The 115,343-nt window shown below is 57.4% G+C and carries 97 protein-coding genes and 23 pseudogenes; 45 read left to right on the top strand and 75 right to left on the bottom strand.

The window, feature by feature from the left end:
- Positions 1-43 precede the first annotated feature (43 nt).
- The 14 genes and pseudogenes from V8P77_RS12525 to V8P77_RS12460 form a co-directional block, all read right to left on the bottom strand.
- Positions 44-1,684, bottom strand: coding sequence for an MFS transporter (locus tag V8P77_RS12525; protein ID WP_264396667.1), 1,641 nt, complete (start codon positions 1,682-1,684; stop codon positions 44-46).
- Positions 1,685-1,769: 85 nt separating this feature from the next.
- A complete protein-coding gene (locus V8P77_RS12520; RefSeq protein WP_264396668.1) occupies positions 1,770-2,303 on the bottom strand; it encodes a UPF0262 family protein in 534 nt (177 codons plus the stop codon).
- A 313-nt stretch (positions 2,304-2,616) separates the two neighbouring features.
- On the bottom strand, positions 2,617-3,558 hold the full coding sequence (panC, locus tag V8P77_RS12515) for a pantoate--beta-alanine ligase (protein WP_264396670.1): 942 nt from the start codon (positions 3,556-3,558) through the stop codon (positions 2,617-2,619).
- Positions 3,555-4,400, bottom strand: a complete 846-nt coding sequence (panB, locus tag V8P77_RS12510; protein WP_264396671.1) for a 3-methyl-2-oxobutanoate hydroxymethyltransferase — start codon at positions 4,398-4,400, stop codon at positions 3,555-3,557. Before panB ends, panC begins: the two co-directional genes overlap by 4 nt.
- Positions 4,401-4,589: 189 nt before the next feature.
- Positions 4,590-4,780, bottom strand: a pseudogene (locus V8P77_RS12505) (glutamate dehydrogenase); the annotation flags it as partial.
- A gap of 101 nt (positions 4,781-4,881) precedes the next feature.
- Complete coding sequence (locus V8P77_RS12500) at positions 4,882-6,123, bottom strand: NAD(P)/FAD-dependent oxidoreductase (RefSeq protein WP_264396762.1); 1,242 nt, start codon at positions 6,121-6,123, stop codon at positions 4,882-4,884.
- A 53-nt stretch (positions 6,124-6,176) separates the two neighbouring features.
- Positions 6,177-6,428, bottom strand: a complete 252-nt coding sequence (locus V8P77_RS12495) for a 2Fe-2S iron-sulfur cluster-binding protein (RefSeq protein WP_264396763.1) — start codon at positions 6,426-6,428, stop codon at positions 6,177-6,179.
- A gap of 81 nt (positions 6,429-6,509) precedes the next feature.
- Positions 6,510-7,925: a cytochrome P450 gene (locus V8P77_RS12490; protein ID WP_264396672.1), complete on the bottom strand. Its 1,416-nt coding sequence runs from the start codon at positions 7,923-7,925 to the stop codon at positions 6,510-6,512.
- Between the two features lie 259 nt (positions 7,926-8,184).
- Positions 8,185-8,672: pseudogene (locus V8P77_RS12485) on the bottom strand (tyrosine-type recombinase/integrase); the annotation flags it as partial.
- Positions 8,666-9,019, bottom strand: a complete 354-nt coding sequence (locus V8P77_RS12480; RefSeq protein WP_335912955.1) for an aminotransferase class III-fold pyridoxal phosphate-dependent enzyme — start codon at positions 9,017-9,019, stop codon at positions 8,666-8,668. The gene V8P77_RS12480 and the pseudogene V8P77_RS12485, both read right to left, overlap by 7 nt.
- A 28-nt stretch (positions 9,020-9,047) precedes the next feature.
- Positions 9,048-9,248, bottom strand: a complete 201-nt coding sequence (locus tag V8P77_RS12475) for a hypothetical protein (protein ID WP_335912941.1) — start codon at positions 9,246-9,248, stop codon at positions 9,048-9,050.
- Positions 9,209-10,051, bottom strand: coding sequence for an aminotransferase family protein (locus V8P77_RS12470; RefSeq protein ID WP_335912940.1), 843 nt, complete (start codon positions 10,049-10,051; stop codon positions 9,209-9,211). Before V8P77_RS12470 ends, V8P77_RS12475 begins: the two co-directional genes overlap by 40 nt.
- 204 nt (positions 10,052-10,255) lie before the next feature.
- Positions 10,256-11,665 (bottom strand): aldehyde dehydrogenase family protein, encoded by a 1,410-nt coding sequence (locus V8P77_RS12465; RefSeq protein WP_264396673.1) that lies wholly within the window; start codon positions 11,663-11,665, stop codon positions 10,256-10,258.
- Positions 11,666-11,819: 154 nt separating this feature from the next.
- The gene (locus tag V8P77_RS12460) at positions 11,820-13,223 is read right to left on the bottom strand and encodes an aspartate aminotransferase family protein (protein WP_264396674.1); all 1,404 of its coding nucleotides are present in this window, start codon (positions 13,221-13,223) and stop codon (positions 11,820-11,822) included.
- Between the two features lie 189 nt (positions 13,224-13,412).
- On the opposite strand from V8P77_RS12460, the gene V8P77_RS12455 reads away from it, so the two are divergent.
- Together V8P77_RS12455 and V8P77_RS12450 are read left to right on the top strand one after the other, a co-directional pair.
- Complete coding sequence (locus tag V8P77_RS12455; RefSeq protein ID WP_264396675.1) at positions 13,413-13,892, top strand: Lrp/AsnC family transcriptional regulator; 480 nt, start codon at positions 13,413-13,415, stop codon at positions 13,890-13,892.
- A 96-nt stretch (positions 13,893-13,988) separates the two neighbouring features.
- Entirely contained in the window at positions 13,989-14,429 is a 441-nt protein-coding gene (locus V8P77_RS12450) for a hypothetical protein (protein ID WP_264396676.1), read from the top strand.
- A gap of 100 nt (positions 14,430-14,529) precedes the next feature.
- Here the strand turns inward: V8P77_RS12450 and V8P77_RS12445 are convergent.
- From V8P77_RS12445 to V8P77_RS12420, 7 genes and pseudogenes are all read right to left on the bottom strand, one after another.
- Positions 14,530-15,164 (bottom strand): annotated as a pseudogene (locus tag V8P77_RS12445) (IS5 family transposase).
- Complete coding sequence (locus tag V8P77_RS34795; protein ID WP_264396677.1) at positions 15,112-15,384, bottom strand: transposase; 273 nt, start codon at positions 15,382-15,384, stop codon at positions 15,112-15,114. The pseudogene V8P77_RS12445 and the gene V8P77_RS34795 overlap by 53 nt, the downstream one beginning before the upstream one ends.
- A 201-nt stretch (positions 15,385-15,585) precedes the next feature.
- The gene (locus V8P77_RS12440) at positions 15,586-17,211 is read right to left on the bottom strand and encodes a N,N-dimethylformamidase beta subunit family domain-containing protein (RefSeq protein ID WP_264396678.1); all 1,626 of its coding nucleotides are present in this window, start codon (positions 17,209-17,211) and stop codon (positions 15,586-15,588) included.
- 18 nt (positions 17,212-17,229) lie between these two features.
- On the bottom strand, positions 17,230-18,099 hold the full coding sequence (locus V8P77_RS12435) for an amino acid ABC transporter ATP-binding protein (protein ID WP_373694587.1): 870 nt from the start codon (positions 18,097-18,099) through the stop codon (positions 17,230-17,232).
- The gene (locus V8P77_RS12430) at positions 18,096-19,070 is read right to left on the bottom strand and encodes an amino acid ABC transporter permease (RefSeq protein ID WP_264396680.1); all 975 of its coding nucleotides are present in this window, start codon (positions 19,068-19,070) and stop codon (positions 18,096-18,098) included. The genes V8P77_RS12435 and V8P77_RS12430 overlap by 4 nt, the downstream gene beginning before the upstream one ends.
- A gap of 64 nt (positions 19,071-19,134) precedes the next feature.
- Positions 19,135-19,968 (bottom strand): transporter substrate-binding domain-containing protein, encoded by an 834-nt coding sequence (locus V8P77_RS12425; RefSeq protein WP_264396681.1) that lies wholly within the window; start codon positions 19,966-19,968, stop codon positions 19,135-19,137.
- An 826-nt stretch (positions 19,969-20,794) separates the two neighbouring features.
- Positions 20,795-20,992 (bottom strand): GntR family transcriptional regulator, encoded by a 198-nt coding sequence (locus tag V8P77_RS12420; protein ID WP_335912954.1) that lies wholly within the window; start codon positions 20,990-20,992, stop codon positions 20,795-20,797.
- 303 nt (positions 20,993-21,295) lie between these two features.
- Here V8P77_RS12420 and V8P77_RS12415 point away from each other — a divergent pair.
- Positions 21,296-21,884 (top strand): annotated as a pseudogene (locus tag V8P77_RS12415) (IS5 family transposase); the annotation flags it as partial.
- A 327-nt stretch (positions 21,885-22,211) separates the two neighbouring features.
- Here the strand turns inward: V8P77_RS12415 and V8P77_RS12410 are convergent.
- The 8 genes from V8P77_RS12410 to V8P77_RS12375 all read right to left on the bottom strand — a co-directional run bounded on the left by V8P77_RS12410 (position 22,212) and on the right by V8P77_RS12375 (position 34,474).
- Positions 22,212-23,381: a M24 family metallopeptidase gene (locus V8P77_RS12410; protein ID WP_264396682.1), complete on the bottom strand. Its 1,170-nt coding sequence runs from the start codon at positions 23,379-23,381 to the stop codon at positions 22,212-22,214.
- Between the two features lie 108 nt (positions 23,382-23,489).
- Complete coding sequence (locus V8P77_RS12405; RefSeq protein ID WP_264396683.1) at positions 23,490-24,197, bottom strand: aspartate/glutamate racemase family protein; 708 nt, start codon at positions 24,195-24,197, stop codon at positions 23,490-23,492.
- A gap of 198 nt (positions 24,198-24,395) precedes the next feature.
- Entirely contained in the window at positions 24,396-25,487 is a 1,092-nt protein-coding gene (locus V8P77_RS12400) for an ABC transporter ATP-binding protein (RefSeq protein ID WP_373694586.1), read from the bottom strand.
- A gap of 52 nt (positions 25,488-25,539) precedes the next feature.
- On the bottom strand, positions 25,540-27,309 hold the full coding sequence (locus V8P77_RS12395) for an ABC transporter permease subunit (RefSeq protein ID WP_264396684.1): 1,770 nt from the start codon (positions 27,307-27,309) through the stop codon (positions 25,540-25,542).
- Entirely contained in the window at positions 27,294-28,433 is a 1,140-nt protein-coding gene (locus tag V8P77_RS12390) for an ABC transporter substrate-binding protein (protein ID WP_264396685.1), read from the bottom strand. Before V8P77_RS12390 ends, V8P77_RS12395 begins: the two co-directional genes overlap by 16 nt.
- Positions 28,434-29,220: 787 nt before the next feature.
- The gene (locus tag V8P77_RS12385) at positions 29,221-30,360 is read right to left on the bottom strand and encodes an ABC transporter substrate-binding protein (protein ID WP_264396686.1); all 1,140 of its coding nucleotides are present in this window, start codon (positions 30,358-30,360) and stop codon (positions 29,221-29,223) included.
- A gap of 539 nt (positions 30,361-30,899) precedes the next feature.
- Entirely contained in the window at positions 30,900-32,315 is a 1,416-nt protein-coding gene (locus V8P77_RS12380) for a M20/M25/M40 family metallo-hydrolase (protein ID WP_373694585.1), read from the bottom strand.
- Positions 32,316-32,806: 491 nt separating this feature from the next.
- Positions 32,807-34,474 carry a N,N-dimethylformamidase beta subunit family domain-containing protein gene (locus tag V8P77_RS12375; RefSeq protein ID WP_264396688.1) on the bottom strand — a complete coding sequence of 556 codons (1,668 nt, stop codon included), beginning with the start codon at positions 34,472-34,474 and terminating at the stop codon, positions 32,807-32,809.
- A gap of 538 nt (positions 34,475-35,012) precedes the next feature.
- Here V8P77_RS12375 and V8P77_RS12370 point away from each other — a divergent pair.
- On the top strand, positions 35,013-36,266 hold the full coding sequence (locus V8P77_RS12370; protein ID WP_264396689.1) for a pyridoxal phosphate-dependent decarboxylase family protein: 1,254 nt from the start codon (positions 35,013-35,015) through the stop codon (positions 36,264-36,266).
- A 1,030-nt stretch (positions 36,267-37,296) separates the two neighbouring features.
- Here V8P77_RS12370 and V8P77_RS12365 read toward each other — a convergent pair.
- Both V8P77_RS12365 and V8P77_RS12360 read right to left on the bottom strand, forming a co-directional pair.
- Complete coding sequence (locus V8P77_RS12365) at positions 37,297-38,007, bottom strand: GntR family transcriptional regulator (protein WP_264396690.1); 711 nt, start codon at positions 38,005-38,007, stop codon at positions 37,297-37,299.
- 908 nt (positions 38,008-38,915) lie between these two features.
- On the bottom strand, positions 38,916-39,380 hold the full coding sequence (locus tag V8P77_RS12360) for an Lrp/AsnC family transcriptional regulator (RefSeq protein ID WP_264396691.1): 465 nt from the start codon (positions 39,378-39,380) through the stop codon (positions 38,916-38,918).
- A 191-nt stretch (positions 39,381-39,571) separates the two neighbouring features.
- Here V8P77_RS12360 and V8P77_RS12355 point away from each other — a divergent pair.
- The 3 genes and pseudogenes from V8P77_RS12355 to V8P77_RS12345 all read left to right on the top strand — a co-directional run.
- Positions 39,572-39,733 (top strand): annotated as a pseudogene (locus tag V8P77_RS12355) (D-amino acid dehydrogenase); the annotation flags it as partial.
- 36 nt (positions 39,734-39,769) lie between these two features.
- A complete protein-coding gene (locus V8P77_RS12350; RefSeq protein WP_264396692.1) occupies positions 39,770-40,150 on the top strand; it encodes a RidA family protein in 381 nt (126 codons plus the stop codon).
- 127 nt (positions 40,151-40,277) lie between these two features.
- Positions 40,278-41,753 carry an NAD-dependent succinate-semialdehyde dehydrogenase gene (locus tag V8P77_RS12345; RefSeq protein WP_373694584.1) on the top strand — a complete coding sequence of 492 codons (1,476 nt, stop codon included), beginning with the start codon at positions 40,278-40,280 and terminating at the stop codon, positions 41,751-41,753.
- A gap of 195 nt (positions 41,754-41,948) precedes the next feature.
- Here the strand turns inward: V8P77_RS12345 and V8P77_RS12340 are convergent, their stop codons facing one another.
- Positions 41,949-42,413 (bottom strand): DUF4334 domain-containing protein, encoded by a 465-nt coding sequence (locus V8P77_RS12340; protein ID WP_264396767.1) that lies wholly within the window; start codon positions 42,411-42,413, stop codon positions 41,949-41,951.
- A gap of 362 nt (positions 42,414-42,775) precedes the next feature.
- Between V8P77_RS12340 and V8P77_RS12335 the strand changes: the two genes are divergently transcribed.
- Positions 42,776-43,237: a transposase gene (locus V8P77_RS12335; protein WP_264396693.1), complete on the top strand. Its 462-nt coding sequence runs from the start codon at positions 42,776-42,778 to the stop codon at positions 43,235-43,237.
- 130 nt (positions 43,238-43,367) lie between these two features.
- A complete protein-coding gene (locus V8P77_RS12330) occupies positions 43,368-43,940 on the top strand; it encodes a hypothetical protein (protein ID WP_335912932.1) in 573 nt (190 codons plus the stop codon).
- 270 nt (positions 43,941-44,210) lie between these two features.
- Here V8P77_RS12330 and V8P77_RS12325 read toward each other — a convergent pair whose 3' ends face one another.
- The 6 genes and pseudogenes from V8P77_RS12325 to V8P77_RS12300 form a co-directional block, all read right to left on the bottom strand.
- Entirely contained in the window at positions 44,211-45,230 is a 1,020-nt protein-coding gene (locus tag V8P77_RS12325) for a tetratricopeptide repeat protein (protein ID WP_335912931.1), read from the bottom strand.
- 320 nt (positions 45,231-45,550) lie between these two features.
- Positions 45,551-45,745 (bottom strand): hypothetical protein, encoded by a 195-nt coding sequence (locus tag V8P77_RS12320; protein ID WP_264396696.1) that lies wholly within the window; start codon positions 45,743-45,745, stop codon positions 45,551-45,553.
- A 350-nt stretch (positions 45,746-46,095) separates the two neighbouring features.
- Entirely contained in the window at positions 46,096-47,016 is a 921-nt protein-coding gene (locus V8P77_RS12315; protein WP_264396697.1) for a hypothetical protein, read from the bottom strand.
- A 37-nt stretch (positions 47,017-47,053) separates the two neighbouring features.
- Entirely contained in the window at positions 47,054-48,094 is a 1,041-nt protein-coding gene (locus V8P77_RS12310) for a toll/interleukin-1 receptor domain-containing protein (RefSeq protein ID WP_264396698.1), read from the bottom strand.
- 374 nt (positions 48,095-48,468) lie between these two features.
- A pseudogene (locus V8P77_RS12305) lies at positions 48,469-48,642 on the bottom strand (ATP-binding protein); the annotation flags it as partial.
- 45 nt (positions 48,643-48,687) lie between these two features.
- Positions 48,688-50,319 (bottom strand): annotated as a pseudogene (locus V8P77_RS12300) (helix-hairpin-helix domain-containing protein); the annotation flags it as partial.
- 9 nt (positions 50,320-50,328) lie between these two features.
- Between V8P77_RS12300 and V8P77_RS12295 the strand changes: the two are divergent.
- Positions 50,329-51,171, top strand: a pseudogene (locus V8P77_RS12295) (IS110 family RNA-guided transposase); the annotation flags it as partial.
- Positions 51,172-51,187: 16 nt separating this feature from the next.
- On the opposite strand, the gene V8P77_RS12290 reads toward V8P77_RS12295, so the two are convergent.
- Entirely contained in the window at positions 51,188-51,970 is a 783-nt protein-coding gene (locus V8P77_RS12290) for a class I SAM-dependent methyltransferase (RefSeq protein ID WP_264396699.1), read from the bottom strand.
- 426 nt (positions 51,971-52,396) lie between these two features.
- Between V8P77_RS12290 and V8P77_RS12285 the strand changes: the two are divergent.
- A pseudogene (locus V8P77_RS12285) lies at positions 52,397-52,684 on the top strand (IS21 family transposase); the annotation flags it as partial.
- A gap of 12 nt (positions 52,685-52,696) precedes the next feature.
- Positions 52,697-52,936 (top strand): annotated as a pseudogene (locus tag V8P77_RS12280) (ATP-binding protein); the annotation flags it as partial.
- Positions 52,937-53,121: 185 nt separating this feature from the next.
- Here the strand turns inward: V8P77_RS12280 and V8P77_RS12275 are convergent.
- Entirely contained in the window at positions 53,122-54,366 is a 1,245-nt protein-coding gene (locus tag V8P77_RS12275) for an ATP-grasp domain-containing protein (RefSeq protein ID WP_264396701.1), read from the bottom strand.
- A gap of 411 nt (positions 54,367-54,777) precedes the next feature.
- Between V8P77_RS12275 and V8P77_RS12270 the strand changes: the two are divergent.
- Positions 54,778-55,038, top strand: a pseudogene (locus tag V8P77_RS12270) (IS701 family transposase); the annotation flags it as partial.
- A gap of 47 nt (positions 55,039-55,085) precedes the next feature.
- On the opposite strand, the pseudogene V8P77_RS12265 reads toward V8P77_RS12270, so the two are convergent.
- The 7 genes and pseudogenes from V8P77_RS12265 to ectB form a co-directional block, all read right to left on the bottom strand.
- Positions 55,086-55,300: pseudogene (locus tag V8P77_RS12265) on the bottom strand (IS3 family transposase); the annotation flags it as partial.
- A pseudogene (locus V8P77_RS12260) lies at positions 55,297-55,412 on the bottom strand (DUF6429 family protein); the annotation flags it as partial. The pseudogenes V8P77_RS12265 and V8P77_RS12260, both read right to left, overlap by 4 nt.
- 32 nt (positions 55,413-55,444) lie before the next feature.
- On the bottom strand, positions 55,445-55,573 hold the full coding sequence (locus tag V8P77_RS12255) for a hypothetical protein (protein ID WP_264396702.1): 129 nt from the start codon (positions 55,571-55,573) through the stop codon (positions 55,445-55,447).
- A gap of 301 nt (positions 55,574-55,874) precedes the next feature.
- Positions 55,875-56,315: a GNAT family N-acetyltransferase gene (locus tag V8P77_RS34790; protein WP_373694582.1), complete on the bottom strand. Its 441-nt coding sequence runs from the start codon at positions 56,313-56,315 to the stop codon at positions 55,875-55,877.
- 447 nt (positions 56,316-56,762) lie between these two features.
- On the bottom strand, positions 56,763-57,827 hold the full coding sequence (locus V8P77_RS12250; RefSeq protein WP_335912927.1) for a winged helix-turn-helix domain-containing protein: 1,065 nt from the start codon (positions 57,825-57,827) through the stop codon (positions 56,763-56,765).
- Between the two features lie 44 nt (positions 57,828-57,871).
- The gene (locus tag V8P77_RS12245) at positions 57,872-59,077 is read right to left on the bottom strand and encodes an aminotransferase class I/II-fold pyridoxal phosphate-dependent enzyme (RefSeq protein ID WP_264396705.1); all 1,206 of its coding nucleotides are present in this window, start codon (positions 59,075-59,077) and stop codon (positions 57,872-57,874) included.
- 180 nt (positions 59,078-59,257) lie between these two features.
- Positions 59,258-60,532: a diaminobutyrate--2-oxoglutarate transaminase gene (ectB, locus tag V8P77_RS12240; protein ID WP_264396706.1), complete on the bottom strand. Its 1,275-nt coding sequence runs from the start codon at positions 60,530-60,532 to the stop codon at positions 59,258-59,260.
- Positions 60,533-61,000: 468 nt separating this feature from the next.
- Between ectB and V8P77_RS12235 the strand changes: the two are divergent.
- Both V8P77_RS12235 and V8P77_RS12230 read left to right on the top strand, forming a co-directional pair.
- Positions 61,001-61,369: pseudogene (locus tag V8P77_RS12235) on the top strand (transposase); the annotation flags it as partial.
- Between the two features lie 411 nt (positions 61,370-61,780).
- Positions 61,781-62,823: pseudogene (locus V8P77_RS12230) on the top strand (IS110 family RNA-guided transposase).
- Between the two features lie 516 nt (positions 62,824-63,339).
- Here the strand turns inward: V8P77_RS12230 and V8P77_RS12225 are convergent.
- On the bottom strand, positions 63,340-64,050 hold the full coding sequence (locus V8P77_RS12225; protein WP_264396707.1) for a GntR family transcriptional regulator: 711 nt from the start codon (positions 64,048-64,050) through the stop codon (positions 63,340-63,342).
- Positions 64,051-64,254: 204 nt separating this feature from the next.
- Between V8P77_RS12225 and V8P77_RS12220 the strand changes: the two are divergent.
- Positions 64,255-64,466, top strand: a pseudogene (locus V8P77_RS12220) (aminotransferase class III-fold pyridoxal phosphate-dependent enzyme); the annotation flags it as partial.
- Positions 64,467-64,519: 53 nt separating this feature from the next.
- Here the strand turns inward: V8P77_RS12220 and V8P77_RS12215 are convergent.
- The 10 genes from V8P77_RS12215 to nifH form a co-directional block, all read right to left on the bottom strand.
- On the bottom strand, positions 64,520-64,720 hold the full coding sequence (locus V8P77_RS12215) for an exopolysaccharide production repressor protein (RefSeq protein WP_264396768.1): 201 nt from the start codon (positions 64,718-64,720) through the stop codon (positions 64,520-64,522).
- Between the two features lie 86 nt (positions 64,721-64,806).
- Positions 64,807-65,124: a ferredoxin III, nif-specific gene (fdxB, locus tag V8P77_RS12210; RefSeq protein WP_264396708.1), complete on the bottom strand. Its 318-nt coding sequence runs from the start codon at positions 65,122-65,124 to the stop codon at positions 64,807-64,809.
- A complete protein-coding gene (locus V8P77_RS12205; RefSeq protein WP_264396709.1) occupies positions 65,121-65,324 on the bottom strand; it encodes a CCE_0567 family metalloprotein in 204 nt (67 codons plus the stop codon). Before V8P77_RS12205 ends, fdxB begins: the two co-directional genes overlap by 4 nt.
- A 23-nt stretch (positions 65,325-65,347) precedes the next feature.
- Positions 65,348-65,836 (bottom strand): NifX-associated nitrogen fixation protein, encoded by a 489-nt coding sequence (locus V8P77_RS12200; RefSeq protein WP_264396710.1) that lies wholly within the window; start codon positions 65,834-65,836, stop codon positions 65,348-65,350.
- A complete protein-coding gene (nifX, locus tag V8P77_RS12195) occupies positions 65,833-66,333 on the bottom strand; it encodes a nitrogen fixation protein NifX (RefSeq protein ID WP_264396711.1) in 501 nt (166 codons plus the stop codon). Before nifX ends, V8P77_RS12200 begins: the two co-directional genes overlap by 4 nt.
- Complete coding sequence (gene nifN, locus V8P77_RS12190; protein WP_264396712.1) at positions 66,302-67,684, bottom strand: nitrogenase iron-molybdenum cofactor biosynthesis protein NifN; 1,383 nt, start codon at positions 67,682-67,684, stop codon at positions 66,302-66,304. Before nifN ends, nifX begins: the two co-directional genes overlap by 32 nt.
- Positions 67,681-69,186 (bottom strand): nitrogenase iron-molybdenum cofactor biosynthesis protein NifE, encoded by a 1,506-nt coding sequence (nifE, locus tag V8P77_RS12185; protein ID WP_264396713.1) that lies wholly within the window; start codon positions 69,184-69,186, stop codon positions 67,681-67,683. Before nifE ends, nifN begins: the two co-directional genes overlap by 4 nt.
- 59 nt (positions 69,187-69,245) lie before the next feature.
- Positions 69,246-70,787 (bottom strand): nitrogenase molybdenum-iron protein subunit beta, encoded by a 1,542-nt coding sequence (gene nifK / locus V8P77_RS12180; RefSeq protein ID WP_264396714.1) that lies wholly within the window; start codon positions 70,785-70,787, stop codon positions 69,246-69,248.
- A 125-nt stretch (positions 70,788-70,912) separates the two neighbouring features.
- Positions 70,913-72,415 (bottom strand): nitrogenase molybdenum-iron protein alpha chain, encoded by a 1,503-nt coding sequence (gene nifD / locus V8P77_RS12175; RefSeq protein ID WP_264396715.1) that lies wholly within the window; start codon positions 72,413-72,415, stop codon positions 70,913-70,915.
- Between the two features lie 108 nt (positions 72,416-72,523).
- Positions 72,524-73,417 (bottom strand): nitrogenase iron protein, encoded by an 894-nt coding sequence (gene nifH, locus V8P77_RS12170; protein ID WP_264396769.1) that lies wholly within the window; start codon positions 73,415-73,417, stop codon positions 72,524-72,526.
- 861 nt (positions 73,418-74,278) lie between these two features.
- Here nifH and V8P77_RS12165 point away from each other — a divergent pair.
- Positions 74,279-74,707 (top strand): hypothetical protein, encoded by a 429-nt coding sequence (locus tag V8P77_RS12165; protein WP_264396716.1) that lies wholly within the window; start codon positions 74,279-74,281, stop codon positions 74,705-74,707.
- A gap of 15 nt (positions 74,708-74,722) precedes the next feature.
- The gene (locus V8P77_RS12160) at positions 74,723-74,965 is read left to right on the top strand and encodes a helix-turn-helix domain-containing protein (RefSeq protein WP_264396717.1); all 243 of its coding nucleotides are present in this window, start codon (positions 74,723-74,725) and stop codon (positions 74,963-74,965) included.
- A 92-nt stretch (positions 74,966-75,057) separates the two neighbouring features.
- On the opposite strand, the pseudogene groEL reads toward V8P77_RS12160, so the two are convergent.
- The 7 genes and pseudogenes from groEL to V8P77_RS12125 form a co-directional block, all read right to left on the bottom strand.
- Positions 75,058-75,344: pseudogene (gene groEL, locus V8P77_RS12155) on the bottom strand (chaperonin GroEL); the annotation flags it as partial.
- A gap of 196 nt (positions 75,345-75,540) precedes the next feature.
- Positions 75,541-76,605, bottom strand: coding sequence for an LLM class flavin-dependent oxidoreductase (locus V8P77_RS12150; RefSeq protein WP_264396718.1), 1,065 nt, complete (start codon positions 76,603-76,605; stop codon positions 75,541-75,543).
- Positions 76,606-76,841: 236 nt separating this feature from the next.
- A pseudogene (locus tag V8P77_RS12145) lies at positions 76,842-77,232 on the bottom strand (nuclear transport factor 2 family protein); the annotation flags it as partial.
- 213 nt (positions 77,233-77,445) lie between these two features.
- Positions 77,446-77,694, bottom strand: a complete 249-nt coding sequence (locus tag V8P77_RS12140) for a ferredoxin (protein WP_264396719.1) — start codon at positions 77,692-77,694, stop codon at positions 77,446-77,448.
- A 36-nt stretch (positions 77,695-77,730) separates the two neighbouring features.
- Entirely contained in the window at positions 77,731-78,909 is a 1,179-nt protein-coding gene (locus V8P77_RS12135) for a cytochrome P450 (protein WP_373694592.1), read from the bottom strand.
- 1,132 nt (positions 78,910-80,041) lie between these two features.
- The gene (locus V8P77_RS12130) at positions 80,042-80,794 is read right to left on the bottom strand and encodes a DUF1045 domain-containing protein (RefSeq protein ID WP_264396722.1); all 753 of its coding nucleotides are present in this window, start codon (positions 80,792-80,794) and stop codon (positions 80,042-80,044) included.
- 94 nt (positions 80,795-80,888) lie between these two features.
- Positions 80,889-81,770, bottom strand: a complete 882-nt coding sequence (locus V8P77_RS12125; RefSeq protein WP_264396723.1) for an isocitrate lyase/phosphoenolpyruvate mutase family protein — start codon at positions 81,768-81,770, stop codon at positions 80,889-80,891.
- 449 nt (positions 81,771-82,219) lie between these two features.
- Between V8P77_RS12125 and V8P77_RS12120 the strand changes: the two genes are divergently transcribed.
- Positions 82,220-82,759 carry a peroxiredoxin gene (locus V8P77_RS12120; RefSeq protein ID WP_264396724.1) on the top strand — a complete coding sequence of 180 codons (540 nt, stop codon included), beginning with the start codon at positions 82,220-82,222 and terminating at the stop codon, positions 82,757-82,759.
- A 71-nt stretch (positions 82,760-82,830) separates the two neighbouring features.
- A complete protein-coding gene (gene rpoN, locus V8P77_RS12115; protein WP_264396725.1) occupies positions 82,831-84,273 on the top strand; it encodes an RNA polymerase factor sigma-54 in 1,443 nt (480 codons plus the stop codon).
- Positions 84,274-84,701: 428 nt separating this feature from the next.
- Here rpoN and V8P77_RS12110 read toward each other — a convergent pair whose 3' ends face one another.
- Complete coding sequence (locus V8P77_RS12110; RefSeq protein ID WP_264396726.1) at positions 84,702-86,096, bottom strand: dicarboxylate/amino acid:cation symporter; 1,395 nt, start codon at positions 86,094-86,096, stop codon at positions 84,702-84,704.
- Positions 86,097-86,456: 360 nt separating this feature from the next.
- Positions 86,457-87,776 (bottom strand): oxygen-independent coproporphyrinogen III oxidase, encoded by a 1,320-nt coding sequence (hemN, locus tag V8P77_RS12105; protein WP_264396770.1) that lies wholly within the window; start codon positions 87,774-87,776, stop codon positions 86,457-86,459.
- Positions 87,777-88,080: 304 nt separating this feature from the next.
- On the opposite strand from hemN, the gene V8P77_RS12100 reads away from it, so the two are divergent.
- From V8P77_RS12100 to V8P77_RS12090, 3 genes are all read left to right on the top strand, one after another.
- A complete protein-coding gene (locus V8P77_RS12100; RefSeq protein WP_264396727.1) occupies positions 88,081-89,160 on the top strand; it encodes an IS630 family transposase in 1,080 nt (359 codons plus the stop codon).
- Between the two features lie 789 nt (positions 89,161-89,949).
- Complete coding sequence (locus V8P77_RS12095; protein ID WP_264396728.1) at positions 89,950-90,159, top strand: hypothetical protein; 210 nt, start codon at positions 89,950-89,952, stop codon at positions 90,157-90,159.
- A gap of 177 nt (positions 90,160-90,336) precedes the next feature.
- The gene (locus V8P77_RS12090) at positions 90,337-90,921 is read left to right on the top strand and encodes a hypothetical protein (RefSeq protein WP_264396729.1); all 585 of its coding nucleotides are present in this window, start codon (positions 90,337-90,339) and stop codon (positions 90,919-90,921) included.
- Positions 90,922-91,077: 156 nt separating this feature from the next.
- On the opposite strand, the gene V8P77_RS12085 is transcribed toward V8P77_RS12090, so the two are convergent.
- Positions 91,078-91,731: a nitrogen fixation protein NifQ gene (locus V8P77_RS12085; RefSeq protein ID WP_373694581.1), complete on the bottom strand. Its 654-nt coding sequence runs from the start codon at positions 91,729-91,731 to the stop codon at positions 91,078-91,080.
- 556 nt (positions 91,732-92,287) lie between these two features.
- Between V8P77_RS12085 and V8P77_RS12080 the strand changes: the two genes are divergently transcribed.
- The 3 genes from V8P77_RS12080 to V8P77_RS12070 all read left to right on the top strand — a co-directional run bounded on the left by V8P77_RS12080 (position 92,288) and on the right by V8P77_RS12070 (position 95,491).
- Positions 92,288-92,818, top strand: a complete 531-nt coding sequence (locus V8P77_RS12080; RefSeq protein ID WP_264396731.1) for a hypothetical protein — start codon at positions 92,288-92,290, stop codon at positions 92,816-92,818.
- Between the two features lie 140 nt (positions 92,819-92,958).
- Positions 92,959-93,858, top strand: a complete 900-nt coding sequence (locus tag V8P77_RS12075; RefSeq protein WP_319641408.1) for a LysR family transcriptional regulator — start codon at positions 92,959-92,961, stop codon at positions 93,856-93,858.
- A gap of 448 nt (positions 93,859-94,306) precedes the next feature.
- On the top strand, positions 94,307-95,491 hold the full coding sequence (locus V8P77_RS12070; RefSeq protein ID WP_335912918.1) for a leucine-rich repeat domain-containing protein: 1,185 nt from the start codon (positions 94,307-94,309) through the stop codon (positions 95,489-95,491).
- Positions 95,492-95,580: 89 nt separating this feature from the next.
- Here V8P77_RS12070 and V8P77_RS12065 read toward each other — a convergent pair.
- Positions 95,581-95,793, bottom strand: a pseudogene (locus V8P77_RS12065) (IS66 family transposase); the annotation flags it as partial.
- Between the two features lie 300 nt (positions 95,794-96,093).
- Between V8P77_RS12065 and V8P77_RS12060 the strand changes: the two are divergent.
- The 15 genes from V8P77_RS12060 to V8P77_RS11990 all read left to right on the top strand — a co-directional run bounded on the left by V8P77_RS12060 (position 96,094) and on the right by V8P77_RS11990 (position 109,074).
- On the top strand, positions 96,094-96,639 hold the full coding sequence (locus tag V8P77_RS12060; protein WP_264396734.1) for a hypothetical protein: 546 nt from the start codon (positions 96,094-96,096) through the stop codon (positions 96,637-96,639).
- Between the two features lie 390 nt (positions 96,640-97,029).
- Positions 97,030-97,350, top strand: coding sequence for an iron-sulfur cluster assembly accessory protein (locus tag V8P77_RS12055; RefSeq protein WP_264396735.1), 321 nt, complete (start codon positions 97,030-97,032; stop codon positions 97,348-97,350).
- A gap of 24 nt (positions 97,351-97,374) precedes the next feature.
- The gene (locus tag V8P77_RS12050) at positions 97,375-98,079 is read left to right on the top strand and encodes an iron-sulfur cluster assembly scaffold protein (RefSeq protein ID WP_264396736.1); all 705 of its coding nucleotides are present in this window, start codon (positions 97,375-97,377) and stop codon (positions 98,077-98,079) included.
- A complete protein-coding gene (nifS, locus tag V8P77_RS12045; RefSeq protein WP_264396737.1) occupies positions 98,076-99,266 on the top strand; it encodes a cysteine desulfurase NifS in 1,191 nt (396 codons plus the stop codon). Before V8P77_RS12050 ends, nifS begins: the two co-directional genes overlap by 4 nt.
- A 346-nt stretch (positions 99,267-99,612) precedes the next feature.
- Positions 99,613-99,996 (top strand): nitrogenase stabilizing/protective protein NifW, encoded by a 384-nt coding sequence (gene nifW / locus V8P77_RS12040; RefSeq protein WP_264396738.1) that lies wholly within the window; start codon positions 99,613-99,615, stop codon positions 99,994-99,996.
- 183 nt (positions 99,997-100,179) lie between these two features.
- The gene (locus tag V8P77_RS12035) at positions 100,180-101,031 is read left to right on the top strand and encodes an electron transfer flavoprotein subunit beta/FixA family protein (protein WP_264396739.1); all 852 of its coding nucleotides are present in this window, start codon (positions 100,180-100,182) and stop codon (positions 101,029-101,031) included.
- A gap of 15 nt (positions 101,032-101,046) precedes the next feature.
- On the top strand, positions 101,047-102,156 hold the full coding sequence (locus V8P77_RS12030) for an electron transfer flavoprotein subunit alpha/FixB family protein (RefSeq protein WP_373694591.1): 1,110 nt from the start codon (positions 101,047-101,049) through the stop codon (positions 102,154-102,156).
- Positions 102,157-102,166: 10 nt separating this feature from the next.
- Entirely contained in the window at positions 102,167-103,474 is a 1,308-nt protein-coding gene (locus V8P77_RS12025) for an FAD-dependent oxidoreductase (RefSeq protein WP_264396741.1), read from the top strand.
- A gap of 12 nt (positions 103,475-103,486) precedes the next feature.
- Entirely contained in the window at positions 103,487-103,786 is a 300-nt protein-coding gene (locus V8P77_RS12020) for a ferredoxin family protein (RefSeq protein ID WP_264396742.1), read from the top strand.
- A gap of 133 nt (positions 103,787-103,919) precedes the next feature.
- On the top strand, positions 103,920-105,653 hold the full coding sequence (gene nifA / locus V8P77_RS12015) for a nif-specific transcriptional activator NifA (RefSeq protein ID WP_264396743.1): 1,734 nt from the start codon (positions 103,920-103,922) through the stop codon (positions 105,651-105,653).
- A 177-nt stretch (positions 105,654-105,830) separates the two neighbouring features.
- Positions 105,831-107,345, top strand: coding sequence for a nitrogenase cofactor biosynthesis protein NifB (nifB, locus tag V8P77_RS12010; RefSeq protein ID WP_264396744.1), 1,515 nt, complete (start codon positions 105,831-105,833; stop codon positions 107,343-107,345).
- A gap of 3 nt (positions 107,346-107,348) precedes the next feature.
- Positions 107,349-107,549 carry a 4Fe-4S dicluster domain-containing protein gene (locus V8P77_RS12005; protein ID WP_264396745.1) on the top strand — a complete coding sequence of 67 codons (201 nt, stop codon included), beginning with the start codon at positions 107,349-107,351 and terminating at the stop codon, positions 107,547-107,549.
- Between the two features lie 73 nt (positions 107,550-107,622).
- Positions 107,623-107,946 carry a nitrogen fixation protein NifZ gene (locus V8P77_RS12000; protein WP_264396746.1) on the top strand — a complete coding sequence of 108 codons (324 nt, stop codon included), beginning with the start codon at positions 107,623-107,625 and terminating at the stop codon, positions 107,944-107,946.
- Positions 107,943-108,155 (top strand): putative nitrogen fixation protein NifT, encoded by a 213-nt coding sequence (gene nifT, locus V8P77_RS11995; protein ID WP_264396747.1) that lies wholly within the window; start codon positions 107,943-107,945, stop codon positions 108,153-108,155. Before V8P77_RS12000 ends, nifT begins: the two co-directional genes overlap by 4 nt.
- A gap of 43 nt (positions 108,156-108,198) precedes the next feature.
- A complete protein-coding gene (locus V8P77_RS11990) occupies positions 108,199-109,074 on the top strand; it encodes an SIR2 family NAD-dependent protein deacylase (RefSeq protein ID WP_264396771.1) in 876 nt (291 codons plus the stop codon).
- Between the two features lie 50 nt (positions 109,075-109,124).
- Here the strand turns inward: V8P77_RS11990 and V8P77_RS11985 are convergent.
- Positions 109,125-109,310, bottom strand: a pseudogene (locus tag V8P77_RS11985) (ISNCY family transposase); the annotation flags it as partial.
- Here V8P77_RS11985 and V8P77_RS34780 point away from each other — a divergent pair.
- Positions 109,277-109,435, top strand: a pseudogene (locus tag V8P77_RS34780) (IS30 family transposase); the annotation flags it as partial. The pseudogenes V8P77_RS11985 and V8P77_RS34780 overlap by 34 nt on opposite strands.
- Positions 109,436-109,444: 9 nt before the next feature.
- On the opposite strand, the gene V8P77_RS11980 reads toward V8P77_RS34780, so the two are convergent.
- The 3 genes and pseudogenes from V8P77_RS11980 to V8P77_RS34775 form a co-directional block, all read right to left on the bottom strand.
- The gene (locus tag V8P77_RS11980; protein WP_264396748.1) at positions 109,445-109,966 is read right to left on the bottom strand and encodes a MaoC family dehydratase; all 522 of its coding nucleotides are present in this window, start codon (positions 109,964-109,966) and stop codon (positions 109,445-109,447) included.
- 406 nt (positions 109,967-110,372) lie between these two features.
- Positions 110,373-111,335 carry a LysR family transcriptional regulator gene (locus tag V8P77_RS11975; protein ID WP_264396749.1) on the bottom strand — a complete coding sequence of 321 codons (963 nt, stop codon included), beginning with the start codon at positions 111,333-111,335 and terminating at the stop codon, positions 110,373-110,375.
- 898 nt (positions 111,336-112,233) lie between these two features.
- Positions 112,234-112,368, bottom strand: a pseudogene (locus tag V8P77_RS34775) (IS5/IS1182 family transposase); the annotation flags it as partial.
- A gap of 406 nt (positions 112,369-112,774) precedes the next feature.
- Here V8P77_RS34775 and V8P77_RS11965 point away from each other — a divergent pair.
- Positions 112,775-113,791, top strand: coding sequence for a helix-turn-helix transcriptional regulator (locus V8P77_RS11965; RefSeq protein WP_264396752.1), 1,017 nt, complete (start codon positions 112,775-112,777; stop codon positions 113,789-113,791).
- A gap of 14 nt (positions 113,792-113,805) precedes the next feature.
- Here the strand turns inward: V8P77_RS11965 and V8P77_RS11960 are convergent.
- Both V8P77_RS11960 and V8P77_RS11955 read right to left on the bottom strand, forming a co-directional pair.
- Positions 113,806-114,024, bottom strand: a pseudogene (locus tag V8P77_RS11960) (recombinase family protein); the annotation flags it as partial.
- Positions 114,011-114,190, bottom strand: a complete 180-nt coding sequence (locus V8P77_RS11955; protein WP_264396753.1) for a hypothetical protein — start codon at positions 114,188-114,190, stop codon at positions 114,011-114,013. The gene V8P77_RS11955 and the pseudogene V8P77_RS11960, both read right to left, overlap by 14 nt.
- Positions 114,191-114,292: 102 nt before the next feature.
- On the opposite strand from V8P77_RS11955, the gene V8P77_RS11950 reads away from it, so the two are divergent.
- Both V8P77_RS11950 and V8P77_RS11945 read left to right on the top strand, forming a co-directional pair.
- Entirely contained in the window at positions 114,293-114,682 is a 390-nt protein-coding gene (locus tag V8P77_RS11950; RefSeq protein WP_264396754.1) for an IS1096 element passenger TnpR family protein, read from the top strand.
- 331 nt (positions 114,683-115,013) lie between these two features.
- On the top strand, positions 115,014-115,343 hold a 330-nt coding region (locus V8P77_RS11945; protein WP_264396755.1), incomplete at its 3' end, for a LysR family transcriptional regulator.

Genomic DNA, 115,343 nt, shown 5'->3' with positions numbered 1-115,343 from the left:
ATTTCGACAGGGTGCTCGTTCGAGGAGGCTCAACTGGCTTGGCTCACTTCTGCGAAACGTATGGCACGGGAGACGGCTTGCGGGCCGCGCCTGTGGGGCGCTCGACCAGAATGGTCGTTTTCGGAGGGTGGGCCTCCGGGGTGAGCTCGAGGAGCTCCTGATCCAACTGCTTGTCGGCCGCCGTTAGCCGGTGATGAAGCCGGTGATAATCCATCCAGGTCGGAGTCCGGTAGGTCTCTAGCCAGCGCGAGGGCTCGCGCACGTCGCGCGTCAGCGTCCATTGCCGCGCACCGACCCGGCTTTGCACATGCCGGCGTCGGCGCATGACATCGAGAAACAGATCGGCGTTGTCGTCCGATATGGAATATTCGGTGGTGATCAGGATCGGGCCGCTTCGCGGCTTCAAATCAAGGGCAATTGACGGAGCATCGAACGAACCGGACGGCTCGAGTTCCGAATCGAAACGATTGCTGATCGGCAGTTTGAACCCCAGGGCGGCCACGAACAATGAAGCGCCGGCAGAAGCACCCAACGCCAAGGAAAGCGAGTGGTTTTCGGCGATCGTTCCCCAAAGCCAGCTGCCGCCGGCAATACCGCCATAGGTGAATGCGCTGTAGATCGAGATCGTGCGACCCACGACCCAGCGCGGGCTTGCCAGTTGCACATTCACACCCAATCCCGACCATGCGGTCACCCAGCCGGCGCCGCCAAACGCCAGGGAGGCGGTCGCGATTGCCAAGGACGAGGTAAGCGCCAGCGACAGCGCACAGGCCGCGCAGGCGATGCAGGCAACGACGAACATGCGCTCCTGCACGAACGCCCGCCGGAGACGTGGATTTGCGAGCCCGGCAAGAAGCGCGCCGGCGCCGAAGCCGGCCATCAAGACGCCGTAGGAAACAGGCCCAGCCTTCAACTGGTCCCGGGCGACCAGCGGCAGCAACGCCAGGATCGACGTGCCAGCAAGCCCAAACAGGGTGCCGCGAACGATCGTCGTCTTGATTTCTGAGGAAATGGCGGTGAAGCGCAAGCCATCGTAGATCGCGGTCAACAGTGCTTCGCGGGGAAGGGATGAGGATGGCACCTTCCACTTGTTACGCCACAGGGCAGTCAACGGGGCGACAAATCCGAGAGTCGTCAGCGCAAACGTGACGAGCGGTCCGAAGGCGGCGACGATAAAACCGCCAAGGGCCGGACCGACACTGCGCACGGTGTTGAAGCCGACGTTCAGCAGCGTGACGGCGGACGGGATGTGGCGGCGCTCCAGCATGTCGCCAAGCGAGGCGCGCCAGGCGGGATCTGCCAGCGCGATACCGCAGCCATCGAGAAAGCTGAAGGCGAGAATGATCCACGGATTGGTGACGCCAAGCGCCATGAGGATCACCAGCATGGCAGACGCCGCCATCATCAGGCTTCGTCCGACGATCATGACGATGCGGCGGTTGTAGTTGTCGGCGATCGCGCCGACGAATATCGCCAGGAAGAAGGTCGGCAGGGTCGACGCGGCCTGAACGAGCGCCACCATTACGTCCGACGTGGCGATCGTCACCATCAACCAGCTGAGCGCCACCGTCTGCATCAGCCAGCCGAGGCTCGAGAGCTGCGAGGCGAGGAAGACCGACCGGAATGTCGGGTTCTTCAGGGGTGCCAGTAGTCCTGACTTGTCTTCTTCAGTCGCCGCGGTCATTGCCTTAGTCGCTCTATCTAGTACGCTTCAGATCATGAGACCGCCGCCAGAGGGCAGGGCCGCGGGCGGAGGGTTTTGCCAATCGTCATGCTAACCTCCGGATTAGTCCGCCGTGCTCCCGGCTGCGCATGAGCAGCACATGGATCAAGGTGAACAGCCGGCGCGCGGTGTCGATGTCGATGGTGACCTTCGAGGAGAGACGGGCCTGCAACAGTTCGGCTGCTTCGTTGTGAATGCCACGGCGCCCCATATCGATGGCCTCGATCTTCTCGGGAGCTGCGCCGCCGACGGCGTCGTGGAAGCTCTCGCATACGATTGTGTAGTCCTTGAGCAACCGGCGAAACGGTGTCAGCGACAGATGATGGCTGACGACATGTTCGCCTCTGTCCAGCGAAATGGTCATCACCAGGCGGCCGTCGACCAATGCAAGCTCAAGGCGATAGGGGCCACCGTCATGGCCGACGGGTGCGAAGGTGTTCTCGTTCAAAAGATCGAAGATCGCGATCGCCTGCTCTCGCTTGAGGTGGGCATCGTTCTGAACACGCAACGAACCATCGAGCGAGACGGCGCAGAGCCGTGCCCTGGCCGGTGAGGCTATAGAGACCGTTGCCACCTTCACGTCACGCCTCCGTCGTTCGAAGTAGCGCATGTCAAACCCGGCTGGGAAAGAGATGGCTGCCGCCGGGACATGCCCGACGACAGCCCGACCGCCTTGGGAGGGTGGGCGGAGGAAACGCTGTTGTGAAACGCTGCAAAGGAGAAACGGGAAAAAGCGGCTATCCTTGAGTGCGCCTCAACGGTAGCCGAGTGACCCTGAAACGTCGGGGAAACGGACGCCCTTGGGGTTGAAGCGTGCCGGGGATCGAGCGGCCGTCTGCACATCTTGACAAAGGCGCTCTCGATCTCACGTGTCGGTTTTGCCAGTATTGCCATCATGGGGTCCGGGCCCTTGTTCCCTGAAACGACTGATGGCGACGATGATCCGATTCATCCGACGATTTCGGTGCGGCATTCATTTCCGCCGATGAGGCTGGGACCGCCACATTGTCGATCAGGCGCGTCTTCCCGAGCCAGGCTGCGGCAAGCAGGCGGGCCGCCCGGTCAGGCCGGTCGAGCGGAGCCAGATCCTCTTCCGAGCGCAGTTCGAGATACTCGACCCTCGAAAAGCCTGCGGCGAGAAGGTCGTGCTTTGCGGCCTCGATCAAGTCCTGTGATGAACTGCATCGCTGGAGCCGCATGGCAGTCTCGGATAGAACGTCGGCAAGGTAGGGAGCTATCCTGCGCTCGTTTGGAGACAGAAGCGCATTGCGCGATGACATCGCCAGACCATCGGCTTCGCGAATGATTGGGCAGGCGAAGATCTCGATCGGGATGTCGAGATCACGGACAAGCTGGCGTACGACATGCATCTGCTGGAAGTCTTTTTCGCCGAAAACGGCAATATTGGCGCCGGTCTGCAGGAAGAGTTTGGTGGCGACCGTCGCCACTCCGTCGAAATGCCCCGGCCGGTGGGTGCCGCAAAGCCCCTCCGATACCCCGCCGACGGACACCGCCGTGGCAAAACCGTCGGGATACATTTCCTCGAAGCCAGGGACATAAAGCATATCGACACCGAGCGGCGCCAGTTTGGCGGCGTCCGCTTCCTCAGTGCGCGGATAGGCGGCAAGATCCTCGACGCTGTTGAATTGCTTTGGATTGACGAAAACTGTGACCATGACCCACCAGGCCTGGCCAAGGGCTGCGCGAACCAGGCTCAGATGTCCCTTATGCAGAGCGCCCATCGTCGGGATGATCGCCACGTTACCGCCAATGGTGCGCCAGCGCGCCACCGTGTTGCGCATTTCCTCTACTGTGCGAATGATCGGCATGGTCATGACTGGGTTCCCTGATCGGCGCCGTTCGAAACGTCTCCAAAGACGTGCTCAGGTGCCGGAAACCGGCGCTCCGTCACGTCTTGTGAATAGGCGCCGATCGCAGCCTCTGCCGACGTCGCCAACTCGGCGTAGCGTTTTACGAATTTCGGGCGGAAGCCGGAGAACAGTCCCAGCATGTCGTCGACCACAAGGATCTGGCCGTCACAGGCGGGCGATGCGCCGATCCCGATCGTCGGTATGGAAAACTCGGACGTGATCTGGCGCGCGAGCGGTTCCGGGATCTTTTCCAGAACGACGGAAAATGCCCCCGCGTCCGCAACAGCGCGGGCTTCGTCCATTACCCGGTCGCCCGCCTCGCCGCGACCCTGAACTGAATAGCCGCCAAATGTGTTGACTGCCTGCGGCGTCAGGCCGACATGCCCCATCACCGGAATACCGCGCGCTGTCAGAAAGCCGATCGTCTCGGCCATATGGACGCCGCCCTCGAGTTTGACTGCAGCGCAGCCCGTTTCCGTCATCAGGCGCGCAGCGTTCTGAAACGCCTGGTCCGGCGATGCCTCGTATGAACCGAATGGCATGTCGACCACCATCAGCGCACGTTCCACACCGCGCCGCACGGCCTGTCCGTGCAGGATCATCATGTCCAGCGTGACGCCGACCGTCGACGGCAATCCGTGCAGGACCATGCCGACGCTGTCGCCGACCAGCACGACGTCGCAGTATTTATCGACCAGCCGCGCCATCGGCGTCGTATAGGCCGTCAGGCAGACAAGCGGCGTCTGGCCTTTTCTTGCGGCAATGTCTGGGCCGCTCAGAGCCTTTGTTTTTGTCGTTGCACTCATCATGGTGTCGTCGAGCTCGCAGGGCGCTCAATTCCTCTGTTTGTCGGGTCAGGCACTACTTAGCATAGTTATGTTATAACATATCGCATAAGATAGCTTATGGAACACGGCGGTCATTCAGGAGGCTGGAAAACGGAAACTGCGGGCCGATAATTTCGTGCTCACCTCCGTCCTCCAGCCTCATTGGTGTCAGATTCCGATCGCCTCATAGGCATCGGCAATCTGTCGAATGGAGGCGACATAGGCCGCGGTCCGATAGTCACTGAGTTCCGGGTGCGCTTCGAGAAGATCGCCGATGCGGGCCTAGGTGCTGCGCATGACTTCTTGAGGCCGGAGCGAACAAGATCGATCTCGGCGCCGCCTTCGAGGAACTCGTCGCGTTCACAGTCGCCGTTGTAGTTTGGCAAACGACAGTCTCGAAGCGGCGCGTCTCGCGCCGTGAGAGGTGCGTTATGCAGGTCGGTCCGCAGGCTTCCTGTACTTAATACTCCACATAAGCAGGAATTGCTCCCTGTTTCGTGAGTGCCGACACATCGAAATCGACGTCCTGTAGAAGCCGCTTTGTTATATTCTTGAGGGCCAGGAGACGCCGTGCCGACACGTGCTCGCGCGGCCGATTAATGCTCTCGATGCAAATGCAAGTGTCGTTTCGGAAGTGAAACACGGAAGTGCCGGATGTCCCACTCGATCGCACAACACGCTCTGTGCCACCATATGGCAGTCCAACGATCTGAAGTTTAACGTCATATTGGTCCGACCAAAACCAAGGGACAGAGTCATACGAACTGTCCACGCCAGCAATGACTGCTCCCGCCACTCGCGACTGGTCAGTCGCGTTCTGCACCGATTCTAGTCGTATTCCAGTTGAATTGAACGGCCCCCAAAATTGTGCACAGTCACCGGCCGCAAACACATTTGTTCGAGAAGTACGCGATTTTGAATCGACGAGTATACCTTGTGCGGTACGAAGCTCTAGCAATTGAGCCAACGCTAAATTCGGAACCGAACCGATACCCGCGATAATGATGTCTGCGTCGATCAAGGTCCCGTCATCGAGCATGGCCTTACGAACAACGCCGCCTTCGCCGACCAACGATTGCACTGCGCAAGAGGTCAATAACTTGGCGCCGTGACCAACGTGCAGTGAAGCCAATAGCCTAGAGATTTCCGGTGAAACGGCACGGGCTAGTACGCGGTTCTCCGTTTCAACTATCGTGACTTTCTTTTGTTGCTGTACGAGCACCGAGGCGACTTCAAGTCCTATAAACCCTGCGCCTATTATGACTATGTGTTCTGCATCCGCGGTCGCAGCACTAAGCAAACGGGCATCCGCCAGGGAGCGCAGGTAGTATATGTTTCCAAGATCGGAACCAAGGCACGACAGTCGCCGCGGGCTCGCCCCTACAGTGAGAGCGAGAGAGTCGAACGGGATGCGCGTGTTATTCGACAGTAGGGCCACGTTACGTTCGGATTCAAAACCTATGACCTTAACACCCAATTCCACCTGGATTTTATGAGTGGCATAGAAGTTTGGCGCCCTCAAACGCATCGGTTCTTCCGAGGGGTCTTTGAGGTAGGCCTTCGAGAGCGGTGGCCGATGATAGGGGAGAGCCGTCTCTTCGCTCACAATAACTATGTCTTCGCCATATCCTTTTTCCCGGGCATAAGAGGCGAGCTCACATGCGGCATAGGACCCACCGACAACCAGTAACTTTCGACGCACAGCTATCAAGCTTCTAAAACTCCCTTGAGTCGGCACTTTATCTTGCGAGGCACCTATACAAAAGCGGAGCCGGGGGCTAGCGTTACAGTCAAGCCGTCTAACTCCTCCGACAACTCAATCTGGCAGGAAAGCCGAGAGTTGGCGCGCCGCTCTTCAACCACGTCCAACATAGCATCCTCGGTGTCATCGGCAGGCTTGAGCTTCGTCTGCCAAGCATCGTGCACATACACATGGCAAGTACCGCAGGATGCACATCCTCCGCATTGCGCGGTTAGATCCAAGCCCGCGTCCCGGATTGCACGCATGAGGGTTGGGGCAAACGCATTGTTAAGTTCGACCAACTGAGCGTTATGGTCGTAAACTACCAGTTTCATGGATCAGGGCCTTTAGAAAATCACATGCAATGGGGCGAAGGAACGATGGGAGAAAGCACGGAACCGTGGCGCCTCCTTCGATGGATCCAGGCGCAGGTTCGGATGACGAGCAATAAGCGCTTTCAGGCACTCTCGTATCATCAATCTGGCAAGATGCATGCCAAGGCAAATTCGGGGACCGACGTTGAATGCCTCGTGATCTGTGGGCGGCTTTCTATTCAAGTCAATCATATGTGGGCAGGCGTAGTGCTCTGGATCGCGATTTGCGGCCGCGTGCAAAAGACAAAGCGCGTCATCCTTTTTGATCGCGGCACCTGCGAGCGTGACGTCTTGGTTGGCCTTCCTGAAACGCCACTGCACCGAGCCCAGCAGTCGCAACGACTCCTCGACGAATGCATTAAGAGCACCCTGCTGATCATTCATGACCGCCTCGCGTATCGACGGTTCAGTCAAGAACATATAGACCGCATTAGCGATGGCATTGGTGGTCGTCTCTCCCGCACCGAGCTCCAGATCCCTGACAATCGCAATAACGTCATCTACCTCAACCTCACCCCAGTCTTCATGAGCTCGAGACCAGATCTGGCTAATAAAATCGCTTCCGCGCTTCTCCTTCCGCTCAAGAACAAGCGGCATGAAAAGCTTATTAAGCCCGTCGCCAGCAATTCGCGCCTTGCGATTCAGTTCCTCACCCTGGTACTTCATGCCGAACCAAGCGGCCAAATCTTTATGCCACTGAGAAACATTCTCCATCAGGGTATCGTCTTTCCAGGGAAGACCAAAAAGTGACAACATAACTCGATTTGGCACTTCATCGGCCAGTTCAGCGACCAGCTCGGCAGATCCCCTTTTGGCAAACCGATCAACGGCATGATTGATGACCGGTAGAACGTGCTCAACGCGATACTGCGGCATGAGCGCAGGGCTGAGAAGCTTTAGATAAAGCCGCCGCATCCGAGCGTGCTCCTCGCCGAACAATGCCGAAGCGGCAGGCCGACCCGGCTTGACCTCAAACACAACCGGTGGCGCGTCGGCACCGAAGAGTCGATAGGACGACTCATCCGATTCAATCAACTTGCAAACGTCGTAGCTCAAGACGAGCCAGCAATTCATGCCGGGATCCCAAACTACCTGCCCCCTGCTCTTCCTCAACTCATCATAAGTCGGAAACGGATATTCGTCCGCGAGTGTGAGCATCGTCCAATTCGGGGAAGATGATGAGGTCGTTTCTTTGCTCATCTTTAGCTCCTGCTCAAGAAGTTTTTGCATTTCCGTCATCATATCTGACAGGTGACGTTCGATCACTGCGAAGGATCGCGATATTCGCGGGAATCCTGCAAAAAAGCTCGGCTCTAGGCGTTGACACGCAGCAACATTGGTGGCCGGACACTGCGTGCCCTCGCCCGTGTTGCGGTTGAAGACGGACATGTTCTTTCTGCCCGGGTCTGACCACCGCTATGGTCGGGCGCTATATCGCCTGTCTGGATCGACAGATCGCGGGACAGACAAACAAGCCCTGATCAACGGGGTCGCGAGCGAATGTGCTGATGCAGCTTCGTCAGATGATCGACTGGACGAAGCGCCGGCATCGGTCGCGGCTGCCGTCCCGTATCGACTTCGCCTGGCGGGTATGGCCGAACCAACTGCCGACACTCGACCGCGTCTGGGTGGGGAGCATCTCAAGGCGATGCCGCATCGTATGCACGGTGACGCGCTTTGAAAGACCTGTCGCGGCAACCGCCGACCGACAGGCGGCATTCAACACTGTCGGTTCGATTGGCTTGTCAGGATCACGCCCTGGAAGGAGGAAGTCCTTGGCCGCGCCAGACGCCAACAGCTGCGCAGGATCCCGAGCAGTTCCGCGGATAGCATGACGTACTTGGCTTTGCCGCCTTTGCCATGGCGGACATGGATCAGCATCCGGGAAGTGTCGGTATCCTCGACCCTCAGCCCGCAGAATTCTCCGACCCTGAGGCCCGCAGTATAGGCGGATGTCAGCGCCACGCGGGCCTTCAGGCTGGAGACTGGCTCGAGGAATTGCACCACCTCATGAGCCGACAGTACGACGGGCAGCTTCCTGGGGGCGCGTGCGTAGGGAATCCGCTCCGGGATCTGTTCTGACCCAAGCGTCACGCCGTAAAAGAACCGAAGAGCGCATACGATCTGATTCAACGCCGCCTACGCGTCTGTACGACCGCGACGTCGAGTGCGACGACCGGCTCCATCGGGTTCGGTTTCTCGGCGCTTGGCGCACCGACGTAATTGCCGATCGCATCGGTGATCCGGTCGATGTCCTCAGGCGTGGCGATGAGAGCCGGCGGCAGGCACAGCGTATTGTTCAGCCCGTCATGCAGCGAGCGATTGGTCGCGCCGATAATCACGCCCTGGCCGAGGCATTCGGCGACCACCGCCTGGACATGCTTTTCGTCGAGCGGCTCCTTGGTCTTGCGGTCGGCCACGAGTTCGGCGCCGCAAAACAGACCCTTGCCGCGCACATCGCCGATGACCGCATGTTTCTCCATCAGCGCATTCAAGTTCGCGAGCATCCGTTCACCCATCCGTCTCCAGCAGCCCTTCGTCCTCGATGATGCGCATGTTCTCCAGTGCCCCCACGGGCCCGGCCGTGCAGCCACCGAATGTCGAGATGTCGCGGAAGTAGCTCATGCCGTCTTCAGGCGCGTCCTTGAACATCGCAAACACACGCTCGGTCGTCACGGTGCAGGAAATCGCCGCATAACCACCCTTCGCCATGGTGACGATATCGGGCTGAATGCCGTATTCTGGTAGCCGAACCAGGTGCCGGTCCGACCCAAGCCGCACACCACTTCATCGATGTGAAGCAGAATGTCGTATTTGCGGCAGATCTCCTGCACGCGCTGCCAATAGCCTTCCGGCGGCGTGATGACCCCGCCACCGGCGGTGACCGGCTCCAGCACAATTGCGCCGACGCTATCTGGTCCCTCGCGCAGGATCACCTCCTCGATCGCGTCGGCGGCGCGCACGCCATAGTTTTCGACATCCCACTGCTTGCGATACTCCAGGCAGTGCGGGACGATGACGAAGCCGTCGGGATAGGGGCCGTATTGAGCGGCGGGCTGCGGCTGGCCGGAGGTGGCGAGCGTGCCGATCGTCGTGCCGTGATAATCACGCTCGCGATAGAGGATCTTCCACTTCCTCCCGCCATGGTGGCGCGCGGCAATCTGGCGGACCATCTTGTAGGCCTCCGAGCCGGAATTCGAATAATAGACCCGGCTCAGGCCGGGCATCTTCTCGATCAGCTTTTGCGCGAAGAGGGCCGCCGGCACATTGCCCGCCGCACCGGCATAATAGTTCAACTTGACGAGTTGGTCCCGCACGGCATTGGCGATGCTCTCACGCCCATAACCGACATTGACCGTCCAAACGCCTCCGGAAACGGCGTCGAGATATTCCCGGCCGTTGGTATCCCAGAGCTTGAGCCCCCTGCCCTCGACGAAGACCCGCGGATCGACGGTCTCGTACCGCTTGTGCTGGCTCAGATGGTGCCAGACATGCGCACGGTCGGCGGCGACCACATGGCTCAGATCATTCGGTTTTCTGGTTCAGGGACATGGAGGCCTCCGTATTCCTTTGTGTTACAAATTTCCGCAAAGCTCGGCGCCATTCCTCGCGCTCGACGGGTAGTTCAGGGATTCGACGAACCGCTCGGTGAAGTAGAACTGCTTGCCATTACTCGGAGATCGTCCCAAAGCGTTAGAAACCCGGCAATTGGGCAGGGATCACCCTCGGTTGATGCAAACGACCTTCGGCTGGGTCATGTCCTCGTAGGCGAAGCGCACCCCCTCGCGGCCCATGCTGCCGTATTTGAAGCCGCCGAAGGGCATGGCGTCGAAGCGATAGTCGGAGGAGTCGTTGATCATCACTCCGCCGGCTTCGATCCGATTGGCTGCGTCCAGCGCAACGTTGATGTCGCTGGTGAAGATGCCGGCATGCAGGCTGTAATCCGGATCGTTGGCCATCGTGATCGCGTCATCGAGCGTGTCGAACGGGGCCACCATGACAACCGGTGCAAACACTTCCTCGTGCCACAGGCGGCAAGTCAGCGGGGTACCTTCGAGGACGGTCGGATGATAAAGGGAACCATCACGATAGTTGCCTAAGAGCAGCGTCGCGCCTGCATGGATAGCCTCGTTAACGGCCGCTTCCGTGCGTTCCGACACCTGGGCAGAGATCATCGGACCGACGTCCGTGTCTTCCTGCATTGGATCGCCAGACTTGAGGTTCTTCGTCGCCGCGACGAAGGCTTCGCGGAAGCGCTCGTAGAGTTCGGCCTGGATCAGGATGCGCTGCGCGCCGATGCAGTTCTGGCCAGCCGCCCAGAAGGCGCCGGAGACGCAGGCCTCGACAGCCTTGTCGAAGTCGCAGTCGTTCATGACGATAACAGGCGCATTGCCGCCGAGCTCCATGGCGAGCTTCTTCAGCCCCGCCGCCCGGCTGATCGCCTCGCCGGTCGCAAAGCCGCCAGTAAACGACACCATGCGCACCTCGCGGGCGGTAATCATCGCGGTGACGAGCTCCCTGCCTCCATGGGAGACGGTGATCACCTCGTCGGGCAATCCTGCCTCACGCAATGCCTCGACGAGCTTGATTGCAGAGAACGGCGTCAGGTTTGATGGCTTCAGCAGCACGGAATTGCCGCCTGCGATGGCGGGCCCAAGTTTGTGGGCGACGAGATTAAGGGGATCGTTGTAAGGCGTGATGGCGGTGATGATGCCGAGCGGCTCCCGGGTAAACCAGCCCTGACGCTGCTCCGATCCGGGAAAGGCATCGAAGGGCACGATCTCGCCGGCATTGCGCTTTGCCTCTTCGGCCGAGAGCTTCAGCGTGTTGACGCAGCGTTGCACTTCTTTCCGTGCCTGAACGATGGTCTTGCCCGCCTCGCGAACGATGGTCTCTGCGAAAGCTTTGCTGCGGCTTTCGATAATCTGCGCGGCCCCCTCCAGGATGCTCGCCCGTCTGTGCCGCGCCAGATTGCGGGAGATCTCGGCGCCGCGGCGAGCGGTTGCGAGCAGTCGATCGATCTCGGAAGGATCGGTCGCCTCGACCGATCCAATCAGCGCCCCATCATAGGGGCTGTGAACAGCGATGGATGCCAGGCTGGTCTTGATATGGAGTTTGGCGGCAGTCATGTGGTCAGGTTCCCTGCTCTTGATAAACCTCAAGTCTGGAGGTCGTGCTTATCCGCAAGGCAGGGGTAGTCCCCGCCCCGTACCGGCTTTCCATGCAGTTGTTGATGGCAACCTTTCACGGCCGGCATCATCAGCCGCCGAGAATTTGTTGCGATCAGACCGTCTGGCCGTCACGAGCCAGCTCGTCCATGACCGCGCGAACGGCCTTCTCGGCGATCGAGACGATCTCGTCGACTTCTTCCCTGGTAATGACTAGCGGCGGAGCGAAGCCAAGGATGTCGCCATGCGGCATGGCCCGGGCAATCAGGCCGCGATCGCGGGCTGCCTTTGAAACGCGTGCGCCGACCTTCAGCGACGGATCGAAACGCTTCTTGTTCTCGCGGTCGCCGACGAACTCGATAGCGCCCATCAGGCCAACGCCACGCACCTCGCCGACGATCGGCAGCTGCGCGAACTTCTCCTTGAGCTGCGCCTGGAAATAGGCGCCGACCTCGCGGGCATTGCCCGGCAGGTTCTCCCTCACTACGATGTCGAGCACAGCGTTGGCCGCAGCCGCACCGATCGGATGGCCGGAATAGGTATAGCCATGGGAGAAGGCGCCGACCCTGTCCGCGCCGTCTTCGAGCACGTGATAGACTTTCTCGCCGACAATCGAAGCCGAGAGCGGGAAGTAGGCCGACGTCAGGCCCTTGGCGACAGTGATGAGATCCGGTTCAATGCCATAATGCTCAGAGCCGAACATCGAGCCGGTGCGGCCAAAGCCGGTGATGACTTCGTCGGCAATCAAGAGAACGTCGTGCTTCTTCAAGACCGCCTGGATTGCTTCCCAATAGCCATCCGGCGGCGGCGTGATGCCACCCGTGCCAAGCACCGGCTCGGCGATGAAGGCGCCGACAGTGTCAGGGCCGAGTTTCTCGATCAACTGATCGAGCTCAGCGGCGCGGCGGGCGGAAAACTCCAGCTCAGTCTCGCCAGGATTTGCACCCCAATAATGGTGCGGCACGCCTGCATGAACGACCTGCGGCAGTGGCAGGTCCATTTGGTCATGGTAGAAGCTCATGCCGGTCATCGAACCGGACACAACACTGCAGCCGTGATACCCGCGTTCACGGGAGATGATCTTCTTCTTCGTCGGCTTGCCGCGCAGGTTGTTGTAGTACCAGACAAGCTTGGCTTGGGTCTCGTTGGCGTCCGAACCCGACATGCCATAAAACACCTTGCTCATCTTGCCGGGCGCCATCTTCACCAGACGGTCAGACAGAATCGCAAGCTCATCGGTCGTGTGAGCAGCGTAGGAATGATAGTATGCCAAGCGATACGCCTGACGAGAAATGGCTTCAGCGACTTCAGTCCGGCCATAGCCGACATTTACACAGTAAAGCCCGGCAAAGCCGTCGATCAGCTGGTTGCCATGCGCGTCCTGGATGCGGATGCCCTTGCCCGTCTCAACAATCGTCGGCTCGCCGAGCTTACCGGTCGCAAAGTCCTTGAGCTGCGTGAAAGGATGCAGGACCGTGTTGCGGTCCTTCTCGGCGATGTCCTTGATGTTGATGGTCATAGGGACCCCTTTCCAATGTGATGATCTCTGGCGGCGAACGAGACGGCGGCGCTACGCACTCCCGTCAGGTGGCCCACCTCAATTCGACAACCCAGTGTGCGCTCAACTCAATTGCGATTGACGGCTAATGTGATGCCGAATATGCAGAATTCCTGCTCAGATCGAAAACTATCGCAGGAATCCGTAGCCATGGAACTTGATCGCGCCGATATCGCGCTCTTGAATGCAGTCCAGAAAAACAACCGGCTAACCTCAGAGGAACTGGCCGAGCGAGCGAACCTCTCCCCGACTGCCTGCCAGCGACGCCTCAAGCGTCTGCGAGCCGAAGGCGTGATCGAAGCCGACGTCTCCATCGTCTCTCCGAAGGCCGTCGGCAGGCAGGTCACCGTCGTTGTTCTCGTATCGCTTGAGCGCGAGCGCGCCGACATCATCGATCGGTTCAAGACGGCGATCAGGAACACACGCGAGGTCATGATCGGATATTACGTGACCGGCGAGGCCGACTTCATTCTCATCATCACTGCCAAGGATATGGAAGACTACGAACAGTTCACGCGGCGCTTCTTCTACGAGAACACCGACATAAAAGGATTCAAGACAATGGTCGTCATGGATCGCGTAAAGGCAGGGTTCGCTTTTCCGATCGAAAGTTCGGAACTGCATCCTTAACCCTATCCGAGGCTGCGTAAGATCAGCCGCAGATCACTAGCCGAGATTGCCACGTAACTAAGCGTGTGAACGTGCGGAACCAATGGAAAGCGCTGCGTGACGTGGGCAGACTATCTTTATGTCTGCGAGCGAACTAATGCATATGTCCTCAAAGAAAAAGTGGAGAAGGGGTTTATCTGCACTACGGAATCGCGCATTTATGGCCAGTCGAGCAAGTGTTACTTCTGCAGCGCGACGGCTAATCACATCATCGAAACTCCAAACTTCGACTTCAACTGCACGTTCCTTCTCATTAAAACGCGCGACGACACCATCAAGCGTCTTCTCGAACTCCCCTTCGAACAACAAGCCATGCTTTCCTTTTTGGTTACGTCCAAGAGGGCAACGAGTCTGCGCAGCGAACTGAGACTATATTGCATAGACGCTCGGTTCTCTGCATTAGCTGTCCTGTCTGGATTCAATGGGCTCATGGCTTCTCACTCCCAGTGTGCTGGTGGTCAGCGCGTCGGGTTGATACCGAGAGAATTCCAAATTTGAAGCCAGTAACTCTGCGAAGGGTCTCTGGCTTTGTAAAAGTTAAGACGTCGCGCCCCGCCAACTGATGATCCTGTGGATAAAAGTCGGACTCGAAAAGGTTTCAACGATATCCGTATCTTGCAAGGCGTCTGGTAAGCATGCGGATGTGAGCGATGGTTATCCAGGCTTCTGCTGAACCTATGGATTTCTCGAAATCCTTGGCCAGCCTGCGGCATCGACCCAGCCACGCAAACGTCCGTTCGACGACCCAGCGGCGCGGCAGGATTTCAAAACCCTTCGCCTTGTCGGAACGCTTGATGATTTCGAGTGCCATTTCCCGATTTTCTGCAACCGCTTTTTCAGCTTGTCGCCCGCATAGCTGCCATCGGCGAAGACGTGAAGCAGCCATGGCCATCGGTTGCGGGTGGACTTCAGAAGATCGGGAGCCCCGTCACGGTCCTGGATATCGGCGCTGTGCACCATGAGGCCGACCATCAGCCCGAGCGTATCGACAATGATATGACGCTTGCGTCCTTTGATCTTCTTGCCAGCGTCAAAGCCCCGAATACCACCGCTTTCAGTTGTTTTGACGCTTTGGCTGTCGATGGCACCAGCCGTTGGAGAGGCCCCCTTCCCCTCCAGTTCCCGCGCCTCCATGACGAGGTGATGGTTGATCCGTGACCAAAGGCCCATGGCCCGCCATTCATAGAAATACCGCTGCACTGTCGAACAGGGTGGAAAATCCTTCGGCAGCATCCGCCACATCATCCTGAGCTTGTCGAAGGGGGCAGCCTGTCGAGGCGATATAGAGAAGGGCGTTCACAACCTCGCGCAAATCAGTCTGGCGCGGCCGGCCCAAACGCCGTGGCGCAGGCATGAAAGCCGCAACAAAATCCCATTCGCGATCCGTAACGTCGCTTGCATATCGCAGCGTCCCGCAGACATAATTCCGCCGAGTGGTTTCAGTCCAGGCCATGGTGCTCTCCATCGAATCTTCGCAAATCCGAAGGAATCACAACTGACTGAAATCACTCACATCTTTTTGGGGCAGCCTCTAAGATTTGGCAGTCGACAGCCGTCAAAATTTCCGCAGTGCTCGAATTTTGCGTAAAGGAGAAGTCGCCGGGACCACCTCTTCAATGACATCGACCTTTTCCACCCATAGTCCAGTCCCCCACTACCCACGGCCTAGATAGCGGTTGAGCACGTTGCAGGTAACACATTCGACCATAGGATCCTGCCTCAGAAGGCCGGCCACCCATTCACAGGTGCCGGCGTGAAACACCTCGCCCTGGCCACGCTTGAAATTCACGATCATTCCGCTGCCGCGCTTGAACTTTTCGAGATTCTCGTCACTCGCCTCGCCATACACGGACTGAGCGAACGACCGACCGTCAGAGTCCCCAACCCAAGTATCTTCAACTCGCAAATGGCGACCTTCCTCGACGAAAGTACCCATTCCTAGCGCAAGAATCTCAAGCCCTTCCGGTGCGCCGCTCGTAGCGGTGGGATAGGGCAACCCGTTGCGGATTTCGTAGTCAAGCCCATCAAGCTCATAACCAAATATGTGGCTCTCTGAGCCAAGTAGGTCGCCGTAATACAGTCCCGTGTCGGCAAAAGCCCAATGGTTCGGTCTATAAATTGGGAATCCGCGCACGCCGCGAGGCGCCACGCCTCCCCATCCGGCATAACAGCCGTTGCTAAAATTTAAGCCGAAGGTCTCGCAACCAGGTCGTCCGATCTCCGGCGCCTCCCACGAAGTGGTGGCGCGGGTGACGTCGCCGCTCTGATACACCGGGTCGCCGACCGCCTTGTCTCTGGTGTCCCTATTGTAGCAGACTTGGCGGCGGCCCTCGTCCTCCAGTCTTATCTGGGTTCCGAAATTCCCGGCAAAACGCGCGATGTAGCCGCCTTGGTCAACGTACGCGTCGACGGCGTCGCGCATTTCCCAAGTCCAATATTCGTCATGGCCGACGAACACGACGCAGTCGTAATTGAGCAGAATATCTGGCGAGAAATGCAGGTCATGCTGACTTGCGAGGTCGATCGCATATCCTGCGCGCTCGGCAAAGCGAAAGAAGTGCCTGTCATAGCTGGCCCACCCGGCGGCGGGGTACTTCTTGGAGTGCCCGGTGGCGTACGCCCATTCCAATTGCGGATAGCGCGGTACGGACTTGGGTGGCGGCATCATTTCGAGCGGCACGCGAGGCGCTTGCGACGGGAGCACCACGAACCCGCGGCCCCATGGCCGCTGAGTTGAGACGACGGGCGAATAAAGATCGTAATGGTTGGCCCCGCCCCAGGTGTTATAGGCGAGCCAGGTACTGGTTGCTGCTACCTGCAAAATGCGGCCCGGCTTTCGGCCTGCTTTCGGGAGCACAATAATGATGTGCTGACAATGTATTGGTCGACCGTCCTTTCCTTCCGCCGTCAGCTTCAGGCGGTAGCCCCCGGACGGCCAATCCGCACCCACCTTGAACTCCAAGGTCGTTTCCCAACCGCAGCCCTCGACACCGCACTTGGCCGGCGTGTCCTGCCAGCGTGCATCGATGCCGCTTTTCTCGAAGATCCGCTTCTCGTCCGCGCCGTCACGCATGATCTCAAGTGCGACGCGGGGCGCCGTCGAAGTCACCTGAAGCAGCACAGTCTCGCCAGGCCGATAGGAAAACCGATCACTGTAGCACCAGATCTCGCCATAATCCCCGTCCATGCCTGGCATCTCATAATAGCGGCCGCGGACAGCAAATTGCCGCTGCTGCGGCGTTATACCGAAATCCGGGTATTCGTGCGGAAGCTTTGTCATTATGGAACTTTCAACTCATCAATGGGACAACAGCTGGCTGAGGAAGAGTTTTGTTCGATCGTGCTGGGGCCGAGTGAAGAAGTCGTGTGGATTGCCCTCTTCGACGATTTGGCCTCGATCCATAAAGATCACCCGGTCTGCGACGGCGCGAGCAAAGCCCATCTCATGAGTGACACAGACCATGGTCATGCCATCGCGTGCTAGGCTCGTCATGGTTTCGAGCACCTCCGACACCATTTCGGGGTCGAGCGCCGAAGTCGGTTCGTCGAATAACATGACCTCAGGCTCCATGCAGAGGGAGCGAGCAATGGCAACACGCTGTTGCTGTCCGCCTGAGAGCTGAATCGGAAATTTGTTGGCTTGTTCGGGAATGCGCACCCGCTCCAGGAATTTTAGCGCAGTCTTCCTTGCATCGGGTTCCGATACCCCTTTGGTCCACATTGGACCGGCCATGCAGTTCATTAGCACGGTCATATGTGGGAAGAGATTGAAGTGCTGGAATACCATGCCGACATTCTTTCGCACCTCGGTCACGTCGCGCATTTTATTGTGCAATCGGATCCCGTTGACGACGATCTCGCCCTGCTGATGCGCCTCCAGCCGATTGAAGCAGCGGATCAGCGTCGACTTGCCCGATCCAGAGGGCCCGCAGATGACGATTCGTTCGCCTTTCCGAACGGTGAGGTTGACATCAGCCAATGCTCTAAAGGCGCCGTACCATTTGGACACGTTCGTCGCTTCAATTACCTTATTACTGCTCATTGGCACCTGCGTTTGACTGGGAGACTCCAGGGGCGAAGACAAGCGCCCTTGCAACTCGCTCGCTGTTGCTTGCGAACGACCGCTTCCACCGAGGCGTTTCAAGTTAACGACTCTAGTAGCGGTCATCGGGCTTTACTCCTTGCGAAATAGCGCTCGAGCCTTGCTTGAGGCACTTCAAGGCATGCAGACATAATCCAATAGATCATCGCGGCTGTTATCAGCATTTCCATGTGATGGTATGTCGGCTGGCCGATCGTCCGAGAAAGGAAGGTCAACTCCCATACGCCGAGAACTGAAACGAGCGAACTGTCCTTCAACATTGCGATGAACATGTTACCCATAGGGGGAATGATCACCGGGAGCGCCTGCGGCAGGATGATTTTGCGCATGGTAAGGCCGAAGCCTAAACCAATGGATCGCGAAGCTTCCCACTGACCATAGTCGATGCTCTGGATGCCCGCGCGGAAAATTTCTGTCATATAGGCGCCGATGCAGAGGGACAGCGCCAAAATCCCGGACGGAACGGCATCTAGGAAGATGCCCAGTTGCGGCAGTCCGAGATATATCAAGTAAATCTGGATGAGAAGCGGTAAGCCGCGGAAAAACGACGTGTAGAAGGCAGCAATGGCGTAAGCGAAGCCATTGCCAGAGAGCTTGGCAATCGCTCCAACAATTGCGATGGCGGACGCAAAGAATAGCGAAACAGCTGAGACGTAGATTGTGGTCACCGCGCCCTGGGTAACAAGATAGGGCAAATTCTTCCAAATGAAAGGAAAACTCAGGTTGAATGACGTGAAGAAGGCCAAAAACAGCAGGAGCAGCTCGACCCATACTATGGCAATCTGCAGTTTCAACGGAGCAAACCCGATCACCACGATATTTGCGCAAAACATGACTGCTATCACGGAGGCGATTGCGAAACGCCCATAAAAGCCGCTTAGCGCCGGGTCGCCGATAACCGGCCGCATGAGTTCACCGAAGGTGGTGGCCGTTAAATTGAACATGAGAAAAACCGCGAGCACGACTACGAAGATCGAGCCCACAAACCAAGGCTTGTGGACAAGCACCTCGGAGTCAACTGTATCCTGATAAAGCATGGAGGAAGTCCTTTACAATATCGCGGCCCCGGCAATTCCGGGGCCGCCTCAGCTTTTGGCGGATCTATTCTTCCAAGGTACGGTCTGCACCGTACCACTTCATCGAGAGTTCTGAGAGCGTACCATTACCCCTCATAGCCTCAACCGCCGCCGCAACTTTGTCGCTGAACTCCTTGTCGCCAGGCATGATCGCAATGGCACCTGGTGTGCTGATCAGTGGCTGCTCAAGAATCCTCAACGGGTAGCCGCTCTCGATTGCAGCGCGCGCAGTTACGTCGTCGGTAAGCACCGCGTCGAGGCGAACACCATCGCCCAGACGCAGGTCATCAAGCGCAATGTTTGAGCTGGCGGTGATCTTAACTTCGCCCGGTTTGAAATAATACTCTACAGGCTTTGCGATTTCCCAGCTCGGTGTAAAAGTCTGGTTGGCATAAGCCTCATAAACGCCTCCTGAGACCATGCCAATCACCTTGCCATTAAGGTCAGCCGGTTTGGTGGCCTTACTATCCTTGTGAACGACGGCTACCATCTGTGTCCAAGTGATGATTGCCGGGAAGTCAAACACGTCTAACCTGGCCTTGGTCGGTATCATCTCGCAAGCGGCCATATCATAGCGCCCCTGCCAGTGGCCGGCCACGATCACGTCCCACCCGGGCGTTACGAACTTGACATCCACACCTAGTGACTTTGCGATGCCTCTGGCCACGTCCACATCATAGCCCACGAGTTCGTGCTTGTCGTTCAGGCGCGCCGCCGGGCCCCAGTCCGCCCCCGTCGCCACCGTCAACGTTTTCGTTGCAAGCACCCGGTCAAGCACCTCGCCGGCATGAGCTGAGTTAGATAAAACAGCAGTCGCAATCGATGCCACCGCCGCGATCGTTGTGAGAACCTTATTCATTTGCATCATTCCCCTATATTTATGTTTCTAGTTATGGTTGCGGATGTTTCCGCACAGAAGCCATAGAAGCGAATCAACCGATGGGCCGACCCGACACAGTCCCTAAAGCGCCCGCGCGGGAAATGAATGGACGCGAGAAAACATGATCGTCTCGCGCGGGATCAATCGTTCCGCCCGTTGGGCACATTGTTAACCCGCTACCACAGCTTGTCGCTTCACGGCATGTTGGCCGACCGCCCGCCAAAATGATGATTGTTTAATCGATCATGAGACCCTCCCCTAACGATCGAAACCGAGACTCGCTTAAACACATTGCGCGAGCTCCGAGCGATGTGAAATTCCGTTCGATACCGCTCACTCTGTCCGAGGCGCAGCGCAGAACAGTTCGCGCCACTCGGTACTGGAAGGTTCCGCAAGCCCTGGACTTGCGCTCTGCTCACCCCGTCCGTTACCCTGAGAGGGTTAATGCTCACCTGCAAGATGCACTATCTTTAGATTGTTGGTATCACAAAGTCAATAGAAACGTATGCCATCTTAGGAATTTTGAATTCCCAAAAGCGAGCAACGCAGCCTGTTACCGCTACTGGTTCATCGCGTCGCCGCATCAGCCTTTCTAGAATAGCGTCAGCAAGCGAATAGGCGGCCGATCTCGCTTCCACCAGTCGACGTCCGAACAGCGCTATACGGCATGTTCAGAATAAATCTGACCATACAAACTTCGAATGTCCGGACCTGATCCACCTTGTGGCTCATATGACTCTCCACATGATTCATGCAGAAAATGAGCGTCCACCGACAATCGCGCTACGTGGGATCGCCTACCCGCTTACGACTGTTCAGGGCATCGCTCAAAGAGGCACATAGGATCTCTGCCTCCGCCTATAAGACGGTACAGCGCCTCGCGAATGGGCGTGGGGCTCACCTCGAAATCCTTAGCCAGGTTCCTGATCGTGATCTCTTCGCCTGGGGCGAACTGGCCGCTCCGGATCAGTTCGCCGAGCCGCTCATAGACCTGGTCTCGCATCACATCTGAGGTTGCCGATGTCAAGAAATCCCGTCCTTTTGATTCGTCCATGCTACCCTGACCTCTACACTTTGCGTCGCAAATAGAAACGATTTGAAATCATTCTTCGCATTTTGGTACACCAACAGTGAGTGTTGACATCACACGAAGTAACCTCCTGGGTTCGGATTTCTGAAGACTCCCATTTTCTCGGTCAAAGCAAGAAAGACCACCGTGCATCGGCGTGTGCGAGACGACGCGTTTTGCCCCGGCGGCCGCCAAGCCACCGTGGTCAGAAGTCTTTCAGGAAAATGGTCGTTCAGCGCGCCGTGGCGTGATCTGCCGGATGAGTTCGGCCCATGGAACTCCGTATTCAAGCGGTTTCGCCGATGGGCGAAGAAAGGCGTGTTCGAACGGATTTTCAATGCCTTGTCAGGCGAGCCGGATTTCGAATACGCGATGATCGACGGCACTATCATCCGCGTTCATCAGCACGGCATGGGGGCAAAAGGGGGTCTTGCCATCAGGCCATCGGACGCTCGCGCGGCGGACTGACAACAAAGATCGTTGCCCTCGTCGATGCGCTCGGAAACCTTGCCCGCTTCGTTCTGCTCCCCGGACAGCGCCACGACAGCATCGCACCCGACCTGATCGAAGGCATCGACATGGAGGCGCTGCTGGCCGACAAGGGATTCGACAACAATCGTCTGCGTGAATTGCTCCAAGGAACAGAAACCCAGGCCTTCATCCCACCGAAAGCGGATCGCAAGGACCTCATCCCTTGTGATTTCGCCATGTATCGCTGGCGGCATCTCGCCGAGAATTCAGAGGCATCGCAACGCGTTATGAAAAGATAAATGGAAGCTTCGCCGCATTCATCTGCCTGCGCGCAATCCATCTCGCAATCAAATGAATGTCAACGAGCCTTAGTCAAAAGATCTGCCTGTCTCAGGTTGAGAAGTGCGGCCGCCGCGATGCCATTGCAAATGAGTTCTCCAAAAATACGGATAGCAATACAACAAACAAGCGAAGCAGGGTGGGCTCCGTGTGCCTGGCCTGACAAGGCACCGGCCAACAACCAAATTGGCCGGTGCTCAACTGTGGAGACTGCGCTTGCTTAAGATCGATGGCAAGCGCCAGCATGGCCGATGATTCAGCGAATGCAGCGACCTGAAACCAGCGATGTATCCGACTGGAAATCGCCTGAAAGATTCTGATCTGAGTGTTCTCTACGTGAAAACTAGATCTCGAAAATCTCCCGCGGAAGCTTTGAGAATGTTTCAGCTCCACTTTCGGTAACGCGAAATGTTTCGCTGATCACATAGCCGAAGTCTTCATCGATCCAGTTTCCGAGCATCAAGTGGAAGGTCATGTTCGGCTGAAGGACAGTATGGTCATCTTCTCTGAGGCTAGCGGTTGGTTCCGTCCAATCAATCCCAATCGCGTACCCGCACCGCGATTCTTTTTCCACCCCATGCTTCTTGAGCGTGGTATAGAAAGCGGTCGCGACATCACCACAAGTGGCGCCCGGTTTGACGGCAGAAAGTGCGGCTTCCAAGCCAGCGACTTCAGCATCGTGGACTCGGCGCAGGCGATCTGAGGGTTTCCCAATCGAAAACGTCCGCATCAGCGCGGATACATAGCCATGTCGCACACCTCCCATTTCAACATTGATCTGCGATCCTTGGCGGAACACGTCCTCGGTCCAAATAATATGCGCCGTGCCCGAACGCGGCGTGGCGCATAAGAAAACTCGTCTCAAATCCGTGCCCACTTTACCATTAACGCCACGGACCAGGGTCGCGATTATTTCTGCAGCCGCATCGGCCTCTCTGACGCCCGGACGGATAACTTCTTTCGCGCGCAACATTCCCGCATCCGTAATCGCGGCGGCCTCTCGCATCATAGCGATCTCAAGGTCAGATTTAATTAGCCGAATCCAGTTCACTTGATCGCTAAAGTCTGCGAACTCTGTCTCAGGTATTCTGGCTTTGAACCGCTCGATCAACTTCGTCGAAAGGTTCTTATTTTCGAGCGCGACTTTTCCACCGCCAGGGCCATTGTCGCGCAGAAAGTCTATTAGCGCATCAAAGCCGTCCTTGTCAGGGTCAGCGATGAGAGCCTCCGGATAGCCAATCACTCGGCTCCTGTCCATGAATGTCTGATGCACCGCAGCGGGAGCATCCATGCGGCGCGTCAAAAAAGTCGGCTCTTCATCTTTCAAGGAGATGATGAGGCCTTGCGGAATGTAAGCCGACTTGGCTGTGTAACCGGAGAGGTAGGTGATCTCGGCAGGTGAGGTTATCACCAACGAAGTGACCTCGCGTCGTTCCATTTCAGTCTTAACTGCGGCCAGCCTTCGCAGATATTCATCCCGCGGAAACGCTTGCGGCCCTTTTGGCATTGTCATGAATAAACTTCCTTTCGTCGTCGTAGTTGGTTTTATGCGAGCATGCACTGCGCCGTTGTGAGTTGATTTCGGAAACGCGGCCTGCTTTGTCTCTAGATTTCGAATAACTCAGCCTATGGATCCCATTGTTATCCGACAGAGATCAGTGATGTCGTAGACGGGCAACTTCACGGTCCGCTGGATCGCCGACGTGACCGTCGGAAACCCCGCGCATTCGAACAGAATAACTGCAATCTCGGGATGCTCGGCCCGGAGTCGTGCGATGCAGGCGGCGACATCCGTCTCGATCGCTTTCACGTCCGTCGGTGGCGCTGGACGCTTCAGTTCATCATGCCAGTACTTACCGCCTTCAATGCCTCCAATCACTATCCTCGCCCGGTCGACTGGATCAGCAATCCCAAGTAGGTCTTCGCTCAGATGGTTCGAGTCGTAGGTCAAAACGGCGATTTTGCCGCGTTGCGGCAGTTGCCGAAGCAACGCCGGCAACAGGATCAGACTTGACATAACGACTGGCACGTTCACAGCGGTGGCCACCGCTAGTTGATGTCGGATAGAGAAGCCACACGTTGAGCTTATCGCAACGGCACCTCGCTCGACCAAACGATTGGCAGCTGCTATGTAAGCTGGCTCAAGTGTTGGATCGCCAGGAACAACATTCTCAACCCAAGCTCCTGCGACGATCTCCTGGATTGTTGGGAAGTTAAACGTAGACGGATTGAGGATCGAGCCCGGCGCCGGCGTCGGCGGCGTGGCGCCGGGTGGAACCCCGCGTTCAAGAGTCAGGATTCCAAGAGAGGGTGATGTTGGTGATGTCATATAAGACTTTCTCCTAATATGGTCTCTTGCAGAGCAAAACTCATGCCCTGAATGGGAGATGACGCCGTTCCTCGCGTTCAAACATTGTATTTGCCGAATGCCCCCGCTGGCTTTCATTCGCAAACAGCCATCCCGAGTGATAGCGCTCTGGTAAGGTTGTGGCTCAATCACGGCGGCCATCGTAATAGGTCTCGCAAACTACTCCGTCAGAACGATCGCATCGCTTGCAGCCCAGGACGCTACACAGCTTTCGCCAATGCCGGGCAATGACCCAGCCGATAGGTTCAGCATCTTCGACTTCAGTCGCATTCCTTCGTCGCTGAGGAACTCAAGGATCGTCGCATCTCCAACGAAGGTCGCATCGACGATGCGCCCTTTGAGTCCCCCTGAACCGCCAGTGGTTGGCGTGTCGAAACACAAATGTTCAGGTCTAACGCAAAGGGTCGCCTTTGTGTCCGCTCCGGTCCAGTGCATCGACGGCAACGCTTCGTGCGCAGGACCGTGAACCGCACCGGATACGATCTGGACGGGTATAAGATTGACGTCTCCGACGAAACTCGCCACGAATAGGTCGGCAGGCCTGCGATAGATGTCCCGCGGTGCAGAGACTTGCCGTATCCGCCCCTCGTGCATCACCGCGACTCGATCAGACATGGCCAGCGCCTCGTCCTGATCGTGGGTGACATAGACCATTGTCTTACCCAGTTCTTTGTGCAGAGTCTTGATCTCGTTCCTGAGATGCTCGCGCAACTTCTTATCCAGTGCGCCCAAAGGCTCGTCAAGAAGTAGAACAGGTGGATCGAATACCAGTGCCCGAGCTATCGCCACCCTCTGCTGCTGACCACCGGACATTTGATGTGGGTACCGTGAGCCCAAAGTACTGAGGTCCACTTGATCGAGGACCCGGCGCACCCGGGTTTCGATCTCAGCCTTCGCTACCCGCCGCATGCGAAGCGGATACGCAACGTTCTCAAAAACAGTCATGTGCGGGAAGAGCGCATAGTTCTGGAAAATCACGCCGAGTTCGCGCCGATGTGGTGGCAGGCGCGTGATATCATTATCATCCACCAGTACCTGACCGCTGTCCGGCATCGTGAACCCGGCGATCATCATCAATGTTGTTGTCTTTCCCGATCCACTGGGACCGAGTAGCGAGATGAATTCTCCAGGCGATATGGAAAGGCTGACATTGTCAACGGCCATTTGCCTGCCGTAATGCTTTTGTAGTTCATGCAGTGTGATACGCCCAGTGCGCACTTCAGCGCTGCTTGGCTCCGTTCTCATCAACATTGTAGCTTCCTTGTAATTTGTGTAGTTGTTCACACTGCTGATCTCTTGATAGTCAGGTGTTCTTTCGACGTCCTAGCAAGGCACCGACAACAATAACCGTACCAGCGAACATCATCTGCAGTGTGGCTACGGCCGCGATCGTGGGATTGATGTCTTGGCGAATTCCCTCCCACATACGCATCGGCAAGGTAACGGTTTTCCCAATACCAAGGAAAAGCACGTAGATGACATCATCGAACGAGGCCAAGAAAGCGAAAAAGCTGGCGACGATGAGGGCAGGCATAACGAGCGGCGCGACAATCGTACGGAAGGTCGCCAGAGATCCAGCGCCAAGGCTACGGGCAGCCCGTTCGTATATAGGATCGAGGTCGCGCAGATTGGCTATGACAATAACCACCACGTAAGGAACAGCATGTACCGCATGCCCCAGCGCCAACCCGAACTCAGTGCCCTGCAGCCCAAAGCGGACCAGCAGGAAATAGGTTGCCACCGCCACGACAACGGTTGGCATGATGATCGGCGAGAGCACGAGAGCGACCATTGCTCCGCGACCACGGATGCTGCCGCGCGACAAGCCAAAGGCAAGCATGCCTCCAAGCACGGTCGCAACAGCCGCCGCCATCAATCCAACGCGGATACTGGTGAAAGACGCGCGTATCCACTGCGGATCGGAGAAATATCCTTCGTAGTTGTGCAGCGAATAGCTTGGCACGGGAAAGACGAAATAGGACGAAGCACTAAACGACAAGTACGCAACGATCACCACCGGCAGCAGGAGGAGTACAGCCAAGAAGCATGCCAGGATAGGGATACCCCAACCCCCCATCGAAGGGAGCCAACGGTCGACTGCAGTTGCCGCGGAACCGATGCGCATCAGCCATTTGGTACCGACCTGCCGACGAGGGCCGTTTCTAGAACCGAGTTTCTCATCGGAGAAGCCCAAAAGTTGCTCAATGGGGAAAAACCGCGAACCGAACCACAATACAGCCAAGACTGTTATCAGGAGAACCATTGCCAGGGCGGACGCATAGCTCCAATTGAGCTGGTCCACGACTTGGGAACTGATCTCCATGGTGATCATAACGTCCGACAGCCCGCCCATTAACGCAGGTGTGATGTAGAATCCAAGACAAGTGATAAATACGAGTAGAATGCCAGCAATAATGCCCGGCAAGCTGAGCGGCAGAAATATCGTCAGGAAGGCGGCGAGTGGGCTCGCTCCGTTTGCCCTTGCGGCACGCGGCAATCGCTGGTCGATGCGAGACATGACCGTGAACATCGGGAGAATCATCATAGGGATGACGATGTAGGTCATTCCTATAATCACACCGAGACGGTTATAGAGCAGTGAAACCGGCTGCGAGACCAAGCCTAGGTCGAGCAGAATCGTATTTACGACACCATTGCGTCCGAGTATTAGGATCCAAGCGAAGGTCCGCGCCAGGACGCTGGTAAAATACGGTAGCACAACTGCGAGCAGCAGAAATGTCCGTAGCATTCGCCCGCTCGTCGTGAGTGCATAGGCAATCGGATAGCCAAATATTAGTGCGAGCAACGTCACCGAAACGCTGATTTCTAGCGTATTGCGCATCAGGGCTATGTTCGTCGAACTTTCAAAAACGCGCAGGAAATTCTGTAGCGTCCAATTTGGCATGCCAAAAGAAAGCAACAGAAGCCCTGCGAGCGGCACGACGAAGAGCATCACAAGAAAAACACTGCCCGGCAGCAGTAGCCAGGCCCACGCTGTGGGTCTCCCCGGCTGCGAATTCAAAGAGGACGCCGGCTGGCTGCCGGTTGCGAAGGAGCTCACTTGGTTTTCCATTCCTTCCACCTTTCCTCAACATGATCAATATTGCTCTTTCCGTCCGGGCGTTTCGCCGCGAGCCAATTGGAGTCCTCACTGATAAGCTTTGAAGCGTTTTTGGGATTTGCGCTGCTCAGCCCGGCGACTTCGGCCGGCATGTACTTGAGCGCATTTGTGTTCGGCCCAGGATAGCCGGTGCCCTGCGTGAACCCGGCTGAAATCTGCGCGCGATTCATGAAGGCGATCAGCTTTTGCGCGTTTACCGTGTTGGGCCCACCTTTCAGGATCGACTGGTAGACGTGACTCACGTAACCGCCCTCCCAGACAATTTCGAGCGGTGCACCACTCTTGATTGCGGTGGCCAAACGGCCGTCCGCCGCGAGCGTCATCGCGTATTCCTGGTTCATCAGCAGTTGAACCGGTTCTCCACCAGCGGTCCACCACTTGTCCACGTGTGGCTTGATCTCATCGAGCTTCTTGAATGCGCGATCGAGCTTGTCATTGGTCAGCGGCCAGACATCCTTGGGTGCAACACCGTCGGCAATGAGTGCAGCCACGATGTTATGCCTGCCGACGAGACCATATAGGCCCCGCGCGCGCGGAAACTTCTCGACATCCCAGAAGTCCACCCAGTTTTGCGGGCCGCCTCCCGGAAAAGCGCGCTTATCGTAACCTAGCAGGTATGCGAATTGTATCACCCCGACAGCGTCTTCGATACGAAGGTGCGCCGGCGTGCCGTCGACGGACTCTTGGTCCCAGAGACTGTAATCGATCGGAACGAACATCCCGGCTTCATGCATTTCTGGATAAAACCGCCTCGTTATGTAGGCAATGTCCCAATCGATGCGACCCGCCTGATGCATCGCCGTGATTTGGGGCTCCGCCACGTCGGCGATGACGTCGACCACCTTGATACCGGTTGCCTCCGTGAATGGCTCATAGACATATTTGCGAAGGCCATCAGTGTAGGAACCACCCCAACTGTAGGCCACAACTTCGCCCTCGCCGTTGAGCTTTTCCTGCGCCCAGGCCGTCGTAGCTTTGGCGATGAGCGGAACGCTCACTAAGGCCGCTGCTGACTGAAGCAGCGAACGGCGGTTCATACGACCATTTGAATGGCCGCCACGGCTCTTGTTACTCATAAATGTACCTCCCTTGTTCAAACGTCTGCATCCGTCACGGCATCCGAGATTCGGTGCAACTCTGCTTCAACCCTTAAACGCGCGCTGATCTCCGAGCCCATCCGCGACGCGCCTTCAGCGAAACTCTCCCCATCCTCGTCATTTGCGACTATGTGATCTCATAATGGCTGATTTGGAATGTCATATTTGCCGAGTTAAGACATGTCAACTGCCATGAATGCTCCACGATTAGCTGGGAGATAATATTTTTCGGCGTCGAAACCCGATGCAGGCGGATGCTGCGAGTGAGTTCTGGCTCACGAGGCCGTCTTGTCCATAGCGCTCTGCCTGGCGTGCCGCGGCCGCCATCGGGACGTCGTTCCGCGTTATGCGGCCTCGGACCTTTCCACGCGGGATCTCGTTGGCGCGCAGTCGGTATGGCGCGTAGAAGGAAGCATTTGCGTCCATCGTGCAGGAAACGCTCGAGCGCGCCTGATGGCTTCTGGTATCGCCATTCGCCTCGGTGTGTTTAACTTGCCGGGAATGCAGCCGCATTTATCAGAACGACCAGCGTGCGGCGCGGCGGTCATGGCGGTTTTGGCCGCGGATGTGTTTCGACCTTCCGCAGCCCATTCATTCGCTCAATGGTTCCATTTGCCACCACAGAAACGTCGAACATGCGGGCAGTTTCACCAGCAGGACGACGAAGAGCGCGACAAGAAATACACTACCGGGCAGGACCACGCTGTGGGGCGTGCCCGGCTGCGACGTCACAGAGAACGCCAGCGACCGATGGTTGTTACGGACCTCATTGCGTCCGCCACGCCAGCCACCGCTCTGCTATGTAATCAATATTGCTCTTGCCGTCCGGGCGTTTCGCCGCGAGCCAACTGGAGTCCTCCCTGATGAGCTTGGAAGCGTTTTCGGGATTTGCGTTGCTCAGCGCGGCGACTTCGGTCGGCAGGTACTTGAGCGCATTCGCGTTCGGCCCGGGATAGCCTGTGCCCTGCGTGAACCCGGCCGAAATCTGCGCGCGATTCATGAAGGCGAGCAGCTTTTGTGCGTTCATCGGGTTGGGTCCACCATTCAGGATCGATTGGTAAACGTGGTTCACGTAGCCACCCTCCCAAGCAATTTCGATCGGCGCATTCCGCTGGATCGCGGTCGCCAATCGGCCGTCAGGCGCGAGCGTCATCGCATATTCCTGGTTGATCAGCAGTTGAGGCGCCTCTCCACCAGCGACCCACCACTTGGCCACATACGGCTTGATCTCGTCGAGCTTCTTGAATGCGCGATCGAGCTTGTCATCGGTGAGCGGCCAGACATCTTTGGGGGCAACACCGTCGGCGACGAGTGCAGCCACGATGTTATGCCTCGCATCGTTAGCCTCTAACCCGCGCGCGCCAGGAAACTTTTCGACATCCCAGAAGTCCACCCAATTCTGCGGACCACCCTGCGGAAAGGCGCGTTGATCGTAACCCAGCACGTAAGCGAACTGAATAATCCCGACAGCGTCTTCAAGACGGAAGTTTTGCGGCGTGCCGTCGATGGCCTCCTGGTCCCATAGACTGTAATCGATCGGAACGAACATCCCCGCTTCATGCATTTCCGGATAAAACCGCGTCGTTATGTGGGCGAGATCCCAATCGATGCGGCCAGCCTGCTTCATCGCCGTGATCTGGGGCTCGGCCTCATCGGCGATCACGTCGACCACCTTGATGCCGGTTGCCTCCGTGAATGGTTCATAAACATATTTGCGAAGGCCATCAGTGTAGGACCCACCCCAACTGAAGGCAATAACTTCGCCCTCGCCGGCGAGCTTTTCCTGCGCCCAGGCCGCCGTAGCTTTAGCGATGAGCGGAACGCTCATCAAGGCGGCCGCTGACTGAAGCAGCGAACGGCGGTTCATACCACTATGTGAATCGCCGTTACGGCCATTCTTCGTCATAAGTATACCTCCCTTGCTGACACGACAGCAGCCGGCCGTTCCGAAATCCGGTTCGGACACTGCCCCGACCGCAAGCCCCCTCCGACTTCCGTACACATAGCGATGCACTTCCAGCCAGCCTCTCTCTGCCCGCCGCATTGCAATTGTGTGATTGTATATTTTCTAGTTTGAAATACCATATTAGGCGATTTAAGACATGTCAACGAAATAGATGATCGACGACCCTTGGGTGGAATGGCACTGTATCGGGCCAACGCGGATGCAGACGGGATGTTGCAAACGAGCCGTTTGGTTCACGAGGCCGTCTTGTCCATAGCGTTCTGCCCGGCGTGCCACGGCCGCCATCGGGATTGTTCCGGGATAGGTGTTTGATCCCGGATTTTGATTGTCCAAATTTCTGGCAGGATTGGAGGGAAGCATTATGGGCTAGCTCAAGTCGGTTGGGCGTTCAACGAAGGCGGGGCGGGCATGGCCGACTGCCTGGAATGCCTAACACAGGACAGTGGTCTCCGCTTCCTTCCCGGATTGGCTAGCCGATGCTATTTTCTTGCCAGCGCATCGAGTATCCGGGCCCAGGACCGTTGACCCTTATGGAAGGACGCCACATTGTACTTCTCGTTGGGCGAGTGGATACGATCGTCGGAGAGTGCGAAGCCGACCAGGAGCGAGTCCATGCCCAGATGGGTCTTGAAGTCGCCAACCACGGGAATTGAGCCGCCTACTGCCCTCATGATGGGCGCCTTTGCCCATTCGTCTGCGAGTGCTGATCTGGCGGCAGCCAGGAATGGGGCATCGTAGGGAAGCTGAACCGCGGGCGAGCCGTCATACTGTTCGAATTCGACTCTGCAGTCTTCCGGCAGACGCTCCTCAACGAATTTTCGGAAAGCAGCCCTAATCTTGGCTGGATCCTGCTTGTGAACGAGACGGAACGAAACCCTGGCAAAGGCCTGCGCCGGAATGACGGTCTTGAAGCCCTTACCCGTGTAGCCGCCGGAAAACCCGTTGAACTCGGCGGTGGGACGCGCCCAAACCAGTTCGAGTATCGAGCGATTCTTCTCGCCAGAAGGCACCGACAGGCCGATCGGTCCAAGGAAACTCTCGGCCGTCTCGCCAAGGACCTCCCATGAATGCAAGATTTGGCTCGGTGTCTCCTCGACGCCATCATAGAAAGCGGGAACCGTCACGCGGCCATCCTCGTCATGCATATCAGCAAGGATCTTCGCGAGTACGCGAATCGGGTTCGCCGCCGCGCCGCCATAGATGCCCGAGTGAAGATCCCGGTTGGCAGCGTGGATCGTCACCTCTTCTTCCACTAGCCCGCGCATGGCGACGCAGATCGCCGGCGTCGTCGCGTCGCGCTGGCTGGTATCGCAAACCAGCGCGAAATCCGCCCTTAGTTCCTCAGCATTGGCCTCTAGAAAAGCCTGCATCGACGGCGAACCAGACTCCTCCTCTCCCTCGAAAAAGATCGTGACTTTACAAGGTAGCGTCCCATCGACGGCCTTGTAAGCGCGGCACGCTTCCACAAAGGTCATCAGTTGCCCCTTGTCATCGGAAGCGCCACGTCCTGTGATAATCTGGTGGCCATCCTCGCTCTCGCGCACGGCAGGATCGAACGGGTCGTGTGTCCACAATTCGAGCGGATCGACCGGCTGAACGTCATAGTGGCCATAAAAAAGCACATGTGGGGCTTCGGCCGGGCCGTCATGGTGAGCTACGACCATCGGATGTCCTTTGGTGTCGCGTATGCTGGCTTTGAAGCCGATCGAATTGAGATCATTGACCAGCCATTCCGCAGCCTCGCGGCAATCCGCTTTATAAGCCGGATCAGTGGAAATCGACTTAATCCGCAAAAGGCCGAACAGGCGCGAGATTGCGGCGTCGCATTCGGTGTCGATGTGATCGAGGACGGATGGTAGTGCAGTCACGAATGATCTCCTAGGGTCAGGTTTCATCTCGGGTACGTCGGTGAGTTCAGCTTGCTCTTGCGGGAATTCAACTAGCCGTTCTCGATTGGCCTACGCGCAGGCATCGATACCCTGCCGATCCACGAGCAGCGTGATGACCTGTCAGACAGATTACAGGTGCCCGGATCCAGCAACCTTTCCGGCAACCGGCATTCAAGGCATCGCCCGGACGCTGCACAACAGTTACCACCTGGCAGACGCGGCGAAAAATGTTGCTGGGCGGAATATGCGATCCCCTCGGCGCCATCAATCGTTCCGCCCATCAGTCACACCACCGACCGACATACGATAGCTTCCCGTTTCACGGCAATTTAGCGTTTCCAGCCCGGATCGAGCGCTCGACACGATTTCGACGGCACAAAGGGGATAGTGCCCGCAAAGTCGCGGGCACGACACTCGTACAAACGCTGTTGCAGTACCTCCCTAGAGTGGTCGCAGCGTTATTTGCGAAAAACCGGCGCCCACTTCCGCACGCTGCTCTAGAGATCGCATCCCAGAAATCTGTTGAACACATTTCGCGTAATACGGTCGGTGTAAAAATCGCGCTCGATCAGTCCGTTTACCCATTCACAGGTTCCAGCACAGAATACCTCGCCTGCACCTCTTTCGAATGAGACCATCATGCCGCTACCGCGAGAGTACCGTTCGACGGTTTCAGGACGTTCATCGCCCCCAAGCACCAAGGCGGCAAAACGAGCATCCGAGTCCTCCAAGGCCCGATAGTAAGAATGTTCGGGAAGCCCGTATTCGCCAGTGGTTGCCCAGTTCATTGCGATGATCTGGAGGCCCTCAGGGGCACCATCCGTGCCCAAAGGTATAGGCAGGCCTTCTTTAAACTCATATTCTAAGCCGTCGACTTCGAACGCAAAGATACTCGCCTCATCTCCAAACGTATCAGCATATCCAAGACCGGTTCCCTCCAAAGACCAGTGCTTGTGCCTGAAGACGTTGAACCCACGCGTCGACCGCGGAGCAGCGTGATAAACGCCAGCATACATGCCCCTGAGTGCATTCACGCCAAAAGTCTGGGCGCCGGGATATCCGATCAACGGATCTTCCCATGCACCACTCATAAGTTTGGGATTCTCGTGACGAATGGGATCGAGATCTCTGGCCGTATATTTATAGCATGTCTGGGTTGAGCCTTGCTCGCCGAGCCTTGTTTGCCATAAAAAATTACCTGCGAAACGCGCGACCTTCCCGCCGCGATCTACGAACGCATCCACGGTTCGCCGCATCGGCATTGACCAGTATTCATCATGGCCGATGAAGGCCATACATGAATATCCGTCCACGCAGTCCGGGTGCAGATCCAAGTCGTCTTGAGCAATTACATGTACATCATATCCCGCCCGCTCGGCCCAAAGCAGGAACGGGCGTTCATAGGACGCCCAGCCAGTTGAGGCATAATATCGGGCATAGCCATTTGCAAAGGCCCAATCCTTGGAGTCGTACTCAGGAGGCATTGGCTGTCGCGCCCGCGTCTTGCGCACCTGGCGCGGCGCACTCGGCGGCAGCCAGACCTGACCCCTTGCCCACGGCCGCTGGGCGGAAAGCACAGGGCAGGCACCCCCATGGGGATAATCGGTGTTGAGGCCGCGATAATGTGAAGCCCCTCCCCAGTCATTATAGGCGGACCACGTGCCAGTCGACGCCACTAGAAGAATCGTGTTGCCGCGGTTTTCCGCCCGATTTGCGCGAACGAAGAAAATGTGATGGCCGAGCGCTGGATGGTTGTCGTCCCCCTCAGGGTCGCGCATCTCAATGATATAGGCCCCCGGGGCGAGATCCTCCGGCAGATCAAGCGCTACTGTTTCTCGCCAACTACACCCTTTCATGTAAGCTTGGTCGGGAACTTCCTGAAATTCCACGCGCAGGCCCGACCAATGGTGTAAGGGTGTCGGTTTCAAGCCTTCCTGCCGGATGGCAATATCAAGTTTCGACACGGTCGCCGAAATAAATAACCTGACTGTCTCGCCGGGACGGTAACTCCGCTTGTCGCCGTAGCACCATGCGGAAGGCGCGCCATTTCGATCAGGGATTTCGACCCACGTACTTTTGGATGCCGCGCCAGTGCCGGAGATGGTTCGCGGGGGCCAAGAGCCGACATTGTGCCCGATTCCCGGTAGTTTCTCAGGGTCGCTCATCGTAAATCCTTCAGAATGAGTTATTCTTTATCCAAGATTGGCAATTTGCGATCACAAAGTCAATAAACAACTATTCCATTTCGAGTCCAGCTCCAAGTGGGAAACCCGCTCTGTCCGCAAGGCAAACCGCTATACCTTTGGAGCGGATAATTTTAGGTCCGATCCAGTTGATGGAGTCTAGCGCTTGGTGCCGGTGTTTGATGGCAGCGGTGATTTTGTTAGGAGCGGCGGTACAAAGGAAGGACTTGGGCGTAGGTTACGCTCTACAGGAGGCGGTTAATGGCGACCAGGATGTCAACGACTGAAATAGGCCGCGCTTGAATCAACACCCCATGACCACAGCCTTGGCTCAATGGGTCGCATCCGATTTTCCCGACGGTGAATGGGCAGTCCTTCAGCACGTGATGCGGCGTGACGATTGTCGCCGTGCGATGGTTTTGCGCTGCAAATCGAGCTTGATGTAATCTTATATGTTGCAAAATAGTATGCTGTACTGCTACATCTGATATCACATTATGGCGCTGACGAGGAGACGGAAATGCAATTCCCTGAAAAAGGTTTGGCCGAAGCGGATATCTGGCTCGAGATGGAGGCCGCCCGTAAAGGCGATGTGGACTGGCGCGGAGGGAGATTGCCGGGGTTCTATGTTCATTTCGCCAACGACGATGTGGACCGGATTGGCAAAATGGCGCTGGAAAAATTCCATGCCACCAACGCACTCGGTTTGGGCGCATTTCCGTCCATAAGGAAATTCGAAAGCGAAGTCGTAGACTGGGCTCTGTCATTGTTTCACGCGAACGGGGGGGCGGGCAGTATCACGTCCGGGGGTACGGAAAGCATTTTCATCGCAATGAAGACTGCTCGTGAATGGGCGAAGGCCAATCGACCCGAAGTTACCAAGCCCAAAATGGTAATTTCGAAAAGCGCGCATCCGGCGTTCGACAAGGCCGCAAAGTATCTGGGTCTGGAGGTTGTCAGAATAGAGCCGAGAACGGATTTTAAGACCGACATAGATGCCCTAGTTGCCGCAATCGATGAACAGACCATCATCATGGTGGGGTCCGCTCCACAGTTTACGGTAGGCGTTTTCGATCAGATCGATGAGCTTGCTGAGATCGCGGCGTCGAGGAATATTTGGTTTCATACAGACGCCTGTGTAGGAGGATTTTTGGCGCCTTTTGCGGAACAGAATGGTTTTCCAATTCCTCCGTGGGATTTTAGGGTCAAAGGCGTGAAGTCAATTTCGGCAGACCTGCACAAGTACGGATTTACTCCAAAAGGTGCATCCATCGTCGCGTTTTCAGATGCCGAGGATAGCAAATACCAAGTGTTCGATTTCGATAATTGGTCGCGGGGCCGATACCTTACACATACATTTGCAGGAACTCGTACGGGCGCTAACATTGCGGCGTCGTGGGCAGTGATGCGTTTTCTTGGTAACGAGGGCTACAGGAAGATCGCCGAACAGATCTGGCAGGTGCGGGACAAGTTGATAAAGCTCATTCCAGAGATCGATGGGCTTTTCATTTATGGGAAGCCCGAACTGACCGTCATGAGCTACGGTTCAAAAACACTAGACGTATCTGACATCGCGGCAGGTCTGTCTTCCAAAGGCTGGTACACCGTTGCGCCATCCCCCAATCCGCCGGCGATTAATCTCGGTATTCTCAGTCTTGCATTCGGCGAAGTGGTCGACACTTACCTCGCGGATCTCGCTGAGGTCGTTGATGAGCTAAAGTCGGGAGACCGATCCTATGACCGTTCGGCGATCGGGTCTTACGGCACCCAGTAAGATCTTTGTGCGCCATCGACGTCCCGTGTCTCTAATGCGGGACCTTGCTCATCTGGCTGAGTCTTTCAGCAAAGCAGCGGCGGAAATAACGTGAGCTATATGGCTAGCCGCTAGCGTGGTCGTAACCGTGCGTTTGACCCCGACGGAGACTTTGCCGGTTGGGCTCAGGTCTTGTGGAAGGCGGCCGCGGCGATGGAAATGACAATGCGTTCCAAGTCGTCATTGACAAGGCCGAAACCGTGTCTCCAATGACATCGACCTTTTCCGCATAGAGTTCAATCCCCGTCACCTATGGCCTGGGTACCGGTTGAGCACGTTGCGCGTAACACGTTCGACCATAGTGTCCTGCCTGAGAAGGCCAGCCACCCGTTCACACGTCCCGGCGTGAAACACCTCACCTTGGCCGCGCTTGAAATTCACGATCATTCCGCTACCACGATTGATCCAGTCGAACGCCCAAAGCCCATTGGAAGAGCATCAGCAGATTTCTGAGAATTGACTTCGCGGGCGGGTCTTATGGTGCATCCATCACGCCTCCGGAATCGGCGCCACGAGCAAATCTATCAGGGACAATAGACTGCTGTTGATGCGTTGACCGGGCGCCCACCTTCGTTTCCACCAGTCGACGTCCGGAAAGCGCTGTACTGCATGTTTTAATGGGTCTGCCCATACAAGGCATCAGGCTCATGCTTGTCGCGGAAAGATGGCGCGTTCGAAGCGCTACATTTCGGCTAGGCTTATGCTAGCCGTAATGGGCCAACCTCGCTTGAACCGGCATAGGCTAAGTTGTCCGGTCGGGCCAGCTAACCCGAAGGTTCGGGGCGCTCCCACGATTGTTAACCACATCGCTCGGAGGCGCAAATAGGATTTACATCCGCTATGGTCGCCTCAGCACCGGTAACAAGGCACCTGCATCGTTGCAGCATACGCCTCTGTTTCGGCGGTTTGGTATTGTAGCAGATGCTGCAAAACTCAGAGCCTCGAAGACTGCTCTACGTTGACAGAATATGTGAGTCTCCTGGCCGAGATATCACCCCCGCATCGGTCTCAACATGTTGGCCGCTTCAATGATGTCCGCAATGTACGACAGAGACTGATCGATATCTTGCCTGACCTCCTCCGCAACCACGGCAGCATCCCGGTTTTCAACCCCCACTGCGATCCTCTCCCTCCAGTCTCCGCGGCCAGCTGATATAGAAGAAACATAGTGGGGAAATAAGAGGTTCAGGTACGGCCCAGATTTGAGCCAAAGGGAATTGATGATTTTGAGGAGGGTAGGCATTCTGCATTCGTCATAAAGCTCGAACTGAAATTTGTATACAAGGACCAGGTCGGCGCGCCGGTCCCCATCGGCTCGCGCCTTCTTCAGTTTGGCGGATATCGCACGTAGTCTGTCAGCAAGCTCGGGTGCGCCTCTTTGCACGGCCTGTTCGGCTGCGAAGCATTCGATGTGCAACCGAATATCGCGCAGTTCGCAGATTTGTTCACGCGTCAGCAGCGGAATCAGGGCTGACCGGTTGGCTTCACCATGCAGAACGCCCTCGGATATAAGACGGTACAGCGCCTCGCGAACCGGCGTGGGGCTCACCTCGAAATCCTTAGCCAGGTTCCTGATCGTGATCTTTTCGCTTGGGGCGAACTGGCCGCTCCGGATCAGTTCGCCGAGCCGCTCATAGACCTGGTCTCGCATCACATCTGAGGTTGCCGATTTCAAGGAATCCCGTCCTTTTGATTCGTCCATGCTGCAATCACCTCTACACATTGCGTCGCAAATAGGAAAGATTTGAGATCCTCCCCTACAATTTCATGCACCAATAGCTGAATGTTGACATCACACAAAGCGATCATTCGGTTCGGACTGCAGGAGACCTGTTGTGTTCCCGGTAAATGCAGGAAGATCAGGGTTCATCGGCACGTTCGAGACAACGCGAAAACGGTCAGCAACCTGAGTGGTTATATTGCGAACATCGATGTTGAAGCTCTGTTGCGTAGCGCAAAAGAGCGTTGCAGAGTGGCTAAACCGATCTCCTTGATCGAAAAGGATAGGCATCGTGCCGGGAAGTCTCGGAAACTATAATGCCCTTGGGCAGAGCCGCGCACCCGGATCGTGGTGATTGCGGCCAGCTATCACGTTGACACGATCGGCACCATGTCGACCAGCGAGCAGGGCGTGTTCAGCCTCGCTCATGAATAGTTTCTGCTTAATGTCGACCGGGGTTCTTTTCCATGTCGCCAGGCAGGAGCAGCAGACGCTGGACACTTTCGCGTCCTTCTGCTGCCTCCGGTCGTGTGGCGGCCATCGTTCTCGGCGCCGGTGGCATGAGGACTTATGAAGCGCGGGCTCTTGCCCTACTGAGGGAAATCGCTCGCTACCACTCGGCAATGTCATCTGACTGACGCCGCCCTATTGTGCGACGTTAGCGCAAAACTGAATGATTTGCGGCTGACAGATGCCACGGCGATCATGGGTCGATTACAATCGACGCGGACTTCTGCCGCGAGGCCGGGACCAAGCCGTCGGACCATGCCGAGATGTGGAACACGAAGTCAGCCTTTAACCCCTACGCCCTTTTCATAGGCTCTTCCACGATTTCTAACGTGAATTGAAACCCTCAACTACTTCGAAAGGATTTAACAAGTGAGACTGAGTCAGTTTTTCCCTCTGACCCGTGAACCCAGGACATTCCGAATCGAAAAACTGGAGTGGATCCGCAGCACACCCGGCAGCTTCGACAGAACCTCCTTGTGAATGCGCTCGAACTCGCCGGCATTGGCGACGTCCACGCGCAGCATGTAATCGGAACCACCGGTCATCAGGTAGCACTCCCTTATCTCGGGATATTTCCGGACTGCAGCCTCGAACCGGTCAAGATAGTCCTCCGTCTGCCGCTCCAGCGTGATGTTGATGATCACCGCGATCGTCGCTTCCACGTTGACGGTGTCGACCAGCGCCGTATAGCCCCGGATCACTCCCGCCTTTTCCATGATCTTGATGCGCCTAAGGCAGGCGGACGGCGACAGTCCCACTTCGGTTGCCAGCTTCGCATTGCTCATGCGGGCATCGACGCGCAGCAGCCTCAGAATGTTTCGGTCGATGGCATCTAAGCCTGTCATGGCATAATTCTCCACAGATGTCGCATGTTGTACGACAGTTTAGTTATTATTGATTGATTCAATCACTGTTTCGCAGACGATTTCGTTGATTATTGCATATCTTTCGCCGGTCCAGCGAGGTGGAAGATGAACAGCACGATTTTGGCAACCCACGCCAACAACGGCGTTGCAGCTGCGGGGGCAACGGGACAGTGATCGGCCCAACGAAGATCGGCGGCCTCTATCTCAACACCGGCCACGGCACGCTTGGCTGGACGATGAGCACCGGCTCGGCCCGGGCGATCAGCGATCTCGTCGGCGGTCGCAAGCCGGAGATCGACGCCACTGAGCTGCCGGTCGCCCGCTACGCCTGACACCATCTCGACAGTTTCAACCAAGGAGGACCTGAATTGATCACCGCTATTTCCACTGCCGATGCACCGGCCGCTGTCGGCCCCTACTCCCAGGCCATCAAGGTCGGCAATCTCCTGTTCGTCTCCGGACAATTGCCGATCGATCCCGCAACCGGCGAATTCAACTCCGCCAATGCCGTCGAGCAGGCCGAGCAGTGCCTCAAGAATATGGCCGCCATCGCAAGAGAAGCCGGCACCGAGCTGTCAAAGACGGTGAAGACCACGGTGCTCTTGACCGACCTTGGCGATTTCGCGGAGGTCAACCGCGTCTATGCCGGCTTCTTCACGACGCCATATCCCGCCCGCGCCTGTTACGAGGTCAAGGCCCTGCCGAAGGGCGCCAAGGTCGAGATCGAAGCGGTCATCGCTGTCGGCTGATCGGCCGGGCAGTCAGCTATTCATGTTCACTGACCGGAGCGATCGGAAAGGATCGCTCCGGTGCTGCCGTTTTGAGAACGACTGGCTATAGATTGCGGCACGTTTCAAACCACGAGGAGGATCACCGTTGACGCTTTCGCAGTCGCTGACCAGGCATCTCAACAGGCCCGAACTGTTTGCCGACCTGGCATTCGTCGCTGACCTGACCCCAAAAGAAGGCGCCAGGCGCTTCCCGGTTTTCAATCCCTCGACCGGCGAGCTACTGGCAGAGTTGCCGGACATGGGGGCGGCGGATGTCGCTGTGGCCATCGATCGGGCTGACGCCGCGAGAGAGCGCTGGGCGGGCCTCACGGCTCGCGAGCGCTCCGATGCTTTGTGGCGATGGCATCAGCTGATCCTCGACCACAGCGACGATCTCGCCGCCATTCTCACGGCCGAGATGGGCAAGCCGCTTACCGAGGCGAAATCCGAAATCGCCCATGCCGCGGACTATCTGCAATGGTATGCCGAGGAAGCCAATCGCATCTATGGCGAGACGATCCCGGCGCCGTCCAACGATCGCCGCATGCTGGTGATCAAGCAGCCGATCGGCGTGGTCGGTGCGATCACGCCGTGGAATTTTCCCGCGTCGATGGTTGCCCGCAAGATCTCGCCGACGCTTGCCGCCGGCTGTACCGTTGTTCTCAAACCCGCCGAGCAAACGCCGCTCGTCGCCGGCGCCATGTTCGCCCTTGCCCGGCTGGCAGGTTTTCCCGACGGCGTGCTCAACCTGATCTATGCCTCGGAAGGTGACGCGGTCGGCCGCGAACTCTGCAGCAATCCCAAGGTCCGCAAGATCAGCTTCACCGGTTCGACGGAGGTCGGCCGGCTGCTGATGCGGCAATGTTCGGACCAGATCAAGAAGGTCAGCTTCGAACTCGGTGGCAACGCGCCCTTCATCGTCTTCGATGACGCGGATGTCGATGCGGCCGTCGACGGCGCGATCCAGGCAAAATTTCGCAATGCCGGCCAGTCCTGTGTGTCGGCCAACCGGCTTTATGTCCATTCCAGTGTGCACGACGAGTTTGCCGATAAGTTCGCCGAGAAGGTGCGGGCCTTGCGCGTCGGCGACGGCTTTGACGCCGACGTCGCGATCGGGCCGCTGATCGATGCGAGGGCTCTTGCGAAGATCGAAGCCCATGTTGGCGACGCCGTGCAGAAGGGTGGGACCATCCGTTGCGGCGGCAACCGGATCGGTCAATCCGGGACATTCTTCGAGCCGACGGTGATCACCGAGGTGACAGCGACCATGCGGATCGCCCGGGAAGAGACGTTCGGGCCGCTGGCGCCGATCATTCGCTTCGACGATCCCGACGAGGTGGTCCGCGCGGCGAACGACACGATCTACGGCCTTGCGGCCTATTTCTACGCCTCCAATCTCAAGCGTGTCTGGCGCGTCGCCGAGGCCCTCGAATATGGCATGGTCGGCATCAATACCGGACGCATGTCATCCGAGGCCGCACCCTTCGGCGGCGTGAAGCAGTCGGGCATCGGCCGCGAGGGATCTCGGCACGGCCTCGAGGACTATCTCGAGATGAAGTACCTCTGCATGGGCGGGCTTTAGTCTGCGGGCCCCGAGCCACCGCCGCTAAACGAACAGGGCGCTCGACCCTTTCGGGGAGCGCCCTGTTCAACCCGGACGACTGCGCGCGGCCGATGGTCGGCTCGCGACAAGCGGTCATCTAAGACGGGCGGTCGGCAATTGATGTGAACGCACGGCGCCCTTTACAAGGGGCGCTCGGTTTCGCCGGAGCCGCGGCTAAGTCGCCGAAAGATCTTGCGCTTCATCTACCCTCTCGAGCTCAAAGAAATAGATCCGCTCATCCTTCGTGATGGTCATCGCCCCCATCAGCCGGTCATGATCGAGCCTGCGGAAATGATCGGTGATCGGCAGCGCGTCATAGATCATCGCCGCGCTCGAAACGCCGCGAAACGGAAGGGTTCGCAAGGATGCCACCGGTCCCTTCGCGCGCAGCCCGCCCACAAGGTACGAGAACAGATTGCCCGCGGCCCGGGTTCGACCGAGCCTATGGAACCGCAGCGCCATCCCGAGCGGAATCCAGGCCGGGTCGACGGGGATCAGGCGCTGGCCGCCGGCGCGGAACAACAGCGCGTCGGCGCGCAGGTCGGCGGTGAACCGCTTTCCAAACCAGCCGAGGTTTTCGAGCACCCCGTCGAAGGGATGGCCGGAGGGAACTGACTTGCCCGTCCAAAGCCCGATCATCTCCTTCGGGTCGACGGGTTCGAGGGCGTCAAAGACTTCCGTTGCGGTTCGCGGCCGTGTCTCGCGCAATCGTCCTCTCCATCTTTGCCTTGCCCCCTCGAAGAAAGGTCATCGCCGGCGTGGCCGTGCCTGCATGTTCTCGCACGGGCCGGCACACCCCGTTCGGGCTCTACGTCATCTCCGGCCCATCGCACCATCAACACGAAACACCTTCTGCGAAACCATGCATCAGCCCCTCCGTGGGACGCCACTCGGCAAGTCTTGCAGGTGTCGGTCAGATCCTGTCGATGCGCAATCCAGCCACCACCTGTTGACTCACCGCTTCAACCGATTGAAAAGAAGTCGCCAACCGAGAGCTTATCATGGCGGACGAAGAAAACCTCGAACAGCCACAGCCTTTGACCGTGACCGACACCGATGCAACTGCACCTGCTCCCAAGAAGGGGACATCCCCGGCGAACGGGAAAAGCGGGACTCTCCGAACGAAGGCGAAGAAGGCGGAGCCCGCTTCCGGCAAAGCAAAATCACGGCGCTATTCCGATACCGAACGGGCCGAAAAGCTCGCGCAAATCGAGACACGTGCGTCTGAAGGCGAGACCCTGAAGGCGGCAATCAAGGAAGCGGGTATTTCCGAGCAGACCTTCTATCAGTGGAAACGTGCCGCCGGAGCGGCGGAGGAGCCGAGAGCCAAAGCCGAAGCCAGCGTTGACACGCTGGCGGACCTGGTCGCACTCGAGGAAGAAAACATGCGGCTGCGCGTTCAGCTCGCGGAAAAGCTTCGCGCCGAAAACGCCGAACTTCGCAAGCGGCTTGGCCTGGATTGAACAGCTGGGCCATGGCGCCCGCGTTGCATACACGCGCACTCTCGTTTATCTCTCCGACCGATCCCGCTTTGTCGGGGACCAACTTCCTTTTCTGCGGATATATGTTTGCATGAAAGCACGACGAAACTTCGTGGTCGAATTCAAATCGAACCGGCGTCAGGCAACAGGGGGAAGCACCTCCATCTGGGGTGACGCCGATCTCAAGGCCATCGCTCGCGCGGTGGAATCCGATCTGCCGAACGCCGGCGGGGAAACCGACGCGGAGCGCGCAGTGGAACGGCCACCGCTGGTCCCGATCCCGCCAGCGGCCAGGATCCTTGAGACGATCGACAAGCCGGTCGATCAACCGGCTGCGGCGCTTTCCGGCGACCCAGCGACGGTTCTAATGCCGACACCGCCGGCCGACGCGGCAGAGCCACCGGCGGATACGGATGACGCACCGGTGGTGCCGGTACCAGTGTCCGCACAAGGGGAGACAGATCACGCTGTCCCCGTCGGGCGCCGCGCGGCTTCGAAAGTCGCAAGGCCCGTGAGGAAGACGAAGGCGAAGTCCGACCCAGCCGCGCAAACAGGGAAAGCCAAGCCCGATGACCTGGAAGCGCTGGAGACAGAAAACCGCCGCCTGAAGGCCTTGTGGCGGTCTCGCCTTCAAGCGGAGAATGCTCAGCTAAGAGAGATGCTGGCGCGCCTGCCGTCGACATAGTCCAAAGGGTGCGTTTTTCCGCTGAGACGGCGGCATGCATGGCGGCAGCAACAATCCCGCGGGAGAGATCGACGGCTCCGTTTCGATCGCAGCGCACGACATCGCAAGACCGCTTCAAGCGACACGTAGACAAGCGCGTTCACCGGCTCTTTACGAGTTGCATGCGATCAAGGATATGCGCGACAAGTATTGCGTTCGCGCTGATCCGATCTTGCGCTCGCTTTGACCTCGCCGAGAGCAGCAAGAGCCGCTGCGCTTGGCCCGATCCCTTCAGAACCGCGGTCGTGTTTGCGGATAAAGCCATGGCGACACGGAGCGACCGTGACGGTCGGCACGTTCAACCACGATCTCCGCCGACAACCGATCGTCGATATCAGCGACAGCCGCGTCCTGCCGGTCAAGCAGCATCCCGCGCCGGTCGACGTCGTGCTCCCAAAGCAAGGCTTCCATGCACTCAAACACCGCCGCGCGTTCCGCCATGACCTTCGGATGCATATGGAGCCAGCGCAGGAACAGAGTGGCTCCCTCCGTTTTTCGCCACAGGTCGGCGCACTGCGCGGCATAGTCCCGCGCAACCTCTGGCTCCGCGAGGTTTGACTGGTGCCAGATCGCAAGCGGCATCGGATCCGGGTTTCCGCTCAATATTTCGGCAACATAGCCGTTTGCCACCAAGCCGCGACGGAGGCTGGTGGCGGCGGCAATCAGATCGCTTGCCTGGAAGTGGAGAAGTCCCATTTCGTAGTGATAGGGCGGGTAATGATCGGCCTCCTTCTTGAAGATGCGGGACGCCTTCGCCGTTTGGCCGGCGCGCAGATATTCCGAGCCGATCAGGAAGCGGATGCCCTGGTTGTCGTTCGGATTCCATGACAGCATCTTCTCCATCAGTGTCAGCGCCTCCTTGCGCTGGCCAAGATGAAGGTGACAAAGCATGGCACCATGGGCGGCCCGCAGGAACGGCCGGTTCTCTAGAAAGCCCCATTCGATCGTGCCTGCAAAGCCACCGGGGATGGCGTCCTCGCCCAATTGCAGGCCGCGCAGGCAGGCTTCCAACGCAGCCGTCGGCTTGCCCTGCTCCAGGAGAGCGTATCCGAGATGGGCATGGCCATCGATGAAATGCGGATGGCGTTCGACGATGGCGCGTAAGGCCGCAAGATACTTGGCCTGAGAGAGATTTCCCCTCTCGCGACGATCAAGCGCCGCATCCAGTTCGTCGACAATCGCGCCATATGCGTAGCCGTGACGGAAGATGCCCTCATCGCCCGCGATCTCGAATGTAACGAGCCCGTCCATTTGCGTGCCTTTCCTTTGCAACAATTTCCAGCGACTGCGTGCATAAGCCGTAGCGCGAGATGGACAGCGAGCCAAGATTGGCAGCGATGATAAGCTGAAGGGAATTCGGCGAGTGAGGAGGAACCGGAACCGCCTTGTCTTCACCGCCATTGAATTCGGCCACTACGTGAGGCGAATCGTTTGCCCATGTTCATCTCGGGTCGTGCGTTCGGGCGACAAGCCCGCACAATGGGCTTGCTCTGGCCTGACAACTCTGCGGTGGTGCGGCCGCCACCCGGGTGGCTGAACCGTCATCGGAGACGGTGCACTGACCCTTCGGTTCAGATCGGACTGAACTCGACGAACTCGCATTGCAGATGGTCCGATCTGGTCTTCTTCCAGTCGTAGACATATTCATCCTGATCAATTGCCGAGCAACTAAACCCAGGCAGCACCGTGCCCGAGGGATTTGTGGCGGCTTTCCGGGCAATGTACTGCCAGAACAGACCGGAGGTATCGGACTTATCCTTTGTCAATCAGCACCGACATTCCATGCTTAAACACACTTGCCAGCAACACCTACATTAGCCTCGATTTGAAACGGAGTCGGATTCCGTGGTGCCTTCCAACGGCTCTCGCGGGCTTTCATGACCGGAGGTCTTTTCAGACCGGCGGTGTTGCTCGGCTGGATTTCGAGGGTTTGTTTCCCTCGACGCCCCAGGACGATCGCCTAGCCGACGGTGCGTCGAGGCTTGCCGAAGACGGCGGTTCGACGGGAGGCTGATGCCCGGCGGAACATGCTTCGGTAGTCTTCGTGGTGATCGACATCGAAGGGTTCAAGGTTTGACCCGGTTGTCAGTATGAAGGCGCGACCGCTCCGCGATATTCAAGATTCTTCTGATTGCGCACCCAGCATGTCTATTTGCCGGGCGGTGTCGATGTTCATGACCTGGAAGGTAAGGGTATTGGCCATGCCTTCGAAGTGCTTCGACAACGACATCAGCCACTCGACGGTGATGATAGACGTAAGCTTTCCATCAAGGTCGTAGCCGTTGCGGTGAACGCAATCGTGACGCGCTGTCACCGCGGCCCCAAGAATGTCGCGCACTTCCTTGGAGGGAGGCAGTATAGGCATGTTCAATGCTTTCCCGCAGATCGAGTCGACGACTGGAAGGTTGTGAAACGATACTCGTTGAAGTGCACCTCTGACTTCGTCACGGACCAAGTTCGGCTTCTCTGCGACAGTCAACAACGACACTGTCTGCTTGTTGAGCGCCGGAAGCGCGGCAATGATTGATCTCTGAACTGCGGTGTCACGAATGGTCAGGCCTACTATCTCGTCAGAGAGGTAGGCTTCGAAGATCGAGAAGAGCTGCACGAAAAGCATGCGATTCACGCTGGCAGAACCGGATGTCTGATCTCCTATCTTGCCGAGCAGTGACCACCAGTCCCTCAGAGCCTCTTGAAAAATGTCGTGCGGCTGAGGTTCTGGTTCCGGCAGATCATCCCAGTACGGCTCGTCGTCGGACATGTCCAACGGGTGAAGCGTGACATCTTCATCCGGGTTCCCCCCTATCGTCATGCGATAAGTTTCGTGACCGGGCGTTATCTCGACGCGCCAGGTGCTGTCGCACCGTATGCACTCGACGGTCTCGACCTCAAAATTGTCGGGATCCTCGTCCTCGGTTTCATGCAAAAGATCCGGAGGTCTAACCCATGATGCGCATGGATAGCCGCACTTTGGGCATGCGAACGTCAGCTCGTGGTCGGGCCTTGTCTCCAGCCACTGCTCTTTTACGCTTCCCATGCTGGTAGACCCTCCCAATTTCCTCGCGAGTTCCGGATCAGGACACCAGATGCTCTTCCCAGAAATCGAGATCGTCGATGTCCATGGATTTTCCGTCCGCCTCGCATTCCTTCACGAACTCTTCGGCCTCGTCGCTCTGCAAGAAATGATCAAGGGCCTTCACAGCGGCTGCGACTTTCTTGAGCTTGTTGCCACCCCAGAGCAGATCGTGTGGGATATCCGGATCCATCAACTTGTACTGGATTGCGGCATCGACGTCGTCCCGTTGGTTCTGGTCCCGGGGATCGATTCGCGCAGCCTTGTTATAGAGATCCATGAGGATGTTGCTCCGATAGAAGTAGATAGAAATCTTCGGGCGAGCGGCAGAAATGGCGCCGAGGAGCTCATCGAACCGAGTCTCAGCCTCGAATCCAGATTTTTTCTGCATAATGGCCTTTACTGCCACCGGATCCTTGGCCGCTTTCAGATCCTCGATTGTTTCGCTTGCATCCTGGTACTCTTCTTCCAGATTGTCGAATTGCTTCTGCAGTTCCTCAAGTTCCTTTTTGAGGGCGTCATGTTCGGCCGCAGTGACACTGGTGGGCTTGGCGATGCTTTTCAGGAGCCTGCGGAGATCGGTGCGCCAGGACGTCTTCTTTCTGTCCCAGTCGTGCTCGGTCCGCTTTTCAAGCTTGATCCCGGTCGCCGTTATTTTCTTCTTGAGATCGATGAGCTTGGAGTGATCGTCGATCTTCCACCCTTGCTTAAGCCCAAGAGTGGCTGAGACGGCATCGAATTGGACAGGAGGGACAACAATCGGGATCGCGTCATGCGCGATCGCCCAGGTCGCTCCGAGTTCCATCAGGCAGAACCAGCTCTCCATGTAGCGAGGTGTCATCAACAGGATGACTATTTTGGGGTGTTGGATTTCGTTCTTCATATATTCGTTGAAGTCGACCCCAAGCGGAATACCGTGTCCGTCCACACTCGAGCAGAAGATTGCCGCCGACGGAACCCCGATCGCCTCCTTCAAGAACGCGACGAACTTATCCGCCAGCGCTTTGTCGGCGACGGCGTGACTGATGAATATGTCGGCCATGCAATGCTCCCGATGTTCTGGGGCCATCTACCCATCGTCGCATTGATTCGACAAGCAAGTCAGAAGGTTGGGGTCGTTTTCTCAAACATTTGGGTTCCGCCCCCCTAGATTTCACGGTTTCCTCCTCGAAAATCGAGCTCGGCCTTATGTCAATGGGATTGTCCGTCCTCGCAACCGCAACCGCCACCGACGATGACCCATGACGGCCCTAGGAGACGCATCCATGGAAAACATGCACGGACGATAATCGCATTGCTTTCGATCGCTCACCTGCACAAAGAGATCGCCCCGGAGACATCTGACGCGCGTCGAAATCTTGTATCGTGGGGCCTTCCAAACCGCCCCGGTATCGCCCAGGATTCGGACGAATCGATTCAAGAGTCCGAAATGGCGCGCAGCAGCATCCTCAATAAAACTACATCCGGCACGAAGAAATCCGGTTCAATGCCAAGGAAGAAAAAGTCCGCCCGTGAGGCATGATGTTCGTTTCCGGTCTCGACGATCTCGCAATGGTGGGTCAGGCGATCGAGAAGCGCCGTCGTCATCTTGGGTGTTGCGGAGACAGGATATTATGCCGAGCTTTCGATGCTGGATTACCGGAAATCTCGGGCTTTAGGGAATGGGCTCGGCATAGTGTCGGGCTCGGGATGAATTCCTTTATGCCGAATTCGGCATAACCGAACATAGATCTCGCGAGCCTGCACGACCGGCTTCGGCTTGTCGCGCGGATCCGGCCCGCCGCCTCTGGAAAACTCGTCGCCACGCCCCGCTGAGAGCTTGAAGTCGGTGTCGAGATCGGCCAGACCGGAAAGATCGCCGGAGATGTCAAACAGTTGTTGGGCGACCAGATGCACCACCGCCCCTTCGCGCTGGATCCGTCCGTTGATCGCCATCATGCTCGACCCCAGCACGACACGCCGGCGCTTCTCGAAGAGTTTTGGCCAGACGACGATGTTGGCCGGACCGGTTTCGTCTTCGATGGTGATGAACATGACGCCCTTGGCCGAACCGGGCTTCTGGCGCACGAGCACAAGACCGGCCGTCATCAGCCAGCGGCCGTCTCGCGCCGACATCGCGTCCTCGCAGGTCACGATGCTGCGCGCGGCAAGGTCCTTGCGCAGAAAGCTGATCGGGTGCTCGCGAAGCGTCAAGCCCGTATGGCTGTAGTCGTGAACCACATTGTGGCCCTCGGTCATCTGGCGAAGGCCCACCTCCGGCTCCTGCTGCTCGACAATGGTTTTCATCTCGCGATCGGCGGCGGCGGCAAAGAGCGGGAGCGGTTCGTCATGAAGTGCCTTGATTGCCCAGAGCGCATCGCGGCGCTCAAGCCCGAGGGCCGGCAGAAAGGCGTCGGCTTCGGCGAGTTGGACCAGTGCCTCTGACGGCACGCTCGACCGCCGCCACATGTCGTCGACGGACTCGAAATCGCAGAGCCCTCGCGCGAGCACGATCTTCGCTGCATCAACTGCGGCCATTCCCCTCACCTGCCGCATGCCGAGGCGAACGGCATGACGATCGGTCTCGCCGATCCGCTCGGGCGTGCAATCCCATCGAGAGCGCGGTTGATGCAGACCGGCCGGTCCGCGACCCTATGTTTGCGGGCGTCACCGACGATCTGGGCCACCGCATAAAATCCCATCGGCTGGCTGTTGATCAGCGCAGCGCAAAAGGCATTGGGATAGTGGCATTTGACGAAGTTGGACGCGTAGGCGATCAGGGCAAAGGAGGCAGCGTGGCTTTCCGGAAAACCGTAAGAGCCAAACCCTTCGAGCTGGCTAAAAGTCTTTTCGGCGAACTCGGGCGTGTAACCGTTTTTCACCATCCCGGAGACCATCTTGTCCTTGAAGCGTCTTGTAGATCCATTGGATGACTTCCTCGCGTCTTTCGTGCTCAAAATCGACGTCGATGTCGGGCGGTTCGTCACGCTCCTGGCTGACGAAGCGCTCGAACAGGAGGTCATTGGTCGAGGGATCGATGGAGGTAGTGCCGAGGATATAGCAGACGGCGGAGTTTGCGGCCGAGCCGCGCCCCTGGCAGAGAATGCCCTGGCTTCGCGCGAACCGCACGATCGAGAACACGGTCAGGAAATAGGGCGCATATTTCATCGTCCTGATCAGATCGAGCTCATGGCGAACCGTCTTCAGCACCTCCGGCGGCAACCCTTCCGGATACCGGTCGGGAACGCATTCCCAAACGTAGTGCTCAAGCGAGGCCTGGGCGTCCTTGATGCGGCCGGCATCGGTGCGCTTGCTGCGCTCTGCCGGGCCGAGAATGTCGCTCTCGTCGTCATGGAGGCTTCCGGCGGCTACGAGCGGACGGCCTTCCTGTTGTTGTGGGAGTTGGGGGTCGCCTGCGCCTTGGCCAATCCGCGCCAGGTGCGCCACTTTGCCGACGCCATGGGCTTTCTGGAAAAGACCGACCGCATCGATGCGGCGGTGATCGCCCATTATGCCGAGACCAGGCAGCTTGCTGCCCTGCCGCCGCCGAAAGCCGCGCAGCTGCGGCTGTCGGCGCTGATGACGCGGCTGTCCCAGGTCACCAGCGACCTGACTGTCCAGAGGCAGCGCAGAAGTGCTGTCCGCGGCGATCAACAGAGCGTGGCAAGCCTCGACGAGGTGATCGCGCTGCTGAAGCGCCAGAGCAGCACGCTCGCAGGCGAGATTGCCTCGATGATCGACGACGATCCGCTCTGGGCCTGCCTCAACCAGGCCTTTCGCTCGATCAAGGGCGTGGCCGACCGCACCGTTGCCCGGCTGATGGCCGAATTGCCCGAGATCGGCCGGATCTCCAACAAGGCGATCGCCAAGCTGGCAGGCCTTGCGCCGATTGCCAACGACAGCGGCAAACGCAGCGGTCCCCGGCCGGTGCGTGGCGGACGCCGTGGACCGCGTGGTATCCTGTTCCTTGTCGCCGCCATCGCAGCCAAACACGATCCGCATCTGGCTGCCTTCAAGCAAAGGTTGCAGAGCCAAGGCAAACCGAAAATGGTCGTCCGCATTGCACTCGCCCGAAAACTCCTGGTCATTCTCAATGCAAAAGCACGAGATGCGCGAAGAGAATTCGAATATGCAACTTGACACTCCAGATAGTCGCTCATCCGCGTTGAGCATGCCAAGCCAAAGAGCGAAATCGCAGGCTGGCGGGCTGCCACCTTCGGAACGTTTCCGCGATCATTTGTAGTATGGAGTTCCAAACCTCCTCCGACACCTGACTTGGGATATCATGTCTCCCAGACCAAAAGTTGAGGAACCGTTCCTCGCTCATGGAAACCGCTTCGGTCGTAGCGATAAAAATGCAGTTCCCCAGATCGGGATATTGGTTGAGGAGCGCCTCGTAGGTCCCCATCTGACCGACTAGTGGAGTCATGGCCCGTCGTACAGCCGGTGCCATGTCGCGTATCCTATTTTCGATCTCAAGTTGAAAGGGATCAGTCTCAGTATCTGCAAATAGGGTTGCAATTGTAAAGAACCCACGAGGCCGTAAAATTCGCATGCTTTCACGGAGCGCTTCGCTAGCGTTTGTCAAATGGAACGACGTGCTGTAACAAACCCAATCTAGCGAAGCATCGGCCAAGCCCGTGCATTCTCCCGATGCATTAACCCAAGATACCGCCGGATAAGTTGGACTGAGCCTCTGGCCCACAGCCATCATCTGACTATCGGGTTCGACTGCGTAGCCCGAAAGCCCCATTTCAGCTAAGTCATAGGCCATTAGGCCTGTACCGGCGCCGATATCCCCGAAGATCGGTCTCTCGGATAGATGTTTTACCTGGTCAAGAAGCACCTGAAGGACTCGCCGTGAATAGGGCGGGAACGACAGATAATACTCTGCTATTTCAGAAAAGCTTCCAAACGAACGGCTCTTAGCACCTCGCATCTTCATCTCCTCACTTGAGAAACTTCTTGGCGCAGCATCCGCACTGGCGGCTTTGCAACGCCTCGCAAGAAAGAAAATCAAGAACTGTGCCAAGTTAGCTGATCGAAGCTGAAGAAAAGAATCTTTGAGTGGTTCCAGTTGTTTACTCTGTGAGCCAAGTCAGTGGCTCCCAAACGAGCCTATGTAGCAACCATCACAACCGACAGAAGTTGTCGGCATTCGGACACCTCGAAACCAGAGGCTGGCCCATACGGGATCGTGTCTCAGGGAGTGGTTGTCTAATCGCATCCGGTTAGTCAAGGTGGCTTAGTCATTCGCACAAGGCGATCGGGTGAATTGACACGTGACATTTGTCGCAACTGCTGAATCTCTGTAAGCGCGTAGGCCACCCCACGTATCTTTCGGACTGCTGATCGGCGATTTTCTGAGCTCTTTCCCCGGCCGGAATATCGAAGGACTTTCGACGCGCTCGTCGAGCAACTGCCCGAGCGGCAGGCGTGCAAGATCACCGTCGAACTGCTGGCGCTGGCTCACGATCGGGGATGCGAACGTGAGTTGGCCGAAGCACTTTCCAGAGCCCTCGACGCCGGCAAACTTCCCGACCTAGCGGCCTTGAGAACGCTCTTCGGCCCGGATCCAGACAAGTTGCCGACCGTTCACGTGCAACTCGCATCGCTCAATGGCTACGAAGCCTTGATCGGGACAGCCTACGCGGGAGGAGGTCGCATGAAGAGCATCCACACAATCGACGAAGCCCGGCTTGGCATCATGCTCAACGAACTGAGGCTGCCCACGATCAAGACGCTCTGGCAGCAATTTGCCGAGCAGGCCGATCGTGAAGGATGGCCTGCCGCCCGCTTCCTCGCTGCCATCTCCGAGCATGAACTGGCCGAACGATCGCATCGCAGGATCGAAAGACACCTCGCCGAGGCCCATTTGCCACCCGGAAAGACGCTCGACAGCTTCATGCGGTAATGCCGCACGTACGGATCTGGCCGGGGGGCGATGGGCAACCGTCGTCCCTACCGGGACCCAAAATTCGCCTCACCACCAGTTTCTGTTCGCCGCTCTCAATCACGTGGTGTCCACCTCCGTTAAGTGGACACTCATGCCAACGCCCTCGATGCAAAAAGGTGCGACGAATTTCGCGGTTACGCTGGTTCTTCCTGTTCGCTCGGAAATGGTGCAATCGACCAACTGATTAAGTCGACGGCGCGCTCAAGTATCGCCGCGGTCTGATCAAGGCTGGCTGAAGCTGCGATGACATGTCCGATCGCGTCTAGGTAATCGCCGTTCCTAGCGATCGTCTTCTTGGGCTCAACATACAATTTGACCTCAGCGACACCTGGTACAGCAGCCGCCCGACTGCGGCCATCGATCCAATCTAGGGTGCCGTCGCGGTCAGGAATTAGATACCGTGTGGCCGCAATGTTTGCATGCCTTCTGCGCAAATTCCATTCCTCACCGATTACAAGCTTGATGTGCTCGGCGATGAGATCGACACCGTAAGCCAGTTGAACCCTTTGAGGATTGGTCCCACCCGAAAGACGTGGATTGACTTCAATGACAACTGGACCACGCTTCGTCCACCGGAACTCAATGCTCGTTGGGCCCCAACCAAGGCCGAGAGCTTGCAGACAACTTAGCGAAACATCGGCGATACGCTCATGCGCGGCGTCAGTTAGCGGTGCTGGATAGGTGCACTCACGAAAGATAAAGTGGGGGGGGGCGGCAAACTCAGCGGTACCAATCCCAATGACTTCATTTCCCATTATGTCAGCGCCATAAAATGGACCCTGTGCGAATTCTTCAACCAGTATCCTCGGCGAAGACCTCCGTATGTGCCCCCTGCTCAATAGATAAGTCGTGTGTTCGGCCAATTCATCGACATTGCGGCACAATCGGACACCGCTGCTGCCGGTACCCACGGCTGGCTTAACAACCACCGGCAGGCCGATCTCCGCAGCAAACCTTTCTACGTCCGTTGCATTCGTTGCCAAGCGATAATCTGGCATCGGTACTCCGGTCTCCGCGAGAAGCTGACGTTGAGCGAATTTGTCGCAACATCGTTCAATCGATGTGGGGTTCGGCCCCGGTAGATCGAAATGCCGGCAAAGCTTGCCGACTGTCGCATAGATCGACTCGTCGAGAGTCGTAAAGCCGGTAATGCCAGCGATGTCATACTTCCCACGCAGGTGGGAACATTCATCGACTATTGCATCGATATTCTCTGTATCGACTTGGATTGCCTCAGTCTCTTCCGCCGCAAGATAGTCGTACTCAGTTGGGTCAGTCGACATGGTAATTGGAGTAAGACCAAGTCGTCGTGCTTCTCTCAAATATATTCGACCAATACTTCGGTGTCCTTCAAGAATAATGAGCGCTCTTCTTGCCATTGGCTTTGACCCTCCATTGTGCGGTGTTCGGCGGTCTTGGATAAACAGATTTTCGGATTTTTATTTGGCCTTGTCCCAGATTTGGAGGTGAAGATACCATTGTTAGCGGTATCCGATCGTAAAGATCCTGTAAATTTAGTTTGAATGGTCTATTGTAACGTTTGGTTTGCCGGCGGGGGCGGGGCGGGCATCTCGATGAATTTCGGAGGTGCGCCAGTCCCTGTTGACAAATGACGGAAAGAACCTTGCGACCGTGAGGCACGAGGAAAGGGAGGTGGGTGGTCTTGTTGTATTGCAAGGCGATACGCCGATACTGCCTGAAGTGGCTGATATTGCTCCGGATCAGGAACCCGCGGGTCCAAAGCGCCGAACCCGTCTCATCATATTCCTCGGCATCGAGATCGGCGAGTTACCACATGGTGCCCGGCCGGGACCGGCATCCAGATGCTCGTTTCCGTGGAAGGCCATCGCTGAGCGAGCGAAGACAGCTTCGAGACTGCCAAGCACGAGCTCGGCCTCGACCACTTTGAAGGTCGATCATGGAACGGATTTCATCGTCATGCCCTGATGACGATAATTGCCTATCCTTTCCTCCAGCGTCATCGCTTACTCATCGCAAAGCGGGAAAAAAGGAGGCGCCAGTCACGAAACGTACTGTCCGTCATCGAATGATTTGAGATTACGGCTATTGAAGATTTCGGCTCGTTGTGCGGTTTGATTTAAGCGGCTTTGGCGTGGTGTTGCAAGCGGCGGTTTTTGATCGTATCGCGTTTGATCCTTTCGCGGTTGAGAAGGACGGTTCGGCCGCGCCCGAAGTAGACTTGAGCCGGAGTGAGATTGCCGAGGCTCTCGTCATACCGGGAATTGTGTAAGGTTCGACGAGGGCCGCAATCTGGGCTTCGAGCTCTTCGGGAAAGAAGTAGTTTTCGAGCAGGTTGACTGGGTCGCCGATCAGGCCCTTCTTGTGAAGCCGATCCGTCGTCGCCCAGTCGAAACCCTTCAAGGCGCAACGCTCGTTTATGCAGCGTCTGCCATAACAGCGCCAAGAGCTATGATTGGAATTGGGTGACGGGGCCGATTAGGCGGCGCGGTTGTCTGGCGTCATCGGGTCGGCGACACCGTCTTTGAATTTGACGCCGGCAATGACCTTTTCCGACGCCAATCGCAAGGTCATTCTGCCCATATCGACGAATATGTAACGATCCATTACCAACATCATCCGCTTTTTGGAAAGTATTTACGACGCCAGGGGATAGATCAACGTAAAGGTGGAGCTGTCGCACACATCGAGATGGTACCAGGTAATGTTATCGTTATTCCAATATGGATGCTGGATCCAATTGCCTGTGCAGGCATGGAGATTGGCGAGCCCCGTGCATCTCTTGAATCGCTTCCTTCGATGACACGACATCACAATCGGTGTCTGCGGAAGGGCGGGCAATCCCAAAATCAACAGGTAGGGGATATGCGCTCGAGCTGTTCGGCGCCCACGCCTCAAGCAGCGACCTCTACAGGTCAAGATAGTACGAGAGATAGGGACTCAGTCGAGCAACTCTGTCATAGAGCGCCCGCGCTTGCCTATTGCACCTGTTCGTATTCCAATATATCCTCAGCCAACCTTGGCGGCTTCCGTGGGCGGCTAGGTCCTTTATCATGGCTTGGCCTATCCCCTGCCGCCGTTGAGACTCATCGACATAGAGATCAACGAGAAAACATAGTGGCCGATCGCTCCACGTATAGGGATGGACGATAAAGTTGATGAAACCCGAGGCCGCGCCGGTGGCTCCAACAGCTATCAGCGCGTTCGTTGGATCGTTTGGGTGCTCGATCCGCCGCCAGATCGTCTCAGTTGCTTGTTCCGATAGACCGAGACCCTGGTCGGCGCAATATGAGTTCCAAAGAGACTGCCATCCGTCGCGGTCGACGGTTCTTACGAGATGAATTTCCATGAGGAGCTCCGATTTGATAAATGGGTTGCTGGGGAGTCCAGGCTAAAGAAATCGGCAATTCCCTCCCGCATCTGGACAATCGGGCAGAGATGCCTCTTTTGCTTCATCTGGTTATCTGCGCTCAGAAATTGCATTGACCGCTGTTAGCGCATCGTTGCCATCTCAGTCACAGCAGCAGTCTTCGAAACGGCACAAAGCGTCCTGGTCAAGGTGCGAGGCAAACAGCGCCTACCGTTGAGCATGATGCCGAGCCCTGCTTCGTCGATGATGTGGGCGGTCTTCATACGGCTTCTCCTGCGCCGATTAAGGCCTCATGACCATTGAGCGAAGCGACCGAAGAGCGCCTACATGGCGGCCAGATCAGGCAAATCCCCGGCATCGAGCGTCTTTGCCAATTCCTCGGCAAGTTTGCGCTCGCAGCCGCGGTGTCGAGCCTATGCCTATTCTCTACTCAGACAGCGCATATCCGACTGATCTCACGGTTCGTACGAAGTCCTGCCGGCCAACCTTATTGAGGGCCGCACGCAAGTGACCTATGTGAACATCGACCGTGCGAGGGCCAACGTGAATGGTTTCCGGCCAAACTGCACTCTTCAATTCATCTCTGGAATACACCCTGTGCGGTTCTTCCATTAGGTGAGATAACAGACGGAAGCCCGTCGGAGTGAGATGAACAATCCGGCCGTTTCGTCTCACGCGATAGCTGTTCATGTCCAGCTCAAGATCGAGAAATGTCAATAGTTTTCGGGTGTTGTTGGCGGAGACTAGGCTGCATTGCTCAGAGGCCGAGGCAACGGTATTGGAGGTTATTACTATTTTACAATCATTCGCCTCGGCTTTTCGAACTATGGTTTCGCCATGTATGAGGTATATTTTATGTGTTTGGAGTCCCAATGCGGCTTCGAAAAACTCGACATCGTCATTCGACCGATGTGGTCGATTTCGAGCAACGCTTCGAAGAAAGGTAGTCTCGAATCTATAAATGCCGAGAGGGCTAAAATCTGCAGCGACATTTTCTCCATCGACAGGGCAATTGGGAAGAGTTGCCGTAAGGCGCAGTGCCTTATTCGTTAATAAGCGCAATGATCCTCGGCTGTGCTCATTACCGGCTACAACGAGGTTGCCGTCACATGAGTGTACCAACCGATCTATGAGCGAGAAGTCAATGTCGAGATCTTCGGTGAACACAAGGACGTTGCCACACACCTGATCAACCTCCTTTACCGAAGCTGCATCAATGAGCCGCCCCGCATTCGGGCTATGCAGAACACGTAAGGAAAGCTCCATACCGTCCAGATTGCTGCCGAGATTGCATGCGAGGTCGCCAGCACTTTTCAGAGCCAAGATCACCGTCTTCTCCACGCCAGCACGCGCGAGCTGACGCAGCAAACGATCCGGTATTGATGTGTCACCAGATACTATCCGCGGTGCCGCTGAGCAACGATTTGTGGAGGCTGTAGTCCTTATTTTCGGCTTGGTGACTATAATCGCCAGTTTCTGAGGCTCAAACATTTTCGGCATCCTCGGACTAAGAACCACCATCAAGACTCGTAAGATCATTTCGGCGCATACGCTATGTCTCGGATTGACGCACAGAGCTGGGTGACCTCTTCCTGACTATGGTCCGCAGTCAGGCATATGCGCAATGCGGCCTTGTCCCGGGGCACTGTCGGATAAAATGCTGCAGCCACATAAAAGCCGCGCCGCAATAGCTCGGCCGCCGTATCTACCGCCGCCCGAGACTCACCAATCGGGACCATCCGGATTGGCATTCCGTCACCTGACGACTGCGTGGGCATTCTCTCGTCAAAAGCTTGAACAACCCTAGCCAGTCGGGCCTGGCGCTCACCCAGCTCCGAAGAACGGTGAATCTCCGCGGATGCTAACGCACCCGCAATTCCGGCCAAGTCTGGCCCCATTGAAAATGCATGCGGGACGGCATAACGTCTAAGCAGTTTCTCCTGCTCTTCCGTCCCAAGCATGAGAACACCGCCTGTCGCCCCAAAGCCCTTACTCAACGAAGCCGCGATGATGGTGTTTTCGCCTAGATCTGCGATTTGGGATTTGGCATATCCTTGGCCATGTCTTCCGCGGATTGAGATGCCATGCGCATCGTCCACGTAGATAAATAGCCCATAACGCTCCTGGAGACGCAAAAGCTCTCGGATTGGGGCATTCCCGCCCATTGAATACACACCATCGCATATGTAGGCGACGCAAGTGTATTTCTGACAAATACCCTCCAGTTCCTCAATGTCGTTGTGTCTAATTTGCAGAACCTGTGCATCTTCAGCCACAACAGCCTTGTGGTAGGCCAAAGTGGCATGGGCAAATCGGTCGAACACCAGTACCGGCCTGCGTTCTCTGGTGAAAGCCCCGCATGCGAGTAACGGGAGCGCGCTCATGTTTGCCGTTAGAACCAGCGAGTATACGACAATCCGAGCATCGAAAAGTTCAGATAAGCTGTATTCGAGATCTCCAGTTAGCGAAAAGTTCAATCTCGTGCGAGCACCGGACCACTGTATAGAGCGATATGACGCTAACGCTGCTATCGCAGCATCCACAATCATTGGATGGTTATCAAGCCCGAGATAGCTGCCTCTCGCGAATTCTACAACCGATCGTCCCGGCTCAATCTCCACGTGTCGCTGGTCAAGCGACCGGGCATACAGGGTCATTATTCCTTTGGAGTACGCATAGTCGAAATCTGATCTCGACCGCTCAATCACACTTGCAAGATCTCGAAACTTCTGCGTGTTCACGTCACACTCCTTCAAACATGACCATAGATAACTTACGCTTGTTCATCATTGGAAACCGCCGCCAGTAGCCAATGTGTCCCTTCAAAAGGGCTCTGGCACAAACTAAGCTGAGTGACGGGTGCGCGCTCTCGAGAGTTGAGATGCGGCAGTAACCGGATGATGGTTTCCAGCCCTCATCGTTCACACGCTTTCGCGCACAGACTTGCCCAGGATATCCAGCCCTCGCTGAAGGGTCACCTTATCGATCGTCAGGGGAGGCAGAACTTTGACAACATGGTCCTCCGCGCCGCATCGCTCTACCACAACTCCGTATTCAAAGGCCTTACGAACGATTTCCCCAGCAAGTTTACCACTGCCGCAATCGAGCCCTTGCATCATGCCCCTACCGCGTACGGACATGCCATGATCTCGGCCTGCTTGAGCGGCCTGCTGAAGTCGCTCGTTCAATAAGCGCCCGGATTCCGAAACGCTCTGAGACAACTTTTCGTTGGTCCAATATTTCTGTAAGGCGGCAGTCGCCGTCACAAGGGCAAGGTTATTGCCTCTGAATGTGCCGCTGTGTTCGCCCGGCCGCCAAACGTCTAGTTCGGGTTTGAGCAGCAAAAGAGACAACGGTAGTCCACAACCACTAAGGGACTTGGACAGCAAAACCATGTCTGGCACCAAATCAGCGAACTCGAAACTGAAGAAACTGCCCGTTCGTCCGCAACCTGCCTGAATATCATCTACAATCAAAAGGATGCCATATTTTTTGCAAAGCTGCTCGATTGCCCGTAGCCAATCTTTGGCAGCAGGACGTATGCCGCCCTCGCCTTGGACGGTCTCGGTAATGATGGCAGCGGGCATATCGACACCGCTGCTTGCATCACCAAGCACCCTGTCCAGATAATCTGAAGTGTCGTTTTCGGCTCCCCAATACCCATCATAGGGCATGAACACTGCGTCGGCTAGAGGAAGACCTGCGGCATCTCGGTAGAATCGGTTACCCGTTACCGCAAGGGCGCCCAAACTGACTCCGTGAAAGCCGTTTGTGAATGAAATGATACTATGTCGTCCAGTGACCTTGCGTGCCAGTTTCAAAGCTGCTTCCACGGCGTTGGCGCCGGTGGGACCAGGAAATTGAAACTTGTAGGTCAGACCACGTTGCCGCAGAATTATCGCGTCAACACACTCCATAAACTCTCTTTTGGCGGAGGTAGCCATGTCCAAGCCGTGAACGATTCCTTCAGAGTATAGGTATTTAATCGCTTGATTTAGCAAATCAGGATCGTTGTGACCGTAGTTTAGGGTGCCCGCGCCGCATAGAAAGTCGATAAACTCACGACCGTCCTCATCCTTGAGAATGGCTTCTGCAGCCGTCCTAAACACTACAGGAAAGGACCGCGAATATGACCGCACGTTCGACTCGAGGTTTTCGAAAGCAAGAAGTGAGTTGGAGTTACTCTCTTGAGACATGTTCTTTCCTTTACAGACAAACTAACAGCACTCGCATTTACGCTTCTATCGTCACCCGCCAACATCTAATCCGTATTCTCATGACGGCTCCAGGTTGCAAACGGCAACCTCGACGGGCCCCCCTTCTGAGTGGGCAAAACTGCGCAATTACACTTTTGTCCCGAGCTCCTGGCCTCACACGCGATCCCCAGTAGCTAGTCGAAAAGTTGCATTAATCGTGCCGACGGCTCGAAAGAGCGTCAGAGCAAATTATCAGCAAAGCCTTCAGTGGTTTAAGTTGCGTGCAGCAAGATATCCGTTCTAACGTGATCGTGTCGCATCTTGATAAAACCCGACAGAGGTTGTCGGTTTTCGACATCGTCCGACGCTGTCGATTATGCATCCTTCGCGATGTCTTCCCACGCAACCTCGTCCTTGTGGCCTCCAACCCGGTCGTGGTTGGCTAGATCGTGTGGACTCTTGGGATTCAAGGTGCCGAAATCAGTGCGGCCCAACATGAAAGCCGACCTCAGGGAAGTGCGCGACGCGCCGGATAGGGCGACGGCCGAGGCCGCCATCGTCATCTTTGTCGACAAATACGAGACCAAATATTCCAAAGCCGTCGACTGTCTGACGAAAGACCGGGAGGCATTGCTGACCTTCTTCGACTTCCCTGCCGAGCATTGGGACCATCTACGCACTTCCAATCCGATCGAAAGCGTCTTTGCCACCGTTAGGCACCGCACGGTGCGCACCGAGGGTAGCCTGTTGCATAAGACGGCGCGGCTCATGGTCATCAAGCTCGTCGTGAGTACCGCCAAAACATGGCGCAGGCTGAAGGGCGAAAATCAGTTGCCAGTGCGCCAGGAAAGCTGGCGTGTTCCAGTCGGTGGAAGTCCGGTCCGGGTAAGGGGTAGCGCCCGCCCGGTAGCGAGTGTTGCGGCGTGGAAGGTGACGACCGCGGCGAAGCGTACACAGCAATCATGCGGGGTGTGGGTGTGAACCACGAAAGTGATAATATTGCAGGGGTCGAGACTCTACTGCCATTCAACTTCGCCGAAGCCGCCGCGGCCTGATTCAATGATCCCGTCTGACAGCGACCGCGGTCAAACGGGCCGCGTCAACGCGCATGGAAATGAGATGGGGTAATCGGCTTCGCGCCCCATCTTGCCGCCGGTAAAAGGAAGGTGCTGCGCTTCGAGCTGATGATAAAATGTGGCCTGGGGTCGTGAATGAATCAGCCACAAGCACCAGAAAGGAAGCGTAGCAATGAAATACCATGTAGGCCTCGATGTCTCTGTCAAAGAAACTTCCATATGCATCATCGACGAGACCGGAAAAATCTGCCGGGAAACGAAGGTGGTCAGCCACCCCGAGGATCTCGCGAAACTGCTTTGTGACCCGCGATGGCATTTTGAGCGGGTTGGCCTTGAAGCGGGCCCCCTGTCCCAATGGCTCTATGAAGGTCTCGCCAAGGCCAGCCTCCCGGTGATCTGTATCGAGACCCGGCACACGAAAGCCTTTCTGAAGGCGCAGCAGCCGAACAAGAGCGACCGCACCGATGCGCGCGGCATCGCCCAGATGATGCGTGTCCACCTCTTCAAGGCGGTGCACGTCAAGACGCTGACCAGCCAGGAGCGGCGCGCCATGCTGACCGCCCGAAAGCTGCTGCAGGAAAAAGCCATTGCAATCGAGAACGACATCCGGGGACTGTGCGGAACTTCGGGCTGAAGGTCGGTATTGCAGGCACCGTGAAATACGAGACTCGCATCCGCGAACTGATCGAAGGCTTGCCCGGTCTGGTCGCCATCGTCGAGCCGCTGCTTGCCGCCCGGGAGAAACTGCGGGACGAGTTCGCCAAGCTGGACCGTATCGTTCGGGACGAGGCTAAGCAGGATCCTGTCTGCCGCCGGCTGATGACGGTGCCTGGCGTCGGCCCGATCGTGTCGCTCGCCTATGTGGCAACGATCGACATTCCTGCCCGCTTCCGAACGTCGCGCGCCGTGGGGGCCGTGCTCGGACTGACACCGCTGCTCAATCAGTCCGGCGAGAGCAAACGAATAGGCCACGTCACCCTGTGTGGCGACGCCATGCTGCGAGGACTGCTCTACGAAGCAGCGCAGGCTCTTCTGACGCGATCGGCAAAATGGTCATGGCTGAAGGCTTGGGCGATGAATGTCGCCAAGCGGAGGAGCGCCCGGAAAGCAATCGTGGCACTGGCGCGACGACTTGCCGTGATCCTCCACCGTATGTGGAGCGACGGGACCGACTTCCGCTGGACACGGGAGGTGGCGCCGGCAGCAGCAAGCTGATTCAAGTCTACACCACGTAGACACAAAGTTCCGCCTTACGGCGGAAGGCGTCCTTCGCGGACGTGAATGATATGAGTTCGTGTAAGCGCTTATCGCGGCAGCGCTCTGCGCCGGTAGCATGCAAATGAGATTGGACCATATCATTCTTCTGATCCCATGGTGGGAGGGCTTTGACGCCGATCCCGGAGAGAAGCAAGGGCCGCGAAAAGACGTTATCCGCCGCACAAGTGGAAAGCTCGATCGCGCTTGACTTCACCATGCCGATTAGAGAAGCGCTTACAAATGATCAAACAGATCTGGATCAGGAAAACCAGCTTAGAGTCGTGAGCATCAAAGCTCGAGAGTCAGATTTGGACCTGATCCGTAGATCACCATACCGGCCAGCGGCCTCTGCAAGTGCCGCAGATCCAGGGCTTACAGAAGACCGCGCTTGATCACTTGCGCACCAGGAAAGAATTTTCATCACAGGCGGGAAACACCGAAGACTCCGAATGTGTGAGTGTCGTCGTAGGGATATCATCCCCGCATTGGCCTTAACATGGTGGCAGCTTCAACGATGTCAGCGATGTACGTCAGGGACTGGTCGATGTCTTGCCTTACCTCCTCCGCAACCATGGCAGCTTCCCGTTTTTCAACTCCCATAGCGATCCTCTCCCTCCAGTCTCCGCGGCCCGTCGATATCGAAGAGATGTAGTGGGGGAACAAGAGGTTCAGGTACGGTCCAGACTTGAGCCAAAGGGAATTGATGATTTTGAGGAGGGTAGGCATTCTGCATTCACCACAAAGCTCGAACTGAAACCTGTATACGAGGACCAAGTCGGCGCGCCGATCCCGCTCGGCTCGCGCCTTTTTTAGCTTAGCGGAAATCGCACGCAGTCTGCCGGCGAGCTCGGGCGTACCTCTTTGCGCGGCCCGCTCGGCTGCGAAGCATTCGATGTGCCGTCGGATATCGCGCAGTTCACAGATTTGTTCACGGGTCAGCAGCGGAATCAGCGCAGACCGGTTTGCTTCACCATGCAGAACGCCCTCGGATATAAGCCGATACAGCGCCTCGCGAATCGGCGTCGGGCTCATCTCAAAATCCTTAGCCAGATCCCTGATCTTGATCTTTTCGCCTGGGGCGAACTGACCGCTCCGGATCAGTTCGCCCAGTCGCTCATAGACCTGGTCTCGCAACACATCTGAAGTTGGCGACTTCAAGAAATCCCGTCCTTTTGATTCATTCATGCCATCTCTTCTAAACGTTGCGTCGTTAATAGGAAAGCTTTGAAAGCCTTTCCTGCACTTTGATATATCCATAGTTGATCGTTGATATCACTTGCGCCGGCCCATTACGGCATTTAGGTGTTTAGTCCCGGTATTTAATGGACCGGCGTCAACGGCGGAGTGAAACCCGGCCACGAGGCGGAGCCAAAAAGCCGGGCACCGATGGGCAATTTTTTCAGTTTCGAATTTGCTGACAACCCCCAGACATCGTTCTTTTGTCAAAGTCCCTCAGCGGCTGCGGGCTGCCGCTGTCCCTTGTGTTGCACAAACCCGAACTAGACGTTTGGCGACCCAGCGAACACAGTGGATCTTTTAGAGGCAACAATCTAGCGCTCGTAGCGGCGATTGCTGCCTTGCGAAAATATTGGACGAATGAAATCTGTGTGGGTATTAGGGAACGCGGATGACCCAAGGTAGGCCCTCGGAGGGTTCATTCATCTCCCTCACGATAGTCTTGCGACTGATAGCGAACTCTATGGCAATGCTGAGCCCTTTGGGCACGTCTCTCAGCGCAGCCAGACCGCCAAACCAAAAAGAGCAAGCCCCCGAAATAACCTACCTGAAGAAGCAGCGAACCAGAGAGCGTTGTGACGATTGCCCTGCTGATGGAATGCCAGACAAGGTAGACCACTATGGGGTTGATGCACAGGAACAGCAGCAGGATGCGCCAAAAGATTCCGAAGGACAATGTCGTTCTCTCCTGATGTATTCGTCAACTCAAGCAACAATCGTGTCAGCCGCAACATGGGTCTGGCAGTTCTTCGGACAGACGCGGGCACAAGCTCCACAGCCGATGCAGCGCCCAGTATCGTCGACCACCATGATCATGCGATTGAGCTCTCCATCGAAGTCGTCGTCCTCGTCGTCACAGATGCCGAGGATCTCACCCGCGTCGTCGACGCCGTAAAGGTGCATGACCTGGCGCGAGCACACCTTGAAGCAGCGGCCGCAGCCGATGCAGGTCACGCCATCGATAGCGGTCAGATATTCGGGCATCCAGTACGAGCCGTCGCGGGTAAGGAAAGGGCTCGTCATCGTGCGCTCTCCAACGCGCTGAGCTCTCTCTTGGCAGCGTCTAACTCCGCAAAAGCATCGAAGGTTTTCTCGGCGACCACTTTGATTTCGGCCCAATTGACCGGGAGGTCCTCGGCAAGGTCGTGCAATTCCATCTTCACAGTTCCGGCTCGAGACTGCAGTTTGCGGACTTTTTTCTTAAATTCCTCAAGATCTGACATGATCTCCTTCCTCGGAAGCTGGCTCATGCCCGTGCCACATCGGGATAGACCTCAATGGCCGCTGTCGCATCGGCGACCAGTTTCGCACCAGCTTTCGCAAGTTTGATCAGTGTCTCGAAACCGAATTGATGGACATCGCGTAGGGACTTCGACAGAACGACCAATCGCCCGGTCGTGAGAACCACTCGGCCGAAGCCCTCATGGTTCATCATCAACGTCGACGATATCAGCAGGCCGGAGCGCTCCTCGATTACAAGCGCCACGCAGGCGTAGAAAGTCTCGAGCCTCCACAGCACGTCCGGGTCGGGATCGCCAATGATCGGGATCGCACGGCGCTGCGCCTTTGTGACGATGAATTCAGCCAGCAGGGCAGCGTCAGATTTGACTTCCCATGTTCCATAGGTGTCCCTGGCACGGATGAGCCGCATGAGGCACTTGAGGAAAGGAGTGTCAAGGGCCGTATCGTTAGCGTTGATAGCATGGATGACCTGGGTATCGGACGGTGTTCTCATCGTTCAGTCCTGTCCTCAAAGGGTTTCTTTTCGGCAGCACCTGCTTCCGTCAGCACCTTGCGCAACCACGGCGGGGGAGCCGTCCTCAGCATGGTCTGCGTTCGCGACAGTACGTCTTCGATAGATTGTGGCTGCTGCACTTTGATTGGATGGATTTTCGCCGAGACAAGCTTGGCTGCCGAAGGCCCGCCGATAGCCAGGCAAAATAGTAGGTGACAGCCTTTCAACGCGTTAACCTTCGGGGTGATGCGATCCTCGCCCTCAGCCCGGTGCTTCCCGCTCTCGTCGGAAACATCTTCAAAGGCAACGGCCTCAACGAAATTCCAGGCATCGGACGTCACGTCATAGACGGCGAAGCGCTTGGCCGAACCGAAATGGGCGTTGAGGCTTTTCATGTCTTGCGTGGCGATCGCGATGCGCAACGCGCCGCCTTTCCGTTGCGGCGTCGGTGCGTGAACTTCGTCGTTAACGATCGATAGGCGACGGGCGGCGTTCATCTGGCATGTCTCGGTTTCGGAATGGGTCGAGTGATTGGGGCGTTGGCGCCTTCTGGTCGGTCTGGAAGATGTTGGCGACATCGAAGATCAGGTCGCGCGTTCCTTGGTAGAGTGTCGTGAGCTTGTGCTGGCTGCCGAGTCGGTCGAAGATCGGGAAGCCAACGCGCATGAGCGGAATGCCCAGGCGGTCGGAAGCCTGTCGTCCATGCGAATGGGTGACGAGAAGATCAGCGCCCGCGGCAAGGCCCTCGAGATCGCCAAGATCACCGACCTGAACCGCATCGGCAGGCACTTTCTCGAGTATCTTCGAGGTGCCGGTCGTGGTGACGGCCGCCGAAATTTCGGCCCCCATGCCGGTGAAAAACGTCGCGAGCTGATAGAGTTGGTCGGGCTCGGCGGCAATGGCAATCTTCTTGCCACTGTAATGAAAATGCCCATCGAGCAAGGCGTCCTGTAGCTGAGCGCGGCGCCGGCGGATTTTCGCTGGCGCCGGCGCACCGGAAATTGCGGAAAGCAACGATACAAAACGGTCAGCGCCCTTCAATCCTGTAAGGGTCTGAAACAGCGCATAAGGCACTCCGGTCAGTTTCTGCAGCATCTCGGCCGGACCGCGCATATGCTCGCCAATCGCGATGCACTGCACCGCCGTGCCAAGTTGTTGGATCTCCTCAACGCGGGTGCCACCATAGGTGGTCGAGACCCACCGGTCGTCCGGAACCGTGCCGTCGAGCGAACTGGAGAGGTCGGGCAGAATCACCGGCTTGAGGCCGAAGCTTTCCACCGTCTCGCGCAAATGCTCGATGTCGGCGACAGTCAGATTCCACCCGGGCAGGATTACAATCTTCTTCGACTGCCGCGCCTGCTCACCATGCCATGTAATCCTTTCAACAATTGCGGTGACGGCCTTGGTCCAGCCCTCCTCGATCGCGCCCTCGAAATCCGGGGTGGTGGCCAGCACGATCTCCGTACCTGCGAGTTCATTGGCGCGCTTCACCTTGATGTTCGAGAGATCCGTTGCGAAATCTTCGCCTCGGATTTCGACCAGCGCGGTGGTACAGACCCCGATCAGTTTTGGATTCGTGCGGGTCTTGAGATTGAGGATCGCCTCCTCCAGATTGTCGATGCCGCCGAGGATCGTCGCCACTTCATCCATCGCCGTTGTCTGCAAAGGGACGGCTTCCTTGAAGTGCCGCACGAGAAGGACCAGGGCGAAGCTCGTGCAGCCCTGGCTGCCATGGAACAACGGTATGGCACCACTAACCCCAAGAAAGGCGAGAGCGGCGCCGAGCGGCTGAGACGACTTTAGCGGATTGACCGCTGCCGATTTGGTTTGAGGAAGAATGCGGGTCATCGGCCCTCCTCAAGGGTCGCCGAAGCCGTTGGCGGCTGTTGTGTGACTACTTTTGCGAAGGCGTGGGCAGTCTCGGTTTTGCTCTGCGCATCCGGCAGTTCTTCCTTCACTGTAGGTTGGTATTCCCACGGTGCCGGCTCCCGCACTTGACACCATATCGGGTTATGAATGGCGAGGTCGATCTGGCGAACGAGCTCCACCATCCCGTCGTAGCCGGCATAGGGGTGGTGACGCTCCTGATTGATATCGAGCCAGGGTGTCTTGGCTTTCAATGCGATGAATTGCGTGCGCCCGCCCGACAGCATGATATCGACCTTCTGTTCGGAGAGCATGTCGTAAAGCTCGCGCGGCGCCATGGATTCAAACATGTGGCCCTCATCCTTGAGGATCTGCTTGATCCGCTCCTTGTCTTCGACCGTCGATTTCTTGACGGAGGTGCCGACGATCTCCACGCCGATCTCCATTAGCGCATGAACAATCGACCAGGACTTCACACCCCCGGTGTTGAGCAGCAGGCGCTTGCCCTCGAGCCTCGGCCGGTATGCCACAAGTTTCTTCCACGCAATCGCTTCCTCCTCAGCGATCAGTGCCTCGGTGCGCTTGATGATGTCCGGATTGGCGCCCTTCGCCACCACGAGCTTCGCGATCTGCCTGAGTGCTTCTGAAGTGTCGCTGATGCCGTAAAAGGAGCCCTCAAAGAACGGAATACCCCAGCGCTCCTCCATCTTGCGGGCAAGATTGATGAGCGCGGTCGAGCACACCAACATGGCCGCGCGGGCACGGTGCGCTGAGGCAATATCGAGGTAGCGCGCGTCGCCCGGGATACAGGCGCGCACCCGGATGCCCAGCCGATCAAGGAGCGGCTTCACCAGCCAGAACTCACCGGAGAGGTTGAATTCGCCAAGGACATTGATGTCGTAAGGGCCGGCATCGGCAGGCTCCACCGTCCCGATGACATGATCGAGCAATGCCTCGCCGGCAAGCTTGTTGCCAAGGTTCTTGGAACCGACGAAGCCGGGCGCATTGATCGGCACCACTGGCAAGCCGAACTTTTCTGCTGCACGCTTGCAGACCGCCTCGATATCGTCGCCGATCAGTGCCGTCACACAGGTCGAATAGACGAAGATCGCCGGCGGAGCATGCGCTTCCTTAATTTCGCAGATTGCTCTGAAAAGCTTCCGCTCGCCCTGCCCCATCACCACATCGAGTTCGGTGAGGTCGGTCGTGAAGCTTCTACGCCAAAGGGTTGATCCGGACGAAGCCGCGCCGCGGTTGTCCCAGGAATTGCCCTCGCAGCCGATCGGTGCATGAACGAGATGTGCCACGTCGGTGATCGGCTGCAGCACAATCTTGGCGCCATCGAAAGCGCAGCCGCCGGCTGCCGCGCCGGGGGTCAACGGTTTCGAACAACCCTCTTTGCGCGCCTTGTCGTCCTTGCCGCGATTTATCTCGCAGCCGGGCTCGTCGAAAACATCCTGTATTTTAGCGGTGGGCGAATGCATTGCGCCGGTCTCCAAGTCCATCGGAATACGGTTGGCCGCATCCGGGCCAACAGCCGCTTCTACCGGGTGAGGTCATATGAATAGTCCGTCACCCCGACCTTGCTCGTTTCGCGATCGAGCTTGTCGAAGATCTTGTCGAGGATCGTCGTCAAGACGCGGAGCCCCCCTTGGTAGCCCATGAGCGGGAAACGATGGTGGTGGTGGCGATCGAAAATGGGAAACGTCAGTCGGATCAGCGGCGTGCCGGTGTCCCGCTCCAGATATTTGCCGTAGGAATTGCCGATCAACAGGTCCACCGGTTCGGTGAAAAGCAACGAGCGCATCGCCCAGAGATCCTTGCCCGACCAGACCTGGGCATCCTTGCCGAATGGGGAGGATGCAAGCAATTCCTTCATCTCCGCTTCCCAGGCGGACGTGCCGTTGGTGGCGAGGCAGTGCATCGGCTCCCCGCCGGTCTCCATCACGAACCGGGCCACGGCGTAGACGAAGTCAGGATCGCCGTAGATCGCGTATTTCTTGCCATGCAGCCAAGCTTGGCTGTCCGCTATTGCGTCCACAAGCCGACCGCGCTCCAGGCCGATTGTCCCAGGGATTTCCTTGCCGGATATCTCCGAAACCTTCATCAGGAATTCGTCGGTCGCCTTCAGCCCTAGCGGATAGTGGAAGGAGGCGGTCACCTGTCCGAACTCCTGGCAAAATTCCAACGTCTTGCGGGTGCTGTAGTGCTGCAGCGACAGTGTCGCTTCGGCGTTGAGGGCCGCTTTCACGTCCTCGATCTTCGTACCGCCGTCATACATGCGATACATGCCGTCCGAGGGTGTGTCGAATTGGTCGGAGGCATCCTGAATGAAGGCATAGGATACGCCCATCACGTCGAGGAGGCGCTTCAGCTCCCGATTGTTGCCGACGCAGAAGCCGTCGAAACCCGGAATGATATTGATGGACCCGGCGACTTCCTTGCGTTCCTTGCCCTTCCAGAAGTTCTCCAGGATACCCTTGACCATGCCGTCATAGCCATCGACATGGCTGCCGACGAAGGCCGGCGTGTGAGCGAAAGGAACGTCGAAGTCAGCCGGGACCGAGCCTTGGCCCTTGGCGTTTTCGATGAAGCTGTGCAGGTCATCACCGATGACTTCCGCCATACAGGTGGTGGAGACGGCGATCATCTTCGGGTCATAGAGCGTATAGGTGTTGGCAAGCCCGTCGATCATGTTCTTCAGTCCGCCGAACACCGCCGCGTCCTCTGTCATCGAAGACGAAACTGCCGATGAAGGCTCTTTGAAGTGTCGCGAAAGGTGCGAGCGGTAATAGGCGACGCAACCCTGGCTGCCATGGACGAAGGACATGGTCCGCTCGAACCCCGCGGCCGCGAACACTGCGCCGAGCGGCTGACAGGCTTTGGCGGGGTTCACGACAAGTGCTTCGCGGGCGAGGTTCTTTTCCCGGTATTCCCAGGTCTTGGTGTATTCGCCTTGATCGGTAACGATCTGGTCCGGGTGCGGACATTCGAAATTCAGCTTTTTCTCGGCAAGCATTTGCCTGTATTCCGGCTCCCGGAACAGCGGAGCATGGTCGAGAATTTTTTCGGCCGACTGCGGCATGGTCATCACCTTTTTGCATCTGGCGCGCCCGGACGCCGGCACAGGGCGTCGAGGCTTTTTCAGGTTTTCTGCGGATCAATGGGTGCTGGCATTCATCGCCTTCCTGGTCGCGGGAGGCCGGATCCTCATTCGGCTGCGACCGCGTCAGGTTTCATGGCGTTTTTCTTCCAGGGGGCTTCGTAAAGGTCCCAGATCGGGCTGTTTATGGCTAGATCCATATCGCGGGCGAAGATGGCGAAGCCATCATAGCCATGATACGGGCCGGAATAGTCCCAGGAGTGCATCTGGCGAAACGGGATACCCAGCTTCTGCACCGGGTACTTCTCCTTGATGCCGGAGCCGACGAGATCGGGGCGGATCCGCTCGATAAACTTTTCCAACTCGTAACCGGTCACGTCGTCATAGATCAGCGTCCCCTTTTTCACATAATGGCCGGTGCGCTGATAATCATCGTTGTGAGCGAACTCGTAACCGGTGCCGACGATCACCATGCCGAGGTCCTCATAGGCCGTGATGACGTGACGAGGGCGCAGCCCGCCGACGTAGAGCATTACCGTCTTGCCTTCGAGGCGCGGCCGATATTTATCGATCACGGCATCGACCAGGGGCCGGTACTTGGCGATGACCGCTTCGGTCTTGTCCACGATTGCCGGCCCGAAATGCTCAGCTATCTTGCGCAGAGAGGCCTCGATCTGGGAGGGGCCGAAGAAATTGTATTCCATCCAAGGGATGCCGTATTTTTCCTCCATGTGTCGGCAGATGTAGTTCATCGAGCGGTAACAATGGATGAGGTTCAGCTTGGCCTTCGGCGCACGCTCGACCTCAGCGAGCGTCGCGTCCCCCGACCAGTTGCCGACCACACGCAGTCCCACTTCCTCGAGCAGAATGCGGGTGGCCCAGGCGTCGCCCCCGATGTTGTAGTCGCCGACGACATTTACGTCGCAGGGGCCGGGCTCGAAATCTGCGTTTGCCTCGTCGAAGACCCAGTCGCGGATCGAATCGTTGGCGATGTGGTGGCCAAGCGATTGCGAGACGCCGCGAAAGCCCTCGCAGCGCACCGGCACGATCTTCGTTTCGTGCTCCTTGGCTTTCTTGCGTGACACCGCCTCTATATCGTCGCCAATCAGACCAATAGGGCATTCCGACTGGATGGTAATGCCGTTGTTTAAGGGAAACAGCACCTCGAGCTCATCGATTATCTTTTCAAGCTTCTTGTCGCCGCCGAAAACGATGTCCTTCTCCTGGAAGTCGGAGGTAAACTGCATGGTCACGAAGGTGTCGATGCCCGTCGTACCGACGTAATAGTTACGGCGCTGCGACCAGGAGTAATGACCGCAACCGACCGGTCCATGTGAGATGTGGACCATGTCCTTGATCGGCCCCCACACCACGCCTTTGGAGCCGGCATAGGCGCAGCCGCGGATCGTCATCACGCCCGGAATGGACTTGATATTTGACTTGACGTCGCATTCGGAAAGGACCTCGCCTGTCTCGCTGCCGTCCTCCCCACCGGTTGCGACGCTGAGATGGTTCTTGCGGCGCTTTGCCGCCTTGCCTGGATACTGCGACAGCACTTCCTCGATAAGCTTCTCATGGAAAACGCCGTCATTCTCGTAGTCGAGGCTCATGGGGCCTGTTCCCTTTCAAGGTTAGGGTGACGCCTAGCGGTGAGGCCGCTTTTTAAGAAGAGCGCGCCGGGTCAAGAACCGGCGCGCTCCTGCTGGCGGCAGGGGGCGTTATTGGACAACCGCCAGCGTGGCTTCCTTGGCCTGAAGCTCGACAAGCATCTGCTCGTCGGTTTTCATGATGCCAAAGTCGAGCAACATGTCCTCGAGTTCCTCCATGGTAATCGGGGTCGGGACGGTGCCCTGGCCCGAATTGGCATGGATCTTCTCGGCTAGCGCGCGATATTCTCCGGCCTGCTTGGAGTCCGGCGCATACTCGATCACCGTCATCTTCCTGAGCTCGGCGTGCTGGACGATGTTGTCACGCGGCACGAAGTGAATGAGCTTGGAATTGAGCTTGGCAGCCAGCGCTTCAGAGAGGTCGAGCTCGCGGTCGGTCTGGCGCTCGTTGCAAATCAGCCCACCGAGCCGCACACCACCAGAATGAGCATATTTCAGGATACCCTTGGCGATGTTGTTGGCTGCGTATAGCGCCATCATTTCGCCGGACATGACGATGTAGATTTCTTGCGCCTTGTTCTCGCGGATCGGCATAGCGAAGCCGCCGCATACCACGTCGCCGAGCACGTCGTAGGAGACGTAGTCGACGTCGTCATAGGCGCCGTTCTCCTCGAGGAAGTTGATGGAGGTGATGACGCCACGGCCGGCGCAACCGACGCCCGGCTCCGGGCCACCGGACTCCACACACTTGATGCCTCGGTAGCCGACCTTCAGCACGTCCTCGAGTTCGAGGTCTTCCACCGAACCTTCCTCTGCCGCGAGATGCAGAACCGTGTTCTGCGCTTTCGAGTTCAGGATAAGGCGGGTGGAGTCGGCTTTGGGATCGCAGCCGACGATAAGAATCTTCTGCCCGAGATCGACAAGGGCCGCGAGGGTATTTTGAGAGGTGGTGGACTTGCCGATCCCCCCCTTGCCGTAGAATGCGATTTGACGCAAGTCTGACATGTTGCCTTCCTTCCTTCGTTCCATCCATCGCGCAATGGCGGTCGGCAGCTCGCGCCGCCTCGCAATGAAGAAGTTCAAGACTCGTGCCAGATCTGCCTGATCGAGCCGAAGGAGACTTTTTTGCTTGTTTTACAGTTAGTTACACTAAGCCGAAACAAGAGCTCGGCTAAACACGTCTGTGTCGCTAATCCGACAAAGCCGACGGAATCTGTCGGATGCTGTTACTTTGCGATCGCTTGGATTGACCTCGATTAGTGATGACGACAGCAGAATCAACGTGCTTCGATATGGAGGCGAACGAACATCCGTGCTCCCAGGTGGAGTAGCGAGAGTTTGGCGGCGACGATCGCACCATCACGGAACCGGGTTCTCGACGGCCGGCCACGCCGCTTGTGCCGAATGCGGCGGCGCCAAGGCCAGCAACCGGCGCACGTTCCCGACGAGATATGATGCGATTTTTCAGTGCAGAGTGTGCCTCAGATCTCGACCGAGGCATCCTGCACCCATTGTCTGATTTGCAGAGTCCGCGACGGGGTAGTAATCGGCTGCTTCCGATCGCGCTCATATTTAGTACACGGAATTATTTCTGAGCTCCCTCGGCACAGTTGGCACGACTCTTGTAACTCCATGTCGCGAGTCGGCAGGAGCTGCCGAGCCATGTCGTGGGTGACAGTCCGCTCGATAAAATGACCAAGACTCATTGGCAGAAAGGACCGCTTATGGAGCTCAGGGTGCTGGGTAACCTCGATCCGCGCTGGCCGGCATTGTGTTCGTAACCGTCAGCCGGCCCGGATCAACTCGCGTTGTGTTCGCCTCCGACTACTTGGTCTCCGGCGGTCACCCACGAGCAAGGAGATCGGCTTGTCCGACTGGATCACCCTGACACCAATCACGCGGCAATGGAGATCGCGGGAAAAAGAAAACCCGCGCTACATACCGCGAAGGACCGGCCGGCTGATGTCTGAGCGGGCCCTGCGCTTGACTTTGCCGGGATGTGCAGACTCAGCCTTCCGCCCGCAGAATTCAGTAGTTTGCCCTGTGCTTACCAACCCGACCCACGGTCAAACCATTCTCGCTCAAATCGTCGCCTATTCCCTTGCTTGCCAAAGCGCAAATCAGGCGCTGATCGGCGTCGAAAAGGGTTCACCGCTCGCAAAGTGCGACACCTTTATGCGGTATGGGTCTTTCGACGCCTGCCTTGCAGTTGTCATACTTATTGTACAAATATTGCGCTGCAACATTACCGTTCTGTCCTGCCCCTGTAGCTGCGAACTCCCTGATGATACGTGATAGAAGGAGTGCCCTATGGCAAATTCAATGAGCAATGCCGGCGCGTCCGTCACGAACCGAGGCCACGTCGATATCGGCGCCGCTGTTCAGCGATCTCGCGAAGCGATGGGATATAGCGTCGAAGATCTTTCATTGACCTGCGGACTGACTTGCGCAGAAATCACAAGTATTGAACTAGGTGCTGATGTCGATCCCGACAGGCTCAGGCGCATAGCGGCTGCACTTCGAGTGCCAACCTCCACGTTCCTGCTTGAATAGCGAGAGAGGCGTCACACTGCTTGCGATACCCAAGCCTCCTGCATGCAAAGGCCAGCCATCAACCACGGAGGTAATGGCAATCTCTGCAGCAAGACCACGGCAGCGCCGCCGGTGAGCTTGGCAAGCGCTCCTGCAGCTTCTCGCGATCATCTGGTGTCGTCTCTACGATCTGTGCCTTGATCTGCGAAAACGCGGCCATCTCGGCTGTCGCGTCGGCGCCGTTGATGATCGTGGTGTTCCCCTTTTCAATCGAGACCTTCGTTGCACGGCCGAGCATGTCGAGTGTGACGTTTCCAACTTGATGCCGAGGTCCCGCGAGATCTCGGTGCCTTGCCGCCAGGATTGCTATATCCTCCAGCATGGGCTTGCGCCGGTCGCCATCTGCGGCGAGTTCGATGTCTCGCTCGGAGTCCATCGGGTTCATGCCGGAGGCGACGGCCTTCGGTCCTTTCCCTGACTATTCGCCTGCGCGTGCGCGGTCGCGGTCGTAGTGCCGTCAGCGTCCGGCAAGGAACTCTCCCAAGCACCTCGGAACAACCGGTAGTCGACCAGCACGCTGTTGTCCTAACTAGTGGTCACTCTGTGATCCGGGCTGCGTGACCAAGCGACTTGTTTACTGCTGGGATGATCTTTTCTCCCCAGAGCTCGATTTGCCGCAACATCGTCTTCTGGTCGAAATCGCCCAATTGGGTCTGAATCGCAATCTGAGCCGGTCTCAGGATACTGATTTCTTGAAGCAGGCGGTCGATCACCCGATTCACACTGCCGATCGGCAGGTTCTCGCGCATGTTCTCGAACGACAGGTCCCGTTCCGTCGGCGTTTCGTGCAGCAAATAGCCGTCCTTGCTTTGCTGGCGGCGCTCGTACAGAGCCTCCGATAACCGGCGTTGGAAGCGGGCATTATCGAGATAGCTGTTGATGTCCGCCTCGTCGTCGCTGGCATAGCAGCAGCGCAACAGCGACACCTTTGCGTCCGAGACATGCTTACCCTCGAAGGAAGCTGCTTTTTCCAGGCTTTCCCGCAATGTGCTTAAAGCGTCCAAGCCATCGTGAAATGCCGTGACCAAAACGTTGTGTCCCTGTCGAAAAGCCCGGCTCATGCTGGGTGGCGACGCCGCGGCAACCCAGATTGGCGGCCTAGGCTTCTGAACCGTGCGTACCGAAATCGCCGTCGACGGTATCTTCAACTGACGGCCGTCGTGCTCGAAGATTTCTTGATCGAGGCCCTTGAGGATAATGTCCAGATATTCGGAAAAAACGGCCGGCGCCTGATCGATGTCGATGCCGAAGCGGTCGAACTCGAACTGCTGGTATCCGGAGCCGACGCCGAGCTCAAGGCGGCCGTTCGAAAGGATATCGGCGAGGCCGATCTCGGAAAGCAGGCGCTGCGGTTGGTAGAGCGGTAGCACGCAGACAGCGGTGCCGAGGCGAATAGTGCTCGTTACGCCCGCGCAATGCGCCACCATCATCAAGGGCGACGGAACCAGCGAGTAATTGTTAAAGTGGTGCTCAGCGAACCATACGGTGTCAAAGCCTGCCTGCTCCGAAAGAACTGCCTGTTCGATTGAGTTGCGAATGACGCTGTCGGATGATTGATGATAACCACGCTGGGCTGCGAGGATGAATGTCGCGAATTCCATGGCGTTTCCTCAGTTATAGGGAGATTGGTCCGTAGGGAGACTCGACAGGCGCGCGATTTCCGAAAGCTTGGCACTGCTTTAACCGGCCGCCGCACGCCGCCCGGCGGATGGTCGACAATAGTTTCGCAGCCCCCGTCAGTTGTTCCTGTCGGGGTTACCTTCGGATCAGGCATCAGCCCTCGCCCAGGTGGAGGATCGAGCCGCTGAACCGCTTTACCTCGGATGCTGCCGGCGGGCTCGGCGTATCGCCACTCCCCTTCCCTCTTCTGAAACAGGTCGCAATAGCGACGGCAAAGGAGAGACTGACGTATTCTCCTGGCCCTTTCCGGTCCGCGTTGCCGAGCCGTAAAGTAACTCTCGACGGCGGCCTTTGCCGGGCCGATGAACTCGTTCAGAACGTTTGGTGATCTGATGGATGTTTCGCGGTTTGGTCTTGAAGACACCCAGCGCGAGCTCAATGAAACCCTCGGCCGAGCCGGAATAGACCCCGTGACTGTCATGCGCATCGGGCCAGTACGAGCTACGTAGCGCCGCCTCATCCGCACGGTCCACCGCGCGGCAGTACCGATAGAGACAGTCGCGGATCGCCTCGCGGTCGAGTAATTCGGCAATTTCTTCGTGGTCCATGGTTTTGTCGCGGATCTGAGAGTGGAAGAGACGTGTTCGCGCATCAGCTACATAGCAACTGTTCGGACTATTTCGGCGGTTGAGGCAGCTCCGCTGTAGGCAATCACTGGCCACCGATTACGCATCGATGTGAACAGCCACTGCAGAGGAACTGGCACAGCGGTTGAATGTCCGGACACAGGCTGATGCGGTCCTGGACCGGGAAAGCTCTTGTCACTTGAAGTCTCCACGATCTTGATTGAACAAGAACCGATCAAGCAATTCATCGGGCAAGCGATCAATTTCCAGTGCATGATCGGGGCAGGATCGAGCGCCTCGTGACGCGAGGAGTTCGTCCCTCTCCGCAACCTCGATGTCACCGGGCAGGATATAGCCGTGCTCATCCAGCTTGAAGACGTGGGGCGCTTGCGACCAGCATCGCGCGTGCCCCTGGCATTTGGCATTGTGGACGATGATGCGCATGCGGTACCTCCGTGTCTGTCCCCCTGCGGCCTTTGATCAGGACCAGTCCAAGATCACATTCTCGATTCCGAACACCTGGCCGCCGTAGGTGATGGGCGACGTACCTTCTTTGATCCGGAAGGCCGGGATGCGGGCCAACCACTCCTCGAGTCCAACGACAATCTCCCGCCGGGCAAGGTGCGAGCCAAGACAACGGTGGGGACCACAGGCAAAGGCAGAGTGGCGATTGTCCTCTCGTGCGAGATCGATCGTGTCGGGGTGATCGAATTCCGCGGGATCACGATTGGCAATCGCCGTGGCACAGGAGATGTAGTCGCCCTTACGGATCGGCGCGCCTTCGAAATCGATATCTTTCCTTGCTACGCGGATCATCTGCACGGTCGAATAGGCCCGCAGCAATTCTTCGGCTGCAGGCACGATCCGTGTCGGTTCGTTCCGCAGCAATTTTTGATCTTTGGGATTGCGCGCTAAATAGGCCAAGTCGAAGCCTATTGCCGTAGCGACCGTGTCGAGTCCTGCGACCAACAAAAGCACGCCGATGCCACGGACCTCCTCGCCGGTTAGGGGGCGGCCATCGACCTCAGCTTCAACGACGAAGGTCATGAAATCAGCGGCCGGATCTTTGCGGCGCAGGGTTGCAAGTTCATCGATGAACTGCACAATCGCCCGGGCCGCCGCCGTTCGTTTGACAGCGTCTCCATGGAGCAGATCCTTCCCCCAGCCCACAAATATGTCGAGCCGCTCATCAGACAGCCCCAAAAGGCAAAGAAAAATGCTCACCGCAAAGGGAAAGGCGAAATCCTTCATAACGTCACAACTTGTGCTCGAAGCGAAGATCCTGTCGATCAGCGCGACGGCGCGCTCACGGACGACCGGCTCCAGCACCATTACCCGCTCGAGCGAAAACAGGGGATTGAGTAACGAGCGAAAGACGGCGTGGGCCGGCGGGTCGAGTTCCAGAGGGATCATCGGCCAGTTTTCGCCGAGCGCCGATGCGAAGATGCTGCGATGGCTGGAAAAGGTCTCGGGGTCCTGTAGCACTCGGCGTTGGTCCTCAGCGCGCGTGATGACCCAGGTCCCTCGGCCATCGCGCGTGTTGTTGGGAGAAAAAAAGATTGGCGGCCCGTCGTGGAGGCAAGCGACAGCTGCGTGCGGATCCCCGTTGGGCGTGCGCTGCATGTCGGGCGACAGGAACAGGCTGAAGTCCTTCACCATCTCGGGCGGGACATGATCTGGGATCGGCTTGCTCACCACTTCGGTTTCTCCTACCATCAATCCATTCGCCAATTGGTGTCTTCGCTACCCGGCAAGGCATGGGCTCTCCGCCGCGTGTAGCTGCTCGACCAAAGGGGCGAGCGAAATCGTCGAGACACAGCACTTCCAATCTCGGACAGCGCACCGCTTACGTTGAACTCAGTAGCGCGTCTCCGAATACGAGCCGGCAGCTCTCACCGCCTCCCAAGCACGGTCTTCAAAACACGTGCCAGTTTGACGGATTTGGCCGATGGGACAATTTGCGATTGCTTTTCAGTTGTTTAGCTTGAGGCCGAAGAGGAGATGGGCTGAATCCACCTGCGTCGAGAATCGAACAAACCCCACCTATTGTCGTACTGGCACTGCTTGCGAACGTCGTCTTCCGCAGAAAAGCGACCCTGCAGCGGAACGTTATTGTGTTTGGTGCTCGTCACTTCGGAAACGCTCCGTAAACGGCACCATGGTTATCGTTAAATGCAGGTGAGTTCATTCCAGTACGGGCCTACCGCTAACCGTGCCTTCCTCGTTGCACAGAGGAATTGGTCACGGACCTCTCGCTACTAGGGAAAGAGTGTTAGCCGTCGTGCGTTCATGTCTTGCACAAAGCTTGGGACTGCGCTCTGCTCTAAGCTAAGGTGGCTCATCAATGCGGACTCGACCACTCCCGTTGCATTGCCAAGATGGGACATCGCAACGGCCAGCTTGGCGAGACTTTTCCGAAACGATAGAGAAAGCTTCGATGCGGTTATTTCCATGCGTAAAGGGTGAGTGCAAAAACAAAAATTATCAACGATTTTGCACATCTCGCAATTCGATGCCGCTTCGGCAATTTCCCTAAAGATCCTCTCCGCTCGAAGTGCGAGTTCTGCTGGGTCCAGTTCGTTACAGGTGGCGGTGCGTAAGGGAGACTGATGCCGCGCAGCGCCCTATTGCCGAGCTGAGAATGTCTCGTGCCACGGCATATGAGTCCAATAGAGCCCACTCGGTGAGTGGCCTCGTGAAGTCGCCCCTTTGAGGAAGGGATATGATCTTTCCTTCAGCTGCAAGTCGGATAAGCGCTTCGCGTACGGGGGTTCATTGCGCTCCGCTCCTTTCATTCAACACCCCTTTGCTCCAAGGTAAAGCGCGCCCGGACTGTAAAGTCAGTGAGTGGCTGCTTCTGCTCAAACAGCGTGATTGCATCCACCCGATAATCTTCGGTGAGGAGATCCCCGAAGTGCTCCTGCAGTTCAGACTGCAAAGCGCCTTTCCTGTCAGACAGGCGTCGATCGGTAAGCGTCATATGAAAACGAAACCGATCAAAGACATATGGATAGCCCCAGCGCACCAGGTGCGTCGTTTCCTCGTCGTCCAATGGGTCGAGCAGCCGTCGCTGCAGTTCTGCTTCGTCAACCGGAGCGCGAAAGGGGTCAAATTTCTCGACGATCTCCCCCGCCAAAGCCCGCAGGCCCGGAATTTCATGATGCGGGACGAGGGCGAAAAATCCTCGCATGAAATTAAGTTTGAGCGGGCCAATCGGACATGGCCTTCTCTCCAGGGTAAATTTCGAAAGGGCTTGTTCGAGGGTCGCGATGCTGTTGCCTTTCGCCAGGCGAAAGGGGGCCTTCAACGTTGCGTGGAAGCCATATCGCCTCGGCTGCGCAATGACAGCTTCCCTGTCGGGCTCGATCTCAGGCCTGAGAGCAATTTCGCGCGGCGGGAAGGCACTTCGGCCGAGCCAAGTTTCGGCAGCGCGGGTCAGCGGGTGGTCGGCCGCCGGAGTATAATAAATGGCATACCGAGCCTCCCTTGCAGAATATCCATCTGGAACAGCCTGTCCCGGCTCGCTCCTCTCAACAAGTTTCATTTCACAGCTCCCCCGGTAAGTCCTTCGACAAACCATCGCTGGGCGGAGAGGAATGCGATGATGAGGGGAGCGACGACAATAGTTGAAGCCGCCATCAACGGTCGTCTTCCCCGGAAAGCGGTTCGTCATAGCGCCCCAGGTCCAACATTTCGTCGATGATTGCCACCTCCTCCGGCTCAATGCTCGCGCATGCTTGCTTCGGTGTGACGCAGTCACATACGGCCCGCATGCCCGCGACCGAAGCCTGCATGGCATGATCGGCCCAGATCAGCATGGAAATGCCAGCCTCGCTAAATACTGAAACCGGTGTGCGGTAGTCGTTCGTGACTACGATCATGAGCGGAAGCCTCTTCCATTTTTTCCCGAAGGCGGAAATCTCGCCAGCGTCCGCCTTTGGAGATTGGATGAGTATGGCATCGGCGCCGGCGTGCACATAGGCGTGAGCACGCAGCAGGGCCTCGTCAAGACCGTGACCAGTCAACGCCATGGTGCGGGCAACAACCACGAGGTCGCTTCTCGCAGTGTCCTTGATCGCTTTCAGGCGGCCGGAGAACTCATCGATTCCGGCCAGCGCGTGACGATTGCTGACGGCGTTCATTTTGGCGTCCCCAATGCACACACCAGAGGCGCCGCGCTGCAAAAGCTTCGCTGCTAGTGACCGCGCACTAAGGTTCCCGAAGCCATAATCGCCATCGACGAGAATCGGCAATCTGCTGACGTCTGCCATGCACTCCACCACGTCGAGTACACGGGTCCAATCTGCCTCATTGGCGTTGCGGTAGCCGAGGCTCGCCGAAATGGACAGCCCCGACGCCCAAAGGCCCTTGAAGCCCCCCCGCTCTGCGATCGCCGCGGAAAGCCCGTCATGCGCCCCCATGAGATACGTCAGGTCGGATGAGGAAATCAGGTTGCGGAGCGTTTTTGTCGGGTCCTCAATGGGGCCAATGCTCTTGGGAACAACAACAGTCTGATCCATGGTCATGCTTCCCTCGGAGATCTACCAGAGCGGTGCGCTGGAACAAAACCATTGAAGCAAGTTGCGTGCCGGATTGGCAACGCCTTCTGCGTGGCGCGACTTGCCCTCACCGATGGCTGGAAGTTGCCACTTTTTGGTTGGACCTGCGACATTCTTGTCCGGCTTCGGACAAAAGAGCCGTGGAGATCGCTTCGAACCTCCGAGGGAGCCCTAGGTCGCTAAAGGTAACCGAAAGTCAGCACCTGTGTTCGCGCGCATGACTAACGACCTTCGACGCGCTCTGTCAGAGATTTCGGACAAGCCAAGGGAATCCCTCACGGCAGTAAGATTTCCTGCTTTCTGCCAATGGCATGGCTCTTGCTAGACCAGATGTGCCGGCTGAGTTCGCTGTTGCGCCGGCCGCAGCCAAAAAGCTGCGCACCAGTTTTTCTTCTAGAGGAGCACCGTTGATGACCAAAAAGACCGAGGTTCCGTTCGTCACCTTTCGAACGCGTGTTCGCGATGACTCCATAGGGGGGCCAAACCCGTACCGCTGGGAAGACCATACGTCCGACGATTATTTCAGCGGCAAGCGCGTCGTTCTGTTTTCGCTGCCGGGCGCTTTCACCCCGACCTGCTCAACCTTCCAACTCCCTGATTTTGAAAAACTGTATGGCGAGTTCAAGAAGAACGGAATTGACGAAGTCTACTGTCTTTCGGTCAACGATGCATTCGTCATGAATGCTTGGGGCAAGGCGCTGAGGCTGGAAAACGTCAAACTCATTCCCGACGGCTCGGGAGAGTTCACGCGCAAGATGGGCATGCTGGTCGCCAAGGACAATCTTGGATGCGGTATGCGCTCCTGGCGCTACGCGGCCGTGGTCAACAATGGCGTCGTGGAGCAGTGGTTCGAGGAGGAAGGTTTCTCCGACAATTGCGAAACCGATCCCTATGGCGTGTCTTCACCGCAGAACATTCTTGGATCGCTGAAGGCCTCGTCCGTCGCTTGATCCACAAGCTCTCGCCTCGCAGCCACTCTCACGCACGCCAGTCCGTCGCTCGATCGGAGTTCGGTTCAATCATGAAGTCCTTCACAAGCCTTCAACAGCGTCAGCAGCAAACGCTGACTATGACGCCCCAGCTCATGGAGTCGATTCGGTTGCTCCAGCTCGCGCATTACGAGTTGCACCAGTTCGTGGAGCAGGAATTGGAGAAAAATCCGTTTTTGGAGCTGGCGTCAAACGATGGCCCCGCTTCTGGAGATGGGTCACCGATTTCGGGGGAGAATCCGAACATCGGCACGCGCAAGACCTCCGTTGATGGGTCGACCAGGGCCGAAATTCCCGAACTGCCCGGTCAATGGAAGTCAATCCGAGACACAGCCAATATTCCCGCGGCTGACGGCCCTTCCCTAGCGGAGTTTGCCGCCAGCCCCGAAACATTGCATGACCATGTGGCGCGTCAGATTGCCCTCACGGCATTCACTCCGCAGGAGCGGTTCATTGCTCGGGAACTTGCCGGCCATTTGGAAGACACCGGCTATGTTCAGGTGAACCTTTTTGAATTGGCTAAGAAGCTGAATGTCCCGGAGACGGATGTGCAACGGACTCTTGGGACACTACAGCTTCTTGATCCGCCGGGAATTTTCGCGCGAAATCTCCGCGAGTGCCTGGAGATACAGTTGCGTCAGCGAAACCGTTTCGACCCGGCAATGGCAGCTTTGGTCGCCAACCTTGAGATGCTTGCGCAACGCAATTTCCGAGCGTTGAAGCGTTATTGCGGAGTCGATGAAGATGATCTTCTCGACATGATGCATGAGATCCGCACGCTCGATCCCAAGCCTGGAAACAGGTTCCAATCCGGTGGACCGGAATACATCATAGCCGATGTTTGGGTCCGGCCTTCGCCTGGAGATGGATGGATAATCGAGCTCAATCCGGATACGCTGCCCAAAGTGCTGATCAACCAGACCTATTTTTCGGAGGTCTCTCGCCTGACCACTCAAAACGCGCAAGATCAGGCATTCCTCAACGATTGCTTCCAAAACGCGAGCTGGCTGGTTCGCAGCCTTGATCACCGCGCCAAGACGATCCTCAAGGTTGCAACGGAAATCGTCCGCCAGCAGGATGTCTTTCTGGAGCATGGCATCGCTCATCTTCGACCGCTCAAGCTGAAAGCCGTCGCTGAAGCAATCAACATGCACGAGTCGACGGTAAGCCGCGTGACGTCGAACAAGTATATGCTCACGCCGCGCGGCGTGTTCGAATTAAAGTATTTTTTCACCGTCGCGATCGCCTCTTCACAGGGTGGCGACGCTTACTCCGCCGAAACTGTACGCCATTGCATCAAATCGATAATCGCCGCAGAACCGCTCGATAAAGCGTTTTCCGATGACGAGATCGTCGCCAGGCTCAAGGAAAGCGGCATCATCATTGCGCGTCGCACCGTCACAAAATATCGCGAGGCGATGAACATCCCCTCCTCCGTGCAACGGCGCCGCGAAAGGCGTGCGGGTTTGTGCTGATGGCGGACAAGCCTGGAGTCCCCGTGCGCCAGTGAAAGCGTTCTGGCCAAATCGATCCTGTTCTTGATCCGTGGAACGCGACTTATGCCAAGCCTGATTGATCCCGCCTCTCCAGGTTCCCAAAAGAATCTAAATCGATGGCGCAAACAGGAGGTTTGCGATGGGTTCAGCGATTTCTTTGCGATCGGACTTTGACTGCGCTTGTTGCCTTGGGCGCGGCAACGTGCGCCGCTGATTTTTCGGCCGTTCCTTGAACTGGCAGCGCGCACCGTTACCTTGCGAGTTGCCAGTCGCAGATTACAGCCAGGAGTGGAGGGCACAACATCATCAGCACGTCCGCTTCCTGGCAATTTCCTCAGGCGCGTGCGCACCGGCGCTGGACGAACGATAGTGGGGCTTTTTCGTCACGGAGATCTCCGTCGGCCGTTCTAATCCGTCTGGATGCCAAAGTGCCGAACGTGGTGCACCGTGGAGCCCTCAGGCCCGTCGACGCGCTCAACCACCGGTGGCTGAACCGCCGCAGGAATGGTCTCGACCGGTGCATCGCCTGCGAGTGCGACAGCGAGCTGCGCCTGATCGAGCTCGCCTTCCCACTTCGCCACCACCAGCGTCGCAACTGCATTACCGATAAAATTGGTAATTGAGCGGCATTCCGACATGAAACGGTCGATGCCGAGGATCAGTGCCATGCCGGCAACCGGAACGGACGGAACGACAGAGAGAGTGGCGGCAAGCGTGATGAATCCGGCGCCGGTGATGCCGGCCGCCCCCTTGGAGCTCAGCATGGCGACGAGCACGAGCAGGATCTGGTCGGCGAAGGACAGCGGTGTGTCGGTCGCCTGGGCGATGAAGAGCGCCGCGAGCGTCATGTAGATGTTGGTGCCGTCGAGGTTGAAGGAATAGCCCGTCGGAATGACAAGGCCAACGACGGAGCGCTTGCAGCCCGCCTTCTCCATCTTGTTCATCAGGCCGGGGAGTGCGGCTTCCGACGACGAGGTCCCGAGGACGAGCAGCAGTTCCTCCTTGATGTAGCGGATGAGCGAGAAGATCGAGAAGCCGTTGTAGCGGGCGACGGCGCCAAGCACGACGAAGATGAACAGGAACGAGGTCAGATAGAAGGTGCCGATCAGCATGGCGAGGTTGGCGATCGAAGCGAGGCCGTACTTGCCGATGGTGAAGGCCATGGCGCTGAAGGCGCCGATCGGCGCTGCCTTCATCAGGATCGCCACCAGCCCGAAGACCGGCAGCGTCAGCGCCTGCAGAAAATCGACGACCGGCTCCGCCTTCTTGCCGACCATCGCCAGCGAAATGCCGAAGAGCACCGAGATGAACAGCACCTGCAGGATATCGCCCTCGGCGAAGGGGCCGACGAGCGTCGTAGGGATGATATGCATGAGGAAGCCGGTGATCGACTGCTCATGCGCCTTTTCCGCATAGCTGGTGACCGCCTTGGCATCAAGCGAGGCCGGATCGATATGCATGCCGGAACCCGGCTGCACCACATTGGCGATCACGAGGCCGACAAGGAGCGCCAACGTCGAGAAGGTCAGGAAGTAGATCATCGCCTTGCCGGCGACGCGGCCGACCTTGGCGAGATCGGTCATCCCGGCAAAGGCGGTCGCGACCGTCAGGAAGATCACCGGTGCGATGATCATCTTGACGAGCTTGATGAAGGCGTCGCCGAGCGGCTTAAGCTCAGTGCCGATCTCGGGATAGAAATGCCCGAGCAGGATGCCCGCAGCAATCGCCGCCAGCACCTGGACATAAAGATGGCGATAAATGGGTGTCTTGCCGCGGACTTCCGCGGAATGTCCAATGATCATCACGAGATCCTCCACATGGGGCGCGCCCAGTCCGGCAATTGCCGGGCCTCCCGGGCCTGCTTTTCCGAAGATCGACAGCTGCTGCCGCCTTGTAGAGATATCGAGCAACAAACGCGCCAACTGAGCACGGCTCGGACAGGGATTGAAATTGCTGCGTTTTTGCTTAAGCGCCGAATTGCACGCAGTTGGATTGTCCGGAAAGCTACAAAACACGCGCTCCCTTGAACCAGTAGTTTTTCACTGTGGCTGGGCGAACTCGTGACACAGCCGCGCCTGCAATTTTCCAGCGCTGCAGGTGCGACAGCCAGAACTCCGACATCCATGTGCGCACCGGATCGTGCGACTGGTTGCTTGGCGGCGCTAGTCGGGTAAGCGGTCGAGATAAGGGTCGAATGCGGCAGCGACAGCGCGAAGGACAAAACGATGCTCCTGCCGTACGCGGACGAAACCATTGGCGATATCCACTACCCCGTCTTCGGCCAGCCTCGCCAAACGCCCAGCTGAATCGAAAATAGGGATTGGAGCAAATTCGTGAGCGGCGCAGATTGCAGGCACGTCGGCCTCCAAATTGCACATTAGCTGCTCGATGATTGCGGCTCGCACGCGATCTTCGCCGGTGAGACGATAACCCTGTGATGTCGCCAGGTGGCCAGCTGATATGTGCCGAGTATAGGAACTCTGTGCAAGTTCGTTCTGGACATAGCCTTCGCCCAGACGACTGATGGCCGATGCGCCGAAGCCGATCAGCATTTGGCATGTATCGGCCGAATATCCTAGGGAATTGCGCCGCAGACGACCGGCTTTCTGCGCCAGCGCGAGCTCGTCGTTTGGCAAGGCGAAATGGTCCAGCCCGATTTGGCGATAGCCGGCGGAGACCAGCGTATCGGCCACGGCTGCGGCCTGTTCAGCGCGGGCAGCCATGTCCGGCAGCGCCGCTTCCTCGATCAAGCGCTGATTTTTTCTATAAGATGGAACGTGCGCGTAGCCGAAAACGGCAAGCCGTTGGGGGCGCATCGCGACTGCTGTCTTGGCGCTCTGTACACAAGACTGCACTGTTTGATGCGGAAGACCATACATGAGATCGAAATTGATGCGGACTATTCCATGCCGACGCAGGTTTTCGGCGGCAGCCGCCACCTGCGTCTCAGTCTGGACCCGATTGATCGCTTGTTGGACAGTGGGATCGAAGCTCTGCACGCCAAGGCTCGCACGGTTTACCCCGGCGGATTCAAATGCTTCGGCCATCTCCGATGTGAACGTGCGCGGGTCGATCTCGACAGCGACCGTAATCGCTTTTTTGAACGCGAAGTAGCTGCGCAGGAGTTCCATTAGAGCCAGGAACTCCGCCGGCGGCATGATGGCTGGCGTTCCGCCGCCGAAATGTACGTCGCTCACGGGCAATCCCTGCGGCGCTTGCTCCGAAACCAACCTTATCTCCTCACGAAGCACTGCCAAATAGTTGAGGACCGATGCGTCTCGACGAGTGATGCTGACAGGAAAGCCGCAATACCAGCACATCGACCGGCAGAATGGAATGTGGAGATAGAGCGATACAGTATCATCAGCGGGCATGTCCCTCAGCCATTCCCCCGACGCGTTGGCGCCGACCGCCGGGGAAAACTGCGATACCGTTGGATAGATAGTGTACCAAGGAAGGTGGGCTTCACAATACTTCGTCATGGTCGTCTGCGCCGCGATGCCCAAATGACTTTCGTCTCCATCGGCCAGATGGTGTGCCCGGATCTCACGCTCATGCCCCTCCCGATCGCTTGCGATTCCGCGCTTGCACGCAGGGGTGCTTTTTTCGCCGTCAGCCATCATGGACCCCGTCATCTCAATGCCAGTCGACAGTTCCCGCCGCCTTTCGATAAGCAGGTTCAAGACTCATGCCAGTGTCGCTGATGGTATCGAAAATAAGGATCGCTAGTGTTCTGGAATTAACTGAAGGATTCCCTGAGGCCGGCAAATATGCGAGTCTTGGTCCATGGACACGGACAAGCGATTGTTGCTGTCGCCTGAAGATCGGGTGCGGCTGGAAGGTTGGGTGGCGGATCGGAACACGCCGCAGAAGCTGGTTTGGCGGGCGCGGATCGTGCTGATGTGGGCGGACGCGTCGAGTCTGGCGTCGATTGTGCGGACGCGGGGCAAGACCAAGAAGACGGCCTACCGCTGGCGCGATCGTTATCTTGAGCAGGGTGTCGATGGGCTTGCGCGCGACGCGACCCGGCCTGGCCGTAAGAAGCCGTTGAGCGCCGAAGTCATTGCGCGCGTGGTCGAGATGACGCTGCGAGAAAAGCCGCCGGCGGCCACGCAATGGAGCGCGCGCTCGCTCGCCAAGGCGGTTGGTCTGAGCCACACCAGCGTACAGCGCATCTGGGTGGCACATGGGCTCAAGCCGCATTTGACCAAGACGTTCAAACTGTCGAACGACAAGCAGTTCGTCGAGAAGGTGACGGACGTCGTCGGTCTCTACCTTGATCCGCCGGACCGGGCTCTGGTGTTCTCGGTCGACGAGAAGTCACAGATCCAGGCGCTGGACCGCACCCAACCGGGCCTGCCGATGAAGAAGGGTCGGGCGGGAACGATGACCCACGACTATAAGCGGCATGGCACGACGACCCTGTTTGCCGCCCTCGATGTCGCCACCGGCAGGGTGATCGGCGAATGCATGAAACGTCATCGTCACCAGGAATGGCTCAAATTCCTTCGGCTCATCGACCGCAGCACGCCCAAGGGCTTCGACCTGCACCTGATCGCAGACAACTATGCCACCCATAAACACCCGGCGGTCAAAGCCTGGCTGGCCAAACACCCTCGCTTCCATATGCATTTCACCCCCACTTCGGCGTCCTGGCTCAATCAGGTCGAACGCTTCTTCGGTTTGATCACAGGCGATCGTATCCGGTGTGGCGTATTCAAGAGTGTCGCCGAGCTCGAAGGTGCAATTCAAGACTATCTCGATCATCACAACGCCGATCCAAAACCCTTCGTTTGGACCAAATCCGCTACCGACATTCTTGAAAAGGTCGCCCGTGGGCGACAGGCGTTAGAGTCACAACACTAGCGTTCTCGATCTATTTGCCTGGGATTGAAATACATGTCTTGTCAAACAAACTCCTGTCGCGCATCCGACAATTGCGACAAAGTTGGTCCGCAACTGCATCAACTCACGACGATCACCCATTCGACGAAGGGCGACAATAAACGTGCTGTTCGCAGGAGCCCCCGCTGGAACGGCAATCGCGCCCCGGCCGTTCGGGTCGGTCTTTGCCAATTACCCGGAGTTTGAGGCGAGCGCTGACGCAAGACGGTGCACCGACGCGTGCGATACGGGCACGCTTGTTGAAATGCTCTGGCATTGGCACTCAGATCCTCGGTCGCATAGCAGCGGCATCCCTTGGGCAACATTGCACTTGATACCTGTGGTGTGGTTCGCTGGTTACTGCGACGGGCGGTATTTTCGCTGAGTGCTTGGTTCAGCCTGATCACACTTTTGCATAGTTCTATACCGCATATTTTGTTGACGAACGATCAGAAGGCAGCGACCCTTCGCGCCCGCTCATGATGAGTAGCAACAGTGGAGTACTTGTGAGCTTTTCCTTCAGCCTTTTGATTATGGCGTGACCAAATGCGGACCCCAGTGTTCGGGTTGCGCTGCAGTTCAGCCATCGACAGGCGGGGAAACGGTGATCCGCCCGACAGAGCTACGAAGGGTGTTCTGGGAATTGATCGGTTCTCTTCGTCCACCAGTCCTCTATGCTTCACGCTCAGAGCGCTCCTGGCCCTTGTGCGATGGCACTGTCGTTCAAAAGCGCGCGTCGGCTTGGCCGGCATCGTGAAGGATACGTGAGAGATGGGCTCCTTTACACATGTTCATGGCAGCGTCAGACCTGTGCCGCCTCGAATAGAGTCCGACGAAGACGTCTTGGCGGCCGCTGCCGAGATTGTCGCGCTCGGCGCCGATGCCCCCATTGGTCTTTCCGCTGAAGCGTTGGAGCAGTCCGGGCTCTTGCCATTCCCATTCCAAACGATTTCGACGGCGCTGACGTTTGTAACCGGTTGATTGCACGTGTAGTGTCACAGATTGCTGAGGTGCAGTCCGCTGCTGCCCTTGCGCTCGCCAGTCATTTCAGCTCTTGAGTTGGTCCGTAATGCCGGAAGCGATGAGCAGCGACGGAGCATCTATCTGCGTGTAATATCGGGTGAAAAGCTGTCGACGGTTGCGGTCGGAGTTCACAACGTGAGTCAGCGCTACGTCGTCGACGGTAACGGCTTCAAAGTTGGCGGTGCAATCGAGGTGGTTGGTCTCGGGGAGCCAGCTTGGTTTGCGTTGCTTGCCTTGAGCGAAGCCGAAGTCTTGAGTTTATTGCTCGTGCAGCGCGACAGCTGCGAAATCCATCTCGTCCATAGCGGTGAGCCCGCACTATACAGCCTCGAAGGGGTTCATGTGCCGGCCGACTCGGTGCTCGCCCTCAACAGCAATGCACTGCCGCTTTCGCAGTCGCTAGGCAGCATTCTTCATGCTTCGGCTATTCTCGGCGAGAAACGCCGGAGGCTTGCTGCCGAATTGCGGCACGGCGACAGTCCCTTGACCGGGCGGTTGCGGGATGAGCGGATCGGACGATTTCAGTTCGACATTGAGATCCTAGCCGCACTGATTGATCAGGCAGCTACCGCGCTTGACCTCGCGCAGGTCAATGCGACTCCGACCGACGTGTCGGAGGCAAGCAGAATTGCCACGGCGCTTGAAATCGCTGCGCTGCCCGATGGTGCGCGGGAGGCGACTCGTTTGCTGGCACAACTGGGGCAGATCCTCACCAATTAAGCTGGACTGACGTCAGATGGTCGGCCTCACCCCTGCGACACGCGTACCGGCATCCACGTCGGGATCGGCCGCGCATCATTGCAGGGCCGTCCTGGAAGATCATGTCCATCGGTCATCGGCAATGGGCTCATGGGTGCTGATCAATGAGGGTCGGTATTAGCTTTCCTCCGAAGCGAAGCAGCTTTTGAAATCCATGCAATCTCGGCAGGTGGGCGCGGTACAAAGCGAAAAGCCTTCGGCCTCGCAGAGCTTACGGTAAAAGTACCTCTTCCATCTCATGTTATTGGTGTTGCCAGCTGCCAGTGTGGGAAAATGGGTCGCAAGCAAGTGGCTGAGCTCGGATCGGTTATAAAGGCCTAGGTCCTGCCAGAGATGCTCATGGCGCAAAGCTCGCCGGGCAACGATCTTGGCGAAGCGGGCGCTCGCGGGGTCGCCCGGTCGGGCATACGAAAGCAACATACCTCGCAGAAGTTCTTCCTCTACGCCAGCCTCGACATCGCTTACCTCTTCCAAGGAGAAGGCGTCGACGAGGTCGGGGGGAAAACGGCTAGTCAGGATTTCCTGCAACTCGGCTCGCGAAAGGCCGGTCGCCTCCGTCGCCGTCGCCTGGCCAACGTCGATCTCCTCGAGCGCACGCGAAAGGACACAGGCAATTACATACTCGTCGAAATCCATCTCCGCGTCCATCCGCAGCGATTGCCTGGCTCTGGCTGGTGGAGAGTGCCGTCTCCCGTCGAGTTGATACGAAATTCGCATTCCGTGGGAAGGCCCTGTTCCCCACTGAATGCGGATTTGACGTCGATCTAGCATGTGCTTTCTTCCTACCGTTGCGGCGCCCAGAGTCATACCGATAGGCAGCTCCTGCGTCTCATGAGGTGGGCGGCGCAAGAGTCGTGCCAGTAGCCCTCCGATGTTAATTCAAAGGTTTAGACAGGGTGTAGAGGGACACCCGCTTAACGCAAGGTGTTGTGGAAACGACAAATACGACAGCGCTGCATTGCGTCGAACGCAAGTGACAGGACCAGCGCTATATCGACATTGACACAGCCGAGAAAGTTGCCACGAGGAATGCCTGTAAACATCCGCTAAAAAAGCAGCTTTCGTGGACCGGCGGCGCCTCGGCGGAATCCGATGTTCGGAGTGATCACAAGCTTGAAAATACTTGGCCTATCCATGATGTGGATTTCGTTCATTGAAATAATGGATTTTACCAATGTGATGGGATGTTGCATTACAACGGCAACTCGAAGAACCGGAGCGTGCAATCTGTGCCGGGGCCCATAGATCCATGTCCCTTTCGGAACGGTCCGTGGAGACTTAACCGAGGTGACCACCGAGTGCTCACCCTTAACTGGAGGCAGCCGAGATGCGAAGCAAGATCGATGTAGGCGACTCGGTCAAAAAGGTCGCGCCAAGCCGACACTACGATCTAGGCGCCCTGAAGTTGATGGCCGGCATCGTAGGGCATAGCTTTAGTGCGCCACTCGCGGAGCGGGCTGGGTTTGCCGCACCTTACGGACAGGCCGAGGCGCGCCCCCCCCGTCTCTGCGACTCCGGCATGGTGTTGCAGGTCACAGGCTGCAGCGGTATCACGATGTGGCGAAAAAGACAGACGCAAGGGCTCATCACCTTCCGGTGCTTCTCCAATTTGACTGATGAGCATCACATTAAGATTGGCTACAGCACGGTCGAGCGCGTTCCGATTGCCTTGATACGCAAGTCCATCTTTCGCCGGCCAGGACGGCGGCTGCGAGGATTGCACCATCATTCTCTCGCTGACGCGACGCTGCAAGGGCAGATGGCGTCGAACCGCTCGACTAACGTTTCTGATGTGCCCACTCCCATCGTCAAGGAATCACTGAACAGCCGGATCGAACACCTTCTGTCCTCGATCTAAATAGCGAAGGCGGTACTCAAGGTCGTGGTGTGAGAACACCGCTTCCAAAGGAGAAGCCCATGGATTACCTAGATTTCAGCGGTGAGATCGCCGCTGACAGCTGCGAAGCACGGCAACATCGAGAACCGAACCTGGCATCGATGGATCTGAACCTGTTGGTGGCGCTCGATGCATTGATGGAGCACCGTAACGTCACGCGTGCAGCCCAGAACATCGGTCAGAGCCAACCGGCGACGAGCCGGGCGTTGTCAAAGCTGCGCGCAGTGTTCAATGATGATCTCTTGGTTCGCTCCTCGACCGGTCTGGTCCCCACTCCGCGGGGCGAGCGCTTCGCCCGTATGCTGCGACCGGCGTTGCATGAGATCCGTGAAATCGTGGCAAGTCAAAGCTCGGCCCAAAAGGAATGGCCTTCGAAGGCGGTATTAGCGATGCCTGATCACCAAGCGCTAGTCCTGCTGCCGCGCCTCCTGCCGCAGTTGCGCGAGCGCGCCCCTCAACTCGATATTGTCACCGATCCGTTTCTCGCTGGCGCGCTGCGCCGACTCGAACGGGGCGAAATAGATCTTGCGGTCGGGCAGATTGGCACGTCTCCCCCCGGTTATCTGCGCCGCAGCCTTTACACAGACCGTTTCGTCTGCCTGCTGCGTTACGACCACCCGGCCTTGGCGCAGGAATGGACACTCGAAAGCTGCGCGGCATTGCGCCATGCCGCCATCGCGTCGAACTGCGAGGACGGCTTCGGGCAAATCTACGATCAACTGGACGCCTTGGATGTGCCGAACCGCGATCCGTTGCTGGTTTCCAGCGTGCTGACAGCCGCGGTGGTGATCGCGGCGACCGACCTGGTGCTGATTCTGCCGCACCGCATCGCGACACGGATCGCCGCCATTCTATCGCTCGCGATTGTTGATCCGCCCATGGAGCTGAAGCCCTACGAGGTCGCGCTGATTTGGCACGAGCGTTGCCATCGCGACCCCGATCATGCCTGGCTGCGCCGTGAAATCGCCGTGGCGGCAAAAGCACAACCCGCACAAGAATAACCGCGGAGGTAACTCACTGATAGTCGAAACAGCGCCAGCATTCGAGGCAAGAAGGAGCAGCAAGCCTGACTTTGCTGCGGCGTGGCCAGCCGAACAGAAGGGCCTTGTTTCCGCGGCCCCTGTATCCTGCTCGCGGAAGAGCATCGGTCAAAGTGTTCCTCACATTGAGCGGCTGGATCAATGCTCCACGTCAAAGGGATATGCGTGCACGGATGGTTTCAGAATGAATTCTGACATTTCCACAGGGACAGCCGGTCCACAGGGACAGCCGGTATGAATTTTGCCTGGTGAAGAGTCCTCGGCGATCACTAACACAGGCGCCCTCATGATCATGAAAAAGGAGTGATGCGAAGTGGCGAAAGCAAATCGGCCCCAAACGGGCGCGCACAATTCTCACGAGATTACACCCCCGCAATTGGCACGCACGGAAGCGCCACCGCACGCGAGCTTGGATGCCTGGATCAAAGAGGGAGAGGGAGAGGGAGAGCACTGGGGTCGAAAAGAGGCCGTGAAACGAATAAACGCCTGGGTGGAGGATGGCGATGTCAATGCGGTGCTGAATCTGTCATCGCTCCATCTGACCAGCCTGCCAGATACGCTCCCGGCCGGACTTCGATGGCTCAACGCCGAGCGGAACCAGCTGATCTGCCTGCCTAGAACACTTCCGACCGCACTTAAGACAATCGAGGCGAGCTATAACCAGCTAATCTGCTTGCCCTATAAACTTCCCGCGGGGCTCCAAACGCTCAAAGTCGATCTCAATCAGCTGACCACCTTAGACTTCAATCTCCCGGCGAGTCTCCAGACTCTTCAAGCCAGCTACAACCGGTTAGTCAGCTTGCCCGGAACCATGCCGGCTGGGCTCCAGACCCTCGGCCTCGCGTACAACCAGCTAAGCAGTCTGCCCGACAAGCTTCCTCTCAGGCTCCAAACGCTCAATGTGGTCGGCAATCAGTTGACCAAGCTGCCTGCTAGACTTCCTCCCGAAATCCAACAATTCATCGCCAGATACAACCGGCTGACCAAGCTGCCCGACAGCCTTCCCCCAGCGCTCGAAGTGCTCATCGTCGACGGCAATCAGCTGACGTGCCTGCCCACGACGCTACCGGCCCGGCTAAAAACACTCGAGGCGAACTATAACCAGCTGACCAGCCTGCCGGACAACCTTCCCCAGGGGATCCAGACCATCATCGCGGGCAGCAACAGCTTCACCAGGCTGCCGAGAGCCCTCCCGCGCGCGCTCGAGGTGCTGGATGTGAGCGGCAACCAGCTGACCAGCTTGCCCGACCTACTACCGGACGGGCTCAAGACACTCAGCGTTGGCAGCAACCAGCTTGCCCAGTTGCCCGCCAACCTCCCGGCCGGGCTCAGGACGCTCGTTGCCGAGGAAAACCGTCTGACCTGTTTACCCGATCAACTTCCCGCCGGGCTCAAGACGCTCATCGCTAGGCACAACCAGGTGACTAGGCTACCCGAGAATCTGCTGACGCAGCTGGGGGAGTGCACGGTTTTTCTTGAGGGTAACCCGCTCTCTGAGCAGGAGGAGACGAACCTGGCCGAAGCGATCAGCGTTCCTAGCTACTCCGGTCCGACGGTATTCGTCTCCTGCCGCCGGACTTCAGAAAGATGGTAAACGCTAATTTCCCTGCAGATTGACGCCGGCGATTCGACGGAACGTGTTTGAATGGGGGGGTAGTGTGGGGCTTGATCAGGCCGCTGCGGCTTTGGAACATTGAATGGCAGCAGGTCAGAGTTGTCGGCGTCGTCGGCGCGCTGAGGCAATTTGGTGAATGGCGCAAAAGTGGCCAAGGGTTCGACGCCGCAGGCTCTGCAGGCAACATGAGGCTGTAGACGACGGCGCTGGCCTTCGCTCCATCGACGGTCCCTGACACAGGATTTTCGGCCAGTGGCAAAAATTCTGATATCGCGTTCGAGTTATTCGTCACTTCAAGGAATGTCTCATGGATGATTTGGATGAACCGCCGAAATAAAGCGTGTGAGTGCCCGGCGCCATCGCGTCGCTCAGGTGCAACTCCCTTTGTTTTCCATTGGTGTAGGCGTTCTGCGGCTGATGACGTTTATCGTGACGTTCGGTCGGAATACGGACAGTGAAACCCTCGAGCGATCCGCGACGATCACTGTCTGGGCGCTGGTTGGCATCTTACTTGCGCATGGGCACGAGCCAGGCACAGGTCTAGAAGATTTAAATGCAGTCCACGTGAGGAGCAGCAATTAATGACGTGCATTGTCGGTTTAATCCACAACGGTTCGGTTCAGATCGGGGGCGACAGCGCTGGTGTGGTCGACCTTTCCCTCACCGTCCGCGCTGATCGCACGGTCTTCCGAAGGCACGAATTCATCTTCGGCTTTACGAATTCGTTCACAATGGGCCAGATGTTGGCACACTCCTTCAACCCGCCAAAGAGGCGTCCTGAATTCGATGCCTATGCTTTCATGGCAACGGAGTTCGTCGACGCGCTCCGCTGCTGCTTGAAAGATGGTGGCTATGCCAAGCGGCACAACGACACCGAACGCGGCGGCACTTTTCTCGTTGGCTACGCCGGACGGCTCTTCAAAATCGACGAGGACTATCATGTTGGCGAGCCCCTGGACGGTTTTGACGCCTGTGGATGCGGGCACCAGATAGCGCTGGGCGCGCTCTTCGCATCCTCGAACTCTCCGCCTCAGGAAAGATTGGAGAAAGCTCTCAATGCTGCGGGGCGTTTTTCTGTCGGCGTACGCGGACCGTTTCATTTCGAGACGCTGGACTCGGCCGAATGAAGGCGGTCGATGTGCGGCCGCTGTTGCGCCAGTTATTTCCGAGAGGCCCACAAACTCTGCGCTCCCTGCCGGCTGGTCTATCGGCCGCGGATAGAGCACCGATATCTCCGGCTGACGGATTCATCGCCAGCGTTTTTGCAGTAGATCTCCGGGGGCAACGAGTGCCCGAAAGGCGAACCGCTCTATGTAGTGCCTTGCACAGGCTTTCTCCGTGAGGAAACACGAGGACTGCAACTTCCAAGCCGCACCCAGCCATGTCAGATGTCCGACGATGTCAGACACACGACATCGCAATTTAAAGTCATCATATTGTTGGAAACCAATCTTTCTCCTGGCACGGTTGATGCTCGGTCAGCCTCGAGACAAACGCCATTGAGGTTAGACCGATTCATGATCACGCTCACCGAGAACACCGTTGCCGCTATGAAAGCTGTGCTTTTCAGGGCCAACGAGCCGATGGAAGGCTTTCGCATCATGGTCCAAGCAGGCGGCTGCGCCGGATTTAAATACCTGATTGGTCTGGAAAGCTTCTCGCGCGAGGGCGATGCGATCATCGAGGCAGACGGGGTAAAGGTGTTCGTGGACGTAGGCTCACAACCCCATGTCCACGGCATGACCGTTGACTTCATCACAGGGTCCGAGTTCGCCGGTTTCATTTTCGACAATCCTAACGCGCGGGAGAAATGCGCCTGCGGCAAATCTTGTAGCTGACAACCTGATACAGTGAGAAGGCTCATGTGGGACTATTGGTCAAGGATACAGGATTACTTCCTGAACTCGATGAATGCCGGCGTTCTGGAGGCACTCAATCCCGTTACTCAGATCGGCGCTACCTTCTGTAGAAAGGCACTTGAAGCAATGACTAGAGCCAATGCGGTAGCGCAAGTGCTCACCGCGGCGGGCTTCCAGAATTGGCGCAGCAGTTATGCATTCGTCTCCTCTTCGGTGATGACCAAATTCCTCAACGGAAAAATCGTCGACGATCGAGTCCGGATTGCCCATCTGGCGAGGGCGGCCCATCGAAGCAGTCTGTCGCCGGAAAAGACGCATTGTTGTTCGGCGACGAATTATACAGCAACCGCAAGTTCACTCAGCGGGAATCGCCTCTTTGACCACGAGGAAGACGCCTGTCTCCACAAAAGCTTCAATGTCAATGGGGTGACCGGAGGGACTGCCGTATCACCAGACTCAACACCGAGCAGTTCACCTATGAGACGAAGCGTCCTGGCGGCTAGGTCACATGCTCCGACGCGATGGAAAGTCCTCGCAGGCGACATGCAACGATGGTCACCGAACGACTCACTATGCGTGAAAAGGCCCGCGCAGCTGGCGGAAAAGACGACCGCGCCCAAACGGCGTGGTCGATTGTGGAGGCGAGAAATCGCTTCCGCCGCCATACGGGGGGCGTCGCAACTTGAAACAGCCGAGTTCGCACAATGAGATCTGTTTATCTCGACAATAACGCAACTACACGGGTCGATTATGAAGTCGTTCAAGCCATGCTTCCGTTCTTTACGGATCAATTTGGAAATCCTTCGTCGAAGCACGCATTTGGCTCCTCTGTCAGTGCCGCGGTGAGAAAGGCGCGCCGGCAGGTACACGCGCTGATCGGCGCGCGGTGCGATTATGAAATCGCGTTCACCTCGGGCGGGACGGAAAGTGACAATGCGGCAATGCTTTCGGCACTCGAAGTGATGTCTGATCGTACAGAGGTTGTGATTTCCTCCGTCGAGCATCCGGCAGTGCTAACGCTCTGCACCCATCTCGAGAGAACGCGCGGCGTCAAAGTGCACAAGATTCCGGTGGATCACCATGGCCGTCTCAATCTCGACGCCTACAGGGCCGCCCTCACAACCCGTGTGGCAATCGTTTCTATCATGTGGGCGAATAATGAGACCGGGACGATATTTCCCGTGGTCGAACTCGCTGAATTGGCCAAGGGGGTCGGGGCCCTTTTCCACACAGATGCAACCCAAGCGGTCGGTAAGATTCCAGTCAATCTCAAATCGACTGCAATCGACATGCTCTCGCTCTCCGGCCACAAGCTGCATGGCCCGAAGGGGATTGGCGCGCTCTATGTGAAACGCGGGGTACGTTTCCACTCGCTTATAAAGGGTGGCCGCCAAGAACGTGGTCGGCGCGCCGGCACAGAGAATACCCCCGGCATAATCGGGCTCGGCAAAGCCGCCGAACTTGCCCGGAAGTTCATGGAAGACGTGAACACAAGGGTGAAGCTACTCCGAGACCGCCTGGAGCATGGCATACTCCAGCGTGTACCAAACGCGTTCGTTATCGGCAATTCGCTGGAGCGACTGCCTAACACTACGAACATAGCCTTCGAGAATGTGGAAGGCGATGGCCTAGTGCATTTTCTCGACCGCTATGGCATCGCCTGCTCCTCCGGTTCCGCCTGCGCCTCCGGCTTGTTGGAGCCGAGCCACGTCTTGAAAGCGATGAAGATCCCTCATGCTGCGGCAAACGGGGCAACCCGCTTCTCCTTTTCGCGTGAGAACCGCGATGAGGACGTCGACCGCGTACTCGAGGTAATCTCCGAAACTGTCCAGAAGCTGCGCGACGTAGGCCGTTATGGATCGTGGCTCGGAGACATCCAAGCCTATATGCCGTGAAGGGAAGAGGCAGCCTCCATCCATGTGTCAAATCTTGCCCAACGAAATGACCCCGCATGACGGTAATGCCCGCGCTGTCTTCGGAGCGGCGGGCTCCGCGGCAAAGATCTTCGATACTGTCTCTATAAGAGTTGACTGCCGGCCCGTCGCAAGAGCAGTGGACATCAAAGACGTCGCGTCCCCGCGGGTGAGCATCTCAACGGTGTGGCTGAAATCTCGATCGTCAGCCATGCCGCGACTTCCGACACGATCGCCTCGCCGGCTGCCGCCAACTCAATCTTCCTCTTTGGCTGCAGGTCACGTTTCGGCAAATGCACGCAGCCCGGAACCGACCAGGGAGAAAGCAATGAGCTGTAGTTCTGATGATGGCCGTCCCATGGATGTCAACGACATCCTCGAACGGCTCAAACGTCTGTCGGATGCGGAGGAGTTTTTCGCAGTCCTTGGCGTCTCCTATGACGCGAATGTGCTCGATGTCTCAAGGCTCCATATCATGAAGAAAATGGGGCAGTACCTCGCCGAAGACGACCTCTCTGATCTCCCCAACCAGGCGGTCGCTGCGCGGGCGCGCGCCATGCTGGAACGCGCCTACGAAGATTTCGCGACGTCCTCGCCGCTCACACATCGAGTCTTCAAGGTGCTCGAGGACAACGACCCAGACAAACCTGCCGCAGGAGGCCCCACCTTCGTCCCCCTCGATTCAGTCCTAAAGTCGTTCGAGAGAGAATGAGTGCGGACTGGCTGCGACGCGACAATGTCGCGATTACGACAACGTCGGTCACGATCCAGACAGAGCTCAGAGGACGAAGATCCACATTTCAATTGATAGGGCGAACGCAAAGCGGTTGGCACGAATGGTGCTTTGCTCGGAGATTAACGCCAAGTCTGCCATCGAAGGGAGCAAGAGATCGCCATGCACATCGTAGTCTGTATCAAGCAGGTGCCCGACTCCGCACAGATACGCGTCCACCCTGTCACGAACACGATCATGCGCCAGGGCGTGCCTACCATCATCAACCCCTATGACCTGTTCGCCCTCGAAGAAGCACTCAGATTGCGCGATTCCCACGGCGGCGACGTCACCGTACTCACCATGGGCCCGCCCCTGGCTGAAGACGCATTGCGCAAGGCACTCACTTATGGCGCCGACCGCGCCATACTTCTGACTGACCGCCATTTTGCCGGTTCAGACACTCTGGCGACCTCCTTTGCTCTTTCTCAAGCAATCGTGAAAATCGGAGAGACCTTCGGCACGCCTGATATCATCTTCACGGGCAAGCAGACGATCGACGGCGACACCGCCCAGGTCGGACCCGGCATCGCCAAGCGCCTCGATCTCCTACAACTCACCTACGTCGCGAAAATCGCCTCCATTGATCTCGCTTCACGCGAAATCACGGTCGACCGACGCTCGGAAGGCGGAACGCAGACGCTAAAGAGCAGGCTCCCTTGCCTCATCACCATGCTGGAAGGCACCAACGAGACTCGCCGCGGCTCGCTCGACGACGCACTCCGCGCTGCGCGCAGCCAGATCGTGAAGTGGAGTGCGGCCGACGCCGGCATTGAAGACCTCACTAAATGTGGCCTGCGCGGTTCGCCCACTGTCGTCAAGCGCGTCTTTGCCCCTGCGGCGCGGGCGGAAAGAGCGGAGCAAATCGACAGCGCGGATAAGACGCTTCACGACCTTGCTGATGAGCTGATCTCCGGAATTTTTGCGCGCCAGCCGGCGCTGGAACGCGAACTCGCCATTAACAGCGGCGCGTGATCGCAAGGAGCAATACTGTTGACCGAGAAACGAAAAAAGCCCTCTCCCCCCGCCAGCGGCGGGCGTATCAAGACAGAGCTGCCCGAGCATTTCAGGGACTACCGGCACGTCTGGGTGTTCATCGAGCTCGAGCGGGGCCAAGTCCATCCTGTCTCCTTCGAACTGCTTGGGGAAGGACGCAAGCTCGCCGACGAACTGGGCGTCGAGCTTGCGGGCGTCGTCCTCGGACCGCCCGGCGAGTCCACCCGGTATGCCGTTGCCGAGGCTTTTGCTTATGGCGCCGATCTCGTCTACCTGGTCGAGACTCCGCTACTTGCCGATTACCGCAACGAACCTTTCACCAAGGCGATGACGGATCTGGTCACTGGCTACAAGCCTGAGATTCTGCTCCTCGGCGCGACCACGCTCGGCCGCGATCTCGCGGGTTCCGTGGCGACCACGTTGCTGACGGGGCTCACTGCTGACTGCACCGAACTCGCTGTGGATGCGGATGGTTCCCTCGCGGCGACTCGGCCGACCTTCGGAGGCTCCTTACTCTGCACGATTTACACGCTTAACTGCCGCCCGCAGATGGCAACAGTACGGCCGAGAGTCATGGCCATGCCGCAGCGCGCGAACAAGCCGGTCGGCCGTATCATTCAGCACGACGTCCCGATGATCGAGGAAGAGATCGTCACAAAGGTCCTCGCCTTCTTGTCCGACGGCAAGTCGGCAGAGGCCAATCTCGCCTATGCAGACGTCGTGGTTGCCGGAGGCCTCGGTCTCGGAGCGGCGGAAAACCTGAAGCATTTGAGGAACATCGCCGGAGCCATCGGGGCCGAATGTGGCTGTTCGCGCCCATTGGTTCAAAAGGGTTGGATGCCGGCTGATCGGCAGATCGGCCAGACTGGCAAGACGATCCGGCCGAAGCTCTACATAGCGGCCGGAATTTCCGGCGCTATTCAGCACCGCGTCGGCGTCGGTGGAGCCGATCTCATCGTCGCGATCAACACCGACCCAAACGCACCGATTTTTGACTTCGCCAACATTGGTATTGTCAGCGATGCGATCCGCTTCCTGCCCGCTCTGACGGAAGTTTTCACCCGCCGGCTGGCGCCGCACAATCGCGAGAAGCTTGCGAACTGAGGGAAATGGCATGATCGAAGAACAGTTCGATGCGATTGTGATTGGGGCCGGCATGTCCGGCAATGCTGCTGCTTACACCATGGCAAGCCGAGGCCTGAAGGTCCTGCAGTTGGAGCGCGGTGAATATCCGGGTTCCAAGAATGTCCAAGGTGCCATCATGTATGCGAACATGATGGAGAAAATCATTCCGGATTTCCGAGATCATGCGCCTCTCGAGCGGCATCTGGTTGAGCAGCGCTTCTGGATGATGGACGACACATCCCATATCGGGATGCAGTACCGGTCGGATGAATTCAATGAGATGAACCCCAACCGTTACACCATCATTCGTGCCCAATTCGACAAATGGTTTTCGCGCAAAGTGCGCGAGGTCGGCGCAACAGTTCTATGCGAGACGACTGTGACTGAACTCGCCTGCGACACCGACGGTCGGGTGATCGGCGTCCGCACCGATCGCGCCGGCGACGTGATCCTGGCAGATGTGGTCGTTCTCGCCGAGGGCGTCAATGGACTTCTCGGCACGCGAACCGGGTTGCGTGAGACGCCTAAGCCGGAAACCGTCGCACTCGCCGTCAAGGAAATGCATTTCCTGCCCGAAGAGGTGATCGGCCAGCGGTTCGGTCTGAGGGGCAACGAAGGCTGCGTGATCGAGGCAGCCGGAACCATCTCCCGCGGCATGGCCGGGCTCGCCTTCGTCTACACCAACAAGGAGTCGATATCGCTTGGTATCGGCTGCCTTGTCTCCGATTTCGCTGCTACGGCGGAAAGTCCCTATAATCTGCTCGAAAGCTTCAAGAACCATCCGTCGGTCAAGCCGCTGATCGCGGGTTCGGAGATCAAGGAATATGCCGCTCATCTAATTCCGGAAGGTGGCTACAAGGCAATCCCGCAGCTCTTCGGCGACGGCTGGGTTGTTGTGGGCGACGCGGCGCAGCTAAACAATGCCGTGCACCGCGAGGGCTCCAATCTCGCCATGACGTCAGGTCGCATGGCCGGTGAGGCTATCTTCCTGATCAAGAGTAGTGGGCAGCGCATGAGAAAGGAGAACCTCGCCCTCTACAAGAAGATGCTGGACAAGTCCTTCGTCATCAAAGACCTGAAGAAATACAAGGATATGCCTGCCCTGATCCATACCAACTCACGTAACTTTTTCATGACCTACCCGAAGTTAATGTCGCAGGCTGCGCAGAACTTCATGCGGGTCGATAGTACCCCGAAAATTGATAAGGAAAGGGCAACCACGGCCGCCTTCATTAAAGAGCGGTCACGCTGGGGACTGGTCAGCGATGCACTTCGCTTCGCATTTGCCTGGCGTTGAAGGAGAGATGAGATGACAATCGCTGTTGCTAAGCTACGGGTGGAAGACAAGCTCTACCAAAATCGTTATCTGGTCGACCCAGGGCGCCCGCACATTAAAGTGCGTCCGCACCAATGGCCGAGCACCAACCTGCTCGCGCTGACGCGCGTTTGTCCGGCCAAATGCTATGAGTTGAATGAGAAGGGCCAAGTGGAAATCACCGTCGACGGCTGCTTGGAGTGCGGCACATGCAGACTACTGTGTGAGAAAAGTGGGGACATCGAGTGGAATTATCCCCAAGGCGGCTTCGGTGTCCTTTTTAAGTTCGGATGAGTGGGAGGCACTTCCACAACTCCCTCAACGTCCAAACGGTATTGAATTCTGGGCATTGGAATAAAATGTCTCCAGCGTTCAAAATCCAAAAAAGCGCGTGTGAGGAGCACTTGACAATCTCTGAGGAGTTTCAATGGGTCACATTCTGCGCGATCGGGTCAACGAAAGAGGATGGTCCGATTCCTCCATAAAACCCCAAGCGGATCTCTCGCTCAGCGGAATCTACCAGATATCGAAGGTCCTGACCGCCCCTACCCGGCTCGAGATTACGCTTGCCAATGTCGCGAACACCCTCGCCTTGCTGCTGGATATGCGTCACGGAGCAATCGTCGTCCTGGAAAGAGACGAAGAGCCGGAGTTCGTCGTAACTGCCGGCGTCACGCGCCCGCCTCACTCAAGCAATGACCGAGCGATACCGCAGGCCGTGCTGGACGAGATTGTCGCTACCGAGGCGCCGGTATTCATTCCGGATGTCAGCAAGTCCGAACTATTTCCGGCTGATTTCGAAACGTCTTCAAAGAGTGGCGCCCCACCAACCAGCTTTATAGGTGTCCCGCTAAAGGCAGAGCGCAAAATACTTGGGGCCTTATCGATCTACTGCGTCAGCGACCGCCGCGACGATGACCTACGTTTTCTGACCATGGTCGCCGATCTTATTGGCCGGACCATTTGGCTCCATCGCACCCTAGAGCTGGACAGTCAGCAGCCCGCCCGCGAGCAAGGGAACGGCGAGGCATCTCCTAGCGCGGAGAGACGCGACACCGGTCGGCATCTGCGTGCCAGAATCGGCTGGCTCATCGGAGAAAGTCCGCCTGTCAAACAGGTGCTGGAAACCGTTTCGGCCGTGGCAACGACCAATACAACTGTGCTTCTGAGAGGTGAAAGCGGGACCGGAAAGGAATTCTTTGCACAAGCCATCCATGAGCTTTCACCTCGAAGTAAGAAGCCTTTCGTCAAACTGAACTGCGCCGCGCTGTCCGAAGGCGTTCTGGAGTCGGAGCTGTTTGGGCATGAAAAGGGTGCCTTTACGGGTGCCATCTCGCAACGCGCGGGCCGTTTCGAATTGGCGAATGGAGGAACGCTGTTACTTGATGAGATCGGTGAGATTTCGGCTGCCTTTCAAGCCAAGCTGCTGCGCGTCTTGCAGGAAGGCGAACTGGAGCGAGTGGGCGGCACGAAAACGCTTAAGGTCGACGTTCGCCTCATATGCGCCACCAATAGAAATCTTGAGGCAGCTGTCGCCAATGGGGAGTTCAGGGCTGACCTCTATTACCGCATCAGTGTGGTACCGATTGTCTTGCCGCCGCTTAGAGAACGACCCGGCGATATTCAACGGCTTGCAAGGGTCTTCCTCGACCGGTTCAACACGGAGAATGGTCGCGAGCACTCCTTCGAGCCCTCGGCACTTGACGTTCTCTCGCAATGTTATTTCCCCGGAAACGTCCGTGAGCTGGAAAACTGCGTGCGACGGACGGCGACACTCGCGCATTCAAGGGCTATCGTTGCTTCGGATTTCGCCTGCAAGAACAGTCAGTGCCTCTCATCACTACTCTGGAAAGGAACCGACTGTTCTGCCGGCGGCAATGCCATTGATGAGCTCAGTCGGAGTAGTAACATTCCGAGCCCTTTGCCGCTTTCGGGCAAACCCGTCCGCGCCTCGCAGAACGACGTCTCTCCCGCCATGGGCGATCCGAAGGACCCCACTTGCCCCGCTATGGACTCGCGTTTGACGGAGCGCGAGCGGCTGATCGACGCGATGGAGAAGGCCGGCTGGGTACAGGCCAAGGCGGCTCGTATCCTCGGCCTCACGCCGCGTCAGGTGGGCTATGCTCTACGTCGGCTTGGTATTGCAATGAAGAAGTTCTAAGCTGCGAGGAGGCGCGTTGCCCTTCGCGAACAATGTCGAGAGCCTGACAATACCGCATCAAGAGCAGACAGGCAGTTTTCCGACAGGAAGCGCCAACAGGTTGAAGTAAAACGTTTCTTCAAATTGGCACGGCGGTTGCGTTGTGACCAACATCGTTCACCAGCCACGGAGCCGTTTATGTCCGCACGGATGACTTCGCTTGAGAGCCTCACCAGAACGACATCCTTAGACCACTTGCAGACGACCGCGAAATCCGATGGCTGTGCAACCTCCTCCTCCTGCGGTTCGCCCTTCCAGCCCGATGATGTGAACTCAGCTGTCTGGGAGAAGATCAAGGATCATCCCTGCTACTCAGAAGAAGCCCACCACTATTTTGCGCGAATGCATGTAGCGGTTGCGCCTGCCTGTAACATCCAGTGCCACTACTGCAATCGCAAATTTGACTGCGCCAATGAAAGCCGGCCTGGTGTCGTCTCTGAGAAGTTGGCGCCAGACCAGGCGCTACGCAAAGTCATTGCGGTCGCCAATGAGGTGCCGCAGCTTTCCGTGCTCGGCATCGCCGGACCGGGCGATGCCTGTTACGACTGGAGGAAGACTAAGGAGACATGTGAACGGGTCGCCAAGGAAATCCCCGATATCAAGCTTTGTATCTCCACGAACGGCCTGGCCTTGGCGGAACATGTCGACGAACTCGCTGAAATGAATGTGGACCACGTGACGATCACCATTAACATGGTGGATCCGGAAATTGGCGCAAAGATCTATCCTTGGATTTTTCATGATCACCGCCGCTACACCGGAATCGAAGCAGCCAAGATCCTGCACAAGCGGCAGATGCTGGGCTTGGAGATGCTGACCGAGCGTGGCATTCTCACCAAGATCAATTCGGTGATGATTCCCGGCGTCAACGACGAACACCTCATCGAGGTGAACAAATGGGTCAAGGAGCGTGGCGCGTTCCTGCACAATGTAATGCCGCTGATTTCCGACCCCGCGCACGGTACTCATTACGGCCTGACCGGGCAGCGCGGCCCACGCGCGATCGAACTGAAGGCGCTTCGAAATAGTCTCGAAGGTGGTCCCAGGTTGATGCGCCATTGCCGGCAGTGCCGGGCCGATGCTGTCGGCCTGCTCGGTGAGGATCGGGGCCGGGAATTCACGCTCGACCAGGTTCCCGGTGAGATCACCTACGACGCTCGCAAGCGCGAGGCCTATCGGGTGGTGGTCGCCCGCGAGCAAGGCGACTACATAACGGCCAAGAACGACGCGATCGGGATGATCAAGGATGCAGGTTCCGGCAGGTCGCTTCTCGTGGCGGTGGCGACCAAAGGCGGCGGTCGCATCAACGAACACTTCGGTCATGCCAAGGAATTCCAAGTTTATGAAGCCTCGGCAATGGGAGTCAAGTTTGTGGAGCACCGCAAGGTCGAGCAGTACTGCCTTGGCGGCTGGGGCGAAGAGACCACACTTGAGCGTGTCCTCGCTATGCTCGAAGGGATAGATATCCTCCTATGCGCCAAAATCGGAGATTGTCCCAAGCATCAGCTCTCAGAAGCTGGTCTCCGTATAACAGACGCCTTTGGCTATCACTACATCGAGACGGCCATCAGCACGCTTTACGCCGCCGAGTTTGGGGCTAAACCACTGCCGACCAGGGCTTCAGCCTCTCATCCAACCGAAACCAGGAGCTGAAGAATGTCCTTCAGGATCGTCGCATCCCAATGCACCCAATGCGGAGCCTGCGAGTTCGAATGCCCTTCCGGCGCGATCAAGTTCAAGGGCGAGGCCTACGTGATCGATCCGAACAAGTGCACCGAGTGCAAGGGAGTCTTCGAGTTACAGCAATGCGCCTCCGTATGTCCGGTGCCAGACACCTGTGTTCCCGCTGAACTTTAATCCGGTTGGCGACATGACGGGGTCTTCTTGAACTCCTTTATCGACACGCTGCAGCTCAGGAAGGATAACGGTGATGGGCCTTGGACGCGAACAGGAAGTCGAGATCCGCAACCCTCCGCGATTTATGCCGGGTGAGCGGGTCCGTGCCACACGCCACGTAATGAATGACGGCACCTATCCTGGGAAAGATATCGGAGAGAACTTGGTACGAAAAGGCGACGAGGGTTATGTGCGCGACATTGGCACCTTTCTCCAGCAGTTCTACATCTATGCCGTCGAATGGATCGATTGCGGCAACCTCGTCGGCATGCGCGCGCGCGAACTGGTGAGTGTCGACGTTCCCGGATTCGGCGTTGCCAAAACCGCCATCGGTCTCAACCAAAGGACAGCCCTATGAAGGTCATGATCCGCAGAACGAGCGCCGGTTTGACGGCGTATGTTCCGAAGAAAGATCTCGAAGAGCCGATCGTAAAGTTCGAGAACGAAGGCCTGTGGGGCGGGGCTATAACGCTACGAAACGGCTGGCGATTCGCCCTGCCCCACCTCCCGCTGGATACGCGTCTGCCGGTCACCATCGAGGCGAGGAAGATTTCCGATGACGACTGACGCTGCACAGCTTGGCAATTGCGAGCAGCCAGAGAAAACCGCAATGAACACGGTCTTGACCCCTGACGGTCTGTTGGTCGTCCGCAATAATGACGCCGAAAGATGGCTTGATCTACTGAAGAAGGCGATCGCCGCCGATGAGATCATCCCTTATCTCGGTCCAGGGCTCCTGCAGCTCAACTGCGCGGAACCGCCTGTACCGAATACGCCGGAAGTCGTTGCCGCAGCACTCAATGCGCGAACGCCCGCTCCTTCCAAGATCCGCACCAATATGTGGTCGGTCGCGCAGTTCATCGAGCAGCGCCGACATCGCCGGACCCTTCAAACCTGGCTGGCCGAGATATTCGCCCCACCGGTTGCGCCGACCATTCTTCACGACTGGCTTGCAAAGCTGCCACTCTCTCTCATCGTCGATAGCTGGTACGACGCGACGATGCGCGCAGCCCTCGTAGAGACCCGACGGACGGACGTGGTCGAGATACAAGGCGTCTCACGGGCGACGGAAATGGGTAACATTTGGACAAAGACCTACGGTTTGACCGGAAAGGAACTTGGAGCCAGACCACAGGCAAGAACGGTTCTCTACACGCCCCACGGCAGCATTAGGCCGGCCGCGAACTTCCTTGTGTCGGATTCCGACTATGTGGAAGTCTTAACAGAAATTGACATCCAGACGCCCATCCCGGAAGTGGTGAAGGAACGGCGTACCGCCCGCGGTTTTTTCTTCGTCGGGTGCCGCTTCAACGACCAGATGCTGCGCATTTTCGCTCGGCAATTGATGAAGCGCTCCAAAGGCCCACATTTTGCAGTCGTTGATGCGGAAACGCTGACCAAAACCGAACGCCGTTTCCTATCTGCAAGCGCAACCACGGTGATCGACATGCCTGTGGGTGAAGCCGCTGCATATCTTGTCGGATGAAGCTCAACGAGGGGGTGAGGTAAGGCAGAAAATGCAACGGCGACGTGCGTGCCGGACTCGATGCCGGCGCGAAAGTTCCTGAGCTTGCGGTAAACCCAGCGGCTTTTGACCATGTCTTCGACCTTGAGGCCGCACTTCTTGTGGAAGGCCATGTCACGCAGGCCCCAGGCCTTGGCCTGCCTCAGATTGGCGCGGCTGGCAAAGCCGCCGTCGGCGGCGGCCTGACGCGGCGCCTGGTGACTATCGGGCCATTAACGCGCAGTGGCATGCTGATCGAGCAGCACGACGACCTAAGGCGGGCAAGCTGACAACCAATCCTGCTCTTCATGACTACGTGCAAGACCGGCTCGCCGGGCTCGTGAGGGCGAGCCTACATGCCGCGAGAGACGCACGCCGGACGTGAGCAGGCATCCGCCGGCGGGTCCTTCGCTTCGAATTGAATGATTGTTTGCCAAATCGCACTCAGCGCGGGCTTTCTTTCCGCTTCAATCTCTACTTTTGCGTCATAGGTGACCATCAGCATGCCTGCGCCGCGGAAGCGGGCGTCGGCCAAGGCGAAGCGGCCGCGCACCCGTGCTCCGCTTTTGACCGGCGCCATGAAGCGCACTTTATCGAAGCCGTAATTGATGCCCATCGTCTGCTCGCGAATCTTCGGCAGGCAATTGTAGCTCATCGCCGAAAGCAGCGAGAGCGACAGGAAGCCATGTGCGATCGCGCCGCCGAAGGGCGTCTCCGCCGCCGCGCGCACCGGGTCGGTGTGGATGAACTGGAAGTCGCCCGTCGTCTCGGCGAAGTTATCGATGGTCGTTTGTGTCACGACTATCCAGTCGGAGACGCCGATCTCCTTGCCGATCAGTTCCTTGACATCGAAAAGCGAGATTTCTTGCGTCATTTAGTTTAGTCATCCTGATGAGGGCCTCGCAGTCGAACTGTACTTGTTGAGGCTAGGCTTTAGAACGCGACGATAACATTGCAGAAAGCACTGAAGTAGTTGCTAAGGCTACGATTGAGTGCCGCATCGCGAGCGCGTCGCGATTGATCGCGGCGTCAGTGGCATGAAACGCCCCTTGAGATGGTGATCGTGGGCCAATAACCAATTGTCGACACAGGACGACAATGGTGCGCCCAGAAACTTCCTGTCTGTGTTGTCTACAGCTTCATCTTTACTCTAATAACATTTGAGAAGATTTCAAAATGGATTGTTTAAATGACAGCAATCCACATCCTGAATATAAGCTCTTTTGGAGGCCATGATCTCAGTTCGTCCGAGTTATGGCTGAGACGAAAGCCCCGCGCATTCACGAATCACTCTGGGGCAATAATCTCGCATCAATGCCGCAGTCCCCCATCCCACGCGGAGACGTCATGCCTGAGGCCTCCTGCTTAAGTATTTCACGCATCCAGATGCTTGCCGGATCACTGTTGTGAAGGGCGGGCCATTGCATGGCCACGGTGAAGGCGCTGAACGGCAGCGGCAGTTCGGCAATTCGTAGGGGAAATCTTTTTGCGAAATGCTCAACCAGCCGCAAGGGGATGGTCGCTATTCGGTCTGTGCCCGATAGCACCGGCGGAATCATGCTGAAGCCTTGAACGACGACTTCGATGCGCCTTCTAAGGCCGTGCTCAAGCAAATACCATTCGTCGACGTTTCGCGCATTCCCGAATTTGGCCGCAACGTGCCCCATCGACATGTATTTCTCGAATGTAAGCGGCTGCTCCAGCTGCTTATTGGTGCGACAGCCCACGCACACGAGTGTCTCGTCGAACAATGCCGCTATAGGTTGCCCGCCCGACATGAAAATTTCCGGAAGAATTAGAAGATCGACGTCGCCGCGCCGGAGAAGCTTGCAGGGCTCGTCCGCAGGAGGCAGCAATTCGAAGCTGATGGACGGCGCCTCCCGCGCAACTCGCTCCACGATCTTTTCGAAAAATACGAGCGTGACGTGGTCGGAAAGGATGATCCTGAAACGGCGATGCGATTGGGCTGGGTTAAAATGATCCCATTCAATAATGGAGAACTGAATGTGCAGCAAAGCCTCGCGCACCACGGGAGCTAGTCGTTCCGCACGCGGTGTTAGGATAAGTTCGCGGCCAACCATCGTAAACAGCTCATCTCGGAAATAGGCGCGCAACCGGGCGACTGCCGCGCTCATGGCCGGCTGACTCAGGTTAATGCTGCGAGCCGCCGCGGTGAGTTTACGTTCCGTCGTCAGAGCGTCGAGCGCAACGAGGAGATTTAGGTCAAGGCCCTTGAACCGCATGTCATCGTTTATCCATGGCGTTATGGTGAAAGGTGAGGTCGGAATTGAACTGCACTTCCAGCTCAAGCTGGAGTACTGGAGGACGTCATCAGCAAGATCGAACTGACTGCATGGAAAAAAGTAACAAGCCGCTCACCAGAGGCAGGACACCTGCGAGACGACTTCGATCTAGTTGACTGCTGCAACACAGGCCGGGATACCGATTTGGCATGGAGCCGATAAGCCCCGCCTCGACCGAGGCGGCATCTGCTCAAACCGACGTAGGCCAAGCGCAAGCTTGATATCTGTGCCGTCTATTCCGTTTCCAATGATGGCGGAGTGAGCTACGGCTGGCCGCAAGTGCGCCCCGATCGACGCTTCAATGTTTGGGATGGCGCAGAGGGAAACATCGGCGATACGAGTCCCACCGCTCGTGATGTGCATCCGTTCCGGGACAGCTCGGCAACCTCGCCCTTGGACGGGACGATTGATGACCGACCGCGAGAATGTGGTTGTCAGGGAACTCCTGAGAAAAAACGGACGTCGGCGCCCGCCCGAAGATATCCGGTTCTAATTGGCAGTACAGAATGCCATCGATCCAATTCACCATCTTACGCCTGCGGTCTCCCTATAAGATCTGCCTCGTCTGCTCCCGCCGGGCACTGTCACCGGGAACTAGTGGGGGAACCGAGCGAGGCTACCAATCCGCGGCCAATGCTTAAACGACACGACTCAATGAGCTGGCCTAGCGCGCTAAGTGCCGGTCTCCGAGTGAATGCAGCAATCCAAAAGATTGGTAAAATCAATTGTTTGGATGAACTATATTCGCGCAATGGATGTGAAAGCCTGCAACTCTAGCTGAGAATGGGCCTAGAAAAGACGTCAAGGACAGCAGCAGTTTGCGAGGCGACGCGCGATCAAGGCGAATATAGGCGACGATGATCAATGCCTCGGCTGAGGCGAAGCCACGCAAAAGTGCGTTCAACAGAACCTCAAAGCCCTTCGCCTTGTCAGTGCGCGTGAAGATTTCCCGCGTCCAGCGGCCGATCTTCTCGCCTTTTCACTTCGTCACCGGTGGCGCAGCGATTTCATGCGTGGCGGTGTGGCGCCTGGGCCCGGCGCCTGTGAAGAGAGAGGTGGCGCTGCGCGTGGTCACGCCCTTGCTCGAAGCGCCCGTCGCCGCCCGGCAGGACGATCGCGTCCGGATGCTTCTTCGGCAACGGGAGGGAGTCCGCGCCCCTACACAATCCGACCTATGATTTCACTGATGATGGGCTTATATTTGGGGCAAAGTTTCATGCGAGCATCGTCCGAACAATTTTCTTTTTGGGCTGCAGAAACTCTCATTTGTCAAGGCGGCTCTAAAGCGGTAATCAAGTGTGCTTGGCGCACATCTCGCGATCCTCGGCCATTGAACCTGCAGGAGCGTTGAAAGCAGGGATACTGAGTCCGGAGAATACATGATGGAAAATAGCGCCGATAATGCAGTTTTTCGATATCGTGGCTCGACGTTCGATAGCATGATCGAAACCCTCGGAGGGGTTTTCGGCACATTCGACGCCGCACTCGTCGATCGTGCTCAAGACTTCCATTGGGGCCTCGATCTTACGGCCTGCGAAAGCGCAGTATTGATTACGGGTTATCATCAGACAGGGTTTCAGTTCCGCACTCAGTGGTATTCCGATGCAACAGAGTACCTATCGCTTGTGGTGCCGCGCAGAGGTGGCATGGGGGTTACGTACGGCTCGCGCATGTCTGAAGCCGGACAAGGCAAATTGCTTCTTTACAGGAATTTCGAGCCTGACATCATCTCAATGCATGGGCAATCCAACCTGATTGATGAGTTGCTGCTTAATTGGTCTTTGATCCAACGGACCATTGGCGAAACTTTCGATGTGCCGTTTAATGGCTCGCTCGACCTGTTGCCCGAAGTGGATCTCTCAACTCCAGTTGGTAGGACAATCGGCAAAATCGCGGAAGCGATCATTGACGGAATACGCGATAATGGCCCCCTCATTCAGTCTCCCGTAGCGATGTCACATATTACGCAGACGCTAGCCGATGTTGTAATAAGGATGGTGCCTCATCGGTTGTCGCATCTCATAGATAAGATGCCCCGCATGATTGCTCCCGGACATGTCCGCCGCGGGATCGAGTTCATGCACGCCAATATCAACCGGCCAATTACAATGCCCATAGTGGCCGAAGCAGCTGGTGTTTCTACCCGAGCACTCGAAGCGGGTTTTCGTGCTTTTAAGGAAACAACACCTGCAGCCTATTTACAGATGCTTCGGTTACGGGCAGCACGGGAGGACCTGCTCGATCCAGAAAACCGTATGCTTGTGAAAGAAATCTGCCTGAGATGGGGATTCTTTCAGTTCGGGAGGTTCTCCGCAGTTTATAGGGCACACTATGGAGAAGATCCGTCCGAAACAAGGAGACGCGTCTGCGGATCACATTCTCGTAGGTCTTCCTGACAGGCGCTCACGCCGAAGCCGGGGCGCGCGACCGTACCGCTGGCAGAGCGTCCCAGGTCGTCGTCGATCACCTCAATGTCGCTGAAGCCGCGTTGTCGCGCGACGTCAACAAGATCGTACTGCCGTCGCTGGCTTTCCAGATTGGTCATAACCTGCGACTGCGTGGATTGCCGCACATAAACGACTGCCTTGCGCGCGAGCAGCGCTGTCGGAATCAAATCAGTGCTGGTCATCGTTGAGCTCCTCGATGACCAGACCGGCCGCCTGCATTAGCAGGCAAGCCAGAGTTGATACCGCCTTCTTGCGGTCCTTGTCGCTCAGTCCGTCGAGCGTCCGGGGTTTGAATATCAGGTCGAGCTGCCGGCCTGACGCCGGCATCAGCGTATTGCGGGATCTCATCGTCTTCCTCCTGAGTGATTCTACGTCCACCCCGGAAGAGTGCAGGCTTGTCGCCGCCGGTGACCAGCCTGTGCAGTTCGACCAGCGCCGCAAGATCGACGCGTGCAAGACCCATGGTCATCCCGCCGCACACCACAGGATCAATCATCCACCCCGAAATCGAGACCACGACATCTGCGGGCCCCAAAACCCTCAGACACCGACCAGTCGCTCGTTCTTCGACGCCGCGAATGGAAACCCTCTGGCCGAAATACGGATGCCATCGATAATGAACCTCGACTTCATTGCCCACCCGAGGATATCGGCGGACCGTGGGGCTATCGAGAGTTCATAGAAGCGCTTGCTGATCCCGATCATGAACGCCATGAAGAACTCATCGAATGGTGGGGCGGCAACCAATTCGACACCGATGTCATCGACAAACCCGCGATCGAGCTCGCCCTCCTGGCACTCGCCAAGAAATGGACCCGCAAACTACGCTCAAAAACCTGAAGGACGTAGCCTGCGGTCTTCTCCGGACGGTTACGTCGCTCCTCGCTATTGACCGACCTTGATGCGGTGCCGTCGACCGCCAGAAGCTCTCGACCGAACAGGTCGAGCTACCGGCATGGGATGACGAAAGGCCGAGCATTCACGCGCTGAGAATCGGCGCGACGCGAGGTTGGATCGCTCGCATTGCCCACCGCGCGTCCGCAATCTGACACCGCCATATCCAGATTCGCGTCCAATGTGCAATTCGCGCATGAAAGTTCCATACCTTATTACTAAAGACAATTTGTATCACTAACAAGGAATGCTGATAGGTGACTATGGATAAAGAGACATGCGGTTCAAGGGCCTTGATCTAAATCTCCTGGTCGTGCTCGACGCTTTGATGGCCAAGCGTAATCTCACGGCAGCGGCACGCAGCATTAACCTGAGCCAGCCGGCCATGAGCGCGTCGGTCGCCCGGTTGCGCGCCTATTTCCAAGATGAGCTGTTTACGATGGTTGGCCGCGAATTTATCTCTACGCCACGTGCCGAAGGGCTCGCGTCCGCGGTGCGCGAGGCTCTGCTGCACATTCAGCTCTCCATTATTTCCGGGGAGCAGTTTAACCCGGCCCACTCAGATCGTCGCTTCAGGATCATCCTTTCCGACTACGTTACCCTCGTG

The sequence above is a fragment of the Rhizobium aouanii genome (assembly GCF_037002925.1).
Classification (GTDB): domain Bacteria; phylum Pseudomonadota; class Alphaproteobacteria; order Rhizobiales; family Rhizobiaceae; genus Rhizobium; species Rhizobium aouanii.
Note: the sequence above shows the minus strand (reverse complement) of the source record. Positions and strands in the feature narration are given on the sequence as shown.

What these genes read in the sequence shown, in the direction of transcription:
- V8P77_RS12525 (WP_264396667.1), bottom strand. Translation starts at nt 1,684, where the DNA reads ATGACCGCGGCGACTGAAGAAGACAAGTCAGGACTACTGGCACCCCTG.
- panC (WP_264396670.1), bottom strand. Translation starts at nt 3,558, where the DNA reads ATGACCATGCCGATCATTCGCACAGTAGAGGAAATGCGCAACACGGTG.
- panB (WP_264396671.1), bottom strand. Translation starts at nt 4,400, where the DNA reads ATGAGTGCAACGACAAAAACAAAGGCTCTGAGCGGCCCAGACATTGCC.
- V8P77_RS12495 (WP_264396763.1), bottom strand. Translation starts at nt 6,428, where the DNA reads ATGCGTGCAATCCGGGACGCGGGCTTGGATCTAACCGCGCAATGCGGA.
- V8P77_RS12490 (WP_264396672.1), bottom strand. Translation starts at nt 7,925, where the DNA reads ATGTCCGTCTTCAACCGCAACACGGGCGAGGGCACGCAGTGTCCGGCC.
- V8P77_RS12480 (WP_335912955.1), bottom strand. Translation starts at nt 9,019, where the DNA reads ATGGAGAAACATGCGGTCATCGGCGATGTGCGCGGCAAGGGTCTGTTT.
- V8P77_RS12475 (WP_335912941.1), bottom strand. Translation starts at nt 9,248, where the DNA reads ATGGCGAAGGGTGGTTATGCGGCGATTTCCTGCACCGTGACGACCGAG.
- V8P77_RS12465 (WP_264396673.1), bottom strand. Translation starts at nt 11,665, where the DNA reads ATGACTGCCGCCAAACTCCATATCAAGACCAGCCTGGCATCCATCGCT.
- V8P77_RS12460 (WP_264396674.1), bottom strand. Translation starts at nt 13,223, where the DNA reads ATGACCATCAACATCAAGGACATCGCCGAGAAGGACCGCAACACGGTC.
- V8P77_RS12455 (WP_264396675.1), top strand. Translation starts at nt 13,413, where the DNA reads ATGGAACTTGATCGCGCCGATATCGCGCTCTTGAATGCAGTCCAGAAA.
- V8P77_RS34795 (WP_264396677.1), bottom strand. Translation starts at nt 15,384, where the DNA reads ATGGCCTGGACTGAAACCACTCGGCGGAATTATGTCTGCGGGACGCTG.
- V8P77_RS12440 (WP_264396678.1), bottom strand. Translation starts at nt 17,211, where the DNA reads ATGACAAAGCTTCCGCACGAATACCCGGATTTCGGTATAACGCCGCAG.
- V8P77_RS12435 (WP_373694587.1), bottom strand. Translation starts at nt 18,099, where the DNA reads ATGACCGCTACTAGAGTCGTTAACTTGAAACGCCTCGGTGGAAGCGGT.
- V8P77_RS12430 (WP_264396680.1), bottom strand. Translation starts at nt 19,070, where the DNA reads ATGCTTTATCAGGATACAGTTGACTCCGAGGTGCTTGTCCACAAGCCT.
- V8P77_RS12425 (WP_264396681.1), bottom strand. Translation starts at nt 19,968, where the DNA reads ATGAATAAGGTTCTCACAACGATCGCGGCGGTGGCATCGATTGCGACT.
- V8P77_RS12420 (WP_335912954.1), bottom strand. Translation starts at nt 20,992, where the DNA reads ATGCGAGACCAGGTCTATGAGCGGCTCGGCGAACTGATCCGGAGCGGC.
- V8P77_RS12410 (WP_264396682.1), bottom strand. Translation starts at nt 23,381, where the DNA reads ATGACAATGCCAAAAGGGCCGCAAGCGTTTCCGCGGGATGAATATCTG.
- V8P77_RS12405 (WP_264396683.1), bottom strand. Translation starts at nt 24,197, where the DNA reads ATGACATCACCAACATCACCCTCTCTTGGAATCCTGACTCTTGAACGC.
- V8P77_RS12400 (WP_373694586.1), bottom strand. Translation starts at nt 25,487, where the DNA reads ATGTTGATGAGAACGGAGCCAAGCAGCGCTGAAGTGCGCACTGGGCGT.
- V8P77_RS12395 (WP_264396684.1), bottom strand. Translation starts at nt 27,309, where the DNA reads ATGGAAAACCAAGTGAGCTCCTTCGCAACCGGCAGCCAGCCGGCGTCC.
- V8P77_RS12390 (WP_264396685.1), bottom strand. Translation starts at nt 28,433, where the DNA reads ATGAGTAACAAGAGCCGTGGCGGCCATTCAAATGGTCGTATGAACCGC.
- V8P77_RS12385 (WP_264396686.1), bottom strand. Translation starts at nt 30,360, where the DNA reads ATGACGAAGAATGGCCGTAACGGCGATTCACATAGTGGTATGAACCGC.
- V8P77_RS12380 (WP_373694585.1), bottom strand. Translation starts at nt 32,315, where the DNA reads ATGAAACCTGACCCTAGGAGATCATTCGTGACTGCACTACCATCCGTC.
- V8P77_RS12375 (WP_264396688.1), bottom strand. Translation starts at nt 34,474, where the DNA reads ATGAGCGACCCTGAGAAACTACCGGGAATCGGGCACAATGTCGGCTCT.
- V8P77_RS12370 (WP_264396689.1), top strand. Translation starts at nt 35,013, where the DNA reads ATGCAATTCCCTGAAAAAGGTTTGGCCGAAGCGGATATCTGGCTCGAG.
- V8P77_RS12365 (WP_264396690.1), bottom strand. Translation starts at nt 38,007, where the DNA reads ATGGACGAATCAAAAGGACGGGATTCCTTGAAATCGGCAACCTCAGAT.
- V8P77_RS12360 (WP_264396691.1), bottom strand. Translation starts at nt 39,380, where the DNA reads ATGACAGGCTTAGATGCCATCGACCGAAACATTCTGAGGCTGCTGCGC.
- V8P77_RS12340 (WP_264396767.1), bottom strand. Translation starts at nt 42,413, where the DNA reads ATGATCGGGCTTTGGACGGGCAAGTCAGTTCCCTCCGGCCATCCCTTC.
- V8P77_RS12335 (WP_264396693.1), top strand. Translation starts at nt 42,776, where the DNA reads ATGGCGGACGAAGAAAACCTCGAACAGCCACAGCCTTTGACCGTGACC.
- V8P77_RS12325 (WP_335912931.1), bottom strand. Translation starts at nt 45,230, where the DNA reads ATGGACGGGCTCGTTACATTCGAGATCGCGGGCGATGAGGGCATCTTC.
- V8P77_RS12315 (WP_264396697.1), bottom strand. Translation starts at nt 47,016, where the DNA reads ATGGGAAGCGTAAAAGAGCAGTGGCTGGAGACAAGGCCCGACCACGAG.
- V8P77_RS12310 (WP_264396698.1), bottom strand. Translation starts at nt 48,094, where the DNA reads ATGGCCGACATATTCATCAGTCACGCCGTCGCCGACAAAGCGCTGGCG.
- V8P77_RS12290 (WP_264396699.1), bottom strand. Translation starts at nt 51,970, where the DNA reads ATGCGAGGTGCTAAGAGCCGTTCGTTTGGAAGCTTTTCTGAAATAGCA.
- V8P77_RS12275 (WP_264396701.1), bottom strand. Translation starts at nt 54,366, where the DNA reads ATGGCAAGAAGAGCGCTCATTATTCTTGAAGGACACCGAAGTATTGGT.
- V8P77_RS12255 (WP_264396702.1), bottom strand. Translation starts at nt 55,573, where the DNA reads ATGGATCGTTACATATTCGTCGATATGGGCAGAATGACCTTGCGATTG.
- V8P77_RS34790 (WP_373694582.1), bottom strand. Translation starts at nt 56,315, where the DNA reads ATGGAAATTCATCTCGTAAGAACCGTCGACCGCGACGGATGGCAGTCT.
- V8P77_RS12250 (WP_335912927.1), bottom strand. Translation starts at nt 57,827, where the DNA reads ATGTTTGAGCCTCAGAAACTGGCGATTATAGTCACCAAGCCGAAAATA.
- ectB (WP_264396706.1), bottom strand. Translation starts at nt 60,532, where the DNA reads ATGTCTCAAGAGAGTAACTCCAACTCACTTCTTGCTTTCGAAAACCTC.
- V8P77_RS12225 (WP_264396707.1), bottom strand. Translation starts at nt 64,050, where the DNA reads ATGAATGAATCAAAAGGACGGGATTTCTTGAAGTCGCCAACTTCAGAT.
- fdxB (WP_264396708.1), bottom strand. Translation starts at nt 65,124, where the DNA reads ATGACGAGCCCTTTCCTTACCCGCGACGGCTCGTACTGGATGCCCGAA.
- V8P77_RS12205 (WP_264396709.1), bottom strand. Translation starts at nt 65,324, where the DNA reads ATGTCAGATCTTGAGGAATTTAAGAAAAAAGTCCGCAAACTGCAGTCT.
- V8P77_RS12200 (WP_264396710.1), bottom strand. Translation starts at nt 65,836, where the DNA reads ATGAGAACACCGTCCGATACCCAGGTCATCCATGCTATCAACGCTAAC.
- nifX (WP_264396711.1), bottom strand. Translation starts at nt 66,333, where the DNA reads ATGAACGCCGCCCGTCGCCTATCGATCGTTAACGACGAAGTTCACGCA.
- nifN (WP_264396712.1), bottom strand. Translation starts at nt 67,684, where the DNA reads ATGACCCGCATTCTTCCTCAAACCAAATCGGCAGCGGTCAATCCGCTA.
- nifE (WP_264396713.1), bottom strand. Translation starts at nt 69,186, where the DNA reads ATGCATTCGCCCACCGCTAAAATACAGGATGTTTTCGACGAGCCCGGC.
- nifK (WP_264396714.1), bottom strand. Translation starts at nt 70,787, where the DNA reads ATGCCGCAGTCGGCCGAAAAAATTCTCGACCATGCTCCGCTGTTCCGG.
- nifD (WP_264396715.1), bottom strand. Translation starts at nt 72,415, where the DNA reads ATGAGCCTCGACTACGAGAATGACGGCGTTTTCCATGAGAAGCTTATC.
- nifH (WP_264396769.1), bottom strand. Translation starts at nt 73,417, where the DNA reads ATGTCAGACTTGCGTCAAATCGCATTCTACGGCAAGGGGGGGATCGGC.
- V8P77_RS12160 (WP_264396717.1), top strand. Translation starts at nt 74,723, where the DNA reads ATGGCAAATTCAATGAGCAATGCCGGCGCGTCCGTCACGAACCGAGGC.
- V8P77_RS12150 (WP_264396718.1), bottom strand. Translation starts at nt 76,605, where the DNA reads ATGGAATTCGCGACATTCATCCTCGCAGCCCAGCGTGGTTATCATCAA.
- V8P77_RS12140 (WP_264396719.1), bottom strand. Translation starts at nt 77,694, where the DNA reads ATGCGCATCATCGTCCACAATGCCAAATGCCAGGGGCACGCGCGATGC.
- V8P77_RS12135 (WP_373694592.1), bottom strand. Translation starts at nt 78,909, where the DNA reads ATGGTGAAGGACTTCAGCCTGTTCCTGTCGCCCGACATGCAGCGCACG.
- V8P77_RS12130 (WP_264396722.1), bottom strand. Translation starts at nt 80,794, where the DNA reads ATGAAACTTGTTGAGAGGAGCGAGCCGGGACAGGCTGTTCCAGATGGA.
- V8P77_RS12125 (WP_264396723.1), bottom strand. Translation starts at nt 81,770, where the DNA reads ATGGATCAGACTGTTGTTGTTCCCAAGAGCATTGGCCCCATTGAGGAC.
- V8P77_RS12120 (WP_264396724.1), top strand. Translation starts at nt 82,220, where the DNA reads ATGACCAAAAAGACCGAGGTTCCGTTCGTCACCTTTCGAACGCGTGTT.
- rpoN (WP_264396725.1), top strand. Translation starts at nt 82,831, where the DNA reads ATGAAGTCCTTCACAAGCCTTCAACAGCGTCAGCAGCAAACGCTGACT.
- V8P77_RS12110 (WP_264396726.1), bottom strand. Translation starts at nt 86,096, where the DNA reads ATGATCATTGGACATTCCGCGGAAGTCCGCGGCAAGACACCCATTTAT.
- hemN (WP_264396770.1), bottom strand. Translation starts at nt 87,776, where the DNA reads ATGACGAAGTATTGTGAAGCCCACCTTCCTTGGTACACTATCTATCCA.
- V8P77_RS12100 (WP_264396727.1), top strand. Translation starts at nt 88,081, where the DNA reads ATGGACACGGACAAGCGATTGTTGCTGTCGCCTGAAGATCGGGTGCGG.
- V8P77_RS12095 (WP_264396728.1), top strand. Translation starts at nt 89,950, where the DNA reads ATGGGCTCCTTTACACATGTTCATGGCAGCGTCAGACCTGTGCCGCCT.
- V8P77_RS12085 (WP_373694581.1), bottom strand. Translation starts at nt 91,731, where the DNA reads ATGCTAGATCGACGTCAAATCCGCATTCAGTGGGGAACAGGGCCTTCC.
- V8P77_RS12080 (WP_264396731.1), top strand. Translation starts at nt 92,288, where the DNA reads ATGCGAAGCAAGATCGATGTAGGCGACTCGGTCAAAAAGGTCGCGCCA.
- V8P77_RS12075 (WP_319641408.1), top strand. Translation starts at nt 92,959, where the DNA reads ATGGATCTGAACCTGTTGGTGGCGCTCGATGCATTGATGGAGCACCGT.
- V8P77_RS12060 (WP_264396734.1), top strand. Translation starts at nt 96,094, where the DNA reads ATGACGTGCATTGTCGGTTTAATCCACAACGGTTCGGTTCAGATCGGG.
- V8P77_RS12055 (WP_264396735.1), top strand. Translation starts at nt 97,030, where the DNA reads ATGATCACGCTCACCGAGAACACCGTTGCCGCTATGAAAGCTGTGCTT.
- V8P77_RS12050 (WP_264396736.1), top strand. Translation starts at nt 97,375, where the DNA reads ATGTGGGACTATTGGTCAAGGATACAGGATTACTTCCTGAACTCGATG.
- nifS (WP_264396737.1), top strand. Translation starts at nt 98,076, where the DNA reads ATGAGATCTGTTTATCTCGACAATAACGCAACTACACGGGTCGATTAT.
- nifW (WP_264396738.1), top strand. Translation starts at nt 99,613, where the DNA reads ATGAGCTGTAGTTCTGATGATGGCCGTCCCATGGATGTCAACGACATC.
- V8P77_RS12035 (WP_264396739.1), top strand. Translation starts at nt 100,180, where the DNA reads ATGCACATCGTAGTCTGTATCAAGCAGGTGCCCGACTCCGCACAGATA.
- V8P77_RS12025 (WP_264396741.1), top strand. Translation starts at nt 102,167, where the DNA reads ATGATCGAAGAACAGTTCGATGCGATTGTGATTGGGGCCGGCATGTCC.
- V8P77_RS12020 (WP_264396742.1), top strand. Translation starts at nt 103,487, where the DNA reads ATGACAATCGCTGTTGCTAAGCTACGGGTGGAAGACAAGCTCTACCAA.
- nifA (WP_264396743.1), top strand. Translation starts at nt 103,920, where the DNA reads ATGGGTCACATTCTGCGCGATCGGGTCAACGAAAGAGGATGGTCCGAT.
- nifB (WP_264396744.1), top strand. Translation starts at nt 105,831, where the DNA reads ATGTCCGCACGGATGACTTCGCTTGAGAGCCTCACCAGAACGACATCC.
- V8P77_RS12005 (WP_264396745.1), top strand. Translation starts at nt 107,349, where the DNA reads ATGTCCTTCAGGATCGTCGCATCCCAATGCACCCAATGCGGAGCCTGC.
- V8P77_RS12000 (WP_264396746.1), top strand. Translation starts at nt 107,623, where the DNA reads ATGGGCCTTGGACGCGAACAGGAAGTCGAGATCCGCAACCCTCCGCGA.
- nifT (WP_264396747.1), top strand. Translation starts at nt 107,943, where the DNA reads ATGAAGGTCATGATCCGCAGAACGAGCGCCGGTTTGACGGCGTATGTT.
- V8P77_RS11990 (WP_264396771.1), top strand. Translation starts at nt 108,199, where the DNA reads ATGAACACGGTCTTGACCCCTGACGGTCTGTTGGTCGTCCGCAATAAT.
- V8P77_RS11980 (WP_264396748.1), bottom strand. Translation starts at nt 109,966, where the DNA reads ATGACGCAAGAAATCTCGCTTTTCGATGTCAAGGAACTGATCGGCAAG.
- V8P77_RS11975 (WP_264396749.1), bottom strand. Translation starts at nt 111,335, where the DNA reads ATGCGGTTCAAGGGCCTTGACCTAAATCTCCTCGTTGCGCTCGACGCT.
- V8P77_RS11965 (WP_264396752.1), top strand. Translation starts at nt 112,775, where the DNA reads ATGATGGAAAATAGCGCCGATAATGCAGTTTTTCGATATCGTGGCTCG.
- V8P77_RS11955 (WP_264396753.1), bottom strand. Translation starts at nt 114,190, where the DNA reads ATGAGATCCCGCAATACGCTGATGCCGGCGTCAGGCCGGCAGCTCGAC.